This is a genomic window from Serratia sp. X10 (assembly GCF_017811775.1).
Lineage (GTDB): Bacteria > Pseudomonadota > Gammaproteobacteria > Enterobacterales > Enterobacteriaceae > Serratia > Serratia ureilytica.
In genome coordinates this window covers 113752-229094 of record NZ_JAEIOH010000007.1, presented here as the reverse complement: position 1 = coordinate 229094, position 115343 = coordinate 113752, and the positions used below count along the sequence as shown (strand labels likewise).

Genomic DNA, 115343 nt, shown 5'->3' with positions numbered 1-115343 from the left:
AATGTGTGTGGCTTGAAATAGTCTCGGCAGTCACCATTAGCAGCAATCCAAAACTCTTTTTCATTTCCAAAGGAAAAGTGATGACATGAATTTTGCTCATTTTTTAGCCACTACTGGCAGTACCAACAGTGGCCACTTTTTAATCACACAAGTTTTAATCTGAGAGTGTCGAAAATTCTGGATACATACCCAGACCTTAGGTTGTTTATTTTTTAAGCGGTGTTGGCAGTGCCAACGCTGTGTACTTTTTAAACACCTCTTCCTGTTTAGATTTATGACTTATTTTTTGCGCGTGCCATTCCCAAACGTAGCTTCGTAACTATGTCGCTGACATGCTCCCGCGACGCCAGGTGTTGACGGACCGGATCTGTTGGTTTTGCTGGCGCCGCAGAGCAAGGTATTTGGCGTCGTGGTACAGGCCGGGTAGGTTCTGGGGATTTTGCACTCGCATACAGCTCACCGTTCCGGGCGCGCTTGATCACTGCCAGCAGCCAGCCAGTGGGGTTATTCAGGCTGCCTTTGGCCATCGCCTGCTCAAGACTCTCCAGCACCTGACGGGCAACCTCTGCAGGCAATGCCTTAAGCTGGACACCAATCTGCCGCTGATCATCTGCCGCTATGCTGTTCTGCAGTTCGGCCGGTAACTCAGGTACGTACGTTGTTTTATTCACACTCTGTGTGAAAGAACGTACGTTACAGTTCGGTTTCGTTGATGCACCGTAATTGACTGATTTCAGCATGAGTTCGGGAAGCGAACCCAGTGTTTTGCCTCCCTGTTTTACACTGAGTTCGGCATCAGAACTGGGCTTAATTTGACTCAGTTCGGTATCCGAACCCGGGGATTTCTTACTGAGTTCGGCGTCCGAACTGGGGATATTTTCCTGTCGTTGAAACACTCTGGCAGCCATCTGTTGCGGGGTTTGTGGCGACCCAAGCCGTTCAGCAATCGCCGCCATCTGTGAATGCTGATGACGCATTGTCGGGTCATGTTGAATATCGGTCAGTACCGACCAGGCAGTCTGGCTGACGGTGCGATTTTTATGCGCGCAGCCCATGGCGACCGTATCCAGCCAGGTCGGATCCAATGTCTCCGCATCACGGGCCGAGAGTGGTTCATCATGTTGGGCATAGATGTTCCCCCTCACTCGCCCCTTGTCGTCACGCACACGCCGGCACAAACTGAGCCAGCCTGTCAGGCGTAACATCAGCAGCACGCGGCTGACAGTCTCGCGGGACGCCTTACCGTTAAATGGCGAGGCGAGCTGCAGCTGCAGTTCGTCATAGGTCGGGAACACGGCGCCCTGGTTCTGTTGTGCGTACAGGCGGATCATTATCCACGCGGTTTTATCCAGCGGTGACAGGCGAGTGTCCAGAAGCAACCGGCGGGGGATAGAGTCATGCACATTGCCCATGTACAGCAGACCGCTGCGCAGATTCGTGACATCGGGACTCCCCGTGTGCTTTTCCGCGCCTATTCGTTCCCCCAGGCGGGCATTCATTTGTTCGAGCGTAAAGGTGATCAGGCTGTCATCAGGTGTTTTATTTATGCTCATCGATTTTGCGCATCCTTTTACGCGGCCCACGCCCACAGGGCGAAAGCATCAAGCGGTTGTAGGCCTAACGGCACTCAGGCCTGTACCCGACATCAGGTACAGGGTCAGTGTCATCACTTCCACAGTTCGTTGTTGTAGCGTTCATGGGTCAACAGCTCCCAGTCATCACCACTGTTTCGGCTGAGCAGTCGCCAGCTGGTACCGATATCAATCTTCATCCAGGCACGCCCAGGGGCGTGCTTGCCTTTAACATGAAGGTGCTTATAGTTACGTTCCCCGCGGCGGAAACGCCTGACCTGCTCCTTCGCCTTTCTTTGGCAGGATGGTGGCGCCGAACGGGGGACCTGCAACCCCGGCATTAACATCACAGGCTTCATGCCAACCTCCTTGTATTTCCTCCCGGCGTAGCGCGTGGCGTACGCACGGCCTGAATGGCTTTTCTGGCCGTCGCAGTCTGAGGGGCATCGAAGCTGCGAACTGCATGCCAGACAGCTGTCAGAGAAACATCCATCTGTTCGGCGGCCAGCATCATGACGTCCAGTCCATCCGCACTGGAAGCGTCATCGATGTCGGCTTTTTGCCACTGGCGCCACAATGCCGCATTCTCGTCGTCGCTGAGCGCTGCACAGCGCCCCTGGCGAATGTTGATACCGGTCATGCGTCGGCGGGCGGCAACTTCAACGGTCGAGAGGCCAAAATAGTGCTGCATCATTTCGATAGAGCCCCCCAACGCCAGTGCACGATCAATCCGCTGCATGCGCTGCTGCTCACGGCGCGCATGTTGCAGCATCAGAGAGAAATTCTCGTGATGGATTTGGAAGGTCAGCACCGATACCGAGCTGTTCATCAGGTAATGCAGGTCTTCAATGGTCAAACCGTGCAGCAGTTGCATCTCCTCCGTGGTCAGCCCCAGAGATTCACAGCGGCGGATATAGCCTGATTTAAGTTCCATCACGAGCTGGGTGAGCAGGCTGTTCGTCGCCTGAGACAAGCTATTACTCATAGTGAAGCCCCCCGATTTCTGAAAAATATCTCGAAAAAACAGCAAACAAGCATGCCAGCAACACCATGGAAACGAACAGGAATGGCAACGCTGAAATGAAGTTTTTGCCCTTGCCCTTAAACCACGTTCTGGGATCAGGAACGTTGCCCATACCTAGAAGCAGGAACCAAAAAACGAAGGTCTGCATTGTGAGTAGATACAAATAAGGGTTCATAAGTTGCGTCCTCCCTGATAACCAATGCCAGTGTTCACAGCCCCCTGAACCCCCTGGTGTAAACGGGCGTTCTGGCCTGCTTCGTATCCACGTAAACGGGCAATATCATCACCGCGGCAGGTTTTCGGGGCGCGCGTTTGCAGCTCCCCCATCTTTTGGCTTTCCAGCTAGGCTCCAATCAGCTCGCATTCCTGTTCAGTAACGGTAAACGTCGTGATGACTCTCCGGACGCCGGCAACCCAGCCGGCACGAAACTGCTCTGCTCGGGCACGCCGCGTGCTCGTTTTCAGGCGCTTATTCTGGGTTTTCAGGTAGTCTGCAGTCGCATCTTTCAACTGCCGGCTCAGCACATCGAACGCATAAGCCGCAACGGCCGGCCGCTCACTAAAACCGTAGAACGTCACGTTGCGGCGCGGGCCTGACGCGCTATCCCTCCAGGAAAAATACAAATGGCATCCAAAGGCACGGGCAATCGCCCACGCCAGGCTGGACATCCATTCAGGCAGTTTTTGTTTCGCTTCGGAAGGTGCTCCCCGACTCGGTGCCGTCTGAATAGATGACAGGCTGGCCTCCAGCTCGCTGATGCCGTATTTTTCCATCAGTTTTTGCGCCCGGGCTAACGCCAGTCCAGCCTCATGCGCATTGCTGTTGCTGCGGGCAAGCTCAAGCAGTTTGCGCACCAGTTTCACCAGGTGCGCCTGTCGTTGTGAATGGCTCATCAGACTGCCTCCTCTGTTGCAGATAAATCACGCTGCAGTTCACGCAGACGGCGTAAGACGCGAATAAGGCGCATCAATTTCACGGCATGAATATCGTCAAGCAAAGGCCAGTCAGCCGCATTTTCCGAACCGATAAGGGCTTCATTGAGCGAGCTGGATGAGGCACCGTCTGGGTTGTTGCCGGCAAGGGTCAGGAGTAACGCGGTAAAGCGAGAAGGACGTTCGGCAGTCAATGCGTAGCCGGCAGCCTGCAAGTCGGCTTTATCGGCTTTGATTTCCGCCTCGCAGCCCGCCACTTCGGCCAGTTCGAATGCCAATCGGAAGGTGATCACCTGCAGGTGCTCGATATCGTCCTGCAGGGCAGAAATAGCCCAGATGGAGGAGACCGGCTCAAGTCCTACCTCGGCAAAAGGCACCTCTGCAACAGGGGTTATACCTTGCTTTGGCTGTGTCACGGTATTGCTGTGAGGGGCTGTCGGCTCATGAGGGGCCGGCAGGGGGGCTGTGGTATTCTCACCATCTAAAACCGTTTCAACGTCACCCGACAACACAGAAGGCGCACCGTATAAATCAGGCTGAGTTTCAACACGTGGTTCAGTTTGAGTTGCAGGCGTTTCCTCTTCCTGAGCGTTCTGTGATTCATCATCGGCATCTCTCGTTGATTTATGCAACGCGCTGTCCAGCACCAAAGAAGAGCCTTCTCCCTGTACTTCAGGTACCGTCGGTCCGCCGGTATTTCCCTGCTGCAGTGCTGGCGCCAGTTCGACAGTATTGCCTTCGCCTGACAGCTCAGGCGTTAATGCCGGCTCAGGGTCACCGAGGTGCTTGCGCCGGTTTTGCTCTTTGGGATCGAGCTCCAGTAGCCAGCGGTCATAATTGAGCAACGGGTGTGGCAACGCGTTGATGAGCGCACCAATCAACTCATCACGAAACATATCCAGAGAGTAGATTTCGGGGTCATCAAATTGGCTGCAAACTTTGCCAAAGACGCTATCAAACGGTTCTTGAACCTCGACAGTAACACTATGTTCCTCCCAAGTTTTTTCAGCTTCAGCTCGTAAAGCAAGCAATTGACGAATTTGGGGGGCTCCCAATCCCGATTTAAGAAGAGATGGCATGAATGGATATAGGTATTTCACCGTATCTTCCATACGGCTGATACTGGAGAAATGCACCGGATATCCATCAGCACTCATCAAACTTGAGAGCTCACGCAGAGAAACAGCTTTACCCAATTTTTCTTCATACAGGGCACGAGCATCCCGGATCCCCAGAGCTTTTTCGATAAACGCCAGATCTCCCCGTTGTTCGTTCTCGGCCAGATGGCCAAGAAGACAGGACAAACGACCGGGCCATGGCTTGAAAACACAAGAAATGCGGTAAAACCGTTCATCCCCTGTTTCTTGCCATAGTTCTTGCAAGATTGAATAACGGGTGTTACCACCATCACTGAAAAAATAACCCAGTTCGGGTTGTTCAGGATCAAGAGTAACTAATGGCACAGTTCTCAGACCGCGAACCCTAATCCCCGCCTTGATTTCATCATATTCAGGATTCCTCGAAATTCGTGGGTTATACGGCGATACGCTTAGCTGGTCGAGAGTAAGCACCAACGGCATATCACTCACTGGCAGTACAGATGATGTCGAAGTTACTGCATGAGTGCCTGCAGCTGTTTTTCCCTGCTGGAGCAAAGCACTGTTCAGATCGAGGATCTTGGTTTTAGTACGCGCCATAGTTACGCCCTCCCCGAGTATTGGTCATACTGACCATCGTGGAAGTCACTGAACGCGGTGAATTGCCCTTCAAACTTGACGCGAACGGTGCCCGTTGCCCCCTGCCGCTGCTTACCAATGATAATTTCTGCCGTGCCGGCATCATCAGAGTCAGCGTAATAGACCTCATCCCGGTAGATGAAGGCGATCACATCGGCATCCTGCTCCAGCGCACCGGAGTCTCGCAGGTCACCATTAAAGGGGCGTTTGTCAGCACGGCTTTCCAACTGACGGTTCAGCTGAGATAGCGCCACAACGGGACAATCAAGTTCTTTGGCCAGTGCTTTCAGACTGCGGGAAATTTCTGAAATTTCCTGGGTGCGGTTTTCCTGGCCAGGGCAACGCATCAGCTGCAGGTAATCGACCATAATTAAACCCGGATAACCATACAACCGGGTATAGCGCCGTGCCCTGGAACGCAGCAGTGCGGGGGTCAAATACGATTCATCGTCAATAATCAGGCGGTTTTCCAATGGCAACAACCGCTCCATCGCTTTGGAAATGCGCGCCCAATCCTCATCATCCAACTGGCCGCTGCGCAGCCTTGAAAGTTCAACCCGCCCGTCAACAGCAATAAGGCGTTGGAGCAACTGCTCGCGCGGCATTTCCAGACTAAAGAAGAATGCAGGTTTCTCCGTGCCTCGGAGTGCGCCGGTGTAAGCGCTCAACGCAAAGGCGGTTTTACCCATCGATGGCCGTGCCGCAAGCAAAACCAAATCCCCCGGTTGCAAACCACACGTCATCGCATCAAGCTCTAAGAAGCCAGTCGGGGTGCCGGTGATACCATTACCGCCATTCACCGTCTCCAGATAAGTCACGACAGCATTCAGCCCATCGGTCAGGCTGACATTCTGCTGTGACGGTGTTTGTTCCGAGAGCTGGAACAATTGCTGTTCCGCCCTTTCGGTCAGGGCGGCAGAATCTGCGCGGGGATGAGCAGCATCTGCGCTCAATTCACGTCCGAGCTGCAACAGGCTACGCAGTCGACTTCGTTCAGCGACAATCCTGGCATAGGCGACAATATTGGCTGCGCTCGGTGTGTTTTTAGACAACTCCGCCAGATAGGCAAAACCGCCGACCTGCTCGAGCTCACCATTGTGTTCCAATGACTCATGGAGCGTAATCAGATCAATCGGCTGCTGAACAGCCATCAAGCGAGCCATAGCCTGGAAAATGCGACGATGTACCGCCAGATAAAAATCACGATCTCCAACTAATGGAAGAATGTCATCCCAACGCTCGTTATCCAACATCAAGCCACCGAGAACGGCCTGCTCGGCATCTGAAGAATAAGGTATATGCATATCAACCTTCATTGATTTGCCTCCTGACGCAGAACGTCGAAGTCGGCAACCCAGTGAGGGAACAACTCGCAGGCCAGCTCATACATAGTGTCAGCAGCAGCGAGCGTTGATGTACGGGTGGTGGTTCTTTCGAGACGATGAACAGGTTGGCCGGAAGCATGCCCCATTTTGTAAATTTCAAGCTTGGGGATGATGGTGTCGAGAAGGGAGACGTCGAAGGTATCTGCACGCAGATACTGCCCGTTTGCGATAATGCCGCGCAGACTGTTCAGGGTCTGCCAATCCAGATTCGTATACTCCATGCAGTTCGTCAGAATACGGATACGCGGTAACGCAATACCGTAGCTGGACAGCGGCAATAATCCCTCCATCAACCCCAATGTGCCACGCAGAAACTCACGCGTATCCGGCAATATAGGCTTGATAACACCGACGGCGAACTCCGTACTGGCAACAAGAATGAGTTCGAGCATCACAGACGCTGCACCTTTGGAGTCAATAACGATAACGTCGTACTCGTTGAACAAAGGGTGCTGCAGAACATTCTTCAGCCGCATACGACCATCAGGGGCATGCAACATGGCAGAGGATAAACGGTCGTGGGGATCGTTGGAAACGATGATGTCTAAATTTGGGATAACAGAACGGGAGATGATTTCTTCGGGGTGATTGAGATCTACTGTCTTCATCAACAGTTCATACAAACCGTTGGGGGCTTCATATTCCAGGGAGAAAATGCTGCTTGCGGTGGGTTGGGAGTGGTCACCATCGATGAGGAGAGTTTTTTTACCTGCATCGGCAAGGAAGCCGGCAAGGTTGGCGCTTTGAGTGGATTTACCTTCGCCCCCTTTGGTTGAGACCATAGGGATAACGCGAGGTGCCGGGTGGCTAACACCCATAGATGTGGATTTAGCTAACTTATGCATGTTTTACACTCGAATTTATCAATTCGCGTGTAAACGGTTAAATTATATATCCTTTAACAATTTTGCAACAAGCACAGGGATTGAAAATCCCCGTGTCCTTGGTTCGATTCCGAGTCCGGGCACCATCTTCAGAATAACCCGCCTATGGCGGGTTTTTCGCTTTCTGGGGTACGGACTCTCCATCGAACTGCGTTCGATTATTCGGCCAAGGGCCTCACCCTGCGGGCCAGCGCTGAGACCTTGAATACCCAGCAGAAGTGCTCCTGTTCCTATCTCTTTAACCTAAATCTCGGCCTTTATATTCGCTGTCTTAATTGATGCCCGCCCCCCTGCCCTGTGTTTACGGCACTCTATTATTTCCATTTGCGCCATAACCCGACCTTCCTTATTTTCGCTGTCATTTGAATTAATACGCAAACACGGGTTACGCAGCAATGCCATTAATGTTTTCATTCTGCGCCTGATAAAAACCCACAGCCACAAACCGATAAAAACATTAAATAACAACCAATTAAACAGAGCCCACCACATAATTTCCTGCCGTTATTAAAAACAAACCAAAAATGCGGTCGGCATTCACCTTGTGATTTTTTGATAAATACCGCCTGCCGCCGCTGCTAATTTACCGACAGGCGTTCTTAAAACATCACATCGGTGAAGATCGCCATATCACCGTAATAGAACGCTTAATTTAGCCTGCTCACCCACTGATATTTTGGCCTTTTTTGGCTCTGGCATTAAACACCCGTTGAGAAAAAACATATGGAATATGGTTTATCAGACAATGGCGAACAGCCGGATCAACACGGCAAGGGCGTCAGCCGCAGAAATGTCTTGCTCGGCCTGGCGTCAACGCTTGTCGCCACCGCATTGGCCGGCGCCCCATTCCTCACGCTGGCGGAACAGCATACCGCCGCGCAAAACCCCCTGCTTTTTGCCCGTTTCTTCGCGCTCTCCCGGCAATTGACAGAACATCAGGATATTGACCCTGGCATTTCGGCTCGTATTTTCACTGCGTTGAGCCTCGCAAACCCGCAATTCTCATCACAGGTTGAGCGATTAAGCGCGCGCGTGAAGGCCGGACAAAGCGCCCGGCAACTTCAGCAAATCGCCGGCCAACTGGGGCTGCCGGCATTGGTCTCGGCCATCGTCACCGCCTGGTATACCGGTACCGTAGGCCAGGGGGCAAACGCCAGTCTCATCGCTTATAAAGATGCCCTGATGTATCGCCCGGTTAAAGACGCCTTGATTGTGCCCACCTATTGCGGCAACGGCCCGCTTTGGTGGACCGCCGCCCCGCCTGAGGTTAACGCCTTACTGCCCTCTGAGAGCTGAATCATGAAAAAACCGGTATTCACGGCTGATGGCGATGCCTCGGCCGATATTGTCATCGTCGGCTCGGGGATCGTCGGCGGCATGATGGCGGACCAGTTGGCCGGCCAAGGCTATTCCGTGCTGGTATTGGAGGCGGGCCTGCGTATCGATCGCGCGCAGGCCGTCGAAAACTGGCGCAATATGCCGTTTGATAACCGTGCGGGCTCCGATTTTCAAGGCTTGTACCCGCAATCAGCCTACGCCACCGCGCCGCTCTATTTTCCGCCAAACGATTATGTCGCGTTAAGTGGCCCAAGCGCGGACAGCTTTAAGCAGGGCTATTTACGCACCGTGGGCGGCACGACCTGGCACTGGGCGGCCTCCTGCTGGCGCCATCTGCCAAACGATTTCAAAATGAAAACGCTGTACGGGGTTGGCCGCGACTGGCCCATCGCCTATGACGATCTGGAGCCCTACTACTGCCGCGCGGAGGAGGCGATTGGCGTCGCCGGCCCAAACGATCCGGCCAAACAATCGCCTTCAGCGCGCAGCAAGCCTTATCCCATGGATATGGTGCCCTGGGCCCACGGAGATACGCGCTTCGCCGAAGTGGTCAACCCGCACGGTTACCGCTCCGTGCCGATCCCCCAAGGGCGCAGCACGCGACCATGGCAGGGGCGGCCCACCTGCTGCGGCAACAATAACTGCCAACCTATCTGCCCGATTGGCGCCATGTATAACGGCATCCATCACATCGAACGCGCCGAAATGAAAGGAGCACTCGTGCTGGCGGAAGCGGTGGCGTACAAAATCGATACCGATGGACAAAATCAGGTTACCGCCGTGCATTGGCTGGACAACCAAAAGCGGTCGCACAAAGCCAGCGCCAGCGCGTTCGTCCTGGCATGCAATGGCATCGAAACCCCGCGCCTGCTGTTGATGGCCGCCAATGCGCAAAACCCGAATGGGATCGCCAACAGCTCCGATCAGGTTGGCCGCAATATGATGGATCACTCCGGCTTTCACTGCACCTTCCTGGCGAAAGAGCCGCTGTGGCCAGGACGCGGCCCGGCACAGAGCAGCTGTTTGGTCGGCCCGCGCGATGGGGATTTCCGCATGCATTACTCAGCCAACAAGATGATCCTCAATAACATCAACCGCGTTTTGCCGGCTACGCGCCAGGCCTTGGCGCAGGGCCTGGTGGGGAAAGCGCTGGATGACGAGATCCGCCGCCGCGCGGCGCACGGCGTCGATTTGTCCATCAGTCTGGAACCGCTGCCCGATCCCAATAACCGTCTGACGTTGAGCGCAACGCGCAAAGACGCCCACGGTTTGCCTTGCCCCGACATTTACTATGACGTGGGGGACTATGTGCGAAAAGGGGCTGAAGCGGCGCACCGGCAGCTCAAACATATTGGCCAATTGTTTGATGCCGATGAATTCAACATCACCACCAGCCTGAATGCCAATAATCACATTATGGGCGGCACCATCATGGGCAACGATGAGAAAAATTCCGTGGTGAACGGCGATTGCCGTGCGCACGATCATCCGAACCTGTGGCTGCCCGGCGGTGGCGCCATCCCTTCAGCCAGCGTGGTGAACAGCACGCTGACGATGGCGGCCCTGGGCCTTAAAGCGGCGGACGACATTGCCCGCAAACTGGCGGTGAAATCATGAGAAAACCTGCAAGGATAGCCTGGCTGGCGCTGCTCCTCGCGGCGGGCGGCGGCTCGGCGTTCGCCGCCGACGAAGGACCGCATTTCAGCGCCGAGCTGATTGAAAAAGGCGAGCGGCTCGCGGTGGCGGCGGACTGCCAGGCCTGCCACACCCAAACGGGAGGCGGCGAGCGATTTGCCGGCGGTTACAGCATCGCAACGCCGGTAGGCGTGATTTACACCACCAACATCACCCCCGATAAGGAAACCGGCATTGGCCGCTACAGCGAAGCGCAATTCGCCCGCGCCGTGCGTGAAGGCATTCGCGCGGACGGCACCCCGCTGTACCCGGCAATGCCTTATACGTCATACGTCAAATTGAACGACGAGGACATTCACGCGCTGTACGCCTACTTTATGAACGGCGTCGCCCCCGTCGTTCAGCATAACAGGCGAACCGAACTGCCCTTCCCCTTTAACCTGCGCTTTATCATGCCGGCCTGGAACAGTTTATTTCTGGAAGAGGGGCATTTCAGCGCCGACAGCAGCGAAGATGCGCAATGGAACCGCGGCGCCTACCTGGTCAACGGCCCTGGACACTGCGATACCTGCCATACGCCGCGCAACGTGTTACTGGCTGAATACAGCGGGCAACCGCTTTCCGGCGCCATGGTCGGCAGTTGGTATGCGCCCAATATTACTTCCGACCCGATCAGCGGCATTGGCGGATGGAGCCAGGCGGAGCTAATCCAGTATTTGAAAACCGGGCGCGCGGCGGGAAAAAACCAGGCGGCGGGGGGCATGGCGGAAGCGATAGAAAACAGCCTGCAATATTTGTCGGACGACGATCTGACCGCGATTGCCGCTTACCTGAAAAACAGTCCGCCGATCAGAGATCAACGCGATACGCAGCCGGCAGACAGCTTTGGCAAGCCGTTCAACGTTGAACCCGAGCTGCGCGGCGCGCATCCGCCGACCGCCAACGAGACGGTGATTGACGGCGCCGCCTTGTTTAGCGGCAACTGCGCCAGCTGCCACCAACCCGACGGCAGCGGCAGTCAAAACCAGGCCTATCCATCGCTGTTCAACAACACGGCGACGGGCTCGCGCAATCCCTCCAATCTGATCTCGGCCATTTTGTTCGGCGTCGAACGCCGCGTCGGGGATCAACATATCCTGATGCCGAATTTCGGCCCGCAATCCTATGTCAATCCCTTGAACGACCAGCAGATTGCGGCGATCGGCAACTATGTCTTGCAACATTACGGCAACCCCGCGGCGCACGTCACCGCCGAAGACGTTGCGATCCTCAGACGAGGGGGCCCGGCGCCCTTGCTGGCCGAGATGCAGCCCTATATGGCCCCGGGTTTGGGCGGCGGCGCGCTGGCGCTATTGGCCGCCATCGCGTGGCGGGTGCGCAAACGCCGCGGCGCGTGATTCACGCCAATTAAAGCTCCCTACGCTGGCGGCCGCAGGGAGCTTTCTGCCGGATCGCAAGGCTCTGATGCCATATACCAATGATGTGCTAAAAATAGGCCCCGCCGGCGTTTTGCACTATTTTGGTTATGTCTGCCTGTTCATTCTGGGCGGTGCCTCGCTACGACGATAAACCCTGTACACCGTTAGCCTCGGTCACAAAACACAGTCAATCACGCCAGGAGCCCGACCATGAAAAACGCAACGTTCCCCAGCATCGCCAAGTTTTCCTTTCTGTCTTTATTATTGCCGGCCTGGATCACCCAGGCCGCTCCCCCACAACCGCAGCCGGGCAGCACCGCGCAAATCGTTTTGATTGGCACCTGGACAGGGGAAAGAGACGGCGATCGGGTTCAGCCGCCCGTTTATCCCAGCCAGGGGATGTATCGGTTGGCGCTCAACGAAGACGGCAGCCTGCTGCCATTGAATCGCATAAAAATGGACAGCCCTTCCTGGATAGTTCTGAGCAAAAATCGCCAATTTGCCTATACCACCAATGAAACTCAGCAAGGCCAAATCAGCACGCTCAGGCTCGGCAAAGGCGGCGACCCGCAACGCATCAACGGCATCGACTCGCAGGGACAAGAGCCGACGCATGCCGCCATCAGTCCAGACGGGCGCTACTTATTGGCCGCCAATTACTCCAACGCCCCCGGGCATGCCAGCGTCATCGTGGCTCCCATTCTCCAGAGCGGTGAACTCGGCGAGGTGCTGCAGCGCTTTCCCTTCACCAAGGGCTCAGAGGCCGTTGCCGCGCGGCAAGCCAGCGCCCATATTCACTCCGTCAACTTTACCCCTGACGGGCGCATGATGTACGCCGCCGATTTAGGCGGCGACATCATTCATGCCTTCTTCTACGATGCGGCAAATAAGGCCGCGCCGTTCAGGCTCGCGCCGGATTACGATTTGTCGTTTCCGCCGGGCACCGGCCCGCGACATATGATCTTTTCCGCAAATGGCAAATTCGCCTACGTGATCAGCGAAATGTCGGCGAATATTTTTGCCTACCAGATTAATAACGATCGGTTGGAGAACATCCAGACATTAGCGCTGACGGAAAGCGCCCGCGCGGATGCAAAGGGCGGCGGCGGACTGGCGTTTTCCCCTGACGGAAAATACCTCTATGCGAGCAATCGCCAAAAAACCAACGAAATCGTGGGTTATAAAATTAACCCGGAGAATGGCAAACTCAGGCTGATTGGCCGCACGCTTTCCGGCGGAATCGAACCGCGCGCTTTCGCCTTCGATAAAAGCGGAAAGTTTTTGCTAGTCGCCAATGTGTTTAGTAATAACGTTACCGTATTACAACGCGATCTGGATACCGGCGAATTATATGGCAACGGTGTAAGCGTCCAGATAGGTACGCCAACTGACGTTAAATTTATCCACGAGTAAATTATTGCTGCGGCAATCCGTTTGTCGCAGCGCCAACATCGATTCTCTTGCCCACGAGCGCCATACTTTACCCCATTCCCATGGCGTTTAACGTGTCGATAACGTGAACGCTCAGGTAATGAGAATCATCATCGTCAGCGGCAAAGGATTTATAAAAGAGAAACGCCAAAACAATTCAAGCCGGGTTGATATAAACCGGCGGCTACATTCAGGCAATTTCCGGCGGCACACGGATCTCCTTGCACGTCACGCCGTCGCGGAACCTAAACGAACCTAAACGTCGAGCTGTCGGCCAATCGGTTTTTAATTGGCGCTTTTCCAACGTCAACAGGCGCCTCTGTATATAACATGAACATTCACTCATTGAAATTAATGCATATAGGGATAATTTCCCGCCATACAGGCCCGCAAACAACAAAACTGGGCGCATTGGCCGATGTGAAAGCGGATGCCCCCATGCCGCCCAGACGCAATAGCCCTCGCATCCAAAAAACAATAACACATTGAATATAATAATAAAAATACTACCAAAACGGCCTGATTTCATAATTTCACTTTAATTTCATCTTTTCAAAAAGCGCTCAACGCCTAATATCATGTTATTTCACCTTCCCAGAATCCCTTTTAACGCTATTCTAAGCAGCGAATACCTGATTCAAGCAACACAAGCCGAACGCAGAACGGCGTATACACGTTAACAGTCAATAGTCGATGCCAATTCCATGCGGCTTATCCTCTTTGCGAAGAGTCGTTTACATGGAATGATGAACGCGGTTTCTAAGATTATTGCTTAAGAATATTAATTAAACACATACGCAAGCTTTCGCAGGGACTTTCATGGAAAGAAATACACCCGTAGCCTTTACCTGATGTGCTACCGAATTCTAAACGGGCATTTAAAAATGACGCATTTTTAACCCGCATGTCTTTTAATTATTTTTAATTCATGTCGTTTACTTATAAGAAAAAGGCAGCCTGGTTGCTATAAGCCAACCCCTTTGCAGCCGTATTTCTGGGTATTATTCTCATTATACTGGAGTTTATTAATGAATCAGCGTTTCGATATCATCGGTATTGGCCTTGGCCCGTCGAATCTTAGCCTGGCGGCCTTAGGGAGCGAAATCGAGGGATTTACGGGGCAATTCCTTGAGCGCAAACCTCATTTCTCCTGGCACCCGGGCATGATTTTGGCTGACTGCAACATGCAAACCAACTTTTTAAAGGATTTGGTGAGCGCGGTTGCCCCAACCAATCCCTACAGCTTTCTCAACTATCTGGTAAAAAACCGAAAATTCTACCGTTTCCTGACGACCGAACAGCGTACCGCATCGCGTGAAGAGTTCGCCGATTACCTCACCTGGGCCGCAAGCGGGATGGGATCGTTGGCGTTCAATCAAGACGTTCAGCGAGTCGAGTTTGACGATCGGCAACGCCAGTTCGTGGTGACCACCTCGCGGGAGATCTTCCACGCCAGACACGTAAGTATCGGTATTGGCAAGAAAATAAAGTTGCCGGACTGCGTGACGGCGCAAAACGATCGCTGTTTCCACGCCAGCGAAATGATGCTGCGCAACCCTAATCTGGCAGGCAAACGCGTGGCGATCGTCGGCGGCGGCCAGAGCGGCGCCGATCTGTTCCTGAATATTTTTAAAGGGGAATGGGGGCAGCCGGAACAACTCGACTGGATATCGCGACGCAACAATTACAACGCGCTTGATGAGGCGGCCTTTGCCAATGAATATTTCACGCCAGATTACGTCGAGAGTTTCTACTCACTGGACAGCGCGGCCAAGCGGCATATGCTGGCCGAACAAAAGATGACCTCAGACGGCATCACCAGCGAGTCGCTGCTGGCCATCTATCGCGCCATGTACCACCGCTTCGACGTGCTGCGCGAGAAATTATGGGTGCGCCTGCTGCCCAGCCGTTCGCTGACGGCCGTAAAACACACGCTGGATAACGCCTACCAACTCGAAACGCGTCATCATCTCGATCACGGCGAGGAAACCTTCAAGGCGGACGTGGTGATCTTTGCTACCGGTTATCAATCGGCGACGCCTGAGTTCCTTGCGCCTCTGGCCCACCGACTGTTGACCACGGCGGACGGCGAGTACCGCATAGCCCCGGACTTTACCTTTGAGTGGGAAGGCCCGGCGGAGAACTGCTTATTTGCGATGAACGCCAGTATGCATAATCACGGCATTGCCGATCCGCAGCTGAGCCTGATGGCGTGGCGTTCGGCCCGCATTCTTAATCGGGCGTTAGACCACCAGCCATTTGATCTGGGAACAACGCCGACAGCCATTCAATGGCGCAGTGAAGGCGCGCCACCCGCGTTTTAAATACAAGAACGTCTTAATCATTGTCACTATGCTTTGATGGAATTACGTATATGAAAAGACAAATAAACAAGTTCATTATGAATCAGTTGGCCATATTGGCCCCCGAATTCAAGGCCAGATTGATCTACAAAAGAGCATTTGGCAAACCGCTGAACTTGCAGGCGCCATCGACCTGGAATGAAAAAATCAATCACCTTAAGTTGAATGACTACAGTAAAAATGCCTTAGTCACTCAATGCGCAGATAAATATGCGGTTAGAGAGTACATCAAGGCAAAAGGATGTGAAGAGATCCTTAATGAGCTGTACTTTGCCTGTGATTCAGTACAGGAGATCCCATGGGAAACGCTGCCTGAGAAATTTGTCATCAAGGGAAATCACGGCTCAGGATATAATTTAATTTGCCAGAATAAACAATCGTTGAACATTAAAAGCGCCTCCCAGCTGATCGATGGCTGGATGAAAGACGATTACTGGAAAACCTATGTAGAACTCAACTACAAAGGGATACAAAAAAAGATCATTGGAGAAAAGTATATCGAATCGGCCAATGGTCACGGGCCTGAAGACTATAAAATTTATTGTTTTCGCGGTGTGCCTTACTGCACCTTGCTGTGCGTCGGCAGGGATACCGGGACGCCGAAATATTACTTCTTCGACAAAGATTTCAAGTTCCTTTGCTATAGCGAGGACTGCCTGGCGTTGAGCCAGGAGGAGATAGACGCCTTCGTGAAACCGGAGGGATACGATGAGCTGTTTGAGTATGCCGCTCGCTTGTCGGCGCCCTTCGAGTTCGTGCGCGTTGATTTCTACATCTCTCAGGGCCAAATCATTTTCGGTGAGCTGACCTTTACCCCCTCGGCCGGGCTGGATACGGATATTCTGCCACCGACCGATGTTTTGCTTGGCAAGATGCTGACGCTGCAACAGCACTGATTATCATCAACAAAAGGCGGCGCAATTCCCCTGCGCATCCATCAAACAGGAGATACCGGCCGGCGTTTTCGCAGGCCGCCCGCCACCTGCGCTTTATCCACTGCGGGGTGGCTTGCACCCCAACGGGAACGTTCCCCCTTGGGCAACATAACCCTTTGAAAAACAATGGCATTAGAACATTAATAAGAATCGTTTACATATTTATAATAAAATGTTCTATATGTATAGGAAGCTATAATATAAGATACCGGAAAGTTTCCCTGGTGTTGTTGTGTGTCTTTGCCCTATTTTATAGGGCTTTTTTTTCGCTAACACCCATTTATGATTGAGTGTTTTTGCACCCATCAGCAGATTATCCCCTCCAAAAAAACATAATCATTTCTAATTAATCATAACCCTTCTTATTCGTGACTTGCCAATAATAACAATGAGTTGCTATTAACCCTGCGAAGCATCAGGCAGCCACCGCCTGACTCCGGCCGCACTTCGCCACTGAAATACCCGCCCGAAGGAGAGGTTTTTACTGGGCGCGTACCGATGCTAATATCGGCCTTTTTCGAGGAAGCTGACCCGCATGTTATTGTCTCACCGGCATTTTATCTGCACGCTTCTGGCGCTCGCCATCGGCTTTTGGTTGCCGACGACCGTGCAGGCCAGGCCCGATCTGGAACGCAGGATTGGCGTGACCGTCGCCGATAGCGACTCTGCGGATTACCGCTTCAGCGATCTGCGCTTCATCTCCGCCGATGGTCAACGGCGTTACCGCGTCCGTATCGCCCAACCGCGTCGGGCGCCTGCGCCTGACGGCTATCCGACGATTTATTTCCTCGACGGTAATGCGGTGCTGATGGAGCTGAACGCCAGCTTACTGGCCAGATTGGCGACGGCGAAGCGGCCACCGGTGCTGGTGATGATCGGCTATGACAACGATCTGCGCATCGATGCCGCCGGCCGCGCCTACGACTATACGCTGCCTCTGCCGACGGGCATGAAGAAACCGCCGCGGGCGGGCGGGGGCGCGGAGGCCTTCCTGCAATTGATTGAAACGCGGATCAAACCGGCGATCGCCGCCAAACTGGCGGTCGATCCGCAGCGGCAAACGCTGTGGGGCCATTCCTACGGCGGGCTCTTCGTTCTGCATACGTTATTCGCCCATCCCGCCGCCTTCCAGCATTATATCGCCGTGGAACCCTCACTGTGGTGGGGCAACGGCATGATCCTGCAAGAGGCGCAGCAGTGGGCGGAACGGCATCCGACGCCGGCGGCAAGGCTGCAGTTGTGGGTGGGTCTGGCGGAGCGCGATCGCGCGGCCCCGCCCGGCGTGAAGAGCCCTGCACTGCCGGCGAACGCGGCGCAAATGCTGGCGGAACGCCTGGCAAAGCTCGACGGTCTTACCGTCGGCTATCGGGAGTGGCCCGGCTTGGGACACGGCGCCATGCTGGGTGCCGCCATCGAGCCGGCACTGCGCAGCGTGGCATATGAAGACTAAAGGAGGGTATCGACCGCATTTTCATCGGCGGCTCATATCTTCTGATAAGAAGAGCGTTTAATATCTGAGACAGCGCGCAGTCATCGCGGAACGGATGCGCAAAAACAAAGTGGCTCCCCCGTCGGCAAGTTAGCTTGCTCTATCCGGTGGAGCCATACAGTACTGCAGTTTTCCCGGTGGGGCCCTGGTGAGGCGCAAGTAGGAAAAGATGGTGTTGGCAGGGCATTTCAGCGTTTTAATACTGCCTGTTTCGCTATTTTCTTCACCCTGTGATGCTTACTATAAGCGCCCGCCTGCACGGCGGAAAAGGGTGAAAACCACCCTTGAAATACATTAACAAAAGTGATAATAGAAGCGGTTGGGGCGAAAACATCTAGTTCAGATTTGAATAATTAAATCAGGGAATTATATTAAAAATGAATATTAATATCACCGACAAACCCAACCCGCAGGATGAAGAGTTCGTTATCGACAGCCTCTGGGCGCACAACCATAAAACCCAGCCCGTAGACATTCACCCGCTGTTCCTGACCGTCACCGACGACAACCAGCAGATCGTCGGCGGTCTGGTCGCACGTACCTGGTGGGGCGGCCTGGAAGTACAGTATCTTTGGGTCGGCGATCAATGCCGCAAAAGCGGTTACGGTCGCCAACTGATGCAGCTGGCCGAAGAAGAAGCCCGCAAGCGCGGTTGCCATATGGCCTATGTCGATACCTTCGATTTCCAGGCCAGAGGCTTCTACGAAAAACTGGGCTACCGGGTCTATGGCGAGCTGGGTGACTATGCGCATCGCCATACCCGCCATTACCTGGCTAAAAGCCTGTAACGCGGCCTGAGCGGCGCAGAGGTGGGTATGGGTTCATCGCATAAAAATAATGAATCTTATTTCAAGGGCCTCATCACCATGATGGAGCACCTGAGCGAGCCCTGGGGCATCAAAGACCAGCTGTCCCGCCACCTCTATATGAACCGCGCCGCTTATCTCTATACCAATACGCCGCTGAATTTCGACGTCGCCGGAAAATATGACCACGAATTCCCCGCCGACTGGGCCGATTCCGCCGCCGACTTTATCGAGCATGACAAGATGACCGAAGCGGCGCGCGATCGGGTCACGGTCATCGAGACGCACTACTGGTATGGCAAAGACAGCCTGACGCCGTTTATCAGCGAAAAGCTGCCGGTCTACAACGATGACAAACAGGTGATCGGCGTGATCTGGAACGCCAAGCCGATGAACAGCCTGTCGCCGCTGAAATACATCAATCAGCAAAAACCCAGCATCTTGACCACCGAAGTTAACAACGAGCTGTTCACCCGCGCCGAGCTCGATGTCATTTTCCTTATGCTGCAGCGATTTACGGTGAAAGAGATCGCCAAAATCTATAACGTCAGCAATAAGACCATCGAAAACCGCATTTATAATATTTACCAGAAGGCCAACGTGCATACTCAGCAACAGTTTGAGGAGTATTGCAAATACGCCAACCTGGATAACTACATTCCCGATCGCCTGATAACCAAGGGCATTCAGTTTATTTGAACCGCAAGGAAGATCTCACCGTGATAAAGATCGAAGATTATCCGCTCACCCGGGTGCCGCAGGATAAAAGAGTCTCGTTTTTAAGCGTGGCCATCGTGCATATGGGCATGCTGACCGCGCTGGACCAGTTCATGCTCGGCGCCGTGCTCGGCAACTCCATGACGCTGATTGACGCCTTCACCGCCATTTTCGTCGGCAGCCTGATCTTCGGCGTGGTGACCTATGGGCTTGGGATGGCGGGCATGCGCGAAGGGATTTCCGGCAGCCTGCTGGCGCGCTGGTGCGGCTTTGGCCGCCTGGGCTCGGTGCTGATCGGCGTGGTCGTGGCCGTCAGCCTGCTGGGTTGGTTCGGCATTCAAAACGCCATTTTCGCCAAGTCGCTCGATTTCGCGCTCGGCAATAAGCTGGGCTTTGGCCTGGCCGCCGGGCTCTCGGGCACGCTGTTGACCATCCTGGTGGCATTCGGCTTCAAGGCGTTGCGCATCGCCGCTCGTATCGCGGTGCCGATGTTCATTATGCTGGTGGCCTATATTTCAGTGACCGCGCTTTCCGGCCATAACCTGCAGGAGATCATCCAACTGGCGCCGCCGGGTGAACCATTGACCATCAGCGCCGGCATCACCATCGTCGTCGGCGGCGCCATCGTGGCCAGCCTGATGACGCCCGATCTGACCCGTTACTCCAAAAACGGCAAACACGTGCTCGGCGTTACGATCTTCACCATCGTCGCCGGCGAGTTCGTGGTGAATGGCCTGGCTATCCTGATCGCCAAAACCCTGGGCACCGCGGATGTGGTCACCATCATGTCGCAAGCGGCCGGCGGCGCCGGTTTGCTGGTGGTGGTGTTTTCCACCCTGCGCGTCAACGATCTCAACCTGTACTCCTCTTCGCTGGGCATCGTCAACGCGGTGGAAGGCATCACCGGCAAAAAGCTGAAGTACACCTACACCACGTTGACGATCGGTATTCTGGGCACCACGCTGTCGGTGCTGGGCATTCTCGACCGCTTCGTCGACTTCCTGACGGTGCTTGGCGTGGTCTTCCCGCCCATTATCGGCATCATGCTGGTGGACTATTACCTGCTGCGCAGCCACCGCAAAATCCTGGACGAGAGCCGCCGTACGGGCCAGTTGCCGAACGAAACCCCAACCATCGGCTGGGCGGCGATCGTCGCCAGCATCGCCGGCGGCGCCGTTGGCCTGGCGACCGAATGGGGCGTACCGACCATCAACTCACTGGTGGCCGCCAGCCTGCTGTATTGGGTGCTCAAGCTGGCCTTCAGTCGGGCGCAAAAACCCCTGGCCTCGCAGAAGTCGCTCTGATTTTCGCACAGGCGTTAACGCACTCCTCCAATGACGGGGGAGTGTTTTATTGCTCGCAAAATGCGGAGTTCAGCGTAAAGGAATAGGCCGATCGCGCAGACAAACGGCCGTGGTGATGAGGGTCCCTGGTGTCGGTAGCAAGCTATCCATTATGCTCAGAGTGCGGGAACATCCCCCTCTGAGCTTTTTATTATAAAAGTCGTTAGCTTCAGTGTTTTGATCGTAAAGAAAAACTTCAGCTTGCATGAACAGTAGCCCATGAAATCGCCTTTGGTCAACATAAAAGTGAACATAAAATTGGCTTTTGTGTTCACTTTTCCATAAGCAAAAGCTAATCAATTGATTTGCACAGCTTTATCATTTCCCCAAACCGCCTTCCGCATCCACGTCGCCCGCCCCCCGCCAAGCCGCTGACAGAAAGCAATAATTAACGAAAATAATCAGTCTGTTATCCTATTCCCTGCGCCTTTTTATCTGGACAACGCCAACGCGTAAGATATAGTGAAGCCAGCGTAATGTTTGTAAGGACAGCCTATGAAAACCCCCAACGCACAGCGCAAAATCAACATCATTAAAAATATTGAATATCTAATGCGTACCCGCGGTGAAACCAAGGCTTCCTTTTCCAACCGCAGCGGCCTGACGCGCACTACCCTATACAAAATTCTTGATGGAAGAGTGAACAACGTTCAGCAATCCACCGTTAATCGGATTTCAGATTTTTTCGGTGTCTCCTGTGAAGAGATCGAAGACTACGATCTGGAAAAACTGGAGCTGCTCAACGAAACGTTGTCCACCGAAGGCAACAAGAACCCTTCCGCCATTCCGGTGATCCCGCAGTCGCGCTATCTGGCCGTCTCGCAGCGCAAGATCGGGCAACTGGTCACCGAGTTTCCTTTGACTTATTTCTTCGGCGATGAGTCGAACATGTTGGCAATGAAAATAGAGACCGAAATTAAAGGGTCATTCATTCCGGGCGAAGTCATTATCATTAAACGTCCGCCGGTACTGATTTGCGATTCACCTTTGCTGTATCACTCGGGAAAAAGCGGCTTCTTTGTGGTTGACGACAAAGACAGCGAAAGCATGGACAAACGCCTTCAGGAGACGGTGCAATTCCTGGGTTATATCGTTGGAGAAAGGTTATAAATGGAACCGAATCAGAAGTTCAAGCTGTTGGGCTTCACCCGACATGGCACCATCGCGGCCAATGTCATGGTATTGGCCACCGGCAAAACCATTACCATGGGGCTCAATGAGCTGGCCGACAGCGAAATATCGGAAGATCTGAGCCGACACGAGCTGCAGGCGCTGTACCGTAAACTCTACGGCGACAATCAACAAAAAACCGCCTATGAGCTCAGCGATCGCCATGAACGTTCCTGGTACGCCTACCTGATTATTACCGTGGCGCTCAGCGTGATTTACATCTTCTCGACGCTGTGCGGCGTCAAGCCGATCCAAATTCCGGTGCTGAATCTCATCACGCCGCCGGCGATCTTCATCTATCCGCTCACGTTCATTCTGGTGGACATACTCAACGAGTTCTATGGGTTGCGGCTGGCCAGGCGCACCATCATCATCTCGTTCATCGCCAACCTGACCTTCGTTCTCGGCGTCTGGGTTACGACGCTGGTGCCGAGCATTCCACAGTGGGAGTACAGCGAGACCTACAACGGCATCGTGCACAGCATCATGGCGGTGCTGGTGGCCTCTTCGGCGGCCTATCTGATCTCCGAGAACGTCAACTCCTATCTGCTTTGCAAGATCAAGGAGTTGACCAACTCCCGCTACCTGTTCGTGCGCGTGATCACCAGCACCGTAATCGCTTCGGCCATCGACAGCGTGGTGTTCTGTACGCTGGCGTTCTACAACGTGCTGAGCTGGGACATCATCAAAACCATGATCCTGTCTCAGTTCCTGATCAAGGTGGTTTACGCCCTGCTGGGCGTCGGGCCGATTTACGCCACCCGCAGTCTGTTTAACCGCTACATCAATACCGAACAAGCAAAGGGCAATGAATATGCATATCCAAAAGCAAGATAAGATCACCCATCTTGGCGCGAACTCCGATTATCCGGACCAATATGCTCCCGCATTGCTCGAAGCCTTGCCGCGCGCACGCGGCCGCGATCTGATCGGCGTGGACGAACGGCAGCTGCCGTTCAGCGGCTTTGATCTGTGGACCGCCTTCGAGTTGTCGTGGCTCAACGGCAAGGGCAAACCGGTGGTGGGCATCGGCGAATTTACCTTCCCGCACTCCTCTTCCAACCTGATCGAATCCAAATCGTTCAAGCTGTATCTCAACAGCTTCAACCAAACGCGCTTCGACAGCGTGGAACAGGTGAGCGCCGCCATGCAGAAGGATCTGTCGCAGGCGGCCAATGGCCAGGTCACCGTCAAGCTCTATCCGGGTCTGGAAGGTTATCCGGCGCAGATCGATCGTCTGCCGGGCATCAACATCGACGATCTGGATATCGCGGTCGACGACTTCGCCTTCAAACCGGAATACCTGAGCGGCGCGGCCGATCAAGGGGAGCACGTAGCGGAAACGCTGTCTTCCAATCTGCTGAAATCCAACTGCCTGGTCACCAACCAGCCGGACTGGGGCAGCGTGGTGATCCACTATGAAGGCCGCAAAATCGATCGCGAAAGCCTGCTGCGCTACCTGATCTCCTTCCGCCAGCACAACGAATTCCACGAGCAGTGCGTCGAGCGCATTTTCAACGACATCAAGCAGAGCTGCCGCCCGGAAAAACTCAGCGTGTTCGCGCGTTACACCCGCCGCGGCGGCCTGGACATCAACCCCTTCCGCAGCGATTTCGAAACGGCGCCGACGCTCGGCCGCCTGATCAGACAGTAAGCCTCATCCCCCAATGCTCCTGCCAGGGAGCATTGTTTCTCTCGCTTTCATCTCCCTGTTATTTTTCGCCATTATCGTCGTCAGCAGCTATCTTCAAAGCACACTGACGGAGATTAACGACGCATGCCTGACCTTTCTCGCAGAGACATCCTGCGGGCTGCCGCCATCGGATCGGCGTTCTCGCTGTTGCCCGCCTCGATTCGCAAAGCGCTGGCCATTCCCGCCAATAACCGCACCGGCACCCTGCGCGACGTCGAACACGTGGTGATCCTGATGCAGGAGAACCGCTCTTTCGATCACTACTTCGGCACCTTGCCGGGCGTGCGCGGCTTCAGCGATCGATTTACCATTCCACTGCCCGGCGATCGCCTGGTCTGGCAGCAACAGGGCGCCGAACGGCTGGTAATGCCCTACCATCTGGACAGCAAACGCGGCAACGCTCAGCGCGTCACCGGCACGCCGCACTCATGGGGGGATGAGCAAGCCGCCTGGGATCACGGCCGCATGAGCGCCTGGCCCACCTACAAAACGCCGGCCTCGATGGGCTACTACCGCCAGCAGGAGCTGCCGTTCCAGTTCGCACTGGCCAACGCCTTCACCCTGTGCGATGCCTATCACTGTTCCATCCACGCCGGCACCAACACCAACCGGCTGTTCCACTGGACCGGCACCAACGGCCCGTCCGCCGCCGACGTGGCGGTAGTGGTCAACGAATGGGACAGCCCCGGCCCGGCAGAGATCGGCTACCGGTGGACCACCTATCCGGAACGGCTGGAGGCGAGCGGCGTCAGTTGGAAGGTGTACCAATTCCTGCCGGACAACTTTACCGATAACCCGCTGGCGGGCTTTCGCCAATACCGCGCCGCCAGCATTCAGGTGGGCAACCCGGCTCGGCCGCCAAAAGACTTCAACGCCTTCGTGCCTTATCGCGACGAGCTCAACGCGACCGCGCCGCTGTACAAAGGCAACGGCAACACCCTGCCGGCCGCCGACGGCAACGATCTGGACGCCATGCTGGCCGGATTCCGCACCGACGTGCAGCAGGGCAAACTGCCGCAGGTCAGTTGGATCATCGCGCCGGCGGCCTATTCGGAACATCCCGATCCCTCCAGCCCGGTGCAGGGCGGCTGGTTCACGCAAGAGATCCTCAACGCGCTGACCGACAACCCGGAGGTGTGGAGTAAAACCGTGCTGCTGGTCAACTACGACGAAAACGACGGCTTTTTCGATCATATGCCTTCGCCTTCCGCGCCGTCGCTGCGCGAAGACGGCAGCTTCGCCGGTAAATCGACGGTGCCGTTCGATACCGAGATCTTCCAGCACGTGGCGCCGCCCGGCTCGCAGGAGCAGCCGCCGCCGGACGGCCGCATCTACGGCCCCGGCCCGCGGGTGCCGATGTTGGTGCTGTCGCCCTGGAGCCGCGGCGGCTGGGTCAATTCGCAGGTCTTCGATCACACCTCGGTGCTGCAATTCCTGGAAAAGCGCTTTCAGGTGCATGAACCCAACATCAGCGCCTGGCGCCGCGCGGTGTGTGGCGATCTCACCTCGGCGTTCAACTTTGTCGATCCTAACGGCGAAGCATTGCCGAGCCTGCCCGCCACCAGCCGCCACGCTGCCGACGGTCTGCGTCAATGCCAGGAGCAGCTGCCGCAGGTGCCGCTGCCGCCGCCGGCCCGCCAGCGTTTGCCACACCAACGCCGCCTGGCGCGCCCTTCTCGCGCGCTGCCCTACCAGCTGCACGTCGAGGCCAGCGTCGCGGCCGAGCAGCGGCGCGTAACGCTGAACCTGTTCAATACCGGCGAGCAAGGGGCGGTGTTTCACGTCTACGACCGGCGAGATCTGACGCAGATCCCGCGCCGCTATACCGTCGAGGCCGGCAAGGCGGTCAGCGACGACTGGCAGACGGAGGACGAGTACCATCTGTGGCTGCTCGGCCCCAACGGTTTTCATCGTGAAATGCGCGGCGCGCTGAGCCGGCCGCAGCCGGAAGTGCGTTTGCGCCCGACGGGCCGCAGCCTGCTGCTGCAGTTGGATAACCCGGGTGCCGAAACGGTGACGGTCACTCTCGACCGCTGTCCTTACACGCAACAAGGCCCGTGGCCCATCACGCTGCCTGCGGGCGGCAGCCACCGCCAAACGTTTGACGCCCGCGCCAGCGGCGGTTGGTATGATCTTGCGCTGCACAGCGCCGGAGGCTGGCGCCGCCGCCTGGCGGGCCGACTTGAGGATGGCGAACACAGCGTCAGCGACCCGCTGATGGGCCAGGAGTAGCCTATCGACAGCGAAGAGGTTCAAAAAGCGAAAGGATATCGCTTATCATTGCGTTCTCGTTCCTAGCCGATTACTCAAGGATCTCCATGTCCGCTGTTCTTATCGCCAAAGCTGGCCGCTGGCTGGCCGCCTGCGTTTTGCTGTTGGCCGGCGCCGCTCAAGCCGCGCCGATCGTCGTCACCGATGTCGCCGGCCGTCAGGTTACGCTGCCGCAACCGGCCAAGCGCGTTATCCTGGCCGACGCCCGCGCGCTGTTGGCGCTGAATATTCTGCATCCGCAGGAGCCGCTGAAAAACATCATCGCCTGGGACAACTCACTGAAGGTCAAAGCCCCGGATCTGGTTGAGGCTTATGCGAAAAAATTCCCGCAGGTCATGCAAATCCCCACCTTCGACAACCCCTACACCAGTGACTTCAGCGTGGAAAGCGCGGTGGTGCGCCAACCGGATCTGATCATTTTCGACATCGGTCTGCTGAGCAAATTGAAGGACAGCGGCGTACTGACCCAGTTGGAAAAAGTCGGCATCCCGGTGCTGATCATCGATTTCCGCCAGCAGCCGCTGACCAACACCGTCGCCAGCATGGCGCTGTTGGGTAAAGTGTTTGACGAGCAGCCCAACGCCGACGCCTTTATCCGCTTCTATCAGCAACGCCTCGAGCTGGTGCGCCAGCGCGTCGCCACGCTGAAACCGGAGCAGCGCCCCAGCGTCTTCATCGAACGCAGCGCTGGCATCAAAGGCGAGCAGTGCTGCAATACCTTCGGCAAAGGCAGCTTCGGGCAGTTTATCGATACCGCCGGCGGCGACAATATCGGCAGCAAACTGTTTTCAGACATGGGCGGTGAAGTGAACGTCGAACAGGTGATCGCCAGCAATCCGGATTTCTATCTGCTGACCGGCGCCGACTGGAGCCGTGGCCATCGCGGCACGCTGGCCGTGCCGCTGGGCTACACCACCGATATGGCCACCAGCCAAAAGAAACTGGCGCATCTGCTGGATCGCACCGGTATTAACGTGTTGAAAGCGGTGAAAGAAAAACGCGTGATGGCGATTTATCATCAATTTTACGACACGCCGCTCAACTTTATCGCGGTCGAGGCGATCGCCAAATTCCTGCACCCGGCGCTGTTTAAAGATATTGATCCGCAAGCGGATATCGAAAGCGTGCACCAGAAATTCACCGCGCTGGATTACAGCGGGGTCTTCTGGCTTACGCCGCAATAATCCCCGCCAGGGCCCGCCAACCGGGCCCTGCTACCAGCACCCTTCATGTAGTTACCCACTTAACTATTCCATAACAATTCTATTTACTTGCCAATAATTATCATTAAGATTGTCGTTTATAAAAAAACACATCCGGGTCTGAAACTTCTAAGGCATTATTATGTCAATTCTTTTTCGCCTCTCCCTGCTGGCGACCTCTATCGCCGTTGCTTTCCCCGTCCTTGCTGCTGATAACTCATCTCAAAACGATGCCGATACGGTAACCGTCGTCGGCAACTGGCTGGACAACCCTGATACCAGTTCGGTGCTGCTCAACCATCCGGGCGCGCGATCCATCGTCACTCAGCAGCAGATGCATGAGCAAGGCGACCAAACCATCGCCGACAGCCTGCGCGGTGTGCCCGGCGTGCAGGTGCGCGACAGCAACGGCACCGGCGGCAGCGACATTTCGCTCAACGTCGGCGTGCGCGGCCTGACCTCACGCCTTTCTCCGCGCTCAACCATTCTGATGGACGGCGTTCCGTTGGCCGTTGCGCCTTACGGCCAGCCGCAGCTGTCGATGGCGCCGCTGTCGATCGGCAACCTGCAATCGGTTGACGTGGTGCGCGGCGGCGGCGCGGTGCGTTACGGGCCGCAAAACGTCGGCGGCGTGATCAACTTCGTCACCCGCGACATTCCAAAAGCGTTTGGCGGCACCGCCGGCGTGCAAACTCAGGGCGCCAGCCACGGTGGTCTGAAGACCCTGACCAGCGCCTCGGTGGGCGGCACCGCAGATAACGGCTTCGGCGCCGAGCTGCTCTACTCCGGCCTGCACGGCCAGGGCTACCGCGACAACAACGACAACACCGACATCGACGATTTCATGCTGAAAACGCGTTATGCGTTCACCGATCGCGACGAACTGCTGGCCAATTTCCACTACTACGACGCCAAAGCCGGCATGCCGGGCGGACTGAGCAGCGCGCAATACGCGCAGAACCCGTTCCAGTCCACGCGTCCCTGGGACCAGTTCGAAGGCCGCCGCAAGGATATGTCGTTCAAATACAAACATCAGGAAGACGACAAACAGTTCGAAGTGTTGACCTACTTCACCGACAGCTACCGCGGCAGCAACATCGAATCGGAAGGCACCGGCAAAAATGCCGGGTTGCGGCGCATGGTGTCCTATCCGCGCCACTATTCGACCTGGGCGATCGAACCAAGCTATTCGCAGCTGTTTCGCTTCTGGGATATGGCGCACGAGATCACCCTCGGTTACCGCTACCTGAATGAAACCATGGATGAAAAGGCGTCGCGTTCGGCCTGGTATAACCCGGCGAACGTCGGCGCCACGCCGGATACCCCGGACTATTACCAGCACACCTCCGGCGGCACCGCAGCCAACGCGTTCTATATCGACGATACCATTAACGTCGGCAACTGGACGGTCACGCCGGGCCTGCGTTATGAAAGCATTCGCACCCACGTGGACGATTCGTTCAACAACATCAGCCGCGAGAAAAGCTACAGCGAACCGCTGCCGTCATTGAATGTGATGTACCACCTGTCCGACGCCTGGAAACTGTTCGCCAACGCCAACACCTCGTTCGGCAGCATGCAGTATTTCCAGCTGACCAAAGGCGGCAACGGCAACCAGCCTGCGCCGGGGCTGACGGCGGAAAAAGCGCATACCTATGAGTTCGGCACCCGCTACGACGACACAGTGGTCAAGGCCGAAGCCACGCTGTTCTATATCGACTTCGATAATCAGCTGCAATACATCAGCAACGATGTGGGCTGGACCAACATGGGCGCCACCAAGCACAAAGGCATCGAGCTGGCGCTCAGCTACGATCTCAGCGAGCTGAATCGCGCGCTCGACGGCGCCAGCGTCTACACCAGCTATACCTACACCAAGGCCAGCACCGACAAGGGCGACTTCGCCGGTAAAGACCTGCCGTTCTACTCGCGCCAGGTCTATACCGTCGGCACGCGCTACGCCACCGGCAACTGGGTATGGAATCTGGACGGTTACGCGCAGTCCAAACAGCATTCGCCGGGCACCGGGCCGGAGTACGTCACGCAGGAAAGCGCCGATGGTCAGTTCGGCAATATCGCCGGTTACATGGTGTGGAACATGCGCGGGGAATATAATTTCGGGCCGCAGCTATCGAACCTGACGCTGGGCGCCGGGGTGAAAAACCTGTTCGATCAGCGCTACTTTACCCGCTCCAACGACAATAACTTCGGCAAGTACGTCGGTGAACCGCGCACCTTCTTCGTGCAGGGTTCCGTCGCATTCTGACGCCCAGCGCCCACCACAGACGCTTCGTTCATCCATACCGCCCGCTCGCATCGCGGGCGGTATTTCCTGCGCCTGACCCGCCCTATTTTTTGATCTTCCTCACTCCCCAAACGCCTGACGCATTATTTCATTGCTTTGCTAAACCGGTTCTTCTATTTTAGCCACCCATCAGACATCGGTAGAAACAGGGATTAAGCATGGCGAATCGCGTATGGGTGCTGGGCGACGCAGTGGTCGATTTGGTGCCAGAAAATTCAAACAGTTATCTTAAATGCCCCGGCGGCGCGCCGGCTAACGTGGCGGTGGGCGTCGCCCGCTTGGGCGGCGACAGCGCCTTTATCGGCCGGGTGGGGCAAGACAGCTTCGGCGCCTTTCTGCAGCAGGTGCTGAGCGAAGAAGGGGTGGATATTGACCATATGCTTTCGGATCCCGAACACCACACCTCCACGGTAGTGGTGGATCTCGATCAGCGCGGTGAACGCTCATTCACTTTCATGGTACAGCCCAGTGCCGATCTGTTTTTACAGCCTGACGATCTGCCGGCCTTCCAACGCGGCGAGTGGCTGCATCTCTGCTCCATCGCGCTGTCGCAGGAACCCAGCCGCAGCGCGGCCTTTACGGCAATGGAAAACATTCGGGCGGCCGGCGGACGAGTCAGTTTCGATCCCAATATCCGCGAAGAGATCTGGCACCAACCGGAAGCGCTGCGCCCCTGCCTGCAAAAGGCGTTGCTGCTGGCGGACGTGGTGAAACTGTCGCGCGAAGAGCTGGTTTTCATCAGCCATCTTGACGATGTGGAGAACGGCATCCGCTGGATGATGCAAACCTACCCGTTGCGCCTGTTGCTGGTCACGCTGGGCGGCGACGGCGTCTACGTGCATGACGGCCAACGGCTGCGTCATTTCCGCGCGGCGCCTGTCGTGCCGGTCGATACCACCGGCGCCGGCGACGCGTTTGTCGCCGGGCTGTTAGCGGCGCTGGCGCGCCTTCACGCATTGCCGCAAGAAGCGCAATGGCCGGCGATTATCGCCCAGGCTCAGGCCTGCGGCGCACTGGCCACCACCGCCAAAGGCGCCATGACCGCCCTGCCCCGCGCCGAAGAGCTCGCCGCTTTTCTGCGCTGATCCCCTGCATCCACGGCGATCCCCTGGGCGCCGTGGTCTTTTAACCCCACGATTTGCGCACTCGATCACAATAGCTGAATCGGGTTAGCAAACTTGATTGCCAGTCCGCTTCTCGATCGCTATCTTTCGCCATGAAAAACCGGTTTAGCAATTTAGCAAAAAATAATAACAACCCTTCCCGGATGATAGACGATGATGAAAAAACTCAGCTATTTGGCGATAACAACAGGGCTTTTCCTCTCCACTTCTGCCGCTGCGGCCTCCGGCGACGGCAGTATCGAGGCGCGTCTTAACGCGCTGGAACAACGTCTGGCGCAGGCGGAACAGCGCGCCGCTCAGGCTGAAACCCGCGCCACGGCAGCGGAACGCCGGGCGCAACAGCTGGAGCAGCGCACCGCCAGCACCGAGCGGCAAACCGCGCGGGTCGCGCAACGCGCCGCCGCGCTGGAAACGCAATCCCCCGCAACCGGCGCGCTGAAACTGAACGGCTTCAACGATCTGAAGCTGTACGGCGACGTGGAGTTCAATCTGGACGGCGCCAGCCGCAGCGGCCAACTGACGTCGTTGAAAGGCAGCGATCACAAGGATTGGAAACCCGGCAACAAAGAGCGCTGGGACATCAACGGCCGCATTCTGGTGGGGCTGGACGGCTATCGCCGCAATCCGGACGGCAACTTCTCCGGTTTCAGCGTCCAGCCGCTGGCGGACATGACCGGCAAAATGAACCTGGACGACGCCGCTTTCTTCTTCGGCAATGAAAAGAACTGGCAAACCAAAATCGGCCGCTTCGAAGCCTACGACATGTTCCCGCTGAATCAGGACACTTTCATTCAGTATTCAGGCAACACCGCCAACGATCTTTACGCTGACGGCTTTGGCTATATCTATATGATGAAAGAAGGCCGTGGCCGCAGCAGCAGCGGCGGAAACCTGATGTTGAGCAAATACGCCGGGGATGTCTATTTCGAACTGAACACGCTGGTGGAAGACGGCACCTCGCTGTTCCAGGACAACAGCTACCACGGCAATGCGCTGAACAATAAGAAAAACGTCGCCTATTTGCGCCCGGTGATCGCCTGGAAGAAAGAGGCCTTCAGCATCGCAGCGGCGATGGAAAGCAACGTGGTGAATAATGCCTACGGCTATCAGGACAGCCAGGGCCGCTTCGTCGATCAATCCAAGCGCAACGGCTACGGCATGACCATGAGCTGGAACACCAACGCGGCCGATCCGGATAACGGCGTGGTGGCCAACCTGAGCACCGCCTACCTGGACGCCGCCGGCGAGCAAGACTTGACCGCCGGCGTCAACGTGCTGTGGCGACGCTTCGAACTGGGTTATATCTATGCGCACAACAACATCAAAGAGTTCAATACCGCCGGGATCGCCGCCGATATCCACAATCCGCTCAGCGAGCCGGGCAACTACGACATCCACACCGTTCACGCGTCGTATCAGATACCTAACATTATGAATATGAAGAATTTCAATGTGTATTTAGGCGCCTATGTTTCGCTGCTGGAAGCCAACGCCGAGAACAAGATCGCCAACGGCGACAACGACCAGCGTTACGGCGTGCGCGCCAGATTCAAGTATTTCTTCTGACATCGATGAACGTATTTCCGCCGCGCAGAGCGCGGCGGCATTTTAATTCAGCAAGGGGACAACATGGACATTACCGCAACCGCCAACGCGCTGTTGCCGCTGCTCGGCGGTAAAGAGAACATCGCCAGCGCCGCCCACTGCGCCACGCGCCTGCGCCTGGTGCTGGTGGACGACAGCAAGGTGGACAAAGAGGCCATCGGCAAACTGGACGGCGTCAAAGGCTGCTTCAGCAACGCCGGCCAGATCCAGGTGATCTTCGGCACCGGGCTGGTCAACAAGGTGCATGCGGAATTCATCAAGGCGGCGGGCGTCAGCGAATCCAGCAAGGCCGAAGCCGCCGATATCGCGGCGAAAAAGCTCAACCCGCTGCAGCGCATCGCCCGCCTGCTGTCGAACATCTTCGTGCCTATCATCCCGGCGATCGTCGCGTCCGGCCTGTTGATGGGGCTGCTCGGCATGGTGAAAACCTACGGCTGGGCCGATGCCAACAGCGCGTTGTTCATCATGTTGGATATGTTCAGCTCGGCAGCGTTCATTATTCTGCCGATTCTGATCGGCTTCACCGCCGCACGCGAATTCGGCGGCAATCCCTATCTGGGCGCCACGCTCGGCGGCATTTTGACGCATCCGGCGCTGACCAATGCCTGGGGCGTCGCCGGAGGGTTCCACACCATGAACTTCTTCGGTCTGGAGATCGCCATGATCGGCTATCAGGGCACGGTATTTCCGGTGCTGCTGACAGTGTGGTTCATGAGCCTGTTGGAAAAACGCCTGCGCAAGGTGATCCCCAACGCGCTGGATTTGATCCTGACGCCGTTCCTGACGGTCGTGATCTCCGGGTTTGTCGCCCTGCTGTTTATCGGCCCCGCCGGCCGGGCGCTGGGCGACGGCATCTCCTTCGTGCTCAGCACGCTGATCGCCCATGCCGGTTGGTTCGCCGGCCTGCTGTTCGGCGGCCTCTATTCCGCCATTGTCATCACCGGCATCCATCACAGCTTCCACGCGGTGGAGGCCGGGCTGCTCGGCAACCCCAACATCGGCGTCAACTTCCTGCTGCCGATTTGGTCGATGGCCAACATCGCTCAGGGCGGTGCCTGCCTGGCGGTGTATTTCAAAACGCGCGACGCCAAAATCAAAGCCATCGCGGTGCCCTCAGCCTTTTCCGCCATGCTCGGCATCACCGAGGCGGCGCTGTTCGGCATCAACCTGCGCTTCGTGAAACCGTTCCTGGCGGCGCTGGCGGGCGGCGCGCTCGGCGGCGCCTGGGTGGTGGCCAATCATGTCGGCATGAACGCGGTCGGGCTGACGGCGATCCCCGGCATGGCGATCGTGCAGGCCAGTTCGCTGGTCAGCTATATCATCGGCCTGGCGATCGCGTTTGGCAGCGCCTTCGCCCTCTCCCTGCTGCTGAAATATAAAACGGACGCGCAATGATGGAGGAGCTCAGCTTAATCAAACAGGCACTGCGGGCGGTCATGAACGGCCTGCCACTCGCGCTGCGCGATCCGCACCGCCCGGCTTGGCATCTGGCACCCAGCGTTGGCCTGCTGAACGATCCCAATGGCTTCATTCAGCACAACGGCGTTTATCATCTGTTCTATCAATGGAATCCGCTGGGCTGCGACCATCGCAACAAGTGCTGGGGACATTGGCAGTCGACCGACTTGCTGCGTTGGGCACATCAGCCGATCGCCCTGGCGCCGGGCGCCTGTTACGACAGCCACGGCTGTTACTCCGGCTCGGCGGTGGTGGCGGAAGACAAAATCACGCTGATCTACACCGGCAACGTGAAATTCCCCGACGGCTCACGTACCGCTTACCAGTGCCTGGCTCAGGAAAGCGCTCGGGGCGAGTACCGCAAACTCGGGCCGGTGCTGCCGCTGCCGGCGGGCTACAGCGGGCACGTACGCGATCCGAAAGTGTGGCGTCATCAGAATGCGTGGTACATGGTGCTCGGCGCGCGGGACTTGCAGGATCGCGGCAAGGTGCTGTTACTGCGCTCCGCCGATCTGCGCGGCTGGCAACCGCTGGGCGAGATCGCCGGTTCCGGCCTGAACGGCTTAGGCGAATTCGGCTACATGTGGGAGTGCCCGGATCTGTTCTCGCTGGACGACGCCGAGGTGTTGATCTGCTGCCCGCAGGGGCTGGCGCCGCAGCCGGAACGCTACCTCAATCGCTATCAGGCCGGTTATCTGATCGGCAAGCTGGATTACCGCCAGGCGGCCTTCCGTCACGGCGAATTCCGCGAACTGGACGCCGGCTTCGAGTTTTATGCGCCGCAGACGACGCTGGCGGAAGATGGCCGCCGCTTGCTGTTCGGCTGGATGGGCGTGCCCGAGCAAGATGAAGAAGCCCATCCCACGCGCCGCTACGGCTGGATCCACACCATGACCTGCCCGCGCGAGCTGTCGCTGCGGCATGGCCGCCTCCAGCAGCGGCCGGCGCGCGAGCTGCAACAGCTGCGCGGCGAACCAACATGCTGGCAGGGCCGCGCCGATGACGCCCCCGTCTGCGCGCTGGGAGCCGCGGAGCTGCAGTTGGCGCCGCAGGGCGCGTTCAACGCCGCCTTTGGCGACGCAATGACGCTGAACTGGGACGGCGAAAGGCTGCGGCTGACGCGCGCTTCCCTGGCCGACGGCCAGCCGGAGCACCGTTACTGGCGCGGCCCGGTCACGCATCTGCAGCTGCTGTTCGATCGTTCCAGCGTGGAGATCTTCATCAACCGTGGCGAGGCCGTGATGAGCGCGCGCTACTTCCCGGCCATTGAGCCGCAACTGCGGCTGTCCGGAAACGCGCCGCTGGCGTTGGAATACTGGCCGCTGACGCCATGCATGCTAGAATGACGCATCCTCCGATGACTTCAGATGGCGTCAGTGAAAAAAAATAAACGCATTACCATCAGTGACATCGCCACGCTGGCCGGGGTGTCGAAATCGACCGCCAGCCTGGTGCTGAACGGCCGCAGCAAGGAATACCGGGTATCCGACGACACCCGCGACCGCATTCTGGCGCTGGCGCACGAGCACCATTATCAGCCCAGCATCCACGCCCGCTCCCTGCGCTCCAACCGCAGCCACACGCTGGGGCTGGTGGTACCGGAGATGACCAACTACGGCTTTGCGGTGATTTCACGCGAGCTGGAAACGCTGTGCCGCGAAGCCGGCCTGCAGCTGTTGATCGCCTGCACCGATGAAAATCCGGCGCAGGAGATGATGGCGGTGAACAGTCTGGTACAGCGGCAGGTGGACGGCCTGATCGTCGCCTCCAGCCAGTTGAACGACGCAGAATACCAGAAGATCAACGCCGGGCTGCCGGTGGTGCAGATGGACCGCCTGATCGCCGGCTCCGAACTGCCGCTGGTGATCACCGATTCGGTCAATTCGACCGCCGACCTGGTGGAAACGGTCGCGCGCCAACATCCGGATGAGATCTATTTTCTCGGCGGGCAGCCGCGCATTTCGCCGACCCGCGATCGCCTGGCCGGCTTCCAGCTTGGCCTGGAGCGCGCCGGCGTAACGTGCAAACCGGAATGGATCATCAACGGCAACTATCACCCCAGCTCAGGTTACGAGATGTTCGCTCAGCTGTGCGCACAGTTGGGGCGTCCGCCCAAAGCGCTGTTTACCGCCGCCTGCGGCCTGCTGGAGGGCGTATTGCGTTATCTGACTCAGCATCAGCTGATGGAGAGCGACATTCACCTGTGCAGCTTCGACGATCACTACCTGTTCGACTGCATGACGCTGAAGATAGACACGGTCGCGCAAGACTGCCTGGCACTGGCGCAACATAGCTTTGATAACGTCACCGCGCTTATCGACGAGCGGCCGCTGGAACAGAACGCGCTGTATCTGCCGGGCCGCATCCACTGGCGCCATGCCGGTTCCAGGGATTTGTTGGCAAAGGCGTGACATCTCTTTAGCCGTAAAAAAAGGGCGCCTGAGCGCCCTTTATCGTTTTGCTGCCGCTACTTGGCGGCGCCTTCCATGCCCACCAGCCCCACTTTCAGGTAACCGGCTTTACGCAGGGTGTCCATCACGCTCATCAGCGTTTCATAGTCCACGCTCTTGTCCGCCTGGAAGAAGATAGTGGTTTCTTTGTTCGCCTGAGTGCGCTGATCCAGCACCGAGGTCAGCTGATCGGCATTCACCGGCTGATCGCCGACGTAGAGCTGCTTGTCGGCCTTCACCGACAGGAAGACCGGTTTTTCCGGCCGCGGCTGCGGCTTGGCGGAAGAAGCCGGCAGATCGACGCGGATATCTACCGTTGCCAGCGGCGCGGCCACCATAAAGATGATCAACAGCACCAACATGACGTCGATAAACGGCGTCACGTTGATTTCATGCAGTTCGCCGCTGTCGTCCAGATCTTCATTTAAGCGCATCGCCATGACTCACCCCGCCCGCAGTTGATGTGCGTGCTGTGAGCGCTTGGCTTCCGCCGTTGCGGCCAGATCCAGATCGCGGCCCTGTAGCAGCAAGACCTGGGCCGCCACGTCGCCCACCTGGGCGCGATGGCCGCTGATGACGCGGGCGAAGATGTTGTAGATCACCACCGCCGGGATCGCCGCCACCAGGCCCATTGCGGTCGCCAGCAGCGCCTCGGCGATGCCCGGCGCCACGACCGCCAGGTTGGTGGTCTGCGAATGGGCGATGCCGATGAAGCTGTTCATGATGCCCCATACGGTACCGAACAGGCCGACGAACGGCGAGATGGCGCCAATGGTGGCCAGAAAGCCGTTGCCGCGGCCCATGTTGCGGCTGTAGGCCGCCACGCGGCGCTCGAGGCGGAAACCGGTGCGCTCTTTGATGCCGTTGTTGTCGTCAGACTCGGCGGACAGCTCCAGCTCATTTTGCGCATCGTTCAGCAGCACCGCGCTGACGCTTTCCGGGGAGAAATTTTGCGCCAGCTCGGAAGCTTCATCCAACGAGCGCGCGTCGGCCAGCGCCGACTGCTCGCGGCGCAGACGGCGCTTGGCGCGCAGCAGTTCGCTGCCTTTGGCGAACAGAATGGTCCAGGTCACGATAGACGCCAGCACCAGGCCGATCATCACCGCTTTCACCACCGCGTCGGCGTGCTGGTACATGCCCCAAATGGACAAGTCCATACCGCGGGTTTCCGGTGGCTGGATCGTGGGCGCCGGGTTCACCGGCGTGATGCTTTCCGGCGCGGCGGCTGCAGGCGCAGGCGCGGTGGCCGGCGCAACGCTTTCGGCAACGGCCGGATGGGTCGCCGGCGCAGCCTGCGCGCTGCCGGCCAACCCTACGACCAGCACCATTGAAGCCATCAGGCTGCGGCCAAAGGCCTTGCCCCACTGCGCTCGGCCCTGGCCGAACGATCCTTGATTTAAATTCTTGCCAGCCGTTTTCACGCTGTGCCTCCACCCATTACCGATCAAAATTAAGGAATAATTCAGCGTGCGATCATATCAAACCAACCGGGGATTGATAGTAGTTCTCATTATTATTTACCAAATAAACGAGAAAATTTTAGACACCTCCGCAACCAAACGCCAATCCACGCCCGTTCACCGCTAAAAGCCCCTTTTATAGGGCGATTTCGTTACTTTTCTCCCACAACGGCGCAACAACGCCACGCTGCCGAACGGCGTCTCGACCGATGAATGGGCTTCTCTCTGGCCGCTCGGCAGAAGGATGACGCGAAAAATGCGCGGGCGGCAGCCAATTATAGCCGTTTCTATATCCAGAAGTTAAAACGTCTGGATGGCTATAATAACTCATGCTAACGTAAGGGCTATCGCAAACGGGCAGTGCAGAGCAACCAGAGGTGAGCCAGGTACCATGACGTCAAAACACATCGAAACCACGCTGATCGGCGCCGGCCGCGGCAAACGCTACACCCAGGGCTCCGTCAACCCCGTGACTCAACGCGCCTCTTCCCTGGTCTTCGACTCCGTCGCCGCCAAAAAACAGGCCACCGCGCAACGCGCCCACGGCGAGCTGTTTTATGGCCGACGCGGCACGCTGACCCACTTCGCGCTGCAGGATGCGATGGTGGAGCTGGAGGGCGGCGCCGGCTGCGTGCTGTACCCCTGCGGCGCGGCGGCGGTGGCCAATGCGATCCTGTCGTTCGTCGGCGCCGGCGATCACCTGCTGGTCACCGGCTCAGCGTATGAACCGACCCAGGACTTCTGCACCCACATCCTCGGCCGCATGAACGTCAGCACCACCTATTTCGATCCGCTGATCGGCGCCGACATCGCCACGCTTATCCAACCCAATACCCGCGTGGTGTTCCTTGAGTCCCCCGGCTCCATCACCCTGGAAGTGCAGGATATCCCGGCGATGGTGCAGGCCATTCGCGCCGTGGCGCCGGACGTGGTGATCATGATAGACAACACCTGGGCGGCGGGCGTGCTGTTCAAGGCGCTGGATTTCGACATCGACATTTCCATTCAGGCCGGCACCAAATACCTGATCGGCCATTCCGATTACATGCTCGGCACCGCCGTCGCCAACGCGCGCTGTTGGGAGCAACTGCGCGAGTACTCCTATCTGATGGGGCAGATGGTGGATGCCGACACCGCCTACATGGCGAGCCGCGGCCTGCGCACCCTGAGCGTGCGGCTCAAGCAGCACGAACGCAGCAGCATTGAGGTCGCCAACTGGCTGGCCGAACGGCCGGAGGTGGCGACGGTCAATCACCCGGCCCTGCCCAGCTGCAAGGGCCACGCGTTCTACCGCCGCGACTTCAGCGGCTGCAACGGGCTGTTCTCTTTCGTGCTGAAAGAGCGGCTGGATGAGGCGCAGCTGGCCGCTTACCTGGACAACTTCAGCCACTTCAGCATGGCCTACTCCTGGGGCGGCTTCGAGTCGCTGATCCTGGCCAATCAGCCGGAAGAACTGGAAGCGATCCGCCCGGCGGGCGGCGTCGATTTTTCCGGCACGCTGGTGCGGTTGCATATCGGCCTGGAGAACGTCGAAGACCTGATCGCCGATCTGGCGGCCGGTTTCGATCGCCTCAACGGCGTGCGCTAAGGCGGATTCCGGTAATTTTCTTCGTCTCGTTTAATGTCGGCTTAAGCTATTAGCGGTACACTAACCGGGTAACTGTCAGATACGGTAACCGCCGCATCCTGGAGAACGTGACCCCGGGCGCAACCGGCATGCAACAGGACATAAAATGGATGTATTACGAGAGATTATTCATGCGCTTTGGCAGCAGGACTTCATCGCCCTCGCCGATCCCAGCGTGATTTGGGTGGTTTACGCCGTACTTTTCACCACCTTGTTTTTGGAAAACGGACTGCTGCCCGCCTCCTTCCTCCCCGGTGATAGCCTGCTGTTGCTGTCGGGCGCGCTGATCGCCAAAGGCGTGATGGGCTTTGCCCCCACCCTGTTGATTCTGACCGCCGCCGCCGGCCTCGGCTGCTGGCTGAGCTATATCCAGGGCCGCTGGCTGGGCCACACCAGCCTGGTGAAAGGCTGGCTGCTGCAACTGCCGGCGCAATACCATCAGCGCGCGCATAACCTGTTCAACCGCCACGGGCTGACGGCGCTGCTGATCGGCCGCTTCCTCGGCTTCGTGCGCACGCTGCTGCCGACCATGGCCGGCATTTCCGGGCTCAACAGCTCCCGCTTCCAGGTTTTCAACTGGCTGAGCGCAGCGATCTGGGTCTGCGCGCTGGTCGGCCTCGGCTACGCTTTCAGCCAAATTCCGCTGGTGAAACGCCACGAAAGCCAGGTGATGACCGGCCTGATGCTTCTGCCGCTGCTGCTGCTGTTCGTCGGCCTGCTCGGCGCCATGCTGGTGGTCTGGCGTAAAAAACGCGCCTCCTCTTCCTGATCCCGGCGCGCTACAGCGCTTTCTCGACCAACGCCAGGCGAGGCGGCAACTTGCTCACCAGCGTATCCACCGCCAGCCGCACCTTCAGCGGCAGGTGAGGCGTGTGCGGCCACACCGCATGCGCTTCAAAGGCGGCGCCGGGCCGATCGCGCAGCAGGCGCACCAGCGCCCCACTCAACAGCTGCTCACGCACCAGCCAACACGGCAGCCAGGCGATGCCGAACCCGGCCGTCGCCGCATCCGCAATCGCCTGCAAATCGTCCATCTGCAATCGGTTATTCGGCATCACGTCCTGCGGCTCGCCGTTCTCGTCCAGCACCCGCCAGCTGCGCCGCGCGCCGGCGCGCATATAGGTCACCGCCTCGTGCTGGGTCAGTTGCTCAATGCTGTGCGGTTCGCCGCACCGCTGCAGATAGGCCGGCGAGGCGCACAGCGTCATGCGGTGATCGCCGATGCGCCGCGCCACCAGCCCATTGCTGTTGGCCAGCGTGCCGTTGCGGATCGCCATATCGAAACCGTCCTCAATCAGATCCACCACCCGATCGCTGAACGACAGCTCCAGCTCCAGGCCGGGATGCTCACGCGTCAGCTCGGTCAGCAGCGGCGCGATGCACATGCGGCCAAACAACACCGGCATCGATACCCGCAGCCGGCCACTGACCTGCCGCTTGCCCGACTCCAGCAGCGTTTCCGCGCCGCGGATCTCCTCCAGCGCCCGCAGGCAACGCTCATAGAACAACGCGCCGTCGTCGGTCAGGCTCTGGCTGCGGGTGGTACGATGAAACAGCCGCACGCCCAGCCGCTGTTCCAGCCGGGCGATCGTTTTCCCCACCGCCGAGCGCGACAGGTGCAGCCGACTGGCCGCCAACGCAAAACTGCCCGCCTCCACGGCGGTGACGAATACCGAAATGCCGCTCAATCGATCGCTCATGGTTTGTCGCTCTAAAAGAAACAATCTGCGGAAATCTTATCGCCACTGGCGAACCTTCATCAACGATATTATCGACAGGCCGTTAATCGCAGACTTTGGAGAACATCATGACCGACACGATGCAACGCTGGACGATGGACGCCCTGGGGCGTGAACACCTGCAGCTGACCACCGACGCGATCCCGCAGCCGGGGCCGCGCGAGATCAGAGTGAAAGTGAAGGCGGTAGCGCTCAACTACCGCGACAAAATGATGATTGAAAGCGGCATGGGGCTGACGCTGCCGCAGTCGTTCACCCCCGCCTCGGACATGGCCGGCGAGGTCGACGCCATCGGGCCCGGCGTCAGCCGTTTCCAACCCGGCGCCCGGGTCATCTCTACCTTCAGCCCCGGCTGGATCGACGGCCGGCAAAAACCGTACGGCGATGCGCGCCAGGTGCCTTACCACACCCTTGGCGGCTTCTATCAGGGCGTGCTGGCGGAATATGTGATTTTGCATGAAGACTGGTTGGTGGCGGCGCCGGCGTCGCTGGACGACGTGCAGGCCAGCACCCTGCCTTGCGCCGGGCTGACCGCCTGGTTCGCGCTGGTGGAACAGGGCAAACTGCATGCCGGCGAGACGGTGCTGGTGCAAGGCACCGGCGGCGTGGCGCTGTTCGCCCTGCAGATCGCCAAAGCCCACGGCGCGGAGGTCTATGTCACCTCCGGCAGCGATGAAAAGCTGGCGCGAGCCCTGGCATTGGGCGCCAATCATGGCATCAACCGGCTGGACGGCGATTGGGTGGAAGCGATTTATGCGCTGACGCAGGATCGCGGCATCGACCATGTGATCGATACCGTCGGCGGCCCGAATTTGGGCAACTCGGTGCGCGCCGTGGCAGTGGGCGGCCGCATCTCAGTGATCGGCGTGCTGGCGGGGGCCGAGATCTCCGCTCCCGCCGGCCTGCTGCTGCTGAAATCGGCGGAGATCCAGGGCATCGGCGTCGGCCACCGCCGCTCGCTGGAAGATCTGGTGCGCGCCGTGGACGCCGTCAACCTGCAGCCGGTGATCGACCAGGTATACCGGCTCGATCAACTGCCGCAGGCGTTGGATCACCTCGATCGCGGCCCGTTCGGCAAGATCGTGCTGACCCCATAGCCCGCCGCCCGGCGGCGGCTCACCCCTCCAGCATCAGCGGATTGGCGTCGCGCAACCGGGCGACTTCATCCCCCGGCGTGACGCCAAACAGGCGTTTGAATTCACGGCTGAACTGCGATGCGCTCTCGTAACCGACGCGGATCGCCGCAGTACTGGCCTTCAGGCCGTCATGCACCATCAGCAAACGCGCCTTGTGCAGCCGGTACGACTTCACGTACTGCAGCGGCGAGGTGTTAGTCACCGCCTTGAAGTTGTGATGGAACGCCGAGACGCTCATGTTGACCTCACCGGCCAACTGCTCGACGTTGATGCTGTCGGCATACTGATGTTCGATACGCCGCAGTGCCTTGGCGATCTGGCTGAAGTGGGTATGCCGATTGACCAACTCCTGCAGCGACGCGCCGCAGGCGCCGCGCAGCACATAATAGAGAATCTCCCGTACGATCTGCGGCCCAAGCACCCGGGCGTCGAGCGGATTGGCCATCACGTCCAGCAGACGCTCGGTGGCGCACAGCAACTCTTCCGTCATTTCCGCCAGGTTCACCCCGTTGCTCTCAGCCCGCGGTTGCATCAGGTAGTCGTCATCGCCGATGTCGATCAGCAAGTCCTGCAGCATTTGGGTATCGATATTGACCGCCAACCCAACCAGCGGCAGTTCCGGGCTGGCGAAGGTTTCGCATTCAAACGGCAGCGGCACCGTCATCAGCAGGTAGTTGCGCGGATCGTATTGGAACTTCTTATTGCCGCAATAACCGACCTTGTGTCCCTGAAAGATGATGACGATCCCCGGTTCGTACATCACCGGCTGACGCGGAGTGTGGCGATCGACATACAAGATCTTCACCCGCGGCACCGGCGACGGCGTGTAGCCATTGCCGCTGGCGATAGCCATCGCCTGGCGCGCCATGCGGCTGCGCAGCGCATCGATTTCTATCACGGAAACACCCTCTTACAGTCAGAACGATTCGGCATAAATAATAATTTAAAACTCTCTATTTCTACATCGACTTGTAGGAATAGGCAAGAACCCGACAGGAATATGCATTGTGCGTTGCCGCCCGGTTCCTGACAATACGGGCCAGACACCTTTGCGCCGCTTTGGCGCCCGCCTGACAGAAAGAGAGAAATCAGCCATGCAAAACTTCATTCTGCATACCCCAACCAAAATCCTGTTCGGCAAGGAGCAAATTGCCGACGTGGCCGGCCAGATCCCGGCGAGCGCACGCATCCTGATCACCTACGGTGGTGGCAGCGTAAAGAAAAACGGCGTGCTGGATCAGGTGCATAGCGCGCTGGCCGGCCGCGACGTGCGGGAATTCTCCGGCATCGAGCCTAACCCGACCTACGAAACGCTGATGAAAGCGGTCGAGGTGGTGAAAGCGGAAAACATCGATTTCCTGCTGGCGGTCGGCGGCGGTTCGGTGGTTGACGGCACCAAGTTCATCGCCGCCGCCGCCCGCTATACGGCCGACAGCGATGCCTGGCATATTCTGCAGACCGTCGGCAGCCACATCACCGACGCGGTGCCGATGGGCTGCGTGCTGACGCTGCCGGCCACCGGTTCCGAATCCAACAGCGGTGCAGTGATCACCCGTAAAAGCAGCGGCGACAAGCAGCACTTCTTCTCGCCGCTGGTGCAGCCGCGCTTCGCCGTGCTGGATCCGCTGGTGACCTACTCGCTGCCGCCGCGCCAGGTAGCCAACGGCGTGGTCGACGCCTTCGTACACACCTTGGAACAGTATCTGACCTACCCGGTCGACGCCAAGGTACAGGATCGCTTCGCCGAAGGCCTGCTGTTGACCCTGCTGGAAGACGGCCCGCGCGCGCTGGCCGATCCGGAGAACTATGCGGTGCGCGCCAACGTGATGTGGAGCGCCACCATGGCGCTGAACGGCCTGATCGGCGCTGGCGTGCCGCAGGACTGGGCGACCCACATGCTGGGCCATGAGCTGACCGCCATGCACGACCTCGACCACGCGCAAACGCTGGCCATCGTGCTGCCGGCGCTGCTGCACGAGAAGAAAGCGCAGAAACGCGAAAAGCTGCTGCAATACGCTGAACGCGTCTGGGGCCTGCGCGAAGGCAGCGAAGACAGCCGCATCGACGACGCGATCGCCGCCACCCGCGCCTTCTTCGAGCAGATGGGCGTGCCGACCCGCATGGCGGATTATCAGCTTGACGGAAGCAGCATTCCCGCGCTGCTCGACAAGCTGCAGCAGCACGGCATGACCGCCCTGGGCGAGCATCAGGACATCACCCTGGACGTCAGCCGCCGCATTTATGAAGCGGCGCGTTAATCGCAAAACGGCGATTTTTTGCTAGGCTTTAGTCTTCGCCAGCCATTTTTCGCCGCATTCTGCGCTCGGCCGATCGCCGGGCGCAGTCGGGCGCCTCAGCGCGCCGCCGCTCGTTTCGCACCCTTCGTCTTACCGCTCATTCGCAGGGAGAGCGGGGAGAAAATCGCACTCCCGCCACCGCTGAAATTAGGCTGGCAAACCCGGCAACCGCCCATTTTGCCAACTAGAATTTATCTATAGCCGTTTCGGTGCCGCAGGCGCCGCAATCCGTACACAAGGAGATGCGCATGACAACGCAACAACCCATCATCAAACTCCACGATGGTAATCTGATGCCGCAGTTGGGTCTCGGCGTTTGGCAGGCGAGTATTGAAGAGACCACCCGCGCGGTCAGCAAAGCGCTGGAGATCGGTTACCGCTCCATCGACACCGCCGCGATCTACAAGAACGAGGAAGGCGTCGGCGCCGCGCTGCAGGCCAGCGCGCTGCCGCGCAGCGACCTGTTCATCACCACCAAGCTGTGGAACGACGATCAGAGCGATCCGCTGGCGGCGCTGGAAACCAGTCTGGAAAAGCTCAAGCTGGACTACGTGGATCTGTATCTGATCCACTGGCCGCGCCCGCAGCAGGATCAATACGTCTCCGCCTGGCGCGAGCTGATCAAACTGCGCGAACAAGGCCTGGTGAAAAGCATCGGCGTGTGCAACTTCCATACGCCGCACCTGCAGCGTCTGTTGGATGAAACCAACGTGGCGCCGGTCGTCAACCAGATCGAGCTGCACCCGTTGCTGCAACAGCGCCAGCTGCGCGCCTGGAACGCCACGCACCATATCGCCACCGAATCCTGGAGCCCGCTGGCGCAGGGCGGTGAAGGGGTATTCGACCAGCCGCTGATCAAGGCGCTGGCCGAGAAATACGAGAAGACTCCGGCGCAGATCGTGGTGCGCTGGCACCTGGACAGCGGTCTTATCGTGATCCCGAAATCGGTCACGCCGTCGCGCATCCGCGAAAACTTCGAGGTGTTTGATTTCAAACTCGATAAGGACGAACTGGGCGAGATCGCCAAGCTGGACGTCGGCAACCGCCTGGGGCCGGATCCGGATACCCTGTAACCCCTCTCAAGCCCTCTCCCGCCGGAGGGGGCTTTTCCTTCCCGCACATTGCTCCTTTGCGCCGCCTGACGTTATGATGACGACGCCGGAGGCTCCGGCCACCGGTTAACGCCGTTAAAAAACAGACAAGCACGGAGCACCATGAAATTCTCTTTCTCACACGGGTCACGGCTGGGCATGCTTTGCATCATGCTGGTGCTGGCGGGTTGCGCCGGCAAGAAACAGCGCGTCAGCTACGATCGCCACGCCTTCGATAGCGCCATTCAAGACGCCGCCAGCGAATACGGCGTGGACGCCAAGCTGATCACCGCCATGATCCAGGTGGAGTCCGGCTTCAACCCTTCCGCAGTGAGCAGATCCAATGCGATCGGTCTGATGCAGCTGAAAGCCGATACCGCCGGCTGCGACGCCTACCGCTACAAAGGCAAACGCGGCTGCCCGGACGATGATGACCTGCGGGATCCCGACACCAATATCGATCTCGGCGCCGCCTATCTGGCCACCTTGCAAAAACAACAGCTTAAAGGGATCGCCAATCCCGTCACGCTGCGCTACGCCACCATCATCGCCTACGTCAACGGCACCGGCGCGCTGCTGCGCACCTTCTCCAGCAACCGCCAGCAGGCGATCGCAATGATTAACAACCTGTCGCCGGAAGCCTTTAATTGGCACGTGCGCAAATACCATCCCGCCCCGCAGGCGCCGCGCCATTTGATGAAAGTGGAAGCCGCTTACGAACGGTTGTAATTAGCTAAAGTAAAAAGGAGAACCCGAGGGTTCTCCTTTTTGTTTGCGCGCGGGCCTCGTCGTTACGGCTTGGCTTTGCGAATCGGTTTGCGCGGCGGCCGGTTGGACGGCGTGCGCTGCCGATTGATGTCGGTATGCTTGGTCAACGCCGGTCGGGTGTGGCGCTGCAGCCGTTTCGCTTCGCGCTGCTCGTCGATGCTCGGCGCCGGCACCAGACACTCGCGGCGGCTTCCGATCAGGTGCTTCAGCCCCATCTCTTCCAGCGCGGTGCGGATCAGCGCCCAGTTGGCCGGATCGTGGTAACGCAGCAGCGCCTTATGCAGGCGACGCTGGCGCTCGCCGCGCGGCACCACCACGTCTTCACTCTTGTACCCCACCTTGCTCAGCGGGTTTTTGCCGCTGTAATACATGGTGGTGGAGTTGGCCATCGGCGAAGGATAGAAGTTCTGCACCTGATCGAGGCGGAAACGGTTCTTCTTCAGCCACAGCGCCAGGTTCACCATGTCTTCATCGCGGGTGCCCGGGTGCGAAGAGATGAAGTACGGGATCAGGTACTGCTCTTTGCCCGCCTGCTTCGAATAGTGATCAAACAGCTGTTTGAAGCGATCGTAGCTGCCCATGCCCGGTTTCATCATTTTCGACAGCGGGCCTTCTTCGGTGTGCTCCGGCGCGATCTTCAGGTAGCCGCCGACGTGGTGGGTCGCCAGTTCCTTGATATAGCGCGGATCTTCCACCGCCAGATCGTAACGAACCCCGGAGGCGATCAGGATCTTCTTGATGCCCTCCAGCGAACGCGCGCGGCGGTAAAGCTTGATGGTCGGCTCGTGGTTGGTATCCATATAAGTGCAGATCTCCGGATACACGCACGAGGCGCGGCGGCAGGTCTGCTCGGCGCGCGGGTTGGTGCAGCGCAGCATGTACATGTTGGCGGTCGGGCCGCCCAGATCGGAGATCACGCCGGTAAAGCCCGGCACTTTGTCGCGGATCTCTTCGATTTCACGAACGATCGAATCTTCCGAACGGCTCTGGATGATGCGCCCTTCGTGCTCGGTGATCGAACAGAACGAACAGCCACCGTAGCAACCGCGCATGATGTTCACCGAGAAGCGGATCATGTCGTAGGCAGGAATGCGCTCCTGGCCGTAGGACGGGTGCGGCACGCGCTGATAAGGCAGGGCGAAGACGCTGTCCATCTCCGGCGTGGTCAGCGGGATCGCCGGCGGGTTGATCCACACGTAGCGATCGCCGTGTTTTTGCATCAGCGCGCGGGCGCAGCCGGGGTTGGTTTCATGGTGCAAAATGCGCGAGGTGTGCGCATACAGCACCTTGTCGCCCTTCACTTTCTCGAAAGACGGCAGCAACACGTAGGTCTTCTCCCACGGCTTCGGCTTGGCGGCGCGCACCGTGACAGGCTTGGCTTCCGGCTCCTTCGGCTTGGCGCCGTCGGCGCACGGCAGATCCTCGCCGTACGGGTTCGGGATAGGTTCGATGCGGCCCGGCTTGTCGAGGCGGGTGGAATCCACGCCGCTCCAGCCCGGCAGCGCTTCTTTACGCATCACCGCGGTATTGCGAATATCGTGGATATCGCCGATCTTCTCGCCGGCGGCCAGACGGTGCGCCACTTCCACCAACGGGCGTTCGCCGTTGCCGTAGATCAGCATGTCGGCCTTGGAGTCCACCAGCACCGAGCGGCGCACGGTATCCGACCAATAGTCGTAGTGAGCGATGCGACGCAGGCTGGCTTCGATGCCGCCCAGCACGATCGGCACGTCTTTATAGGCTTCTTTGCAGCGCTGGCTGTAGACCAGGGTGGCGCGATCCGGGCGCTTGCCACCGACGTTACCGGCGGTGTAGGCGTCATCGTGGCGCAGTTTGCGATCGGCGGTATAGCGGTTGATCATCGAATCCATGTTGCCGGCGGTGATGCCGAAGAACAGGTTCGGTTTCCCCAACCGCATGAAGTCTTCTTTGTTGCTCCAGTCCGGCTGCGCGATGATGCCGACGCGGAAGCCCTGCGCTTCCAGCATGCGGCCGATGATCGCCATGCCGAAGCTCGGGTGATCGACATAGGCGTCGCCGCTGATGATGATCACGTCGCAGCTGTCCCAGCCCAGTTGATCCATCTCTGCTCGCGACATCGGTAAAAACGGCGCGGTGCCATAACATTCCGCCCAATAAGGCTTATAAGAAAACAGTTCACGATCGGGTTGGATCAGGCTGGTGGTGCTCATTCTGCTGCTCTTTTTACAGGTTAATTAATCGCCGGGCGGCGATTATACGCACTAGTGGCAAAAAGAGCATGGTTATTTCGCTAACCATTCACCTCGAATTCATAAACGTCGCTGCGGCACAAGATATCGCTGAACTCCAGCGCCTCACCCCGGGCGTTGCGGCTGGTTTGGATGATGTGCAATAACGGCGCGCCGCACGGTACGTTGAGCAACTCGGCGACCTCGCCGCTGCAGGACACCGCCTTCAACAAAAAGTGTTTATCTTCAGGCACGATGCCGCGCGATTGCCATAACGCATACAGCGAGTGCTCCAGCTGCGCCGGTTCAGGCAGGAAGCGCAGCGGAATATAGGTGGTTTCCAGCGAGACCGGGCTACCGTTCAACAAGCGTAAACGCCGCAGTTTGACCACCTCATCCCCTTCCGCGATCCCCAGCGCCGCCGCGGCCTTGGCCGGCGCGCCGACCCGCGCGCGCAGCAGCCATCGGTTGCTGACGCTGCTGCCGTGACGCAGCGCCTGAGCGGTAAAACCGCTGTCCTTATCGAGGGAATAGCCGATACGCATCGCCACGCGGGTGCCAACGCCCTGCTGCCGCGAAATCAGCCCCTTCTCCTCCAGCAGTTTCATCGCCTTGCTGACGGTGACGCGCGACAGCGCCAAACCTTCCGCCATGTGCCGCTCCGGCGGCAGAAATGCCTCCGCCGCCAGCACCTGCTGCCTGATCGCGGTTTCTATCGCCGTCGCCAGCTGAATATAGCGCGGCGCCGCCGCCCCCTGCGCCAGATGTTCACGCAGCCAGGCCATAAAATCCGTCATTCGCCCGCCCTCTTGTTCCGCCCTATGCCCAAACTTCGCTTTCTCCTATCGCCGATCCGGCGATAAAGCCTCTCACCATAACTAAAATATTGCTAATGTTTTCAGAGGGACATCACAATTTTTATTCAATGGACTTTCATTGGATCTAGATCGCGCGTAATCTGTGCTTATTGATGTTGAAACATCAATGGCACCAACACCAGGGATCCACCTTTAAAACAACTAAAAATCCGCTGCCGACCAGACAGGACGCACCTGATGGTCAGGCAGCGGGCATACGCTGTCCACATCCCGTTCGCTGAAGCGGATGGGCGACCCTTTGGGATGAATTGCCCGCTTCTCGCCGTACCCGATGGGTCACGTTGCCCAAGACGCCACGACAAATGACAAATAATAAGCAACGGTGCTAATGGATAGCTTGCTCACGGCTCATCATCCCCTCGCGCGATCCCCCTTGCGCCGGGTGAAACGGACTGATGCCTGCAAATAAAAACGTTCTCTCTCTTCCAAACTCCGCTGCAGACCCACTCTTTGTCTACACTCATTGGCGCCGTGCGGCCGATAAACCTCATCCGAGGAGGCGGCCACAGCGCCAACAAAATCGATTTTCAGCTAACTGCGGCGGCCCTCAAGGCCCTGCGCAACAGGGATCAATTGCTATGACCGATATCAATCGCAATGAAGCATGGAAGGTAGAGAGCACCGGTATCGACCGGGTGCCGGATGCGGAACAGACCGGGCGGCCCATCGAGCTGTTTTGGATCTGGTCGGCAGCCAATATCGGCATTCTCGGCGTGGTGTATGGCGCCATCATCGTCGGCTTCGGCTTATCCTTCCTGCAATCGGTGCTCGCCGCTTTGTTCGGCGTCGCCAGCTTCGTGCTGGTTGGCCTCACCAGCTTCGCCGGCAAGCGCGGGCGCACCTCTACGCTGACGCTGTCGCGAGTGATTTTCGGGCTGAAGGGCAACGTGGCGCCCACCCTGTTCAGTTGGATTAATCTGATGGGCTGGGAAGCGGTCAACGTGATCACCGGCACCCTGACGCTGGCGGCGCTGTTCGAGGCCTTCGGGCTGGGGGCCAGCCATTTGCTGACCGCGCTCAGCCTGTTGCTGTTCGCCGGACTCACTATCGTCGTCAGCCTGCTGGGGCAGAATACCGTAGTCTGGATGCAAAGCTGGTTCAGCCGCATCTTCGGCACCATGACGCTGATCGTGGTGCTCTATATCCTGTTCAACACCGAGTGGAGCCAGGTGCTGGCGCTGCCTTCCGGCAGCTGGCTGACCGGCTTCTTGCCGGCGGTCTCGGTGATCGCCGCCGGTACCGGCATCAGCTGGGCAATCGCCGGCGCCGATTACAGCCGCTATCAAAGCCCGAGCTCGTCGAACAAAGGCATTTTCGCCGCGGTGATGGGCGGTGCCTGTTTGCCGCTAATGCTGCTGATGCTGGCCGGTATTCTGCTTTCCGTGCAGCTGCCCGATCTGGCCAACGCCGCCAATCCCATCGCGCTGATAGGCTCGGTGCTGCCCGCCTGGATGGCGATCCCTTATCTGCTGGCCGCCACCGCCGGCATCGTCACCATCGCGGTGCTCAGCCTGTATTCCGCCAGCCTTAACCTGCTGACCATCGGCGTGCAGGTCAAACAGTGGTTGGCGGTATCGATCGACGCCGTGGTGGTGCTGGGTATCGCCCTGTATGTGCTGTTCATCTCCGGCGACTTTATGGGGCCGTTCATCTCCTTCCTGGTGTTCTGCGGGGTGTTCCTGGCGGCCTGGGAGGCGATTTTCCTGCTCGATTACCTGTGCCTGCGCCGCCGCTACGGGTATGATGGCAACGCTTTGTACGGCCTGCATGGCCAGAACCGCGGCGTGCGCAAAGCCCCGCTGTTCTGTTGGTTCCTCGGCGCCCTGTGCGGCCTGCTGGTCACCAAAACCGGTTTTATCGACGGCCCGCTGGCCAAAGGCTTGTTTGCCGACTCCAGCCTGGGGCTGTTTGTGTCGTTTGCGGTTAGTCTGATCGCTTACGGTCTGTACCTGACCCAACGCAGAGAACATCAATGAATGAGTGGGAAGCTGTAACACCTGTCCTGGTGATGGGGGGCGCGGTCGGCGATCTGGTGATGACGCTGCCCCGCCTGCCGACCAGCGGCGAAGATATCGAAGCCCAGCCGCAGGCGCGGCAAATCGGCGGCTGCGCGTTCAACGTAGCGCGCGCGCTGACGCGCCTTGAAGTGCCGGTGATCAACGGTATGCCGGTCGGCAACGGCGAATGGGGCGCGGCGATCGAAGCCGCCATGGGCGAACTGGGGCTGGAGGTGCTGTTGCGCCACGGCCAGATGGACAATGGCTGGTGCCTGGCGCTGGTGGAGCCGAACGGCGAACGCACCTTCATCACGGTTTCCGGTTGCGAAAGCCAATGGAATAAAGCGCAGCTGGCGACCCTGCCGCTGACGGAACACACCCTGATCTACGCCAGCGGCTACGAGCTGGCGGGCGAAAACGGCGAAGCGCTGCGCGAGTGGCTGACGCGCATGCCGTTCGACCAACCGCGTCTGATCGATCCCGGCCCGCGCATCGCCCAGCTCAGCGAAGATTTCTTCGCCATGCTCAGCGACAGCCACACCCTACTGACACTCAACCGCGACGAAGTGGCCGCGCTGTGCGGCGCCGGCGACGCCGTGGATGCCGCGCAGCGCTATGCCGCCGCCCGTAACCTGACGCTGATCTGCCGCCTGGATCGCGACGGCGCCTGGATCTGTGACGGCCGCACGCCGCCGCTGCACGTTCCCGCCTATCCGGTGGACGTCATCGATACCATCGGCGCGGGCGATGCCCACTGCGCCGGTTTGCTGGCGGGGCTGTCCGCCGGCTGGCCGCTGCCGCGGGCGGTCGATCTGGCCAACCGGGTCGCCGCCTGCGTGGTGGCCAGCCTCGGCGCCGCCAATCCGCCGGACTGGCTTCAACTGCAACAACGCTTCCCGCAGGCCTGACGTTTCAGGGCGCCGCCATCCAGCGCCCTCAGCCTTACTGCGCCGCCGCCGCACTCTCCTGCGGCGAGTGGCGATAGTTGAAGCTCAACGCGAACACAATCCCCAGCACCAGCGTATACAGCGCAAACACCAGCCAGATGCTCTGCCAGTCTTTCACGCCGTCATGGCTGAAGAAATCCACCACTTCGCCGCTGGCGAGCGCCCCCAGATAGGCGCCCAAACCGTTGACCATGGTCATGAACAGCCCCTGCGCGCTGGCGCGGATGCGGTGATCGGCCTCCTTCTCGACGAAAATGGCGCCGGAAATATTAAAGAAGTCGAACGCGCAACCGTAAACGATCATCGACAACAGCAGCAGCACGAAACCAAAACCGACCGGCGTGCCGTAGGCCAGGAACAGAAAACGCAGCGTCCAGGCCGCCATGCTGATCAGCATCACCTGCTTGATGCCGTAACGGCGCAGGAAAAAGGGAATGGTGAGGATAAAGAACACTTCAGAGATCTGCGACAGCGACAGCAGCACCGCCGGATACCGGACGCTGAGGCTGTCCTGATACAGCGGATTGAGCGACAGATCGTGCAGGAACGGGTTGCCGAAGGTGTTGGTTATCTGCAGCGCCGCGCCGAGCAACATGGCGAACAGGAAAAACAACGCCATGCGCCGCTGGCGAAACAGCACCAGCGCATCCAGCCCCAGCACGCTGACCCAGCGCTTCGACTCGGCCGCGCGGTTGGTCGGGCAGCGCGGCAACGTCAGCGAGTAGGCGGACAGCAGCAGCGAGGCCGCAGATGCCAGATACAGCTGCAGGTTGCTGAGCTCGATTTGGCTGAAACCGACCAGCCACATCGCCAGAATGAATCCCACGGTGCCGTACACCCGCACCGGTGGAAAGTCCTTTACCGTGTCAAAGCCGTGCTTCTCCAGGCAAAAATAGGAAATGGCGTTGGAGAGCGCAATGGTCGGCATATAGACCATCGCGTTGAACAACATCACCCAGAACATCAGCATCGGTTGCTCAACCTGCGCCGCACAGTACAGCGCCAGCGCCCCGAGCAGGTGGAAAAGCGCATACAGGTAGTTGGCCCTCATCCAACGGTCGGCGATGATGCCCGCCAGGCCCGGCATGATCAGCGCCGCGATCCCCTTGGCGCTGTAAACCATTCCCACCTGCATGCCGCTGAAATGCAGCGTGTTGATCATATAGGATCCCAGCGTCACCAGCCAGGCGCCCCAGATAAAGAACTGCAGGAAAATCATCACCTTCAATCGTGTTTTTATCGCCATCGCCATCACCTTGTTATTATGCTTTCAACGATGATTGGTGCGGCGGGCCCCCTGCAGCCCGCCGCCGGTTTGCTTACGGTGTCACAGCGTTTTGAACAGCTCGCGGATCAGGCGCATGAAATCGTCCGCCGCCAGCGCCGCGCAGCTGAGCGTTTGTTCGTGAGAAAGAGGCGTATCCGACAGCCCTTCGGCGTAGTTGGTCATCGCGGACACCACCAGCACCTTGAGGCCACAGTGGCGCGCCGTCAGAACTTCCGGCACGATCGACATGCCCACCACGTCGCAGCCGAGGGTCTGCATCATGCGGATCTCCGCTGGCGTTTCGAAGTTCGGCCCGGTGTAAGCGGCGAACACCCCTTCCGCCAGCGGGATGCCCGCGCTTTCGGCCACCGCCGCCAGTTGGGCGCGCAGATCGCGATCGTAGGCGTTCGCCAGGCTGAAGAAGCGCGGCCCGAAGCGCTCGTCGTTGGCGCCGACCAGCGGCGATTCCGGCATGAAATTGATATGATCGGTAATGGCCACCAGGCTGCCCGGCGCCACCGAGCGGCGCAGCGAACCGGCGGCGTTGGTCGCCAGCAGGAATTCGCAGCCCAGCAGTTTGAAAGTGCGCACTGCGGTGGTCATCACCTGCATGCCGCGCCCTTCATAGAAGTGACCGCGCCCTTTCATGCACACGACCGGCACGCCCTCCAGCTTGCCGGCGACCAGTTGCCCGGCGTGGCCGGCAACGCCGCTCACCGGGAAGCCCGGCAGCTCCGCGTAATCGAGGGTGACGGTTTCGGTCATCACCTCCGCCAGAGCGCCGAGTCCGGAGCCGAGAATCAAGGCCGCTTTCGGCTGAAAACCGGGCAGACGTGCGCGGACAACATCGGCGCAGATAAAAGCATCTTCTTGATTAAACATCGTATTCTCTCTTTAAGCGGGGGACAATAAGCCCCATAGTAGAGAGCGAGGCGCGGCCGAGACCAATACATTCTTGACGGCCGATTTATTCCATTTACCTATAAGTTGAGCTGCGTCACAGGAGTCGATGTCCCGAATGAACCCGCACCATGCCCTGCCCGATCCCGGTCGGATTAACTTCCGCCTGCTGCACTATTTCCGCGTGGTGGCGGAAGAGATGAATTTCACTCAGGCGGCGCGGCGGTTGAATATGTCACAGCCGCCGCTCAGCAAGCACATCAAAGAGCTGGAGAGCCAACTCGGCGTAGTGCTGTTCAAACGCACCACCCGCTCCATGACGCTGACGCCGGCCGGCCGCACGCTGCTGCGCAACGTCGAGCGGCTGCTGGATCAGGCCGACAGCGCGCTGCATCAGGTGCAACAAATGGGGCGCGGCGAAGGCGGCCATATGGTGGTCGGCATGGTCGGCACCTCGGCCTGGGGCGGCTTGATTGCGGCGCTGCGGCGGTTCAGCGAGCAGAGCGTCGGCGCTACCTGGTCGTTGAATGAGCTGACGCCCAGCCAGCAAATCGCCGCGCTGCAAAAGCGGCATATCGATATCGGGGTCTGGCGAGAGGCGCAGCAGCAGACGCTGCCGGGATTGAGCTGCCAACGGCTGGCGCGCGAAAGCATCGCCGTGGTGCTGCCACTCGATCATCCGCTGGCGCAGCAGGAGAATATCCCGCTGGCGGCGCTGCAAAACGACAGCTTCATCGTGCTGCCGCCGCATGAGGCCAGCCTGGGGCTGTATCTGCACAATCTGTGTCTGCAGCAGGGATTTTTGCCGGACGTCGCTTATCAGGTCAATGAACCGCAAACCCTGCTGGCGCTGGTAGCGGAAGGCTGCGGCATTACGCTGCTGCCGGACAGCTACGGCCGCATCCCGTGGCCCGGCGTGCGGTTTTGCTCGCTGCAGCAGGCGCCCCCGGCGGATCTGTATGCGGTATACCGTACCGACAGCGTCACGCCGGTGGTGCAGGCTTTTTTGGCGATGCTGCGGGCGCCCTAAGCGGCCCGCAGAGCGGGTTACATCGTCGGCTGCACCATCAGCTGGCCGGCGGTGCCGCGATCGGCCATTTCCAGCGTCTGGCTGTAATACAGGAACGGGAAGTGTTCGGAAGTGGATTGGTTGAAATACACCAGCAGCTCGACGTCGCCATCGACCCAGACGGTATCCTTCCAGCCGCGATCTTCCGCCATCGGCTGCGCGCCGTTGACGCGTTTGATCAGGAACTGCACGCCCTGAATATGGAACGCCTGCGGCGTATCCGCATGAATGTTCCAGCGTTCCCAGGTGCCTTGCTGCGCCTGTACGTCGATGCGGTTCATGTCCCAAATTGCGCCGTTGATGCCGACGCCGCCGTCGCCCAGGCGGAAATCGCGGGTGCGGCTGGCGCTGCCGTCCAACAGCTGATCCGCCAGCAGGCGCATCGGCAGGTTGTCGGTCACCAGCGGCAGCAGGCCGGTCGGGCGTAGCGTCAGCACCTGGGTGGACACCAGAATGCTCGACGGCTCGAACAGGCCGCGCAGGCGATCCATGATGCCCGCCGCTTCACCGGCGGTGATGGTCACCTCGTCGCCCTTCGACATGTCGATCAGCACTTCCCGGCGTTCGCCCGGCGCCAGCGACAGCTGCTGCACCGCAACCGGCGCAGGCAGGAAGCCCTGATCGCTGGCGATCACGTTGAACGGCCGCCCGTCGCTGAGCTGCAGGGTATAACGCCGCGCGTTGGAGGCGTTGAGCAAACGCAAACGCACCCAGCCGCGCGACACGTCGACATACGGGTTTTGCACGCCGTTGACCAACAGCGTATCGCCGACGAAGCCGCCCTGCGACGGCGCATCGTATTGCGGCGTGCCGAAGTTATCGAAGCGTTTGTCCTGAATGATCAGCGGGAAATCGTCGACGCCGTAGTGGTTGGGCAGCGGCAGCGCTTTGCTGACGGCATCCTCCACCAGCCACAGCCCGGCCAGCCCGTTGTACACGTGCGGCGCCATGCGGTTCGGCGTGTTGGCGTGGTACCAGCAGGTGGCCGCCGCCTGGCGAATAGGCAGCACCGGCGACCAGTCGACGTTGGGCGACATCATGCGCGGCGCGCCGCCCATCAGCGTGCCCGGCACCTGCAGACCGCTGATGGTCATCGCCACCGGCTCCTGCAGGCGGTTGCTGTAGATCAGTTTGACGTCGTCGCCGCTGTAAACCCGCACCGTCGGCCCCAGGTACATGCCGTTGATGCCCCACACCGCCGCTTTGCGGTTATCCATAAACGCCCAGTGGGCACGCTGCAAGGTCAGGAACAGCGGCTGACCGCGGCGAGACTCCAGCAACGGGGGAATGGGTAATGGGGTCTGCGTTCCGCTCGCCTCAGCCCTCAGCGGCACGGCGCCCGCGCACAGCGCCAGGCCCGATGCCTGTAAAAACTGACGTCGACTGAGTGACATATTTTCTCCATGAAAAGCAATAACTAAACCGTGTGCAAAACCCAAACGCCCGCCAATCAAGATTAGCAGGCGCTCAGGCGTTAACGGCGCTGAACGCCAATTAAAAAACTCTTCTTTGAAGCCGGTAGACTCTTATTTTTTGGCGGCGTTGCGCTGGGCGACTTCGGCGTCCAATTCGGCGATTTTCGCCTCCATCAGCTCGCGGCAATGGGCCGCCAGCTCGCGCACGTTTTCTTTGCCGTATTTGCTGGTATCCACCGGCGCCAACATCTCGACGATCACATGACCGTTATTCCAGCGATTAAGATTTATATTACCGCTGGTGGTCGATACACAGATCGGCACAATCGGCACGCCGGCGGCAATGGCCGCGTGGAACGCGCCGGTTTTAAACGGCATCAGCCCACGGCCGCGGCTGCGGGTCCCTTCCGGGAACATCCAGATCGAAATGTCTTTCTTCTTGAACTGCTCCGCCACCTGGGCGATGGTGCCGTGCGCCTTGGCGCGATTATCACGATCTATCAGCAGATTACCGGTCAGCCAATACAGCGGGCCGAAAAACGGGATCCACACCAGACTTTTTTTACCGACGGTCACGGTGCGCGGCTGCACGATATTAGAGGCCGTCACCATGTCGTAGTTATTTTGGTGGTTGGCGATATAGATGCAGTTGCCGTTGTTGGCCGCATCGGCCGGCACGCGGGTTTCAACCTTGATGCCGAACAGCGTCGATAGACGGCCGAAAAGATGGCCGAAGGTCGCCACATGGCGAGGATTACGCGGACTGAACAAGCAGTAAACCGAACCGAAAATACACACCAGAATACAGAAAAGAGTGGCGAGAACGGCACGCAAAATCAATAACATAACAACCTCATTAGCACACTGCCAACGCAGTTTACTTCGCTGCGCAGATTCCTTTACTCATTATTTGCCGACCAGGCGGAAAGCACGCCTATGTCGCCTGCATTTCTCGCTATTTTCCCGCCAGGCGGCAGTACGCACAATAATTTTATGCGCAGAAATGTTAACTATTTGGAAAATAAACGCCAGCAAAAATAAATAAGGCGGCCACAGCATGCTGCGACCGCCCGTTAACGCTGGTGCCAACGCTTACTCTTCGCTGTCGCCACCCGACGCCCGCACCGGCGCATCCACTTCGACGCGATCGATGCGCTGCAGGCCGCGCGGCAGTTGGGTGCCCTTGCGGCCGCGTTCCGCACGGAACTTCTGCAGATCTTCCGGACGCAGCGTCAGCTTGCGTTTGCCGACGTGCAGCGTGACGGACGCCTGCGGCGGCAGCACGAACAGCCAGGCCAGCTTGTCTTCACCGGCGGCGGCCTGCGCCGCCGGAATGGAGACGATCTTGTTGCCCTTGCCCTTCGACAGCTGCGGCAGATCGGCGACCGGGAACATCAGCATGCGCCCGGCGGCGGTGATCGACAGCAGCATATCATCTGCGCCGTGGATCTCCATCGGCGGCAGCGCTCTGGCGTTGTCCGGCAGCGTGATCATCACCTTGCCGGCGCGGTTGCGCGCCACCAGATCGTTAAAGGTGCAGACGAAACCGTAACCGGCGTCGGACGCCATCAGCAGCTTCTGATCGTCGGCCGCCATCAGCACCTGCTCGATGGTGGCGCCCGGCGGCGGCGTCAGCTTGCCGGTCAGCGGCTCGCCCTGCCCGCGCGCCGAAGGCAGCGTCATCGGATCGAGCGCATAGCTGCGCCCGGTAGAGTCGATAAACACCACCGGCTGATTGCTCTTGCCGCGCGCCGCGCCGCGGAAGCTGTCGCCAGCCTTGTAGCTCAGGCCGGCCGGATCGATGTCGTGGCCCTTGGCGCTGCGCACCCAGCCCATTTCCGACAGCACGATGGTCACCGGCTCGGACGGCACGAAGTCGTGCTCGCTCATCGCCTTGGCTTCCGCGCGCTCGGTCAGCGGCGAACGGCGATCGTCGCCGTAGGTCTGCGCATCGGCCTGGATCTCTTTCTTAATCAGCGTATTCAGCTTGCGTTCGGACGCCAGCAGCGCCTGCAGCTGATCGCGCTCTTTCGCCAGTTCGTCCTGCTCGCCGCGGATCTTGACCTCTTCCAGCTTGGCCAGGTGACGCAGTTTCAGCTCGAGGATCGCTTCCGCCTGGGTATCGGAGATGCCGAAACGCTGCATCAGCACCGGCTTCGGCTCATCCTCGCTGCGGATAATGTGGATCACCTCGTCGATGTTGAGGAACGCCACCAGCAAACCTTCGAGGATATGCAGGCGCTTGAGCACCTTCTCGAGGCGGTAGTTCAGGCGGCGGCGCACCGTATCGCGACGGTAGGCCAGCCATTCGGTGAGGATCTCCACCAGCCCTTTCACCTGCGGGCGGTTGTCCAGACCGATCATGTTCATGTTGATGCGGTAGCTGCGCTCCAGATCGGTGGTGGCGAACAGGTGATTCATCACCTGCTCCAGATCGATGCGGTTGGAACGCGGCACGATCACCAGACGCGTCGGGTTCTCGTGATCGGATTCATCGCGCAGGTCTTCGACCATCGGCAGCTTCTTGGCGCGCATCTGGCTGGCTATCTGCTCCAGCACCTTGGCGCCGGAAACCTGATGCGGTAAGGCGGTGATCACCGCGCTGCCATCCTCTTTCTTCCACACGGCGCGCATGCGCACCGAGCCGCGGCCGCTCTGGTAAATTTTGCGAATTTCATCGCGCGGGGTGATGATCTCAGCTTCGGTCGGGAAGTCCGGCCCCTGCACGAACTCGAGCAGGTCATCGAGCGAGGCGCCCGGCTTGTCGAGCAGCGCCACCGCGGCGGCGGCGACTTCGCGCACGTTGTGCGGCGGAATGTCGGTCGCCATGCCGACCGCGATGCCGGTGGTGCCGTTCAGCAGGATGTTCGGCAGGCGCGCCGGCAGCATCTTCGGCTCTTGCAGCGTGCCGTCAAAGTTCGGGATCCAGTCGACCGTGCCCTGGCCCAGTTCGGCCAGCAAGACCTCGGCGTATTTGGACAGGCGCGATTCGGTATAACGCATCGCCGCGAACGACTTGGGATCGTCCGGCGCACCCCAGTTCCCCTGGCCGTCCACCAGCGGATAGCGATACGAGAACGGCTGCGCCATCAGCACCATGGCTTCATAACACGCGCTGTCGCCGTGCGGGTGATATTTACCCAGCACGTCGCCCACGGTGCGGGCGGACTTCTTGAATTTGGCGCTGTTGGTCAGCCCCAGTTCAGACATGGCGTAGATGATGCGGCGTTGTACCGGCTTCAAACCGTCGCCAATGTACGGCAACGCCCGATCCATGATGACGTACATGGAATAGTTCAGATAGGCGTTTTCAGTGAATGTGTGCAGCGGTAAACGCTCTACACCGTCATGAGTCAGATCACTCATTACTCAATTATCCTCAGACCGTGGCTTGGCAATCCCTTGGACGACAAAAGGCATCGCTTGTCGATTCTGCCCGCGATAGTAACCCATCTGCAGGGTGGCTGTCACAGTTGGCGCAAGGATCGCCGGCGGCGGCCGGTTGCGCGATGCGGTTTATGCAAAATTTCGCTGTCTGGCGGCCCGTTTATTGACTGGCAGTCAACACTGTTGTGCGCTGGATCGCATTTTTACCTGCGCGGCTAACGATTACACTCATCGCCAGCTAGGTAGTTTCCCCCTTTTCGGCGGGAAGCATGCCATATCTTAACTCTGACGGGAGCCGCGAAAGATGAGCAATATCCTGATTATCAACGCTAAAAAGCAATTCGGCCATTCCAACGGCGAACTCAACCAAACCCTGAGCGACGTGGCGGAAAGCTTCCTGCGCGATCTGCAGCACGATGTGCAGGTCACCGTGGTCGACGACGGTTATGACATCGAAGCCGAGGTAAAGAAATACCTGTGGGCCGACGCGGTCATCTACCAGATGCCGGGCTGGTGGATGGGCGAACCCTGGATCCTGAAAAAATACATCGATGAAGTGTTCACCGCCGGTCACGGCAGCCTGTATGCCAGCGACGGCCGCTCTCGTTCTGACGAAAGCAAAAAATATGGCTCCGGCGGCCTGATCCAGGGCAAAAAATACCTGCTGAGCCTGACCTGGAACGCCCCGCTGGAGGCCTTCACCGATCCCGATCAGTTCTTCCACGGCGTCGGCGTCGACGGCGTTTACCTGCACTTCCACAAGGCCAACCAGTTCCTGGGAATGGAAGCGCTGCCGACCTTTATCTGCAATGACGTGATAAAACAACCGGATATCGAAGCGGACATCGCACGTTATCGCGAGCATCTGGCGAAAATTTTTGCTTAACTGACGCAGAACATACTCATCAACGAGGTAAGCATGATCACCGTAATCGCAGAAATCAAAGTGAAACCCGGCCACCGCGCCACCGTACTGCAAGCCATTGAAAAGTTGGTGCCGCTGGTGCTGGCGGAAGAAGGCTGCGGCGAATACACGCCGATGGTCGACAGCAATACCCAGGCGCCGTGGCAGAAGCGGTCGCCGGATTCGGTGTTCATGCTGGAGAAATGGGAAAGCATGGCGCATCTGGAAAAACATCTGGCCATTGATCACATGCTCAAACACCGCGACACCCTCAAAGACAGCGTGCTGGACACCGAGATCTACATCCTGGAAAACGCCCTGTAAGCTCCGCCTTATAACGTCTGCGCGTCGATGTGCGCGCTGACGTAGTCCAGAAAACAGGTGATGCGCGCCGCCAATTGCGTATTGCGGTAATACACCGCATTAATCGGCTGGCGCACGTCCAGCGTCTCCTGCTCCAGCAACGTCACCAACTTGCCCGCTTCCCGATCGCGCCGGGTCATAAAGTCTGCCAGCTGTACGATCCCCTCGCCCCGCAGCGCCAATTGCCGCAGCGTTTCACCGCTGGACGCCGAGATCGTCGCGTGATGGTGAAATGCGGCGCCTGGCGATAGCGCAACGGCCACTGGTTCAGCGATTCCGGTTGGGTAAAACCGAGCAGACAATGCCGGTGCAACGCCTCCACGCTCTGCGGCGTGCCGTGCTGCTGCAGATAAGCCGGGCTGGCGAGGATGCGCAACCGGCTGGCGCCCAGCGCGCGCGCATGAATGGTCGAATCGCGCAACGCGCCGATGCGAATGGCGATATCCGTGCGTTTTTCCAGCAGATCGATGATCAGATTGTCGGTGTTCAGCTCGAGCGAAATTTGCGGATAACGTTCCCTGAACCCCGCCACCAGCGGCACGATGACGTGCTCCATAAAAGGCGCAGCCGCATTGATCCGCAGTCGCCCGGCCGGCATCTGCCGGCGCACCGCCATTTGTTCTTCGGCATTTTCCACCGAGCTGATGATCGTACGCGCATGGCTCAGGAAGCTTTGCCCCTCTTCGGTCAGCTCCAGGCGACGCGTAGTGCGGCGCATCAGGGTGGTTTCGAGCTTATTCTCCAGGCGGCTGAGCGCGCGGCTGATGCCGGAAGTCGTCTGGCCGAGCCGATCGGCGGCGGCGGTGATGGAACCGCTGTCGACCACCGAAGTGAACGCCAGCAATTCTTCGAGCGTGATCTTCATGCATTCCGGCCCAGGTTATCGGGCGCCGCATGAACGCCCTGCGGGAAAGCCGGCCCGGCGTTTCACCGGGCCAGGGTCAGGCTCAGACCGCCAATTCGGCCATGTCGCCCTTGTCTTGCAGCCAGTTGCGGCGATCTTCCGAACGCTTCTTGGCCAACAGCATGTCCATCACCGCCAGCGTCTGATCGACATCATCTTCCGCGACCGTCAATTGCACCAGACGGCGGGTGTTCGGATCGAGGGTGGTTTCGCGCAGCTGCAGCGGGTTCATCTCGCCCAGCCCTTTAAAGCGCTGGACGTTCGGCTTGCCTTTCTTGCGCTTCAGCTGTTCCAGCACGCCGGCTTTCTCTTCTTCATCCAGCGCGTAGAACACCTCTTTACCGAGATCGATGCGGTACAGCGGCGGCATGGCCACATAAACGTGCCCGCCTTTCACCAGCGAACGGAAGTGGCGCACGAACAGCGCGCACAGCAGCGTAGCGATGTGCAGGCCGTCGGAGTCCGCATCCGCCAGGATGCAGATTTTGCCGTAGCGCAACTGGCTGAGATCTTCGCTGTCCGGATCGATGCCGATCGCCACGGAAATGTCATGCACTTCCTGCGAGGCCAGCACTTCGTCCGAGGAGACTTCCCAGGTATTCAGGATCTTGCCCTTCAGCGGCATGATCGCCTGATATTCGCGATCGCGCGCCTGCTTGGCCGATCCGCCCGCCGAGTCCCCTTCCACCAGGAACAGTTCGGTCATGGCCAGATCCTGCGAGGTGCAGTCCGCCAGCTTGCCCGGCAGCGCCGGCCCGCTGGTCAGCTTCTTGCGCACCACTTTCTTGGCGGCGCGCAGACGGCGTTGGGCGCTGGAAATCGCCAGCTCGGCCAGCTGTTCCGCCGCCTGAACGTTCTGGTTCAGCCACAGGCTGAAGGCGTCTTTCACCACGCCGGAAACGAAGGCCGCGCACTGACGCGAAGAGAGACGCTCTTTGGTCTGCCCGGCGAACTGCGGATCCTGCATCTTCACCGACAGCACGTAGGCGCAGCGATCCCAGATATCCTCCGCCGACAGCTTCACGCCGCGCGGCAGGATGTTGCGGAATTCGCAGAACTCGCGCATCGCGTCCAGCAGCCCCTGACGCAGGCCGTTGACATGGGTGCCGCCCTGCATGGTCGGGATCAGGTTGACGTAGCTTTCGGTCAGCAGCTCGCCGCCTTCCGGCAGCCACAGCAGCGCCCAGTCCACCGCTTCGGTATCACCGGCGAAATTGCCGACGAACGGCGCTTCCGGCAGGGTGATCAGGCCGTTAACCGCTTCCATCAGGTAGTCGGTCAGGCCGTCCTGATAGCACCAGCGCTGCTCGGTGTTGTTCACCTTGTCGATGAAATAGATCTCAACGCCGGGGCACAGCACCGCTTTGGCTTTCAGCAGGTGAGTGAGGCGCGATACCGAGAAACGCGGGCTGTCAAAGAACTGTTCGTCCGGCCAGAAGTGCACGCTGGTGCCGGTGTTGCGTTTGCCGCAGGTGCCGGTCACCGTCAGATCTTGCACTTTGTCGCCGTTTTCGAAGGCGATGCCGTAGACGTTGCCGTCGCGGCGCACGTTGACTTCCACCCGCTTCGACAGGGCGTTGACCACCGAGATCCCAACGCCGTGCAGGCCGCCGGAGAACTGGTAGTTTTTATTCGAGAATTTACCGCCGGCGTGCAGCCGGCACAGGATCAACTCAACCGCCGGCACGCCCTCTTCCGGGTGGATGTCCACCGGCATGCCGCGGCCGTCGTCGATCACTTCCAGCGACTGATCGGCGTGCAGGATCACGTCGATACGCTTGGCGTGACCGGCCAACGCTTCATCGACGCTGTTATCGATCACCTCTTGGCCGAGGTGGTTTGGGCGCGTCGTGTCGGTATACATGCCGGGACGACGGCGCACTGGTTCTAGACCGCTGAGTACTTCAATGGCATCAGCGTTATAGCTGGATTGAGTCATCGTTGATTATTTTTTCGTGGTTAAAGGGAGGTGCCGGAACGGTCCGTCAGACCGCGTTTAGCCCTAAAAAATCCACAATCTGGGGGAAGTAGTGCTCGAAACCGACGAAGGCGTGGTTTCCACCCGACTCCACCGTTTGCCGACACGCGGTGTAATACGCCACTGCCTGGCCGTAATCGAGAATTTCATCGCCCGTTTGCTGCAGCAGCCAGATTAAATCCGGCGACTCCAAAGGATCGATCTGCATCACTTTCAGATCGTAAACGTGACGAGACTCTAACACATATTGCTGGCCGGTGTAGGGGTTCTCGTTGGCGCCGAGATAGTCGACCAGCAATTCAAACGGCTTGACCGCCGGGTTGACCACCACCGCCGGCAGCGAAAAACACTGCGACAGCCAGGTGGCGTAATAGCCGCCCAGCGAGGACCCCACCAATCCGAGCGTTTGTCCGGCGCGTTCCAGCACCAGATTTTCCAGCATCTCGGCGGCCTCCGCCGGAAAGGCCGGCAGCTGCGGCACCAGCATCTCGATAGCGGGATGGTGTTCGGTCAGCCAGGCCTTGAAGGCCACCGCCTTGGCCGACTGCGGCGAGCTGTTGAAACCGTGCAGGTAGAGCAGTGTTGAAGGCATCAGTATCCATCCGAGTCCATATCGGGGCGGAAATCGTCGTTTTCCAGGCGGAACACCTGCGTCTCGACGCGGCCGTCCGGCAACAGATCGAGGTAACGCCAGCCGGGGGAGACGTCGTCGATGGTAAAGTTAGTGCAGTGCGGCTTGAATTGCACGCAGGTGGACGGCGTCGCCAACAGGCGCCGGCCCTGCCATTCCAGATCCAGATCCTGGTGAATATGACCGCACACCACGGTATTCACCTTCGGGTAGCGCAACAGGATCGCGCCCAGCATATGCGGGTTGCGCAGGCTGTGCTGATCGAGCCAGGTGCAGCCGGAAGGCAGCGGATGGTGGTGCAGCAGCAACAGCGTGTAGCGCTCGGGGTGCGCCTGCAGGCAGCGTTCCATCCACTCGAGCTGGTATTCGCTCAGCTCGCCGTGCGGTACGCCGAACACCTGGCTGTCCAACATCAGCACCTGCCAGTTATCGCCCAGCAGCACCTGCTTGGAAGGGGCGATGCCGGCGGCGGCCAACGCGTCGACCATCGCCGGTTGGAAATCGTGGTTGCCCGGCAGCCACACGCACGGAGCCGGCAGTTGCGCAATGCCGGCGGCGAAGTGGCGGTACGCCTCCTGCGAATGATCCTGCGCCAAATCTCCCGTGGCGACGATCAAGTCAACATCGCGGCGCTGCGCCTGAATGGCGTTCAGCACCGCGTGATAGCTGCGATAGGTATTGATGCCGAGCAACGTCTCGTGTTCGCCGGCAAAAAGGTGGGTATCTGTTATTTGTAGAATCCTGACCGCGGCCCCACTCGCCACGGGCAGTTTAAACAGGCTTTCCAAATGGTGTCCTTTGTTATTTCAGTCTGTCTAACAAACCGGAACCGCCATCGCTCCATGCGCCAAACAGTAGCGCAGCCAATCAGCAAGAAACTGGTTAATTTGATGCTTTTCGTCGCGTTGATGCAACTTTTTATTAGGATAATCATAACGCGCTTTAAAGCGGTAGATCTGCTGACTGGAACACACTTCCGCAACCATGGCGTCATGGTATAACCGCACCGTCATCGCGGGCAGGCTCCAGTAGCTGACCGCCGGAAAGATCTGCTCGATCGCCACCAGCGACGTGTAACGCGTGGACTCAACGATGGTCAAACGATAGCCGGCGCCATTCACCTGATAAGTCACCGTTTCGCCCGCTTCGTCGTTGCGCGGCAGCAAGCGGCGCAATTGCGCGAAGTTGGTTTCGCACAATCTCATCATTTCGGGGAAATCAGGGGTATAGCGCTGTTTCATTAGTTGGCCCACTCTTTTCTCAACGATTCATGGTGCAACGCCAGCCATTGCAATGCAATCACTGATGCGGCGTTATCGATCGCGCCCTCTTCCACCCAGCGGTAAGCCTGCTCGCGGCTGACCACATGGACGCGAATATCTTCATGCTCTTCCGCCAGGCCGTGGATGCCCTCGGCGGTGCCGGCGTCCACCTCGCCGACCATGATCGACAAGCGTTCGCTGGTGCCGCCGGGGCTGGCCAGATAGCTCAGCACCGGCTTGCAGCGCCCGACCACCACGCCGGCTTCTTCCTGCGCTTCGCGGCGGCATACGTCTTCGACGCTTTCGCCGGTTTCGATCATACCCGCCACCATTTCCAGCAGCCAGGGTGAATTACTGGTATCGACCGCGGCGATGCGCAGTTGTTCAATCAGCACCACTTCATCGCGCACCGGGTCGTAGGGCAGCAGCACCGCCGCATGGCCGCGTTCGAAAATTTCACGCGTGATTTCAGGACTCATTTCACCATTGAACAAGCGATGGCGAAACCGGTATAAATTGAGTGAAAAAAAACCACGGTACAGCGTCTCGCGTGCAATAATTTCTACATCTTTTTTATCGAAGGTGACGGGTGACGGCTGCGAACGGTTCATGCGCGAATTCTCCTGCGTGAGTATGCCGATAAAATAAACGGTTTTGATGACAGAAACAGCGGGTCTCACCGCCGCCGCTTTATGTTAGGCTGTTTTTCGCCGCCGGACGCGGCGCGTTTGTGCGCTCGCGGGTAATAGCGGGAAACAATCCTGATTGTCAGCCATAATATCAGCTGCAGTCGGCCCGGGCAGTACGCCAAGGTAAATGGGCGGTCTGAAAGGTAAAAGTTACGTGAGATGGCACATTCAGCCACCTGATGCGTACCGCAGACTCTGCTAGAATCGGCAACTATTTCGTCTATCGTCAGCGCTAACATAGCAATATTGCTGCACAACAAGGAATGCAAATGAAGAAACTGCTCCCCCTTCTTATCGGACTGAGCCTGGGCGGCTTCAGTGCAATGAGCCAGGCAGAGAACCTGCTGCAGGTCTACAAACAGGCCAGGGAAAGTAACCCGGATCTGCGCAAAAGTGCTGCTGACCGCGACGCCGCATTCGAAAAGATCAATGAAGCGCGCAGCCCGCTGCTGCCGCAGCTCGGTTTAACCGCAGGTTATGATTACACCAACGGTTATCGTGACAGCAATGGCGTTAACAGCAACGTCACCAGCGGTTCGCTGGCATTGACGCAGACCCTCTTCGACATGTCGAAATGGCGCCAGCTGACGCTGCAGGAAAAGAGCGCCGGCATCTCCGACGTCACCTTCCAGACCGCAGAGCAGTCGCTGATTCTCAACACCGCCACCGCCTACTTTAACGTGCTGAAGGCGATCGACACGCTGTCGTACACCCAGGCGCAGAAAGACGCGGTGTACCGCACGCTGGATCAAACCACTCAGCGCTTCAACGTGGGCCTGGTGGCGATCACCGACGTGCAGAACGCCCGCTCGAACTATGACACCGTGCTGGCGGCGGAAGTCTCCGCCCGCAACGATCTGGACAACGCGCTGGAAACGCTGCGTCAGGTCACCGGCAGCTTCTATCCTGAGCTGGCCTCGCTGAACACCGATCGCTTCAGCACCCAGCGCCCGGAAGCGGTGAACAACCTGCTGAAAGAAGCGGAGGCGCGCAACCTGAGCCTGCTGTCCGCCCGCCTGAGCCAGGATCTGGCGCGCGAGCAAATCCGCGCAGCCCAAACCGGCTATATGCCGACGATTGACGTCAGCGCGTCAACCGGCATCAGCAATACCAAATACAACGGCTCAAAGACCGGCGGCGCGAATGCTGCACGCTACAGCGACTCCGATGCGGGCCAAAATAAAGTGGGCATCAGCTTCAATCTGCCGCTGTACAGCGGCGGCGCGACCAACTCGCAGGTTAAACAAGCGCAGTACGGCTTTGTCGGCGCCAGCGAGCAGCTGGAAAGCGCTCACCGCAGCGTGGTGCAGACCGTGCGTTCATCGTTCAACAACGTTAACGCTTCGATCAGCAGCATCAACGCCTATAAACAGGCGGTGATCTCCGCGCAGAGCTCCCTGGACGCGATGGAAGCCGGTTATCAGGTCGGTACCCGCACCATCGTCGATGTGCTGGACGCCACCACCACGCTGTATAACGCCAAACGTCAGCTGTCCGACGCGCGTTATACCTATTTGATCAACCAGCTGAACATCAAGTCGGCGCTCGGCACGCTGAACCAGAACGATCTGCTGCTGCTGAACGGCGCGTTGGGCAAGCCGGTATCGACCGCGCCTGACGCCGTCGCACCGCAAAACCGCGCGCAGGACGCCTATGCGGACGGTTATCAGGACAATGCGCCGATGCAACAGACTGCGGCGCCAGCGCCGGCGGCCACTCGCGCATCCGCGCCGGCCGTTACCACCAGCCAACCGGCTCGCCACAGCGGTAACCCATTCCGCAACTGATGTCCGCACGCTGACAAACACGGGGTCCGGCCTGCGCCGCGCCCCGTTTTTTTTGTCCCGATTTTCCCCGCTTCTGCCCGCCGCCTCACAGCCACCGCCGCGCCAGGTGATATCATCGTCACTCTCGTTTTCGCAGTTGGATGAGGTTCGATGGACAACGATTCACGTTGGCAGCAACTGATTAACGACGGCGAACTGCCGCCGCCGCTGCGCCCGACGCCGGCGGTGTATGCCTCCTGGCTGCGTTGCCGCAGCCTGATGCAGCCTGATGTCTGGCAAGCGCCGCACCGCGCGCAGGGCGCGACCTTCGAATCGATTTGCCGCCGCAAGAACGATCTGCTGACGCTCGGCCAGGCGGCGCTGGAAGACGCCTGCGAATACATGGAGCCGCGGCGTTGCCTGCTGATGATCCTCGACGAGAGCGGCTGCATGCTGTGGCGCTGCGGCGACGCCCAAACCTGGGAGATTCTGCAGCAACTGGGATTCGCCCCCGGCGCTTACTGGGCCGAAGGACAGATCGGCACCAATGCCCCGGCGCTGGCGGCGGCGGAAGGCCACCCGGTGCGGGTGAGCGGTGAAGAACACGTGCGCCGGGCGCTGCACGGCTGGTCGTTCTGCGCCACGCCGGTCTACGACAACAGCGGCCGCCAGCGCGGCTCGATCGCCCTGGGTTGCCTGCTGGCCGACAGCGCTGCCGGCGATCTGTCGCTGACGCTGGCCATCGCCCGCGAAATCGGCAACTCGCTGAACGCCGACAGCCTGCTGGCGGAATCCAACCGCCATCTGAATCAGCTTTACGGGCTGCTGGACGGCGTGGACGACGGCGTCATGGCCTGGGATCACCGCGGCTACCTGCAATACATCAACCAGCGCGCCGCCGGCCTGCTGAAGCTGGACGAACAGCAGAGTCAGGGCAAGCCGTTGGCGCAGTTGCTGACGCTGCCCGCGCTGCTCAAGCGCGCCATCGCCGACCGCCAACCGTTGCAACACGTCGAAGTCACCTTCGAAAGCCAGCGGCAGTTTATCGCCGCCTTGCTGACGCTCAAGCCGATTTTCGACGGCGATCGCTGCAGTTTCATCGCCCTGCTGCACCCGCTCGAACGGCTGCGTCAGTATGTCAGCAGCCAGCTGGGGCGCGTCAGCCACAGCTTCGAGCAGATGCCCTCCGCCTCGCTGGAAATGCGGCGACTGATCCGTTACGGCCAGCAGGCGGCCAAAGGCCAGCATCCGATCTTGTTGCGCGGGGAGGAAGGCGTCGGCAAAGAGCGGCTCAGCCAGGCTATCCACAACGCCAGCGAGCGCGCCGCCGGGCCGTATATTGCCCTCAACTGCCAACTGCTGCCGCAGGCACAGGGGCTGCGTGAGCTGCTGGGCAGCGACGCCAGCGAAGAAGAGGCGGGCCAGCTCAGCAAATTCGAATTGGCTAACGGCGGCACGCTGTACCTGGAACAGATCGAATACCTGCCGGCGGAGATGCAGTCGGCGCTGCTGCAGGTGCTGAAAACCGGCGTGGTGATCCGCCTCAATTCCAGTCGGGTGATCCCGGTCGATGTGCGGGTGATCGCCGGCAGCGCCGCCGATCTGCCGCTGCTGGTGCAACAAAACCGCTTCCGCCGCCAGCTGTTTTACAGCCTGCAGGCGTTCGAGATCCAAATCCCGCCGCTGCGCCAGCGGCTGAGCGATATTCCACTGCTGGTCAAACACCATCTGGGCACGCTGGAGCAACATTTTCAGTGTCGCTTCCGGGTGGATGACGAGGTGATGGCTCAGTTGACGCTCTATCTGTGGCCGGGCAACGATTTGGAACTGAAAGGGGTGGTGGAGCGCGCGGCGATGATTTGCCACGGCCACCACATCCAGCTGGCGGACCTGCCGGCGCACCTGCTCGGCCAGCCGTCGCTGCTGGAAAGCGATCCGCAGCCTGACGCGCCGCTGTTGACGCTGACGGACATGGAGCGCCAGGCGATCCTGCGGGCGGCGACCGTCAGCCGCGGCCAGCTGACGGAAATGGCGCAGCTGCTGGGCATCGGCCGCACCACGCTGTGGCGGAAGATCAAACAGCACGGGATCGACATCCGCCAGTTCAAGCTGCGCGCCTAGTGGCTGAGCTGCAACACCCCGCGCGCGGCGTCCAGCATCGCCTTCTGGCCGCTGCGGGTTTTGCTCAGGCAATCCTGCATGCCGACCACCATCGGAATGCCCATCGCCTTCGCCAGAATGGCGCTGTGCGAGAGGGCATTGCCGCCGCTCAGGCAGATGCCGAGCACCAGTCGGCGATCCAGCATCACCACCTCCGAAGGCATCAGCTCATCCATCACCAATATTGACGGCTCTGCGAGCGCAATGATCGGCAGTGGCTGCCCCTGCAGGTGGCACAGCGTGCGGCGCAGCATGTCGCGCACGTCCAGTTCGCGCGCCCGCATGTAGTCGTCATCCAACTCGCGGTACTCTTCGGCGATCGCCTCCAGCACCTGCCGCCAGGCCTGCTCGGCGCTGCACAGCTGCTGCGCGATGCGGGTGTAAGCCGCCTGCTGCAGATCCGGATCGTCCAGCAGCATGCTGTGAGCGCCGAAGATCGCCGCCTGCGGCTTGCCGATCAAGGTGCCGGTGCGCTCCGCCAGCCGGTTGAGATCGCTCAACGTTTGCTGCAGCGCCTCCCGCAGGCGTTGCTGTTCGCCCAACACCTCGTCCGCGCCTATCCGGCGCTCGGCGGTTGGCGGCCAGACACTGCGGGCCTGAAACACCGGCCCGCTGGTGACGCTTTCCGCCACCGGAATGCCGTGTAGCGAAGGCTGCTGCCGCTCGGAGACCGTCTCGCCGAAGTGTTGCTCCGCCAGCGCCTTGAACGCCGCCAGCGCCTCGTCCGCCTGCGCGCCGTCGGCGATCAAACGAATGGTGTCGCCGTGGCGCACCTGCAGCAGCGCCAGCTGATTAAGGCTGCGCGGATCGACACACTGCCCCTGTTTTTCCAGCACCAGCTCGGCCTTGAACGGCGCCAGCGCTTCGACCAGCCGCGCCGCCGGGCGCGCGTGCAGTCCGTGCGGGTTCTGCACCGTCCAGGTTGCGCTTTTGCCCTGCGCCAGCGGCAAAGCCGCGCGCTTCGCCGTAGGTGAAGCCTCGCCCAGCTGCGCCTGCTTGGCCTGCAGCGCCCCCTGCGCCTCCGCCACCACCTGCTCCAGCGAAGCGCCGGAGTTGGCGGCCACCACCGCCGCCAGCGTACCTTCAACCAGCGGCGCGGCGCACAGCCGCACTTTGGCGGCCAAATCCGGATCCAGCAGATCGAGCGCGGTTTCGGCACTGAGCAGCGCGCTGCCCAGATCCATCAGCACCAGAACGCCGTCGCCGTCGGCGACCGCTTCGATCGCCTCCATCACTTTGACCGCGTCGGTGCCGATCGGGTGCTGCTCGTCATCCACGCCCGCCGCCAGCGCCAGTTTGCAGCCGTCGCCGCGCATCATCTGCCGCGCCAACTGCTCAACGCCGCGCGCCAGCAACGCGCTGTGCGAAACCACCACGATATTAATCATCTCGCCTCCTGCTAACTGCCGGCAACCTCGGCCAGCGTTTTCATCATCAACATCACCGAAGTGGCGCCGGGATCCTGGTGGCCGATGCTGCGCTCGCCCAGATAACTGGCCCGCCCCTTGCGCGCCTGCATGGTGATGGTGCTCTCCACCGCCCGCTCGGCGCTGTCGGCGGCGCGCTGCAGCGCCTCCGCCACGCTCAGGTTCTGCTGTGCGGACTGGCCGAGGCTTTCCACCACCGGCCACCAGGCATCGCACATGGTCTTGTCGCCCGGCTCCGCCTTGCCGCGCATCACCACGCCTTCCACCCCTTCCTGCATCATTTGATGCAGCTCCGCCAGATCCAGGCTTTGCTTGGCGTTCGCCGCCTGCGCCGCGCGGATGAAGAAGGTGCCGAACAGCGGGCCGCTGGCGCCGCCTACGCTCGACAGCAGCGTCATGCCGGTGTTTTTCAGGATAAAGCCGATATCCTTGTCCGCCACCGACGGCAGCTTTTCCACCACCTTATTGAAACCGCGATTCATGTTCAGGCCGTGATCAGCATCGCCGATCTCGGTGTCCAGTTGGGTAAGAAAATCGCGCTCCCGGCTGAACACTTCGCCGCAACGCATCAGCCAATCGACGACCTGTTGTTTGGTCAACGCCATGATTCCTCCTCAGCAACCCCAACGCAGCGCAGGCGTTTTCACCGGCGCATCCCACAAGGACAACAGTTCGTCGTCCACGTTCAACAACGTGATGGACACGCCCTGCATATCGAGCGAAGTGCAATATGCGCCCACCAGGTTGCGTTCGATGATGATGCCCGCCTCGGCGCAGCGCTCCGCCAGCCGATGGTACACGCCGTACAGCTCGGACAGCGGCGTGGCGCCCAGGTTGTTGACCAACGCGATCACCCGATCGCCGCGCGTCAGCGGCTGCTTGGTCTGCATCTCGTCGCGCCACTCGCCCTGTTGGCGATCCCAGACGCGGATCGTGCGCTGATAGTGGCCGTGGTCGATCAGCGTATGGAACATGTCGTCCACCGCCGCGTTGAGCGTGGTGAACGGACGGCGTGCAATGCCCGGCTCGCCGTGAATGCCGACGCCGAACTCCATCTCGTTCTCCGCCAGGGTGAACGACGGTTTGCCGGCGGCGGGAACGGTACAGGCGCCCAGCGCGATGCCGATCGAATGCCCGTGGTTGTTGATGCGATGCCCCAGCGTCACCACGCTGTCCAGATCGTCGCCGCGCGCCGCGGCGGCGCCCAGCAATTTCTCCATCAGCACGGTGTTGGCCACCCCGCGCCGCCCGGCGGTGAACAGGCTGTCCTTGACCGCCACGTCGTCATCCACCAGCACCGTCGCCACCGCGACGCCGCTGTCGTGCAGCAGCTCGGTGGCGGTTTCGAAGTTGAGCACGTCGCCGGTGTAGTTCTTGATCAGCAGCAGCACCCCGGCGCCGCCGTCGATCGCCTGACCGCACTCGTACATTTTATCCGGCGTCGGCGAGGTGAAAATCTCGCCCGGACAGGCGCCGTCGAGCATCCCTTCACCGACAAAACCGCAGTGCATAGGCTCGTGGCCGCTGCCGCCGCCGGACAGGATCGCCACTTTGCCCGCTACCGGCGCGTCGGCGCGGGTGACGAACGCCGGATCCGCATGCACCAGCAACTCGGGATGAGCCTCCGCCAGCCCCTGCAACTGCTCTTCCAACACCGACTCGACCTGATTAATCAGTTTTTTCACGATGGTTTCCTCTGTAAGCCAGGGGCGCGGCGCACCGCGCCCCAACGGTATCAATGACGCAGCAGCCAGGCGGCGCCGAGCCGATCCGCCGTCAGGATCGCCGCCTGCACGCCGGCAGGGGTGACCTTGAACGGCATGTTGTGAATGGTTTCGCCGGCGGCGCAGCTGGCCTCGGCCACCGCCATCGTCTTCGTCGCCGCGTCGCCGGTAACGCCCATCTGCGCCAGCGTGATCGGCAAGCCGATGCCATGACAAAACGCCAGCACGGTTTCAATCTGCGCCATCGGGCTGTTCTGCAGCACCAGCTGCGCCAGGGTGCCGAACGCCACTTTTTCGCCGTGATACAGGTGGTGACACTCCTCCAGCACGGTGAAACCGTTGTGAATGGCGTGCGCCGCCGCCAGCCCGCTGCTCTCAAAGCCGATGCCGCTCAGATACGTATTGGCCTCAATGATGCGTTCCACCGCCTCCGTCACCACGCCGGCCTCGACCGCCAGCTTGGCCTTCACCCCTTCGGCCAGCAGCGTGTCGTAGCACAGCCGCGCCAGACTGAGCGCCGCCAGCGTCGATTTGCCGCCGGCCATGCTGGTGGCCTGAGCGTCGAAGCAGGCCTGCGCTTCGAAATAGGTGGAGAGCGCGTCGCCCATGCCGGCTACCAGCAGGCGCACCGGCGCTTTGGCGATGATGGCGCTGTCCATCACCACCATGTCCGGGTTGCGCGGGTAGATCAGGTATTCGGCGAATTCGCCCTGTTCGGTGTAGATAACCGACAGCGCGCTGGTCGGCGCATCGGTGGAGGCGATGGTGGGAATGAGCACCACCGGCAGCCGTTGGTAGTGGGCGACAGCCTTGGCGGTGTCGAGCGTCTTGCCGCCGCCGACGCCGATCACCCCGCGGCAGCCGTGGGTCTGCAGCTCGCGGCCAAGCCGGTCTATCTCTTTACGGCAGCACTCGCCGTTGAAACGGGCCGCATGATGTTTCACGCCGTGCTGCTGCAGGCTGCCCATCAGGGTGTCGCCCGCCAGCTGCATCACGAAGTCGTCGGCGATCACGAAATAATGGTCGGCGAGGGATTTGGCGTATTCGCCGACGGCGGCCAGCGCATTGGCGCCCTGAATGTATTTGCCTGGTGACTGGATGATTCTCAACATAACCGGATCCTTGTAGGGAGTTGGCGATGGTACGTTCAGATATCAGGTGATGACGCGCCGACTTCGCCGCCGGCTTGTTGTTGTGCTTCGACTATGAGCGCCCGCCGCCCGCCTGGCGAGCCACGCGATTTTTGTTTCATTATGGAACATCATCATAGCGATAACGTTTCATGATGAAACGCCATCGCGCGTTTTTTCGCCGCGAAAGCGAACTGGCGCACACCCCAACGTATAACTGCGTAAAGAGTGGATTCTGCGGGCGTTTCAGCTTTAATTTTGACCATGTTTCCCCTATCCTTAGCGCCACTACTGGGAAAGGGCGAAAACAGCCCGCATGATGGGATTGATAACGATGAAACGGACAAAAAACATCAACCAAGAGACGTTCCGCAAATCCTGGCGCAGCTACCGTGTCGCGCCCGTGGCCTTGGCGATCAGCGCCGTCTTTATGCTGGCTGGCTGCGAGAAGAGCGATGAAACGGTCTCCCTGTATCAGAATGCCGATGACTGTTCGCGCGCCAACCCTTCGATGAGCGAGCAGTGCACCACCGCCTACAACAACGCCCTGAAAGAAGCGGCGAAAACCGCGCCGAAATACGCCACCCGCGAAGACTGCGTCGCCGAGTTCGGCGAAGCGCAGTGCACCCAGGCGCCGGCTCCGGCGCAGGCCGGCATGGCGGCGGAATCGCAAAGCAGCGGTAGCTTCTGGATGCCGCTGATGGCGGGCTACATGATGGGCCGCCTGATGGGCGGTTCCGGCTTCGCGCAGCAGCCGCTGTTCACCTCCAAGAACGCCGCCAGCCCGGCGAACGGCAAGTTTGTCGACGCCAGCGGCAAGAGCTACGGCCCCGCCACCGCCGGCGGCCGCACCATGACCGTGCCGAAAACCGCCATGGCGCCAAAGCCTGCGGTCACCAACACCGTAACCCGCGGCGGTTTCGGCGAGACCGTGGCCAAGCAGACCAGCATGCAGCGCAGCAGCGCCACCTCCAACTCCGGCTCTCGCAGCATGGGCGGTTGATGCATGAAACGTATTGCCATTACCGAGCGCCCGGACTGGCGCGAAAAAGCGACCGAGTTCGGCTTCCGTTTCCACACCATGTACGGCGAGCCGTACTGGTGTGAAGACGCCTATTACCAGTTCACGCTGGCGCAGATTGAAGAGATCGAAAACGCCACCGCCGAGCTGCATCAGATGTGCTTGCAGGTAGTGGAGAAAGTGGTCGCCAGCGACGAGCTGATGGCCAAGTTCTGCATCCCGAAACACACCTGGGAATTCGTGCGCAGCTCCTGGCGCACCAACCAGCCGTCGCTGTATTCGCGTCTCGATCTGGCCTACGACGGCGTCAATCCGCCGAAGCTGCTGGAGAACAACGCCGATACGCCGACCTCACTGTATGAAGCGGCCTTCTTCCAATGGCTGTGGCTGGAAGACCAGATCAACGCCGGCAAGCTGGATCCGCAATCGGATCAGTACAATAGCCTGCAGGAGAAACTGATCGAGCGTTTCGCCGAGCTGAAAGCGCATCACGGCTTCGGCCTGTTGCACCTGGCCTGCTGCCAGGACAGCGAAGAAGATCGCGGCACGGTGCAATACCTGCAGGACTGCGCGCAGGAAGCCGGTCTGCCGACCGAATTCCTGTTCATGGAAGAGATTGGCCTTGGCGAGAAAGGCCAGTTCACCGATCTGCAGGATCAGGTGATCGGCAACCTGTTCAAGCTCTATCCGTGGGAATTCATGCTGCGCGAGATGTTCTCCACCAAGCTGGAAGACGCCGGCGTGCGCTGGCTGGAACCGGCCTGGAAAAGCATCATCTCCAACAAGGCGCTGCTGCCGCTGCTGTGGGAAATGTTCCCGAATCACCCTAATCTGCTGCCGGCTTATTTCGCGCAAGACGATCATCCGCCGATGGATCATTACGTCACCAAGCCGCTGTTCTCACGCGAAGGCGCCAATATCCAGATCGTCGAAAACGGTCAGGAAGTGGCGCGCGTCGATGGGCCGTACGGCGAAGAAGGCATGATCGTGCAGCAGTTCCATCCGCTGCCAAAGTTCGAAGACAGCTACACGCTGATCGGCAGCTGGCTGGTGAACGATCAACCTTGCGGCATCGGCCTGCGCGAAGATCGCGAACTGATCACGCAGGATCTGTCGCGCTTCTATCCGCACACCATCCTCGGCTGATCGCACCGCTGAAGGCAAAAACGCCAGTCTCTGACTGGCGTTTTTTATTTATCCCACCTGTACCGACAGCATGCTCAGCGCCCCCATCTCGATACCGTCGATCGGCACGCTGATGGCCTCTTTTCCATCCCAGCCGCCGAGCACATACAACAACGGCAGATAGTGTTCCGGCGTCGGATTCGACAGCGCAGCCCCCTCATGGCGCATGAAATCCACCAGCGGATGGTTATCGCCTCGATAACGCAGGTTATCCCGGACAAAGTTATTGAATGATTCCGCCCACGGATAGGCGCTGGTATCGCCCTGCCATTTCACCATGCGCAGGTTGTGCACCACGTTGCCGCTGGCGACGATCATCACGCCCTCGTCCCGCAGCGCAGCGAGTTTGCGGCCCAGTTCATAGTGGTAAGCCGCCGGCTGAGTGCCGTCGACGCTGAGCTGCACCACCGGAATATCAGCATCGGGATACATCTTTATCAATACCCCCCAGGTGCCGTGATCCAATCCCCACTCGCCGAGATCCGCCGTTACCGGCACCGGCGCCAGAATGTGCTGCAGCTGCGCGGCCAGCGCGGGAGAGCCCGGCGCCGGATAGCGGGTATCAAACAGCGCCTGCGGGAACCCGCCGAAGTCGTGAATGGTTTTGGGTTTTTCCATCGAGGTGACCGCAGTGCCGCGGGTGTACCAATGCGCGGAAACCGCCACGATCGCCTTCGGGCGCGGCAATGACTCACCCAACGCACGCCATGCCCGGGTGTAGCGGTTGTCTTCCAGCACGTTCATCGGGCTACCGTGGCCCAGGAACAGTGCCGGCATACGAGAGGTGTTCATAGAGGGATCCTTAGTTCAAATTGTGCTATGGCGTTACATTACGCGCTTTGCCGCAGCAACACAGCCGGATAACCGTGATGATGATCTTCAATAAATTTGAATTAAAAAGCGCAAAAATGCACCGGCCAACAGAAAGTTAAAAAATACATATTTTTCAATTAATTAATAAATTCTGTGAATACTATGGCATTACTGCCACACAGATCTAATTTGTGAACAATTTATGTATTTTTTGTTAACGCAGTCGATACACTCCTCTTTCAGTCGACAGGGTGTTGGCAGCCCGTCGGCGCTACGGGAATCACGTCTCACCAAGGAGGAATTCATGTTCAGACTCACACTGGCAACCCAGCTGGCGCTTTCCATGACCTTGCTGGCCACCGGGGCGGCAGTCGCCGGCGCGGCGGACAACGCGCAGCTGACGCAGCGCGAAGACCCTTATTTCCTTCAGGCTCAAACTCAGCTGCAACAGCGGCTGAAGCAAACGCCAAACACCAACCGCGCCAAAAACGTCATTCTGGTGGTCGGCGACGGCATGGGATTTTCCACCGTGACCGCCGCCCGTATTTTTGAAGGGCAGCAGCGCGGCGTGGATGGCGAATCCAACGTGCTGGCCTGGGAAGCCTTCCCCTATCTGGCGGCAGCCAAAACCTATTCCGCCGACGCCCAAATCACCGACTCCGCGCCCAGCGCGGTGGCGATGACCACCGGCGTCAAAACCATCAACGATCTGATGGGCCTCAACCATACGGCCGCCCTCAACAACTGCGAGGATCAGCAAACCAAGGCTGTCACCACGCTGTGGGAGATGGCCGCAACGCTCGGCATGTCCACCGGCGCCGTGACGACCGCGACCATTACCCACGCCACGCCGGGCGCCACCTATGCCCATATCGCCAACCGTGACTGGGAATCCGACGCCAAAATGCCGGCGGATGCTCTGGCCGCAGGCTGCCGCGACATCGCACGCCAGCTGGTGGAAATGAAGTACGGCAACGGCCTGAACGTGGCGATGGGCGGCGGGCGCGCCAACTTCCTGCCCGACAGCGTGAGCGATCCGGAATATCCCGGCAAGAAAGGCGCCAGAAAGGACGGCCGTGACCTGACGCAGGCCTGGCTGCAACGCTACGGCGAGCGCGGACAATACGTCTGGAATCAGGCGCAGTTCGACAAAATCGAACCGGGCAAAGTCGACCATTTGCTGGCCCTGTTCGAGCCGTCACACATGAACTTCGAGCACGATCGGCGGCAAGACGCGGCGGGAGAGCCTTCGCTGGCGGAAATGACCGGCAAGGCCATCGATATTCTGGCCAAGAATCCCGAGGGCTACCTGCTGTTGGTGGAGGGCGGACGCATCGATCATGGCAGCCATAACGGTAACGCCTACCGCACGCTGAGCGACGCGGTCGCGCTGAACGAAGCGGTGAAAACCATCGTCGACAAGGTCAATCTGGACGAAACCCTGGTGATCGTGACCGGCGATCACAGTCACACGCTGACCATCGCCGGCTATGCCAAGCGCGGCAATCCTATCCTCGGCATTTCCGTCGGCGTCGACGGCAAACCGCGGCTGGGCAGCGACGGCAAGCCGTACACCACCGTTGGCTTCGCCAACGGCCCCGGCGGCGCGATCCCATTGACCGAGCGCCCGGCATTAACCATGGAACAGGCCACCGCGCCCGACTTTATTCAGCCGGCGCTGGTGCCGCTGAAAAGCGAGACGCACGGCGGGGAAGATCTCGGCATCTACGCCATCGGCCCCTGGGCGCACCTGTTCCAGGGTACGGTTGAAGAGAACTACACCTTCCACGTGATGAATTACGCCAGCCGCATCGGCGAACGCCTGTCAGAACGGTAGATACAAAAAAGCCGCGTTACGCGGCTTTTTTATCGATGAAAGCAGCCGGCTATCAGCTGGCTTTTTTCTCGTGCGCCTGGCGGTAAGCCACCAGATCTTCGATGGTCAGCACCACCATGTCGTGCTGTTTGGCGAAGGCGATCACTTCCGGCGCATGCGCCATGCTGCCATCGTCGTTGGTCAGTTCACACAACACGCCGGCAGGTTTGAAACCGGCCATGGAGACCAGATCGATGGTCGCTTCGGTGTGGCCGCGGCGGCTCAGCACGCCACCCGGCTGCGCGCGCAGCGGGAACACGTGGCCCGGACGGTTCAGGTCGCTCGGCTTGGCGCTGTCTGCCACCGCCGCACGGATGGTGGTCAGGCGATCGGAAGCGGAAACCCCGGTGGTCACGCCCTGCGCCGCTTCGATGGTCACGGTGAAGGCGGTCTGGAACTGGCTGGAGTTGTTGGTCACCATCATCGGCAGCTCAAGCTGCTGACGGCGTTCTTCGGTGATGCACAGGCACACGATGCCGCTGCCGTGGCGAATGGTCAGCGCCATCTGCTCAACGGTCATGGTTTCCGCGGCGAAGATCATGTCCCCTTCGTTTTCACGGTTTTCATCATCGAGCACCATCACGCCGCGCCCGTTACGCAGTGCGTCGATCGCGCGTTCAACGCGTTCTGTCGGCGTGCCGAAGTCTGAAAGTAGCGTCTGATTCATGGTAAAAAACCTCATTAAAAATTATGGATTACCAGAACCAGGGCGATCTTGAGGAGTAGCTAGCAATAGCTAAAAAAATAACGCAAGCGGGCGCATGCCCGGCAGATACCGTTACTCTCTCCCATCCGGACTATAACCGTCGGCCCCGGAATTACACCGGATCTGCTGACCTCTAACCGGCCTTTACAGGCTGGCTGAGCGCTCGCGGGCTTTCACCGTAGAAGGTGATTTACCGCCGGTGGGGACTTTCACCCCGCCCTGAGAATAAGCCAGATGACTATAACGCTAATGGATAGACAGGGCAATTAGCAAAAGCACAATTCGGCCACGCGCGGCGAATGCGCTTAATGGTGTTTATCCGGCGGGCAACTCGCATTACACTAAGCGGCAGCTATTAAACTCTGAAAGGGATACGCCATGATTGACCCGAAAAAAATCGAACAAATCGCACGCCAGGTTCATGAGTCCATGCCTAAAGGCGTTCGTGAATTCGGGGAAGACGTTGAGAAAAAAATCCGTCAGGTGCTACAGTCGCAGTTGACCCGCCTGGATTTGGTTAACCGCGAAGAGTTCGACGTGCAGACTCAAGTGCTGTTGCGCACCCGCGAAAAGCTGGCGCTGTTGGAACAGCGCATGGCCGAGCTGGAAAGCAAGCTGAGCGCGGCGCCGGCCGCCAAACAGGAAGACGAATAATTCCCGTCAAGGGCGCGCACCGCGCGCCCTTGTTCTTTACGTCGTCCGGCGTTAGCCGCGCCCGTCTTTGATCGCTTTGATGATGTTGGTGGTCGACAGGCCGTCTTCAAAGTTCAGCACTTTGACATCGCCGCCGTTGGCCCACACTTCCGCACTGCCGGCAATCTCTTCCGGCTTGTAATCGCCGCCTTTCACCAGCAGATCCGGCAGAATGTCGGCGATCAAGCGCTGCGGCGTGTCCTCTTCGAACGGCACCACCCAATCTACCGCTTCCAGCGCGCCCAGCACAATCATGCGGTTCTCCAGCGCGTTGACCGGGCGTTTTTCCCCTTTCAGGCGTTTGGTTGACGCATCGCTGTTCACCGCCACGATCAGGCGATCGCCCAGCTTGCGGGCATTGGCCAGATAAGAGACGTGACCGGCATGCAGAATGTCGAAGATGCCGTTGGTCATCACCACTTTTTCGCCGCGCTGACGCGCCTGCGCCACGGCCTGTTTCAACTGCGCTTCGGTCATCACGCCAAAACCGGTCTCGGCGCGGCCGCGCACCGCGTTCTCCAGCTCGATCGGCGACACGGTGGACGTGCCGAGCTTGCCCACCACCACGCCGGCGGCGGCATTGGCCAGGAAACAGGACTCTTCAAGCGAGTTGCCGGCGGCCAGCGAGGCGGCCAGCACGCCGATCACGGTGTCGCCGGCGCCGGTCACATCGAACACTTCCTGCGCCTGGGTCGGCAAGTGCAGCGGCTCAATGCCCGGCTGCAGCAGCGTCATGCCGTGTTCGGAACGGGTAACCAGCAGCGCCGACAGCTCGAAATCCGCCACCAGCTTCATGCCGCGCTCCACCAGTTCCGCTTCATCCTTGCAGTGGCCCACCACCGCTTCGAACTCGGACAGGTTCGGCGTCAGCAGCGTCGCGCCGCGATAGCGCTCGAAATCGGATCCTTTCGGATCGATCAGCACCGGCACCTTGGCGGCGCGCGCCAGTTGGATCATGCCCTGCACCTGGCTGAGCGCGCCTTTGGCGTAATCGGACAGCACCAGCGCGCCGATCTGCGGCAGCGCCTGCTGAATGCGCTCCAGCATCGGCTGCGGATCGACGTTGGAGAAGCCTTCTTCGAAGTCGAGACGGATCAGTTGCTGGTTGCGCGACAGTACGCGCAGCTTGGTAATGGTCGGATGGGTCGGCACCGAGACGAAGTCGCAGCGCACGTTGACTTCATTCAGCTTGGCGCTCAGCGCCCGCGCCGCATCGTCGATGCCGGTCAGGCCCACCAGACGGGAAGTGGCGCCCAGCGAAGCGATGTTCATCGCCACGTTAGCCGCGCCGCCGGGACGCTCTTCGATGGTATCGACCTTGACCACCGGCACCGGGGCTTCCGGTGAAATGCGGCTGGTCGGCCCATACCAATAGCGATCCAACATGACGTCACCGACCACCAGCACACCGGCGCGGCGAAAATCAGGCAGCGTAACTTTCATCCGATAACTCCAAAAAAGAACAAAATTTTAGTGGCGCAGATATTACCACAGACCGCCGGAATACCCGCAAAAAGGTATTAATCCAGCCATTTGGCCCAGCTGGCGCGCACCTGCTCGCGCTCGGCGGCAAACAGCTCGCTGCCGACCTTGCCGGAATGCTCCTGCAGCGCCAGGTGGTGGATCTCGTCGCGCATGGTGACATAGGCCTGGGTCAGCGCGCGCGCCTCCTCTTCCGGCATGATGTCGTAATTGGCCATCAGCTCGAAGATGCGCACGTTGTCCGACCAACGCGTCAGGCGCGGTTCACCCGGCGCATAGCGTAAGACCAGATATTGGGCGATAAATTCGATGTCGGTAATGCCACCCTCATCGGCCTTGATATCAAACAGATCGCGCTGCTTGTTGCCGAGATGGTTGCGCATCTTTTCGCGCATCTCGCGCACTTCGCGCTTCAGGGTCTGCGCATCGCGCGTTTTGCACAGGATCTCGCGCCGGATCGCGTCGAACTGCTGATGCAGCGCCGGATCGCCGTGCACGATGCGCGCGCGCACCAGGGCCTGATGCTCCCAGGTCCAGGCTTCGTTTTGCTGGTAGTCGGCGAATGCCTCGACGGTGCTGACCAACATCCCCGCGGCGCCGGAAGGCCGCAGGCGCGCGTCCACCTCATACAGAATGCCGGAGGAGGTGCGGGTGCTGAACAGATGCATCACCCGCTGCGCCAGCCGCAGGTAGAACTGGCGGCCGTCGATGCAGCGATCGCCGTCGGTCATCACCTCCGGCGGGCAATCCAACAGGAACACCAGATCGAGATCGGAACTGTACCCGAGCTCCCAGCCGCCCAGTTTGCCATAGCCGATTACCGCAAAGCCGCGCCCCTCCCGCTCCTGCAAATGGGTGGGCTGGCCGTAGCGCGCCACCATGTCGCTCCAGGCCTGTTGCACCACCGCGTCGATGATCGCCTCAGCCAGATAAGTCAGGTGATCGCTCACTTTCATCACCGGCAGCGCCCCGGCGATATCCGCCGCGGCGATGCGCAACTGCTGCGCCTGTTTGAACTGACGCAGCGCCTCCAGCTTTTGCTCTTCATCGTCTTCCGGCACCCGCAGCAGGTACTGACGCAGCTCGCTGCGGTAGGCGTCCAGCGCCACCGGCTGATACAGCGTGGCCGGATCCAGCAGCTCGTCCAGCAACAGCGGGTAACGCGACAGCTGGTTGGCGACCATCGGCGACGCGGCGCACAGGCGGATCAGATGGCTGAGCGCCGCGTGATACTCCACCAGCAACTCGAGGTAGGTGGTGCGGGTGACGATGCTCAGCAGCAGCTGCGCCAGCCGCACCAGCGCAGTCGGCGCGTCCTGCCGCGGGCATACCTCCGCCAGCAGGCGCGGCATCAGCTGATCGAGCACGTCGCGGCCGCGCGGGCCGATGGTGCGTTTGTCTACGTCGTGGCGGAAATCGGCGATGGTGCGCAGCATCTGTCGGCGCCCCTCTTCATCGAGGTGCGGCGTCAGCGGCGCCAGCTCGTTCTCCTCCAGCGCGTCCTGCCACAGGCTGTGGTAGTGCTGATAGTCGGGATCTTCGCCGACATCCGGGCTATCGTCGCCGATCAGGTCGTCGAACACCGCACGCACCGCCTGCATGTGCACGTCCAGCGCCGCCATCAGCGCCGGCCAATCCGCCAACCCCATGCCGTAGGCCAACCGGGCCTGATCGAGCGCCTCCTGCGGCAGCGTCTGGGTTTGCTGATCGCCGATCGCCTGCAGCAGGTTCTCCAGCCGCCGCAGGAACAGGTAGGCGGCGCTCAGCGCCCGCACCTGCTCGCTTTCCAGCAGCCCCAGCTCGCCCACCGCCTGCAGCGTCGGCAGCAGCGAACGCCCCTGCAACGCCGGTTCACGGCCGCCGCGGATCAGCTGGAATACCTGGGTGATGAATTCGATTTCGCGAATGCCGCCGGCGCCCAGCTTGATGTTGTCCTTCAGGCCGCGCCGCCGCACTTCACGGGCGATCATGCCCTTCATGTTGCGCAGAGACTGAATGACGCTGAAATCAATGTAACGACGGAACACGAACGGACGCAGCGTTTTACGCAGCTCCTGGCTGTAGGCGTCTTCCGCCCCGCCCATCAGGCGCGCCTTTACCATCGCATAGCGCTCCCAGTCACGCCCCTGTTCCTGGTAGTAATCCTCCAGCGCCGCAAAGCTCATCACCAACGGGCCGCTGTCGCCGAACGGCCGCAGCCGCATGTCCACGCGATAGACGAAGCCATCGATGGTCTGTTGATCCAGCGCCTTGATCAGCCGCTGGCCGAGACGGGTGAAGAACTGGGCGTTATCCAGCTCGCGCCGCCCGCCCTGGGTTTGACCATTTTCCGGGTAAGCGAAGATCAGATCGATGTCCGACGAGAAGTTCAGTTCGCCGCCGCCCAGCTTGCCCATGCCGAGAACCAGCAGCGGCTGCGGTTCGCCGTCGGCATTGCACGGCGTGCCCCACTCGCGGCAACAGGTTTGATACAGCCAGTCGCGCGCGCTGACGATCAGCGTCTCCGCCAGCCCGCTCAGCTGCAGCAACGTTTCTTCGGTCGAACACAGCCCCTGCGCCTGCGCCCAGGCGATGCGCACCAGCGTTTCGCGGCGAAACAGACGCAGCGTGCGCATCAGTTGCGCTTCGTCGCGCACCTCTTCCAGCTCGTCCTGCAACCAGGCGGCGTAGTGTTGCCACTCGCCGGGCGCCGGCGGCTGTTCGCGCAGCGTCGCCAACCAGGCCGGCTGGGCGAGCAGCGCGTCGCTGACGAAGTCGCTCGACGCCAGCACCCACTGCTCTTGCTCGCTAAAGGCGCAGTCCGCGCCGTGAACTTCCTGAAAACGCTGCACAACCTGCTGTGCCTGAGCCTGTAACGCGGCTGAAAGTGGCGACATAGTGTATGACCCGTTCTGCGGCCCACGGCTGGCGGGCCGGCTGGATTAACGAAGCGCGCCGTTTAACCAGAATGGCGCATGCGATAAGGCCTGTTTGCGGCTGGCTTCATACCAGCCCTGGCGGCGCTCGCTCAGCGCCGCCTGCAGCTCGCGCCAGGCGTCGATATAAGGCCCGGTCTGCTCGTCGGGGTAAGCGCCCGACAGCAGGACCAGCGCCGAAATCTGACGCGTCAGGCGCGGCAATTGCTCCTGATATTCATCTTCGTTCAGCGTACGGCTGAAGGCTTCTTTCAGCTCCGCGCCGCTGCGCCCCAGCATGATGTCGCTGAAGCGTTTGAATGAACCGTCCAGTTTGGCCTGCCCTTTGGCGTCGATAAACGGCCGCCAGGCGCCGCGCACCAGCCATGATGTGAGCGCCAACTTACATTGCAGATAGGCCGCGCTGTAGCACAGGCTCTCCGGTTGCGCGGCTTTGTCCGCCAACAGCGGTTCGAGCTCGGTCAGGCGGGCGCGCAGATCGGCGCTGGCCTTGCGCGGCACCAGGCCGCCGAAGATCACCAGCGCCTGGCGGATCGTGCCGACCGCTTCGAGGACCGCCCCGCGCGCCTGCGCATCGCCGCGCAGCCACAGCTCCTCATGGTACTGCCAATGGTTGAGCGCCAGCTCGAAGGCGGCGATCATCCCCTGCTCCACGGTCGCCTTGGCCGCCGGCTTCAGCACCCGCAGCGGGCGCACCTCGCGCGGCGGATTGCCCTGCGCCAGGTGGTAGCCGCGCGCCGCCTTGCTCAGGCTGCCCTGACGCAGCCCATCGTGCGCCGCCAGCTCGCCGGCCAATGCCAGCAGATCGGCAGTGTTGCCTTTCAGCAGCTCCAGTTCGATCTCGCTCAGGGCTTCGCTGAGGTCACCGGCGCGCACCTCTCCCTGATCCAAGCCAATCTCGATCTCGCTTTGGCCGTAAGTGACCACCCACTTTTCACGCGCAAAGTCGGTACGGAACAGCGGCTGCAACGCCTGCTGCAGCGCCGCGATATCACAATCCTGTGGCCAGATGTCGGCAGGAAACTGCGCCAGCGCCAGCTGCGGCTCGGCGATAGCGACATTGTATTCCGGACGTTGGTGCAGACCGGCCACCACTTTACCGGCGGTTTTGATGGTCATCTCATAGCGATCGTCGAAACCGCGAATGCGCAGCCCCATGTCGTGATTGCGCAGGAAGTTATCGGACGTTTCGAAGTAAATGTTGGTCAGTTTTTGCGGCGCGGAATGCTGATGCGGCCAGGCGGCAAGCCATTGCGGCAGAGCGGCCACCGCTTGCGGCGCGGCGATGAATTTCAGTTCAATTTCAACGGTCATAATTCTTTAACACCAATAAGTTATGCATTCACGTCTGTTTCAGCGCGGCGCGTTCGGCCGCCGCATACTGCCCAATGACGCACAGTTGCCGTTATCTTACCGCGATTCCCGGCGCCTTAACCCTGCTAACTGTAGAAAAAACCTGTTACGTTATAAAACGCCGCGCAACTCACAGAATCAGCCACAGTAAGATAGTTCTCATTCCGGTTTTGGCGTTGCGTCGTCAGACTGAACGCTCTACTATCGTTCCATAAATTCACCCAGAAACGATGAACTAATGCAGAAATTACGCCTGATTTGCCTTGCCGCGCTGAGCTTCAGCATCACTTGGGGCGCACATGCCGAAGATAAACGCTATATCTCCGATGAGTTAAGCACTTACGTCCATAGCGGCCCAGGTAATCAGTACCGTATTGTCGGCACTCTGAACGCCGGTGAAGAAGTCACCCTGCTGAGCGTCAACGACAGCACCAACTACGGCCAAATCCGCGATCCGAAAGGCCGCACCACCTGGATCCCACTCGATCAGCTCAGCCAGACGCCGAGCCTGCGCACCCGCGTGCCCGAGCTGGAACAGCAGGTGAAAACCCTGACCGACAAGCTGGCCAACATCGATAACACCTGGAACCAGCGCACGGCGGAAATGCAGGAAAAAGTCGCGGGCAGCGACAGCACCATCAGCAGCCTGCAGAAAGAAAACCAGGATCTGAAAAACCAGCTGGTGGTCGCGCAGAAGAAGGTTAACGCCGTTAACCTGCAGCTCGACGACAAACAGCGCACCATTATTCTGCAGTGGTTCATGTACGGCGGCGGCGTCGCCGGCGTCGGCTTGCTGCTGGGCCTGCTGTTGCCGCACCTGATCCCGCGCCGCAAGAACAACAATCGCTGGATGAACTGATCTCAGTATCGTTCAGTTTGAGTATGGGCGCCTGCGGGCGCCCTTTTCATTGGCGCCGACATCCCGCGGCCAATTCATGTAATCTGATAGACAGAGCCTTACACGATATTCAGGAGTCAACAGTGCAGATTTATCTGGTCGGCGGCGCCGTTCGCGACAGCCTGCTCGACATTCCGGTGGTCGATCATGATTGGGTGGTGGTGGGCGCCACGCCGGCCGAGCTGCTGGCATTGGGCTACCAGCAGGTCGGCAAAGATTTTCCGGTATTCCTCAATCCCGACACCCACGAGGAGTATGCGCTGGCGCGCACCGAGCGCAAATCCGGCCAGGGGTACACCGGTTTTACCTGCTATGCCGCGCCGGACGTCACGCTGGAGGAGGATCTGCTGCGGCGCGATCTGACCATCAACGCCATCGCCCGTTCCGCCGAGGGGGAGCTGATTGATCCTTACGGCGGCGTGGCCGATCTGCAGGCGCGCGTGCTGCGCCACGTTTCCGACGCCTTCGGCGAAGATCCGCTGCGCGTACTCCGCGTGGCGCGCTTCAATGCCCGCTTCGCCCACCTGGGTTTTCGCATCGCCGACGAAACGCTCGCCCTGATGCGCCAAATGGCGCACAGCGGTGAACTGGCCGCGCTGACCGCCGAACGCGTCTGGAAAGAAACTGAAAAGGCACTGCAAAGCCAGAGCCCGCAGGTCTATTTTCAGGTGCTGCGCGACTGCGATGCGCTGGCGGTGCTGTTCCCGGAAATCGACGCGTTGTTCGGCGTGCCGGCTCCCGCCAAGTGGCACCCGGAGATCGACACCGGCGTGCACACGCTGATGGCGTTGGCGATCGCCGCCCGCCTCACGCCGGAGGTGGACGTGCGCTTCGCCACCCTGTGCCATGACCTCGGCAAGGGATTGACGCCAAAAGCGTTCTGGCCGCATCACCACGGCCACGGCCCGGCCGGCGTGCGGCTGGTCGAGGCGCTGTGCCAGCGGCTGCGGGTGCCCAACCCGGTGCGCGATCTGAGCAAGCTGGTGGCCGAGTACCATGATCTGATCCACACCGTGAACAAGCTGCGGCCGGAGACCCTATTGAAGCTGTTCGACGCCATCGACGTCTGGCGCAAGCCGCACCGGCTGGAGCAGATGATCCTGACCAGCGAGGCGGACGCGCGCGGCCGTACCGGCTTTGAGGAGAATCCCTATCCGCAGGGCGACTATCTGCGTCAGGCGTATCAGGTGGCGAACGCGGTATCTATTAAAGAGGTGGTGGCCAGCGGGCTGCAGGGCACCGCGATCCGCGACGAGCTCAAACGCCGCCGCCAGCAGGCGCTGGCCGAGTGGAAGCTCACCCAAACCATCATCAACGATCAGGCATAAAAAAACCCCGCAGAGCGGGGTTTTTTCCTGGCGTGAAGGCTTACAGGAACACCATGTAAACCACGGCCGCCACGATAAAGCGGTAGATAGCGAACGGCACGAACGAGATGCGTTTGATCAGAGACAGGAAGGTCTTGATCGCAACCAGCGCCACCACGAAGGCGGTGACGAAACCGACGGCGAACATCGGCAGGTCGCCCCAGGTCAGGAAGTGCAGGCTCTTGTACAGATCCAGGCCGCTGGCGCCAATCATCATCGGCACAGCCAGAATGAAGGAGAACTCGGACGCCGCATAGCGGTTCACGCCCACCAGCATGCCGCCGGCGATAGTGGAACCCGAACGGGAGAAGCCCGGCCACAGCGCCAGACACTGGAAGCAGCCGATCATGAACGCCTGACGGTAAGTGATGTCATCCAACCCTTCCGCGCTAGGCTTCTTCGGCTTCAGCCATTCCGCCGCCAGCAGCAGCAGGCCGCCGACCACCAACGCGTACATTACGTTTTTCGGCGCAAACAGCGACTTGATGAAATCATGGAAGGCCAGCCCCAGCACCACCGCCGGGATCATCGCCAGCAGGATGTGCCCCAGCTTCAGCTGGCCGCTGGTTTTGCCTTCGTGCTCCACCGGCTTGCCGCCGAAATGGATGCCGATCAAACCGAACAACCGGCGCCAGAACATCACGACGACGGCCAGGATCGACCCCAGCTGGATAATGACTTCAAAGGTTTTGGCTTTGTCGCCGGTAAAGCCCAGCCACTCGCCGACGATGATCATATGCCCGGTGGAAGAAACCGGCAAAAATTCGGTTAATCCCTCGACAACCCCAAGAACAAACGCAATAAACAGTGAATGCATGTCTGCCATGTGCTTCGCTCACCCCATAAAATAACGGCTATCACATAAAAAAGCGGCAATGCTTAAAGACAATGCCGCTAAAACAATTCTCAGGATTAAGACCAGGTTAACGGTCTTTCGTTGCAAGCAGATGACATAAAATCATGCGGGACGAGTGCCGCGCTCAATGATCACGCCGACCCGATTGGCATGTGCTACAGCGCCCGGTTTGCTGACCTTAATACGGACCCAGGGGGAATTGAAGCGCTTGAGCAAAATTTCAGATATTTCCTCCGCCACGCGCTCCACCAGCGCGAACCGGTTCGACTCCACGTGTTGGATCACGGCATCGCTGACGTCGGCATAGCTCAGACAGTCATTTACGTCGTCGCTGGCGGCGGCCGGCCGGTTATCCCAGCCCATTTCGATATCGAACACCAGCTTCTGACGAATGCCCTGTTCCCACTCATAAACGCCAATGGTGGTAATTACGGTAAGCTCTTCAATAAATACGATATCCATCACGTCATTCTCTGTTTTTGGCCTTGCCGGATACCACTTCCAGCGGAATGTGCGTATTATCCATAGATGTTGCGAGTAAAACGACCATTATTAAACGGAACCGCGTTATGAGTGCTACCGCGCTTGGCATGATTATCTTCGCGTATCTGTGCGGCTCGATTTCGAGCGCGATCCTGGTTTGCCGGATCGCCAGGCTGCCGGACCCGCGTGAACATGGCTCAGGAAACCCCGGGGCGACCAACGTCCTGCGCATCGGCGGCCGGCTGGCGGCGGCGGCGGTGCTGGTGTTCGATATTCTGAAAGGGATGTTGCCGGTCTGGCTGGCCTACAAACTCAATGTGCCGCCGCTGTATCTGGGCCTGACGGCGATCGCCGCCTGTCTTGGGCACATCTATCCGGTGTTCTTCCACTTTCGCGGCGGTAAAGGCGTGGCGACGGCGTTTGGCGCCATCGCGCCTATCGGCTGGGATCTGACCGGCCTGATGACCGGCACCTGGCTGCTGACGGTGTTGCTCAGCGGCTACTCCTCGCTCGGCGCCATCGTCAGCGCGCTGATCGCCCCGTTCTACGTCTGGTGGTTCAAACCGCAGTTCACCTTCCCGGTGGCGATGCTCTCCTGCCTGATCCTGATGCGGCATCACGACAATATTCAGCGCCTGTGGCGCGGCCAGGAAGGCAAGATTTGGGGCAAGTTCCGCAAGAAGAAAAACGACGCGGATGAGGATAACGGCGACCAGCCGAAAGACGAATAACGTAAGGGCCGGACTAACCGGCCCTTTGTTTTATACCGCAGGCAGTTCCGCCAGCGGCCAGCGCGGCCGCACCGACACGCTCAGCTCCGGGTTGGCGCCGCTCTTCAGCCGCACCATGCCGGCATAGGCGATCATCGCGCCGTTGTCGGTGCAAAATTCCGGGCGGGCATAGAACACTTCCCCGCCGCGTTTCTGCATCATCTCCGCCAGTTTGGCGCGCAGCGTGCGGTTGGCGCTCACGCCGCCGGCCATCACCAGGCGTTTGAAGCCGGTTTGCTCCAGCGCGCGTTTGCATTTGATCGCCAGCGTATCCACCACCGCATCCTCGAAGGCGCGGGCGATGTCGGCACGCGTCTGATCGTCGTTGCCGTTGGAGCGAATGGTGTTGGCGGCGAAGGTTTTCAGGCCGGAGAAGCTGAAGTCCAGCCCCGGACGATCGGTCATCGGCCGCGGGAAGGTGAAACGCCCCGCCGTGCCCTGCTGCGCCATCTTCGACAGCATCGGCCCGCCGGGATAATCCAGGCCGAGCAGCTTGGCGGTTTTGTCGAACGCTTCGCCGGCGGCATCGTCGATCGACTCGCCCAGCAGTTCATATTCACCGATGCCGGTGACGCTGATCAGCTGAGTGTGGCCGCCGGAGACCAGCAGCGCGACGAACGGGAACGCCGGCGGGTTATCTTCCAGCATCGGCGCCAGCAGGTGGCCTTCCATGTGGTGCACCGGCACCGCCGGCACGTTCCAGGCGAACGCCAGCGCGCGCCCGACGGTAGCGCCGACCAGCAGCGCGCCTACCAGGCCCGGCCCGGCGGTATAAGCCACGCCGTCGATATCGGCCGGGGTCAGGTTGGCCTCTTTCAGCGCCGCCTGAATCAGCGGCACGGTTTTGCGCACGTGATCGCGGGAGGCCAGTTCCGGCACCACGCCGCCGTAGTCGGCGTGCAGCTTCACCTGGCTGTATAATTGGTTGGCCAACAAACCGGTTTGATCGTCATACACTGCAATTCCGGTTTCATCGCAGGACGTTTCTATACCCAGTACTCGCATTACATTTCCCATCATTCACGTGCGGCCGCCAGTCTACCACATTCCGCCGCATTTACCGCCAGCGCGGCGCATCTTGTCACCGGCTTGCGCCTATGTCGATGATTCATCCAGAAAATGCCCAGGCGATTAAACACGAGCATTTTTTTCTGATTAGTCTATAATCAGCGCCCGGTGCAAAATTGCGCACGTTGCGGCAGAGCGACGCGGGTTTCAATTTGCGGTGATGCTTTACAAAGCAGCATCCATTGGAGTAAAATTCCGCACCATTTTGAAAAGGCTGGCGCTTGGCCAGCAGCAAACCGAATTTTATTGAGGTGAGAGGCACATGCCGGTAATTAAAGTACGTGAAAACGAGCCATTTGACGTTGCTCTGCGTCGTTTCAAACGCTCTTGCGAAAAAGCGGGTGTTTTAGCTGAAGTTCGTCGTCGTGAGTTTTATGAAAAACCAACTACCGAACGTAAACGCGCTAAAGCTTCTGCTGTGAAACGTCACGCGAAGAAACTGGCTCGCGAAAACGCACGCCGCACTCGTCTGTATTAATTCTTCGGGGGCAACCCCACCGCGTGAATTTCTGATTTTCAAAATCGCGCAGACCGAGTAGTTGCATACGAAGGCCGTGCTTTCCGAAAGGAATGCGCGGCTTGTTCTCGTTTATAGGCTAATGAAGTAAGGGCTTATGGCTGGACGAATTCCGCGCGTATTTATCAATGACTTGCTGGCTCGCACCGACATCGTCGATTTGATCGACGCCCGCGTGAAGCTCAAGAAGCAAGGCAAGAACTACCACGCGTGCTGTCCGTTCCACCACGAAAAGACGCCTTCATTTACCGTTAATGGCGAAAAGCAGTTTTATCACTGTTTTGGATGTGGTGCGCACGGCAACGCCGTCGACTTTTTGATGAATTACGACCGACTCGAGTTTGTCGAAACCATCGAAGAGCTGGCGACCATGCACGGGTTGGAAGTGCCTTACGAAGCGGGCACCGGGCCGACCCAGATCGAACGCCATCAGCGCCAGAGCCTATACCAACTGATGGAACAGCTCAGCGCGTTCTATCAACAGTCACTGCAGCAGTCCTCCGGGGCGCCGGCGCGCAACTATTTGCAGCAGCGCGGATTAAGTGACGACGTTATTCGCCATTTCGCCATCGGCTTCGCGCCGGCGGGATGGGACAACGCCCTGAAGCGTTTCGGCCGCGACGCCGACTCGCGCCGCGCATTGAACGATGCCGGCATGCTGGTGACTAACGATCAGGGGCGTTCGTACGACCGTTTCCGCGAACGGGTAATGTTCCCCATCCGCGACAAGCGAGGGCGTGTGATCGCCTTCGGCGGCCGCGTATTGGGCGACGGCATGCCCAAGTACCTGAACTCGCCGGAAACCGAAGTTTTCCATAAGGGCCGCCAGCTGTACGGCCTGTATGAAGCACAGCAGAACCACCCTACCCTGCAGCGGCTGCTGGTGGTGGAAGGGTATATGGACGTGGTGGCGTTGGCGCAATTCGGCATCGATTATGCCGTCGCCTCGCTCGGCACCTCGACGACGGCTGAACACATTCAGCTGCTGTTCCGCGCCACCGACAACGTCGTCTGCTGTTACGATGGCGACCGCGCCGGCCGCGAAGCGGCCTGGCGAGCGCTGGAAACCGCGCTGCCGTACCTGAACGACGGGCGCCAGCTGCGGTTCATGTTTTTGCCCGACGGCGAAGACCCGGACACGCTGGTGCGCAAGGAAGGTAAAGAAGCCTTCGAGCAGCGAATGGAGCAGGCGCAGCCGCTGTCCACGTTCCTGTTCGAAAGCCTGCTGCCGCAGGTGGATTTGAGCAGCCCGGACGGGCGCGCCAAGCTGAGCACGCTGGCGCTGCCGCTGATTACTCAGGTGCCGGGCGAAACGTTGCGCTTGTACCTGCGTCAGGAGCTCGGCAACAAGCTGGGGCTGCTGGACGACAGCCAGCTCGACAAGCTGATGCCCAAGCAGGCTGAAAATGCGAATCCTTATCAGGCGCCCCAGCTAAAACGCACAACCATGCGTATACTGATAGGGTTACTGGTGCAAAATCCGCAGTTGGCTACACTTATCCCTTCGCTGGAAGGGTTGGAGCAGACCAAACAGGCGGGATTGCCGCTGTTCGTCGAACTGGTGCAGACCTGTTTGGCGCAGCCGGGCCTGACAACCGGGCAATTGCTGGAGCTGTATCGCGACAACAAATTCAGCCAGCAGCTTGAAACCTTGGCGACCTGGAACCATATGATCGTTGAGGACATGGTCGAACAGACCTTTTTGGATACGTTGGCCAGCCTGTACGACTCGGTGCTCGAGCAACGGCTGGAAACGCTGATCGCGCAGGCCAGAACGCGCGGCCTGAGCCCGGAGGAACGTGAAGAAGTCCGTTCCCTCAACCAGGTTTTAGCGAAGAAAAACTGAATACCAAACGGCTTAAGTGCCGATAATTGCGAGGGCAGAGCCCTGCACAGTGCCGCCATAGTGGGCCGCGGCGATAACGAAAACGCCCCAAATGCTATTGTTGGCGGTTTCGCCGACCGACACCAACCTAAATACTCTGAAGTGTGGATACCGTCTTATGGAGCAAAACCCGCAGTCACAGCTGAAGCTACTTGTCACCCGTGGTAAGGAGCAAGGCTATCTGACCTATGCTGAGGTCAATGACCATCTGCCGGAAGATATCGTCGACTCCGATCAGATCGAAGACATCATCCAGATGATTAACGACATGGGCATCCAGGTGATGGAAGAAGCACCGGACGCCGATGACCTGCTGCTCGCCGAAAACTCGAACAGCACGGACGAAGATGCGGAAGAAGCCGCCGCACAGGTTCTGTCCAGCGTGGAATCCGAAATCGGCCGCACCACCGACCCGGTGCGCATGTACATGCGCGAAATGGGTACCGTCGAACTGCTGACGCGCGAAGGCGAAATCGACATCGCCAAGCGCATCGAAGACGGCATCAACCAGGTTCAGTGCTCGGTTGCCGAATACCCGGAAGCCATCACCTATCTGCTTGAGCAGTACGATCGCGTCGAAGCGGGCGAAGCGCGCCTGTCCGACCTGATCACCGGCTTCGTCGATCCTAACGCGGAAGAGGACATCGCCCCAACCGCCACCCACATCGGTTCCGAACTGTCGAGCGAAGAGCAAGACGACGACGACGAAGATGAGGACGCCGAAGACGACGATACCGAAGACGACAACAGCATCGATCCTGAGCTGGCGCGTCAGAAGTTCGCCGAGCTGCGCGATCAGTACGAAGCAACCCGTCAGATGATCAAGAAAAACGGCCGCAGCCATGCCAGCGCCGCGGACGAGATCCTGAAGCTGTCTGAAGTGTTCAAGCAGTTCCGCCTGGTGCCGAAACAGTTCGACTTCCTGGTCAACAGCATGCGCACCATGATGGACCGCGTTCGCACCCAGGAACGCATCATCATGAAGCTGTGCGTTGAACAGTGCAAAATGCCGAAGAAAAACTTCGTCACCCTGTTCGCCGGCAACGAAACCAGCGATTCCTGGTTCGAAGCCGCGCTGGCGATGGCCAAGCCATGGTCGGAAAAGCTGAAAGACGTTGCTGAAGACGTGCAGCGCAGCCTGCAGAAACTGCGTCAGATCGAAGAAGAAACCGGCCTGACCATCGAGCAAGTCAAAGACATCAACCGTCGCATGTCGATCGGTGAAGCGAAAGCCCGCCGCGCGAAGAAAGAGATGGTTGAGGCCAACCTGCGTCTGGTTATTTCCATCGCCAAGAAATACACCAACCGCGGCCTGCAGTTCCTGGATCTGATCCAGGAAGGCAACATCGGCCTGATGAAAGCGGTAGACAAGTTCGAATACCGCCGCGGCTACAAGTTCTCGACATACGCCACCTGGTGGATCCGTCAGGCTATCACCCGCTCCATCGCCGACCAGGCGCGCACCATCCGTATTCCGGTGCATATGATTGAGACCATCAACAAGCTCAACCGTATTTCGCGCCAGATGCTGCAAGAGATGGGCCGCGAGCCGACGCCGGAAGAGCTGGCCGAGCGCATGCTGATGCCGGAAGACAAGATCCGCAAGGTGCTGAAGATCGCCAAAGAGCCAATCTCGATGGAAACACCGATCGGCGACGACGAAGATTCGCATCTGGGCGACTTCATCGAGGATACTACCCTCGAGCTGCCGCTGGATTCCGCGACCTCGGAAAGCCTTCGTTCCGCCACCCACGACGTGCTGGCCGGCCTGACCGCGCGCGAAGCGAAAGTGCTGCGCATGCGTTTCGGTATCGACATGAACACCGACCACACGCTGGAAGAGGTAGGCAAGCAGTTTGACGTTACCCGTGAGCGTATCCGTCAGATCGAAGCCAAGGCGCTGCGCAAGCTGCGTCACCCAAGCCGCTCCGAAGTGTTGCGCAGCTTCCTGGACGACTAAGTCCGGCTGCCGCATCAAAAACAAAAACCCCGGCCTGCCGGGGTTTTTTTATGCCTCAGAACATGCTGTTGCCGCTGGCGGTCTTCTCCGGCACCGGCTGCGTCACGTCCCAGTGCTCGACGATTTTTCCGGCGCTGTCGAGACGGAAGATATCGACGATCGCCGCGGTCTTGCCGGCCTCGCGTCCGCTGACCTCCACATGCAGGATCACGTAGTCGCCGTCGACGAACGCCTGTTTAATCTCGCTGTGCGAGTTGGGGTAACGCGTTTTCAGCAGCTCGACAAATTGACGAAATCCCTCCACGCCGTCTTGGGCATTGGGGTTATGCTGCTTGTACTGCTCACCCAAAAACGGCCGCGCCGCCGCAAAATCCTTGTTGTTGAGCCCCTGCCGATAAAACTCCAGCACGTTCTGCTTGTTGCGCGCTTCCTGCGGCGAATGCCCCGCCTGCGCGGCGCCGGTCACCAACAGCAGCGCCATCAAACAGCCTTTCATCATCGATGTCATCGCACACTCCCTTATGTCATTGCAGCGCCAGGAACAGCTCACGATAGCTGGCGGTAAGCTGCTCCAGCGTGGCGCGGTTCAACCCGCTGGGGTTGGGCAATACCCACACCTCGGTTTGCCCCAGCATCATAGCCTGCTTGCCCCAGGGCGCGTTTTTCACCCCGAAGGCGGTGGTGAACGCCTGCTTGCCTAAAATCGCCAGCGCGCGCGGCTGGTAGCGCAGGATCTTCTCTTGCAGCGCCTCACCGCCGCTGCGCAACTCGTCGCGCGACAGCTCGCTGGCCGCCACCGTCGGGCGCGCCACCAGCGCGGTGATGCCGCAGCCGTTATCCTTCAGTTGCTGCCACTGCTCCGGCGCCAGCTGGCGCTCGGTAAAACCGGCCTGATGGATCACCTTCCAGAAGCGGTTGCTGCCGTTGGCGAAAGGGTAGCCTTGATGGGCGGAAGAAAGGCCGGGATTGATGCCGCAAAACACCACCCGCAGGTCAGGCGCCAGAAGTTCCATGAGTATCGTGAGTCCATTGCAGGGATTTACTGCGGTTATCGCAAAATCCGCCAGCAATTACAACAGGCTAGAACTGTGCAGAAAAGCAACATACGGGCGGGTAACAGTAGACCGCCGCTTAAGGATTCCCTATAATCTCGCGGCTTGGCCCCTTAGCTCAGTGGTTAGAGCAGGCGACTCATAATCGCTTGGTCGTTGGTTCAAACCCAACAGGGGCCACCAAATTTTTGCTGTTTTCACAGCCTTACAAGCCATCCTGTTTGGGGTGGCTTTTTTGTTTCCCGCCGCCGTGCCACACTTCTCTTTCGGCATGCCTGATTTATTCCGACTCATAAGGATCCCGCATGATCGTCATCTGCGACCACGACAACCTCGACGCCTGGCTGGCGCTGCGCGCGGCGCTGTGGCCATCCAGTTCGCCTGAAGAGCACCGCGCGGAGATGCGCGAAATATTGGCTTCGCCGCACCACACCGCGTTTATGGCGCGAGGGGTGGACGGCGCTTTCATCGGCTTTGCCGAAGTGGCGCTGCGCTACGATTACGTCAACGGCTGCGAGTCGTCGCCGGTGGCGTTTCTGGAAGGTATCTATGCCGTCGAACGCGCCCGCCGCCAGGGCTGGGCCACGCGATTGATCGCACAGGTGCAGGAATGGGCCAAGCAGCAAGGCTGCAGCGAGCTGGCATCGGATACCGATATCGCCAATCTGGACTCCCAGCGCCTGCATGCCGCGCTGGGCTTTGCCGAAACGGAACGGGTGGTGTTTTACCGCAAAACGCTGGGCTGATCAGGCGGTCTTGCTTTGCCGCTGATGCGCCAGCTGCTCGGCGCGCAGCAGGATCTCCTGCAGATCGTCCTCATCGATATCGAACAGCTCCCCCTGCATCAACGCCTCGTGCCGATGGCCAGCACCGCCGTCCGCCGCGTCATAAAAGAACTTTTAGGCTAACAGATTGATTTTTAGCCTCCCCTCAACAATGATGAATGTTCCCCCCTTAACCCCGAGGAACCGCCGATGTCTCAACCGATCACCGAGCTTTATACCGACAGTGAATTTTTCAGCCCGTACGCCATGTCCGCCTTTGTCGTGCTGACGGAAAAAGGCATTCCGTTCACCGTGAAGCCGGTGGACCTGGCGAAAGAAGAGAACAAAGAGGCGGCCTACGCGGCGCTGTCGCTCACCCGCCGGGTGCCGACGCTGGCGATCGGCGAGTTCCAGCTCTCGGAGTCTTCGGCGATCGCCGAATACCTGGAAGACATCCATCCAGCCCACGCCGTATACCCGCGCGACGTGAAGCTGCGCGCCAAAGCGCGCGAGATCCAGGCCTGGCTGCGCAGCGATCTGCTGCCGATCCGCGCCGAGCGTTCGACCGAGGTGGTGTTCAACAACGGCAAGTTCCCGCCGCTGTCCGAAGCGGCTCAACAGGCCGCGCGCAAGCTGATCGCCGCCGTGGAAAAACTGCTGAGCCACGGGCAGGACAATCTGTTCAGGGAGTGGTGCATCGCCGACACCGATCTGGCGCTGATGCTCAACCGGCTGGTGATGCACGGCGATCCGGTGCCGGAGCGCGTGCGCCACTATGCGCACAAGCAGTGGCAGCGCCCGTCGGTGCAGGCCTGGCTGGCGTTGTCGGAAAAGCGGCGCGCGTGAGAAAAAAATCGGCGGCCACGACGCCGCCGTTCTCAATGCCGAGAAACAACATCACTGCTTGAGGGAAGGCAAATCACCATCCAGAGGGCAGATAGCCTAACAATGAAGCGATGGCGTACACCGCGCTGGCCAGGTACAGCAACACAATGCTGATCTGCAGCAGCGGGTGCGTGATCCAGTTGCACTGCCAGCGTGGGGTTTGGTCGCCGTGTTTGCGCGCGCCACGAAGGATCAGCATCGGCATGATCGACAGGATCACCCCGCTGAACACCCCGGCGAAGTAGAGCGCGTTGACGAACGACACCAGCCCGCTGTAGGCCAGCGCGAACGGCGGCACCACCACCAGCAGCAGCACGCCGAAGCGGCGCAGCGGCAGCTCGTCGTTGCCCAGCCGGAACTTGTCGAAAATATTGGTCAGGAAGCTGCCGCCCAATCCCCAGTACGAGGTCAACATCGCGCACAGCGCGAAGATGTTGGCGGAGAAGAACGCCCACTGCCCCAGCGCCTGGCCCCAGGAAATGGTGGCCACGTCGGAGATGTCATCCAGCCCGCTGAGCGCAATCACCGACATCGGCACCGCCGCCAGCAGAATGAAGGTCACCGCCATGCCGACGATGATCGCCTTCGGCAGCTGTTCCGGCTTGTCGGCAAAGCCGCGCGCCATCTCCGGCACGATGTACTGCGCCGAGAAGCAGAACACCACCACGTTGAACACCGGCACCATATAGCGCCAGTCGCCGTCCAGCAGGTTGCGCATCTGAGTGGTGTCTTTCAGCAGCGTCGCCGCCACCAGCGCGGTCAACATCACCACCATGCCGATGCTGATGAACTTCTCGCCGCGGCCGATCGCTTTCAAACCGAGGTACAGCACGCCGGCAGCGGGTACGAAGAACAGCAGGCTGCCCAGCGCCGGCGAGATGCCGAACAGCGATTGCAGCAGCTTGCCGCTGCCGGTCATATAGGCGGTGAGCGCCCCGACGCTGTTGACGCACACCGAAGCGAACATCAACCAGGCGCCCAGCCCGCCGACGTAGCGCTTCGCCAGACCGCTCAGCTGCAGATGCGCGCGGGTGCGCAGCGTGGATTCAGCGACGTACAGCATGGTGATGGTGGTCAGGCTCCCCACCAGCACCAGCCAGAACAGCAGCGGCAGGAAACCGGCCTTGCTGGAGGCATAGGCGATGGAGAGCACCCCGGCGCCGATGTTGGTGCCGACGATCATCGCCACCCCTTCGAGGAAACTTAACGATTTGGCGGGTGCAGATGCTCGCACCCCGGCGGCAAGCGCCGGAGAAACAGAGATATTATCAGACATGCATCATCCTTTATCGCCCGGCGACGCTGGCCGCCGGGATGGGTTAACGTCCTGACGCTCAACAACTCACATCGATACACAGGTATTTCAGCTCCAGATATTCTTCTATCCCGTAGCGCGATCCTTCACGCCCGAGCCCTGACTGTTTCACGCCGCCGAACGGCGCCACTTCGTTGGAAATCAGCCCGGTGTTGATGCCGACCATGCCGTACTCCAGCGCTTCCGGCACCCGCCACTGGCGCGCGGCGTTCTGCGTGAACAGGTAGGCGGCCAGGCCGAATTCGGTGTCGTTGGCCATGGCGATGGCTTCCGCCTCGTCATGGAAGCGGAACAGCGGCGCCACCGGCCCGAAGGTCTCTTCTTTGGCGAAGCGCATCTTCTGCGTCACGCCGGTCACCACCGTCGGCTGGAAGAAGGTGCCGCCCAGCGCGTGCGGCTGGCCGCCGGTGGCGATCTGCGCCCCTTTGATCAGCGCGTCATCGATGTGGCTCTGCACCTTCGCCACCGCATCACTGTCGATCAGCGGCCCCTGAGTGGTGCCTTCCTGGCTGCCGTCGCCGACTTTCAACTGCTCGACCGCCGCCACCAGCTTCTCCGCCAGCCGCTCGTAGATGCCGTCCTGCACGTAGATGCGGTTGGCGCACACGCAGGTCTGGCCGCTGTTGCGGAACTTGGAGGCCATGATGCCCGCCACCGCCGCGTCCAGATTAGCGTCGTCGAACACGATGACCGGCGCATTGCCGCCCAGCTCCAGCGACAGTTTCTTGATGCTCGGCGCGCACTGCGCCATCAGAATGCGGCCGACCTCGGTCGAGCCGGTAAAGCTCAGTTTGCGCACCACCGGGCTGTCGCACAGTACCTTGCCCACCTGCGCCGCTTCGCCAGTCACCACCTGCAACACGCCGGCGGGAATGCCGGCGTCCTGCGCCAGCTTGGCCAACGCCAGCGCGGTCAGCGGCGTTTGCTCGGCCGGTTTGACGATGATGGCGCAACCGGCCGCCAGCGCCGGCGCCACCTTGCGGGTGATCATCGCCGCCGGGAAATTCCACGGGGTGATGGCCGCGCACACGCCGATCGGCTGCTTCACCACCACCAGGCGCTGCGAAGCCTGCGGCGCCTGCAATACCGCGCCGTCCACCCGTTTGGCCTCTTCGGCGAACCAGGTGATGAACGACGCGGCGTAGGCCACTTCGCCGCGCGCTTCCGCCAGCGATTTGCCCTGCTCGGCGGTCATCAGCTGCGCCAGATCCTCCTGCGAGGCCAGCACCTTATCGGCCCAGGCCAGCAGCAGCGCGGAACGCTGCTTGGCGGTCAGCTGTTTCCAGTCGTTTTGCGCCCGCTGCGCCGCTGCGATCGCCTGCTGGGTTTCCTCTTCGCTGACCAGCGGAATGCTGGCCAGCTCGGCGCCGGTGGCCGGGTTGATCACCGCTTCGCGCTTGCCGCTCAGGGCGTCGCACCATTCGCCGTTGATCAGACACTGGCTGCGCAACAGCTCGGGATTATTCAATTTCATGCCGTTCGCTCCTTAGTGGGCCAGCGCGCGGGACAGAATGCCCATCGCCTTGGTGAACTGATCGTCCGGGATGGTCAGCGGGTAGAGGAAGCGGATCACGTTGCCGTTCACGCCACAACTCAGCAGCAGCAGCCCTTCCTCCATCGCCTTCTGCTGCACCTGACGGGTGACATCGGCTGAAGGTTTACCGGTAGCCGGATCGTTGAACTCCACCGCCACCATCGATCCCTGCGCGCGCACATCGGCGATCGCCGGGCTGGTTTTACGCGCCTGCTGGAGCACTTCCACCAGGTGTTGGCCCAAGCGCTGAGCGCGCTGGCACAGCTGCTCTTCTTCGATCACGTCCAGCACCGCGTGCGCGGCGGCCACCGCCAGCGGGTTACCGGCATAGGTGCCGCCCAGCCCGCCCGGCGCCGGCGCATCCATCACCTCGGCGCGGCCCGCCACCGCCGACAGCGGCATGCCGCCTGCCAGGCTTTTCGCCATAGTGATCAAATCGGGCTTAACGCTGTAGTGCTCCATGGCGAACAGCTTGCCGGTACGGGCGAAGCCGGTCTGCACTTCGTCGGCGATCAGCAGGATGCCGTGCTGGTCGCACAGCGCGCGCAGCGCCTGCATGAAATCGGCCGGCGCCACGTTGAACCCGCCCTCGCCCTGCACCGGCTCCAGCACAATGGCCGCCACCTGCTTGGGATCGATATCCGCTTTAAACAGGCGGTCCAGGCTGTTCATCGCGTCTTCGGTGGTCACGCCGTACAGCGCGTTCGGGTACTGGCCGTGGAACACCGAACCGGGGAATGGGCCAAAGCCCAGTTTGTAAGGCGCCACTTTGCCGGTCAGCGCCATGGTCATGTAGGTGCGGCCGTGGAAGCCGCCGCCGAAGGTGATCAACCCCGGGCGGCCGGTATAAGCGCGGGCGATCTTCACCGCGTTTTCCACCGCTTCCGCGCCGGTGGTGAAGAAGGCGGTTTTACACGGGCCGGCGATCGGCGCGCGCTGGTTGATGCGCTCCGCCAACGAGACATAGCTTTCGTAAGGAACGATCTGATAGGCGGTGTGAGTGAAGGCCTGCAGCTGCTTTTCAATCGCGGCGATCACCTTCGGGTGACGGTGGCCGGTGTTCAGCACGGCGATCCCCGAGGCGAAGTCGATCACTTCTTTGCCTTCCACATCCCACAGCGTGGCGTTCTCTGCACGCTCGGCGTAAAAACCACACATCACGCCCACTCCGCGCGGGGTGGCGTCCTGACGGCGTTGGTTCAATTCTGCGTTTTTCATGCTGTTCTCTCCGGTCGATGCCAGTTACACGTTTCGTTCACATTCGTGAAACAATGCCGTTTATTTACACAGGATGTGGCCCTATAATCGAGTGCCAGTTACGAATAATTGAGGGATCCAATTGCGCTCATTGAGTGGTGATCTGTTGCTGCAGCGCCTCGGCGAACAGCCCGATGACAAGCTGCACAAGCGGCTTTACAACGCGATCCGCACCAGCATTCTCGACGGCAGCCTGCCGCCCTCCAGCCGCCTGCCCGCCTCGCGCGATCTGGCACAGGAGCTCAGCCTGTCCCGCAACACTGTGTTAACCGTTTATGAACAACTGCTGGCGGAAGGCTACGTGTCGGCGCGCGCCGGCAGCGGCACCTTCGTCGCCGACACGGTGCCGGACAGTTGCCTCTCCACCGGCGGCGCTTCGGCGGACGGCAGCGGGCAACCGCGGCGCGTCGACCTGTCGGAGCGCGGCGCCACGCTGCTGCATCACGCCAGCGCCAGCCCCAAACAGTGGGGGGCGTTTATTCCCGGCGTCCCCGACGTCAACGCCTTTCCTCATCAGCTGTTCAGCAAGATCCAGGCGCGCCTCAGCCGCCGCCCGACGCCGCAACGGCTGACCTACAGCAATCAGGGCGGCAGCCCGGAGCTGCAGCATGCGTTGGTGGAGTATTTACGGGTGGCGCGCTCGGTGCGCTGCTCGCCGGAACAGATCCTGATCACTGAAGGCATCCATCAGGCGATCGATCTGGTGACGCGCATGTTGTGCAATCCGGGGGATGACGCCTGGATCGAAGAGCCGGGCTATTGGGGGATCCGCAATATCCTGCGCATCAATGCGCTGAACATCTGCCCGCTGGCGGTGGACGAGGCCGGGCTGGTGCCGCCGGAGCAGCCGGTCAACCCGCCGCGCCTGATCTTTGTCACCCCGTCGCACCAGTATCCGCTCGGTTCGGTGATGAGCCTGGCGCGCCGCCAACGGCTGCTGGCGCTTGCGCGCAACGCCGGCGCTTGGATCGTCGAGGACGACTACGACAGCGAATTCCGCTTTTCCGGCCAACCGATCCCGGCGCTGCAAGGGCTGGAAGCCGACGCGCCGGTGATCTACATCGGCACCTTCAGCAAGACGCTCTATCCGGCGCTGCGCCTCGGCTATGTGGTGTTGCCGCCGCCGCTGGTGCAGCCGCTGAAAACCGCCCACGCCGAGCTGTACCGCGGCGGGCACCTGCTGATCCAGAGCGCGCTGGCGGAATTTATCCAAGAGGGACACTACACCGCGCATATCCGCCGCATGCGGCTGCTGTACGCCCGGCGGCGCGCCTTCCTGACCGGGTTGATCGAACAGCACCTCGGCAAGCAGGCGCTCAGCGAGTTCAACAGCAACGCCGGATTGCACCTGATCCTCAACCTGCCGGACGAGGCCGACGACGTGGCGATCGCCGCCGCCGCCGGCGCGCGCGGGGTGCTGGTGCGGCCGCTGTCGCGCTATTACATGCTGCCCAACCGCCGACGCGGCCTGCTGATGGGCTTTGCCTGCGTGCCGGAAGAGCAGATGGCCGCCGCCTTCACCCAACTGCTTACGTGCATCAACGCCCCGCACTAAGTCAGAATGCCGCCCGCCTGCCTCACCAGGCCTGAAGCCGCCAGCCATCCGCCTGCCGGTTCAGGCGATGCGTCGGCCGCAGCGCCTGCAGGAAGTCTTCGTCGTGCGACACCACCATCATCGCGCCGGGAAAATCCGCCAGTGCGGTTTCGATCGCCAACGACGACGCCAGATCCAGGTGGTTGGTCGGCTCATCGAGCAACAGCAGCTGCGCCGGTTGGCGCCGCCACAGCGCACAGGCCAGCGCCGCCTTGAGCCTTTCACCGCCGCTGAGCGAGCCCAGCGGCAACGCGATGCGATTCGCGCCAAGCTGCAGCTGCGCCAGCCGGGTGCGCAACGCGCCTTCCGCCAGCGGCGAATCCTGTAGCCCCAGATGCTCCATCACCGACAGGCCCGGGTCGAGCTGCGATAGGGTTTGATCGAGGTAGGCGGTCGACAGCGGACAATGACAATAGCCGGAAAGCGCCGTCAGCTGACCGAGAAGAGTCTTCAGCAGGGTGGATTTGCCGCAGCCGTTGGGGCCGGTCAACGCGACGCGCATCGGGCCGTCGATACGCAGATCGAGCGGCGGCGCGCTGACGAACGGCAGCTGCAGCCGCTCGAGCACCAGCACCTGCTTGTTCGCGCTCACTTCACTGCCCGGCAGCGCCAGCAACACCGGCTGTTCCTCTTCCACCCGCTGGTAGGCTTCGCGCACCGCCGCATCGAGGCTGTCGCGCCGATCCTGATGCTGTTTGCGCAGCGTGCCGAGGCTCTCCTTCGCCGCCGACTTGTAGGCCACCCGCTCGAAAGAGGCGATATTCAGCGTATCGACGACGCGCAGCGTTTGCGCCGAGCGCCGCTGGCTCATGTCGTGCTCTTTCTGTTGGCGGGCGCGGGTGCGGCGGCGCTCCTCGCGCGCATGCTCCAGATCGGCGCGCGCCGCCTGCTGCTGCGCATCGCGCTGCCGCCGGTAGTCATCATAGTTGCCGCCGTAGCTGCGCAGCGCGCCGGGCGTCAGTTCGACGATGCGCTCCATGCGCGCCAGCAGCTGCCGGTCATGGCTGGCGATCAGCAACCCGCCGCGCCACTGATCCAGCTGCTGATACAGCCAGGCGCGGCCGGCGCTGTCGAGGTGGTTGGTCGGTTCGTCCAGCAGCAGAAAATCCGCTTCGCCGAGCAAGGCGCCGCACAGCGCCGCGCGCATCCGCTCGCCGCCGCTCAGCGAACTGGCGGATCGCAACGGATCGAAGGCCGGCAGCCCGGCGGCGGCGAAGGCGTTTTGCAGGCGATCGTGGAGATCCCATCGCCCTTCCAGACGATCGATATCGTCCGCCAGCGGCCGCCCCTGCTCGATACGCGCCAGCGCGGCGAACGCCTCGCCATAGCCCAACAGCTGGGCCAGCGTGGTGTCCGCGGCGATCTCCGGCTGCTGTGCAACGTAAGCTACTGCGGCATGAGATTCGACGTGCCCGTTGCCCGGTTGATCCAGCCCGGCGATCAGGCGCAGCAGCTGGGTTTTGCCGACGCCGTTGCGCCCTACCAGGCCGCAGCGCTGCCGGTCGAAAGCGAGATCCAGCGGGCCGAACAGCGTTTCGCCGTCAGCAAATTGGCAGGTCAGTTGATGTAAAACGAAATAAGGGGACTGCGCAAAATGAGCCATAAGCACTCCTGAATGAGATCAAAACATCCCCACAGGGCGCGAGAGCGCACGGCGTGGGACCAGATATCAACAGGTGTGGGTGTTCATTTTCGGTAATGGCTCCGCAGAGAGAAGGAATTTGCAACGCGTAAAGGCTAACCGATCTTTTGTTCGTTATGCAAACAGAGTCTGAGATTCATGACATCTATCACATTCGGCGCAACGCAAATTCCCAAGCGACGCGACAACGGCTAGATTTATCTCATCCGACCACTTTTGTTCACATAATTATAACAACGGGCCCCGATTTCACCCGATGGAGAGTGCAATGAGCAATTACCCTCACCTGCTGGCGCCGCTGGATCTCGGCTTCACCACTCTGAAAAACCGAGTGCTGATGGGATCGATGCATACCGGCCTGGAAGAGCTGCCCGACGGCCCGCAGCGCCTGGCCGCGTTCTATGCCGAGCGCGCCGCCGCCGGCGTGGCGCTGATCGTCACCGGCGGCATTGCCCCGAACGAACAGGGCGTGGTGTTTCGCGGCGGATCGATCCTCAACAGCGAGGCGCAATTGCCTCACCACCGCCCGGTGACTGAAGCCGTCCACCGGGCGGGCGGCAAAATTGCGCTGCAGATCCTGCACACCGGCCGCTACAGCTATCAACCCAAGCTGGTGGCCCCTTCCGCGCTGCAGGCGCCGATCAACCCGTTTACGCCGAGCGCACTCAGCGCAGCGGAGATCGAGCAGACTATCGCCGACTTCGCCCGCTGCGCGGCGCTGGCGCAGCAGGCCGGCTATGACGGCGTTGAGGTGATGGGATCCGAGGGCTATCTGATCAACCAATTCTTGACGACGCGCACCAATCAGCGCGACGACCAATGGGGCGGCAGCTTCACCAACCGCATGCGCTTCGCCGTCGAAACCGTCAGGGCGGTACGCCAGGCGGTGGGCCCGGAATTCATTCTGATCTACCGGCTATCGATGCTCGATCTGGTGGAAGACGGCTCCAGCTGGGAGGAGATCGAGCAGCTGGCGCTGGCGATCGAACAGGCGGGCGCCACGATCATCAATACCGGCATCGGCTGGCACGAAGCGCGTATTCCGACCATCGCCACCATGGTGCCGCGCGCCGGATTCAGCTGGGTGACCCGCAAGCTGATGGGCAAGGTCAGCATCCCGCTGATCACCACCAACCGCATCAACGATCCGGCGGTGGCCGAGCAGGTGCTGGCGGACGGCTGCGCCGACATGGTGTCGATGGCGCGTCCGTTCCTCGCCGACGCCGCCTTTGTGCAGAAAGCCGCCGAGGGGCGCGCCGACGAGATCAATACCTGCATCGGTTGCAACCAGGCCTGTCTCGACCAGATTTTTGAAGGCAAGCTGACTTCCTGTCTGGTCAACCCGCGCGCCTGCCGCGAAACCGAAATGCCGCTGACGATGGCGGAAAAACCGAAAAAACTGGCGGTGGTCGGCGCCGGCCCTGCCGGGCTGGCCTTCGCCACCACCGCCGCCAGCCGTGGCCATCAGGTGACGCTGTTCGACGCCGCCGAGCAGATCGGCGGCCAGTTCAACATCGCCAAGCAGATCCCCGGCAAGGAAGAATTCCATGAAACGCTGCGTTACTTCCGCCGCCAGCTGGCGCTGCGTGAAGTGACGGTCAAACTGGGCGTCAAGGTCGAGGCGGCGGATTTAAGCGAATTCGATGAGGTGATCCTCGCCTGCGGCATCGTGCCGCGCACCCCGGACATCCCCGGCATCGGGCACGCCAAGGTGCTGAGCTATCTGGACGTGCTGCGCGATAAAAAACCGGTCGGCCAGCGGGTGGCGATCGTCGGCGCCGGCGGCATCGGCTTCGATACCGCCGAGTACCTTAGCCAGCACGGCGTGTCCAGCAGCCTGGATCAGGCGGAATTCAACCGCGAATGGGGCATCGATGGCCGCCTTGAACAGCGCGGCGGGCTGGCTGAGCAAGGCCCGCAGGCGCCGCGCGCCGCCCGGCAAATCTACCTGTTGCAGCGCAAAACCAGCAAAGTGGGCGAAGGCCTGGGCAAAACCACCGGTTGGATCCACCGCGCCAGCCTGGCGATGCGCGGCGTGAAGATGCTCAACAGCGTCAGCTATCGGCTGATCGACGACGAAGGGCTGCACATCACCCGCGCCGAGCAAGACAGCTGCCTACCGGTGGACACGGTGGTCATTTGCGCCGGGCAGGAACCGCGCCGCGAACTGCAGCAACCACTGCTGGCGATGGGGAAAACCGTGCACCTGATCGGCGGCGCCGACGTGGCCGCCGAGCTGGACGCCCGCCGCGCGATCGATCAGGGTACGCGGTTGGCGATGGCGCTGTAAAAAAGGGGCGCCCGGCGCCCCTTGTTATTCACGCTCAGCGACGCGCGCCGGATTTCACCGCTCTCAAGATCACGAACTTCTTGTTCGAGGCCACCAGCGTGCAGTTGCCGAACAGGCGCTTGAGCTTCTGATGGTAGTCGAGGTGACGGTTGCCGACGATGCGCAGTTCGCCGCCCACTTGCAGGCAGCGCTTGGCGTCGCAGAACATCTGCCAGGCGGTGTGATCGGTAATGGCGTGTTGCTGGTGGAACGGCGGGTTGCACAGCACCGCCTGCACGCTTTCACGCTCGATGCCTGCCAGCGCGTTGTTCACCTCAAAATGACAGCGGTCCAGCTCTTGCGGCAGGTTGTGCTCCACGTTCAGCTCGCTGGAGGCCACCGCCATGTAGGATTCATCGACGAAAGTCACCTGCGCGTCCGGATTCTGCGCCAGCGCCGTCAGGCCAATCACACCGTTGCCGCAGCCCAGATCGACGATATGGCCGTTCAGGCCGCGCGGCAGATGCTCCATAAACAGGCGCGCGCCGATATCCAGGCTGCCGCGCGAGAAGACGTTGGCGTGGTTGTGGATCAGCCAATCGGTGCCGTCCAGCGTCCAGTTGGTGGTTTCCGCCGCCGCCGGCGGGACGATGTCCGCCGCCTGGCAGAAAATCAGGCGCGCCTTCTTCCACGCCAGGCTGGTGCGCGTCGGGCCCAGCACCTTTTCAAACAGCTGCATCGTCGAGGTATGCACGTCGCGGGCTTTGGCGCCGGCGACGATCAGCGTGTCTTCGGTCACGACGTGGCGCAGCGCGCGCAGCTGCTGTTCCAGCAGCGCCAGCGCTTTCGGCACGCGAATCAGCACCACTGCCGGCGCCGCCGGCAGCTCGGCCAGGCTGTCCAGCAGCGTGACCTGCTCGGGATCCAGACCGTTGAGCTTGAGGTTGTGGCGCGTCGCCAACTGGCTCATGTACGAGTCGCTGACGCTGTAAGGACGATGCGCGTGCAGCGCGCAGGCCAGGGTGCCGAAGTTATCGTTGAAAATCAGCACCGGGCGGCCGCCGATATCTACATTTTCAAGCTGTTGCAGCAGATATTCGTCCGCTGCTTCCCACGCCTGCAGCTGGGTGGATTCTTCCTGTTGGGGATAACGCTCCAGCTCAAGTTGCTGTGTTCCCAGATCGAGTTGGCTCATTGCCCCTCCTGACTGATAAAATTTGGGCTGTTTATCCCCTAAAAACGCCCGTCAGTAAAATGTTTTTTCGGATAAATTGCGTATTGCGCCGCGTATCTGAAAACCCACGCCCCTTTTCCCCTTTAACAACATTAACCTTCCTTGCTCGCACGTCCATGTTGACGTTTTTTTAACCTGACGGAGTGTAACTTTAAATGTTACACTGCCAATCCCTATGGAAGGGGGAAGCATGATTAAATCTTTCCGCGATCGCTATCTGGAACAGTTCTATCTGGAAGGCAGGCGCAGCCGTCTGATTCCCGGCATGCTCGAACGGCAGTTGGCCAGAAAGCTCGATATGTTGGCGGCCGCGCAGCAAGAGCGGGATTTGCATCACCCCACGGGCAACTATTACAAGCGGCTATCCGGGCCGTTTCAGGGGTGGTCAAGTCTGCGCGTTAATATGCACTGGCGGCTGATGTTCCAGTGGCGACATGATGCCGCTGAAAGAATTTACCTCGATCCTCACCAAGATACCTGAACGAGGGAGAACCCATGTTGGAAACCACGACTCGCGAACCCACCACGGTGGGGGAAGTGCTGCAGGAAGAGTATTTAACGCCGTTGGGCATCGGCCAGGAAGAACTGGCGAAGGTGTTGGGCGTCACCCGCGCCACCGTTAACCGCCTGTGCAATGGGCATCGACGCATGAGCGTTGCCGAGGCCAACCTGTTTGCCGATCTGTTCGAAACGACCGCCGACTTTTGGCTGAACCTGCAGGCGGCGCACGATCGCTGGGAGGCCAGACAGGCCGATGCGCAGCGTGTGCGGCTGCGGCCAATCAAAGAAATACTGGGACGCAATATCACTCATGCATGACATCGAGCTCGCTTACCTGCAAGGCTACCCGGCGCATCTGCAAAGCCAGGTGCAGCAATTGATCCACCAGAACCGGCTGGGAGACGTGCTGCTGCAGCGCTATCCGCAGGTGCACGACTGCACCACCGACAAGTCGCTGTATCAGTTTACCGTCGATCTGAAAAACCAGTATCTGCGCAACGCCCAGCCGCTGAGCAAGGTGGCTTACGACAGCAAGATCCACGTCATGAAGCACGCGCTTGGCCTGCATACCGCCATCTCGCGCGTGCAGGGCGGCAAGCTGAAAGCCAAGGCGGAAATCCGCGTGGCGACAGTGTTCAAGGTCGCGCCCGAGCCGTTCCTGCGCATGATCGTAGTGCATGAGCTGGCGCACCTGAAAGAGAAAGATCACAACAAGGCGTTCTACAGCCTGTGCTGCCATATGGAACCGGATTACCACCAGCTGGAGTTCGATACCCGGCTGTATCTGACGCACCTTTCGCTGTTCGGCGAGCTGTATGCATAGCGAATGAGGGCGTGATAATCTGCGGTTTTAAGCCTGGACCGGAGCTCGCCATGATTCGCTTTGCCGTCGTCGGCACCAACTGGATTACGGAACGTTTTATTGATGCCGCCCATGAAAGCGGCAAACTCAAGCTGAGCGCCGTGTATTCACGCTCGCTGGAACAGGCGCAGGCGTTTGGCGCCAACTATCAGGTCACGCAGTTTTTCGACTCTCTCGAGGCGATGGCCCAGTCCGACGCCATAGACGCGGTGTATATCGCCAGCCCCAATTCCCTGCATTGCCCGCAATCGCTGCTGTTCCTGCGCCATAAAAAGCACGTGATCTGCGAAAAACCGCTGGCCTCCAACCAGCGCGAAGCGGAACAGCTGGCGGCCTGCGCGCGGGAAAATCAGGTGGTGCTGTTCGAAGCGTTCAAAAGCGCCTATCTGCCGAATTTTCTGGCGCTGCAGCAGGCATTGCCGAAAGTCGGCCGGCTGCGCAAAGCCTTCATCAACTACTGCCAATACTCTTCGCGCTACCCGCGCTACCTGGCCGGCGAGAACCCCAACACGTTTAACCCGCAGTTCTCCAACGGCTCCATCATGGATATCGGCTACTACTGCCTGGCCAGCGCGGTGGCGCTGTTCGGCGCGCCGCAGTCGGTGCTCGCCAGCGCCACGCTGCTGGAAACCGGTGTGGACGCCCACGGCACCGTCTGCCTGAACTACGGCGATTTCGACGTCACGCTTTCCCATTCCAAGGTCAGCGACTCGGCGATCCCCAGCGAGATCCAGGGAGAGGAAGGCACGCTGATTATCGACAAGATTTCCGAGTGTCAGGGCGTGGCGCTGACGCCGCGCGGCGGCAACCGCCAGGATCTGAGCCAGCCGCAGCACATCAACACCATGCTGTATGAAGCGCTGGCCTTCGCCGAGCTGGTGGAAAATCACCGGGTGGAACATCCAGGGCTGGAGAATTCGCTGATCGTCGCCCGCCTGCTGACCGATATCCGCCGCCAGACCGGCGTCGTCTTCCCCGCCGACGGAGAATGAGATGAAACCGTTGCTCGTGATGCAAACCGGCGACGCGCCGCAGGCCATTCGTCAAGAATTGGCCAACTTTGATGGCATGTTCCTGCAACAAGGCAATATCGACGCCGAACGCGCGCACATCGTACACTTGCCCGCCGGCGAGCGGCCGTTGTCGCCGGCCGCCTATTGCGGCGTGGTCATCACCGGCTCGCCGGCGATGGTGACCGAACGGCTGCCGTGGAGCGAAGAGGCAGCCGAGTGGCTGCGCCAGGCGATGGCGATCAAACTGCCGCTGTTCGGCGTCTGCTACGGGCACCAGCTGTTGGCCTACGCGCTCGGCGGCGAAGTGGGCTACCACCCGCAGGGCATGGAGGTAGGCACGCTGGAGATCGAACTGCTGCCCGCCGCGGCCGAAGACCGGCGACTCACCCTGCTGCCGCCGCGCTTCAAAGCCAACCTTATCCACTCGCAGAGCGTGCTGACGCCGCCCGCCGGCGCGCAGACGCTGGCGCGTTCGCAGCAGGACGCGCACCAGATCCTGCGCTATGGCGATCATGCCCTGACCACCCAGTTCCACCCGGAATTCAACGGCGCGGTGATGAGCCAGTATCTGCAGTGGCTCGGCGAGCTGCATCCCGAGCAGCAGGCCCGCTATCAGCAGCAACAACAACAGGTTAGCGACACGCCGTTCAGCCGCCTGCTGCTGCAGGGATTCGTCGTCAGCCTGGGCGCGCAAAAAGCGTTGGCCGGCTAACGCGATTCACGTTGACCACCGACACATTTTGCATTACTTTCTGCTCTGCAAAGGGGAGTAACTTCATTGCCGGTCAATCGTCATTACGATGCGCAAGCATCCGGTTACCGGGCAACCTGATGTCAAAGGTGTAACCACCTTCATCAACGTTGTAAGTGAGACCTTGCCGGAAGGCGAGGTTTGCTTGCAGCGTTCACAGAGCGGCTGGCGTCTTCCGACGTTGGCCGTTTTTGTTTTTGAAGGATACCTCTGATGATGAATTCCGTTGGCACACCGTGGTTATGGGGCAGCTTCGCCGCCGTCATAGTCGTGATGCTCGCAATCGACCTCCTGTTGCAGGGCCGTAAAGGCGCGCACACCATGACCCTGAAGCAGGCCGCCAGTTGGTCGCTGGTGTGGGTCAGCCTCTCTCTGCTGTTCAATTTCGGTTTCTGGTACTACCTGAATGAAACCGCCGGGCGCGCCGTCGCCGATACCCAGGCGCTGGCCTTCCTGACCGGCTACCTGATCGAAAAAGCGCTGGCGGTGGATAACGTGTTCGTCTGGCTGATGCTGTTCAGCTACTTCGCCGTGCCGGCCAACCTGCAGCGGCGAGTGCTGATCTATGGCGTGTTGGGGGCGATCGTGCTGCGGACCATCATGATCTTCGCCGGCAGTTGGCTGGTCAGCCAGTTCCAGTGGCTGCTGTATCTGTTCGGCGCTTTCCTGCTGTTCACCGGTATCAAGATGGCGCTGGCGAAGGAAGATGACTCGGCAATCGGCGACAAGCCGCTGGTGAAATGGCTGCGCAGCCGCCTGCGCATGACCGACAGCCTGGAAGGCGAGCGCTTCTTCGTGCGCCGCAACGGCATCCTGTTCGCCACCCCGCTGGTGCTGGTGCTGATCCTGGTCGAGCTGAGCGACGTGATCTTCGCAGTGGACAGCATTCCGGCGATCTTCGCCGTAACCACCGATCCGTTCATCGTCCTGACCTCTAACCTGTTCGCCATCATGGGTCTGCGCGCCATGTACTTCCTGCTGGCCAACGTAGCGGAACGGTTCTCGATGCTGAAATACGGCCTGTCGGTGATCCTGGTGTTTATCGGCATCAAGATGCTGATTATCGACTTCTTCCACATCCCGATCGGCGTGTCGCTCGGCGTGGTGGCGGGCATCCTGACGCTCACCTTGCTGATCAATGCCTGGGTCAATCGCCGCAACGATCGACTGGCGAATAAATAACCACAATCTGTTATCCGGGGCGCTAGTCGCCCCGCGATTGTTTGGCAATTCCCGCAAAACGCCAAACGTTATTGCGATCACACAAATGTAACCAGTATGTTATCAAGTGTTGATCCGCGCTCAGAATTTCATCCCCGCCTCTTTCCAACATCATTCGATTGCTGAATACTGATTCGGCAAACACACTTAGTTACAGAATCATATAAAGCTGCCCGGTGTCGTTCCCGC

General features: G+C 60.0%; 98 protein-coding genes, 1 tRNA gene, 3 pseudogenes and 1 riboswitch. Of the genes and pseudogenes, 55 read left to right on the top strand and 47 right to left on the bottom strand.

Annotation, left to right across the window (positions count from 1 at the left end):
- Window positions 1–272: 272 nt before the first annotated feature.
- The 8 genes and pseudogenes from J9788_RS20780 to J9788_RS20745 form a co-directional block, all read right to left on the bottom strand.
- Complete coding sequence (locus tag J9788_RS20780) at window positions 273–1553, bottom strand: STY4528 family pathogenicity island replication protein (protein ID WP_182265421.1); 1281 nt, start codon at window positions 1551–1553, stop codon at window positions 273–275.
- A gap of 113 nt (window positions 1554–1666) precedes the next feature.
- Window positions 1667–1930, bottom strand: a complete 264-nt coding sequence (locus J9788_RS20775; protein ID WP_043143926.1) for a hypothetical protein — start codon at window positions 1928–1930, stop codon at window positions 1667–1669.
- Window positions 1927–2556, bottom strand: a complete 630-nt coding sequence (locus tag J9788_RS20770; RefSeq protein ID WP_060558267.1) for a DUF2857 domain-containing protein — start codon at window positions 2554–2556, stop codon at window positions 1927–1929. The genes J9788_RS20775 and J9788_RS20770 overlap by 4 nt, the downstream gene beginning before the upstream one ends.
- Window positions 2549–2770 (bottom strand): hypothetical protein, encoded by a 222-nt coding sequence (locus J9788_RS20765; protein WP_182265422.1) that lies wholly within the window; start codon window positions 2768–2770, stop codon window positions 2549–2551. The genes J9788_RS20770 and J9788_RS20765 overlap by 8 nt, the downstream gene beginning before the upstream one ends.
- A pseudogene (locus J9788_RS20760) lies at window positions 2767–3489 on the bottom strand (DUF2786 domain-containing protein). The gene J9788_RS20765 and the pseudogene J9788_RS20760 overlap by 4 nt, the downstream one beginning before the upstream one ends.
- Entirely contained in the window at window positions 3489–5225 is a 1737-nt protein-coding gene (locus J9788_RS20755) for a ParB family protein (RefSeq protein WP_182265423.1), read from the bottom strand. Before J9788_RS20755 ends, J9788_RS20760 begins: the two are co-directional and overlap by 1 nt.
- 2 nt (window positions 5226–5227) lie before the next feature.
- Complete coding sequence (gene dnaB-PI, locus J9788_RS20750; protein WP_182265424.1) at window positions 5228–6580, bottom strand: SPI-7-type island replicative DNA helicase; 1353 nt, start codon at window positions 6578–6580, stop codon at window positions 5228–5230.
- Window positions 6577–7494, bottom strand: a complete 918-nt coding sequence (locus J9788_RS20745) for a ParA family protein (protein WP_182265425.1) — start codon at window positions 7492–7494, stop codon at window positions 6577–6579. Before J9788_RS20745 ends, dnaB-PI begins: the two co-directional genes overlap by 4 nt.
- 762 nt (window positions 7495–8256) lie before the next feature.
- Between J9788_RS20745 and J9788_RS20740 the strand changes: the two genes are divergently transcribed.
- The 4 genes from J9788_RS20740 (at window position 8257) to J9788_RS20725 (ending at window position 13337) form a co-directional block, all read left to right on the top strand.
- On the top strand, window positions 8257–8829 hold the full coding sequence (locus tag J9788_RS20740; protein WP_046897314.1) for a sorbitol dehydrogenase family protein: 573 nt from the start codon (window positions 8257–8259) through the stop codon (window positions 8827–8829).
- 3 nt (window positions 8830–8832) lie between these two features.
- Window positions 8833–10488 carry a GMC family oxidoreductase gene (locus J9788_RS20735; protein ID WP_182265426.1) on the top strand — a complete coding sequence of 552 codons (1656 nt, stop codon included), beginning with the start codon at window positions 8833–8835 and terminating at the stop codon, window positions 10486–10488.
- Window positions 10485–11903 carry a cytochrome c gene (locus J9788_RS20730; protein ID WP_182265427.1) on the top strand — a complete coding sequence of 473 codons (1419 nt, stop codon included), beginning with the start codon at window positions 10485–10487 and terminating at the stop codon, window positions 11901–11903. The genes J9788_RS20735 and J9788_RS20730 overlap by 4 nt, the downstream gene beginning before the upstream one ends.
- A gap of 231 nt (window positions 11904–12134) precedes the next feature.
- A complete protein-coding gene (locus tag J9788_RS20725; protein WP_182265428.1) occupies window positions 12135–13337 on the top strand; it encodes a lactonase family protein in 1203 nt (400 codons plus the stop codon).
- A 208-nt stretch (window positions 13338–13545) separates the two neighbouring features.
- Here J9788_RS20725 and J9788_RS20720 read toward each other — a convergent pair whose 3' ends face one another.
- Entirely contained in the window at window positions 13546–13884 is a 339-nt protein-coding gene (locus tag J9788_RS20720) for a hypothetical protein (protein ID WP_182265429.1), read from the bottom strand.
- Between the two features lie 499 nt (window positions 13885–14383).
- Here J9788_RS20720 and J9788_RS20715 point away from each other — a divergent pair, with 499 nt between their 5' ends.
- From J9788_RS20715 to J9788_RS20635, 17 genes are all read left to right on the top strand, one after another.
- The gene (locus J9788_RS20715) at window positions 14384–15679 is read left to right on the top strand and encodes a lysine N(6)-hydroxylase/L-ornithine N(5)-oxygenase family protein (RefSeq protein ID WP_072626982.1); all 1296 of its coding nucleotides are present in this window, start codon (window positions 14384–14386) and stop codon (window positions 15677–15679) included.
- A gap of 50 nt (window positions 15680–15729) precedes the next feature.
- Entirely contained in the window at window positions 15730–16614 is an 885-nt protein-coding gene (locus J9788_RS20710; RefSeq protein ID WP_046897310.1) for an ATP-grasp fold amidoligase family protein, read from the top strand.
- Between the two features lie 574 nt (window positions 16615–17188).
- Window positions 17189–18103 (top strand): alpha/beta hydrolase, encoded by a 915-nt coding sequence (locus tag J9788_RS20705; RefSeq protein WP_182265430.1) that lies wholly within the window; start codon window positions 17189–17191, stop codon window positions 18101–18103.
- Window positions 18104–18519: 416 nt separating this feature from the next.
- The gene (locus tag J9788_RS20700; RefSeq protein WP_019453029.1) at window positions 18520–18930 is read left to right on the top strand and encodes a GNAT family N-acetyltransferase; all 411 of its coding nucleotides are present in this window, start codon (window positions 18520–18522) and stop codon (window positions 18928–18930) included.
- A gap of 27 nt (window positions 18931–18957) precedes the next feature.
- A complete protein-coding gene (locus J9788_RS20695) occupies window positions 18958–19647 on the top strand; it encodes a PAS and helix-turn-helix domain-containing protein (RefSeq protein WP_033644646.1) in 690 nt (229 codons plus the stop codon).
- Window positions 19648–19667: 20 nt separating this feature from the next.
- Window positions 19668–20969 carry a cytosine permease gene (locus J9788_RS20690; protein ID WP_182265431.1) on the top strand — a complete coding sequence of 434 codons (1302 nt, stop codon included), beginning with the start codon at window positions 19668–19670 and terminating at the stop codon, window positions 20967–20969.
- 534 nt (window positions 20970–21503) lie between these two features.
- Entirely contained in the window at window positions 21504–22118 is a 615-nt protein-coding gene (locus tag J9788_RS20685; protein WP_033644644.1) for a helix-turn-helix transcriptional regulator, read from the top strand.
- Window positions 22119–23015 carry a queuosine precursor transporter gene (locus J9788_RS20680; protein WP_033644642.1) on the top strand — a complete coding sequence of 299 codons (897 nt, stop codon included), beginning with the start codon at window positions 22119–22121 and terminating at the stop codon, window positions 23013–23015. It abuts the gene before it with no gap.
- The gene (gene queF, locus J9788_RS20675; protein WP_033644641.1) at window positions 22993–23832 is read left to right on the top strand and encodes an NADPH-dependent 7-cyano-7-deazaguanine reductase QueF; all 840 of its coding nucleotides are present in this window, start codon (window positions 22993–22995) and stop codon (window positions 23830–23832) included. The genes J9788_RS20680 and queF overlap by 23 nt, the downstream gene beginning before the upstream one ends.
- Window positions 23833–23955: 123 nt before the next feature.
- Window positions 23956–26103, top strand: coding sequence for a phosphocholine-specific phospholipase C (locus tag J9788_RS20670; protein ID WP_182265432.1), 2148 nt, complete (start codon window positions 23956–23958; stop codon window positions 26101–26103).
- An 86-nt stretch (window positions 26104–26189) separates the two neighbouring features.
- On the top strand, window positions 26190–27326 hold the full coding sequence (locus tag J9788_RS20665) for an ABC transporter substrate-binding protein (protein WP_033644639.1): 1137 nt from the start codon (window positions 26190–26192) through the stop codon (window positions 27324–27326).
- Between the two features lie 160 nt (window positions 27327–27486).
- Window positions 27487–29610, top strand: coding sequence for a TonB-dependent siderophore receptor (locus tag J9788_RS20660; RefSeq protein WP_182265433.1), 2124 nt, complete (start codon window positions 27487–27489; stop codon window positions 29608–29610).
- Between the two features lie 197 nt (window positions 29611–29807).
- Complete coding sequence (locus J9788_RS20655; protein WP_182265434.1) at window positions 29808–30734, top strand: aminoimidazole riboside kinase; 927 nt, start codon at window positions 29808–29810, stop codon at window positions 30732–30734.
- Window positions 30735–30929: 195 nt separating this feature from the next.
- Window positions 30930–32339: a carbohydrate porin gene (locus J9788_RS20650; protein WP_033651352.1), complete on the top strand. Its 1410-nt coding sequence runs from the start codon at window positions 30930–30932 to the stop codon at window positions 32337–32339.
- 63 nt (window positions 32340–32402) lie between these two features.
- The gene (locus J9788_RS20645) at window positions 32403–33773 is read left to right on the top strand and encodes a sucrose-specific PTS transporter subunit IIBC (protein ID WP_182265435.1); all 1371 of its coding nucleotides are present in this window, start codon (window positions 32403–32405) and stop codon (window positions 33771–33773) included.
- A complete protein-coding gene (locus J9788_RS20640; RefSeq protein ID WP_182265489.1) occupies window positions 33773–35182 on the top strand; it encodes a sucrose-6-phosphate hydrolase in 1410 nt (469 codons plus the stop codon). Before J9788_RS20645 ends, J9788_RS20640 begins: the two co-directional genes overlap by 1 nt.
- 21 nt (window positions 35183–35203) lie before the next feature.
- Window positions 35204–36247: a LacI family DNA-binding transcriptional regulator gene (locus J9788_RS20635; RefSeq protein WP_033644632.1), complete on the top strand. Its 1044-nt coding sequence runs from the start codon at window positions 35204–35206 to the stop codon at window positions 36245–36247.
- A gap of 56 nt (window positions 36248–36303) precedes the next feature.
- On the opposite strand, the gene exbD is transcribed toward J9788_RS20635, so the two are convergent.
- Complete coding sequence (gene exbD, locus J9788_RS20630) at window positions 36304–36726, bottom strand: TonB system transport protein ExbD (protein ID WP_004937307.1); 423 nt, start codon at window positions 36724–36726, stop codon at window positions 36304–36306.
- Window positions 36727–36729: 3 nt separating this feature from the next.
- Entirely contained in the window at window positions 36730–37707 is a 978-nt protein-coding gene (gene exbB, locus J9788_RS20625; protein ID WP_080280861.1) for a tol-pal system-associated acyl-CoA thioesterase, read from the bottom strand.
- Window positions 37708–38137: 430 nt separating this feature from the next.
- On the opposite strand from exbB, the gene metC reads away from it, so the two are divergent.
- On the top strand, window positions 38138–39334 hold the full coding sequence (gene metC / locus J9788_RS20620) for a cystathionine beta-lyase (protein WP_033644631.1): 1197 nt from the start codon (window positions 38138–38140) through the stop codon (window positions 39332–39334).
- A 145-nt stretch (window positions 39335–39479) separates the two neighbouring features.
- A complete protein-coding gene (locus J9788_RS20615; RefSeq protein WP_033644630.1) occupies window positions 39480–40142 on the top strand; it encodes a DedA family protein in 663 nt (220 codons plus the stop codon).
- A gap of 10 nt (window positions 40143–40152) precedes the next feature.
- Here the strand turns inward: J9788_RS20615 and J9788_RS20610 are convergent, their stop codons facing one another.
- The gene (locus tag J9788_RS20610; RefSeq protein WP_046897302.1) at window positions 40153–41073 is read right to left on the bottom strand and encodes a LysR family transcriptional regulator; all 921 of its coding nucleotides are present in this window, start codon (window positions 41071–41073) and stop codon (window positions 40153–40155) included.
- Between the two features lie 107 nt (window positions 41074–41180).
- On the opposite strand from J9788_RS20610, the gene J9788_RS20605 reads away from it, so the two are divergent.
- On the top strand, window positions 41181–42209 hold the full coding sequence (locus J9788_RS20605) for an NAD(P)-dependent alcohol dehydrogenase (protein ID WP_046897301.1): 1029 nt from the start codon (window positions 41181–41183) through the stop codon (window positions 42207–42209).
- A 19-nt stretch (window positions 42210–42228) separates the two neighbouring features.
- Here the strand turns inward: J9788_RS20605 and J9788_RS20600 are convergent, their stop codons facing one another.
- Complete coding sequence (locus J9788_RS20600) at window positions 42229–43116, bottom strand: AraC family transcriptional regulator (RefSeq protein ID WP_241427918.1); 888 nt, start codon at window positions 43114–43116, stop codon at window positions 42229–42231.
- Between the two features lie 226 nt (window positions 43117–43342).
- Between J9788_RS20600 and yqhD the strand changes: the two genes are divergently transcribed.
- The 3 genes from yqhD (at window position 43343) to J9788_RS20585 (ending at window position 46365) form a co-directional block, all read left to right on the top strand.
- On the top strand, window positions 43343–44506 hold the full coding sequence (yqhD, locus tag J9788_RS20595) for an alcohol dehydrogenase (protein ID WP_046897299.1): 1164 nt from the start codon (window positions 43343–43345) through the stop codon (window positions 44504–44506).
- 287 nt (window positions 44507–44793) lie between these two features.
- Window positions 44794–45618: a 2,5-didehydrogluconate reductase DkgA gene (dkgA, locus tag J9788_RS20590; RefSeq protein ID WP_046897298.1), complete on the top strand. Its 825-nt coding sequence runs from the start codon at window positions 44794–44796 to the stop codon at window positions 45616–45618.
- A gap of 141 nt (window positions 45619–45759) precedes the next feature.
- The gene (locus J9788_RS20585; protein ID WP_033644624.1) at window positions 45760–46365 is read left to right on the top strand and encodes a transglycosylase SLT domain-containing protein; all 606 of its coding nucleotides are present in this window, start codon (window positions 45760–45762) and stop codon (window positions 46363–46365) included.
- Between the two features lie 62 nt (window positions 46366–46427).
- Here J9788_RS20585 and J9788_RS20580 read toward each other — a convergent pair whose 3' ends face one another.
- A complete protein-coding gene (locus tag J9788_RS20580) occupies window positions 46428–48596 on the bottom strand; it encodes a YgiQ family radical SAM protein (protein ID WP_033651302.1) in 2169 nt (722 codons plus the stop codon).
- Between the two features lie 80 nt (window positions 48597–48676).
- Window positions 48677–49411, bottom strand: coding sequence for a GntR family transcriptional regulator (locus J9788_RS20575; protein WP_033644622.1), 735 nt, complete (start codon window positions 49409–49411; stop codon window positions 48677–48679).
- A gap of 659 nt (window positions 49412–50070) precedes the next feature.
- Between J9788_RS20575 and J9788_RS20570 the strand changes: the two genes are divergently transcribed.
- A complete protein-coding gene (locus J9788_RS20570; RefSeq protein WP_182265437.1) occupies window positions 50071–51468 on the top strand; it encodes a cytosine permease in 1398 nt (465 codons plus the stop codon).
- A complete protein-coding gene (locus tag J9788_RS20565) occupies window positions 51465–52397 on the top strand; it encodes a PfkB family carbohydrate kinase (protein WP_182265438.1) in 933 nt (310 codons plus the stop codon). Before J9788_RS20570 ends, J9788_RS20565 begins: the two co-directional genes overlap by 4 nt.
- A gap of 34 nt (window positions 52398–52431) precedes the next feature.
- Here the strand turns inward: J9788_RS20565 and J9788_RS20560 are convergent, their stop codons facing one another.
- Both J9788_RS20560 and xapA read right to left on the bottom strand, forming a co-directional pair.
- A complete protein-coding gene (locus J9788_RS20560; RefSeq protein ID WP_182265439.1) occupies window positions 52432–53682 on the bottom strand; it encodes a nucleoside permease in 1251 nt (416 codons plus the stop codon).
- 81 nt (window positions 53683–53763) lie between these two features.
- Window positions 53764–54585, bottom strand: a complete 822-nt coding sequence (xapA, locus tag J9788_RS20555; RefSeq protein ID WP_046897294.1) for a xanthosine phosphorylase — start codon at window positions 54583–54585, stop codon at window positions 53764–53766.
- Window positions 54586–54721: 136 nt separating this feature from the next.
- Between xapA and J9788_RS20550 the strand changes: the two genes are divergently transcribed.
- Window positions 54722–55633 (top strand): LysR family transcriptional regulator, encoded by a 912-nt coding sequence (locus J9788_RS20550; protein ID WP_182265490.1) that lies wholly within the window; start codon window positions 54722–54724, stop codon window positions 55631–55633.
- A gap of 17 nt (window positions 55634–55650) precedes the next feature.
- On the opposite strand, the gene ftsP is transcribed toward J9788_RS20550, so the two are convergent.
- The 3 genes from ftsP to parC form a co-directional block, all read right to left on the bottom strand.
- The gene (gene ftsP, locus J9788_RS20545) at window positions 55651–57066 is read right to left on the bottom strand and encodes a cell division protein FtsP (protein WP_182265440.1); all 1416 of its coding nucleotides are present in this window, start codon (window positions 57064–57066) and stop codon (window positions 55651–55653) included.
- A gap of 132 nt (window positions 57067–57198) precedes the next feature.
- Entirely contained in the window at window positions 57199–57933 is a 735-nt protein-coding gene (locus tag J9788_RS20540; protein ID WP_004937266.1) for a 1-acylglycerol-3-phosphate O-acyltransferase, read from the bottom strand.
- Between the two features lie 246 nt (window positions 57934–58179).
- Window positions 58180–60453 (bottom strand): DNA topoisomerase IV subunit A, encoded by a 2274-nt coding sequence (gene parC / locus J9788_RS20535; RefSeq protein ID WP_015379079.1) that lies wholly within the window; start codon window positions 60451–60453, stop codon window positions 58180–58182.
- A gap of 325 nt (window positions 60454–60778) precedes the next feature.
- Here parC and J9788_RS20530 point away from each other — a divergent pair, with 325 nt between their 5' ends.
- Both J9788_RS20530 and J9788_RS20525 read left to right on the top strand, forming a co-directional pair.
- Window positions 60779–61360 (top strand): NAD(P)H-dependent oxidoreductase, encoded by a 582-nt coding sequence (locus J9788_RS20530; protein ID WP_042785391.1) that lies wholly within the window; start codon window positions 60779–60781, stop codon window positions 61358–61360.
- Between the two features lie 33 nt (window positions 61361–61393).
- On the top strand, window positions 61394–61702 hold the full coding sequence (locus J9788_RS20525) for a putative quinol monooxygenase (protein ID WP_182265441.1): 309 nt from the start codon (window positions 61394–61396) through the stop codon (window positions 61700–61702).
- Between the two features lie 8 nt (window positions 61703–61710).
- On the opposite strand, the pseudogene J9788_RS20520 reads toward J9788_RS20525, so the two are convergent.
- The 6 genes and pseudogenes from J9788_RS20520 to nudF form a co-directional block, all read right to left on the bottom strand.
- Window positions 61711–62606: pseudogene (locus J9788_RS20520) on the bottom strand (LysR substrate-binding domain-containing protein).
- Window positions 62607–62688: 82 nt separating this feature from the next.
- Window positions 62689–64584: a DNA topoisomerase IV subunit B gene (parE, locus tag J9788_RS20515; protein ID WP_025304305.1), complete on the bottom strand. Its 1896-nt coding sequence runs from the start codon at window positions 64582–64584 to the stop codon at window positions 62689–62691.
- A gap of 46 nt (window positions 64585–64630) precedes the next feature.
- Window positions 64631–65215, bottom strand: a complete 585-nt coding sequence (gene yqiA, locus J9788_RS20510; RefSeq protein WP_182265442.1) for an esterase YqiA — start codon at window positions 65213–65215, stop codon at window positions 64631–64633.
- Window positions 65215–66042: a 3',5'-cyclic-AMP phosphodiesterase gene (cpdA, locus tag J9788_RS20505; protein ID WP_142076077.1), complete on the bottom strand. Its 828-nt coding sequence runs from the start codon at window positions 66040–66042 to the stop codon at window positions 65215–65217. Before cpdA ends, yqiA begins: the two co-directional genes overlap by 1 nt.
- 27 nt (window positions 66043–66069) lie before the next feature.
- Window positions 66070–66495: a DUF1249 family protein gene (locus tag J9788_RS20500; RefSeq protein WP_046897289.1), complete on the bottom strand. Its 426-nt coding sequence runs from the start codon at window positions 66493–66495 to the stop codon at window positions 66070–66072.
- Window positions 66495–67127, bottom strand: coding sequence for an ADP-ribose diphosphatase (nudF, locus tag J9788_RS20495; protein ID WP_004937242.1), 633 nt, complete (start codon window positions 67125–67127; stop codon window positions 66495–66497). Before nudF ends, J9788_RS20500 begins: the two co-directional genes overlap by 1 nt.
- 347 nt (window positions 67128–67474) lie before the next feature.
- Between nudF and hasF the strand changes: the two genes are divergently transcribed.
- Together hasF and dhaR are read left to right on the top strand one after the other, a co-directional pair.
- Window positions 67475–68992 carry a multidrug efflux transporter outer membrane subunit HasF gene (gene hasF / locus J9788_RS20490; protein ID WP_046897288.1) on the top strand — a complete coding sequence of 506 codons (1518 nt, stop codon included), beginning with the start codon at window positions 67475–67477 and terminating at the stop codon, window positions 68990–68992.
- Between the two features lie 150 nt (window positions 68993–69142).
- Window positions 69143–71092, top strand: a complete 1950-nt coding sequence (gene dhaR, locus J9788_RS20485; protein WP_182265443.1) for a dihydroxyacetone kinase operon transcriptional regulator DhaR — start codon at window positions 69143–69145, stop codon at window positions 71090–71092.
- Here the strand turns inward: dhaR and dhaM are convergent.
- From dhaM to J9788_RS25190, 5 genes are all read right to left on the bottom strand, one after another.
- Window positions 71089–72519 carry a dihydroxyacetone kinase phosphoryl donor subunit DhaM gene (gene dhaM, locus J9788_RS20480; protein ID WP_182265444.1) on the bottom strand — a complete coding sequence of 477 codons (1431 nt, stop codon included), beginning with the start codon at window positions 72517–72519 and terminating at the stop codon, window positions 71089–71091. The two genes, dhaR and dhaM, sit on opposite strands and share 4 nt — an antisense overlap.
- A gap of 11 nt (window positions 72520–72530) precedes the next feature.
- On the bottom strand, window positions 72531–73163 hold the full coding sequence (dhaL, locus tag J9788_RS20475; protein ID WP_046897285.1) for a dihydroxyacetone kinase subunit DhaL: 633 nt from the start codon (window positions 73161–73163) through the stop codon (window positions 72531–72533).
- Window positions 73164–73172: 9 nt separating this feature from the next.
- Complete coding sequence (gene dhaK, locus J9788_RS20470) at window positions 73173–74243, bottom strand: dihydroxyacetone kinase subunit DhaK (RefSeq protein ID WP_033644603.1); 1071 nt, start codon at window positions 74241–74243, stop codon at window positions 73173–73175.
- Window positions 74244–74293: 50 nt separating this feature from the next.
- Window positions 74294–75394: a glycerol dehydrogenase gene (locus tag J9788_RS20465; protein WP_046897283.1), complete on the bottom strand. Its 1101-nt coding sequence runs from the start codon at window positions 75392–75394 to the stop codon at window positions 74294–74296.
- 152 nt (window positions 75395–75546) lie between these two features.
- On the bottom strand, window positions 75547–75678 hold the full coding sequence (locus J9788_RS25190; protein ID WP_255552501.1) for a hypothetical protein: 132 nt from the start codon (window positions 75676–75678) through the stop codon (window positions 75547–75549).
- A gap of 68 nt (window positions 75679–75746) precedes the next feature.
- Here J9788_RS25190 and J9788_RS20460 point away from each other — a divergent pair, with 68 nt between their 5' ends.
- On the top strand, window positions 75747–76415 hold the full coding sequence (locus tag J9788_RS20460) for a DUF1190 family protein (RefSeq protein WP_033644601.1): 669 nt from the start codon (window positions 75747–75749) through the stop codon (window positions 76413–76415).
- Between the two features lie 3 nt (window positions 76416–76418).
- Window positions 76419–77579 carry a glutathionylspermidine synthase family protein gene (locus tag J9788_RS20455; RefSeq protein WP_046897282.1) on the top strand — a complete coding sequence of 387 codons (1161 nt, stop codon included), beginning with the start codon at window positions 76419–76421 and terminating at the stop codon, window positions 77577–77579.
- Between the two features lie 48 nt (window positions 77580–77627).
- Here the strand turns inward: J9788_RS20455 and ygiD are convergent, their stop codons facing one another.
- The gene (gene ygiD, locus J9788_RS20450) at window positions 77628–78410 is read right to left on the bottom strand and encodes a 4,5-DOPA dioxygenase extradiol (RefSeq protein WP_182265445.1); all 783 of its coding nucleotides are present in this window, start codon (window positions 78408–78410) and stop codon (window positions 77628–77630) included.
- 325 nt (window positions 78411–78735) lie between these two features.
- Between ygiD and J9788_RS20445 the strand changes: the two genes are divergently transcribed.
- The gene (locus tag J9788_RS20445; protein ID WP_046897280.1) at window positions 78736–80268 is read left to right on the top strand and encodes an alkaline phosphatase; all 1533 of its coding nucleotides are present in this window, start codon (window positions 78736–78738) and stop codon (window positions 80266–80268) included.
- A gap of 52 nt (window positions 80269–80320) precedes the next feature.
- Here J9788_RS20445 and ribB read toward each other — a convergent pair whose 3' ends face one another.
- Window positions 80321–80974, bottom strand: coding sequence for a 3,4-dihydroxy-2-butanone-4-phosphate synthase (ribB, locus tag J9788_RS20440; protein ID WP_033636071.1), 654 nt, complete (start codon window positions 80972–80974; stop codon window positions 80321–80323).
- A 109-nt stretch (window positions 80975–81083) separates the two neighbouring features.
- Window positions 81084–81244, bottom strand: a riboswitch (FMN riboswitch).
- Window positions 81245–81391: 147 nt separating this feature from the next.
- Between ribB and J9788_RS20435 the strand changes: the two genes are divergently transcribed.
- The gene (locus J9788_RS20435) at window positions 81392–81667 is read left to right on the top strand and encodes an accessory factor UbiK family protein (protein ID WP_004937216.1); all 276 of its coding nucleotides are present in this window, start codon (window positions 81392–81394) and stop codon (window positions 81665–81667) included.
- Window positions 81668–81718: 51 nt separating this feature from the next.
- Here the strand turns inward: J9788_RS20435 and hldE are convergent, their stop codons facing one another.
- The 3 genes from hldE to J9788_RS20420 all read right to left on the bottom strand — a co-directional run bounded on the left by hldE (window position 81719) and on the right by J9788_RS20420 (window position 87417).
- Complete coding sequence (gene hldE / locus J9788_RS20430) at window positions 81719–83149, bottom strand: bifunctional D-glycero-beta-D-manno-heptose-7-phosphate kinase/D-glycero-beta-D-manno-heptose 1-phosphate adenylyltransferase HldE (protein ID WP_046897278.1); 1431 nt, start codon at window positions 83147–83149, stop codon at window positions 81719–81721.
- A gap of 77 nt (window positions 83150–83226) precedes the next feature.
- Window positions 83227–86064 carry a bifunctional [glutamate--ammonia ligase]-adenylyl-L-tyrosine phosphorylase/[glutamate--ammonia-ligase] adenylyltransferase gene (gene glnE, locus J9788_RS20425; RefSeq protein ID WP_182265446.1) on the bottom strand — a complete coding sequence of 946 codons (2838 nt, stop codon included), beginning with the start codon at window positions 86062–86064 and terminating at the stop codon, window positions 83227–83229.
- 45 nt (window positions 86065–86109) lie between these two features.
- Entirely contained in the window at window positions 86110–87417 is a 1308-nt protein-coding gene (locus J9788_RS20420; RefSeq protein ID WP_182265447.1) for an inorganic triphosphatase, read from the bottom strand.
- Between the two features lie 277 nt (window positions 87418–87694).
- On the opposite strand from J9788_RS20420, the gene J9788_RS20415 reads away from it, so the two are divergent.
- Both J9788_RS20415 and J9788_RS20410 read left to right on the top strand, forming a co-directional pair.
- Window positions 87695–88315, top strand: a complete 621-nt coding sequence (locus J9788_RS20415) for a TIGR04211 family SH3 domain-containing protein (protein WP_033644594.1) — start codon at window positions 87695–87697, stop codon at window positions 88313–88315.
- 122 nt (window positions 88316–88437) lie between these two features.
- Entirely contained in the window at window positions 88438–89682 is a 1245-nt protein-coding gene (locus tag J9788_RS20410; RefSeq protein ID WP_182265448.1) for a multifunctional CCA addition/repair protein, read from the top strand.
- Window positions 89683–89722: 40 nt separating this feature from the next.
- On the opposite strand, the gene bacA is transcribed toward J9788_RS20410, so the two are convergent.
- Both bacA and folB read right to left on the bottom strand, forming a co-directional pair.
- Window positions 89723–90547 carry an undecaprenyl-diphosphate phosphatase gene (gene bacA, locus J9788_RS20405; protein ID WP_033644592.1) on the bottom strand — a complete coding sequence of 275 codons (825 nt, stop codon included), beginning with the start codon at window positions 90545–90547 and terminating at the stop codon, window positions 89723–89725.
- 132 nt (window positions 90548–90679) lie between these two features.
- Window positions 90680–91039, bottom strand: coding sequence for a bifunctional dihydroneopterin aldolase/7,8-dihydroneopterin epimerase (gene folB, locus J9788_RS20400; protein ID WP_046897274.1), 360 nt, complete (start codon window positions 91037–91039; stop codon window positions 90680–90682).
- 107 nt (window positions 91040–91146) lie between these two features.
- On the opposite strand from folB, the gene plsY reads away from it, so the two are divergent.
- Window positions 91147–91791 (top strand): glycerol-3-phosphate 1-O-acyltransferase PlsY, encoded by a 645-nt coding sequence (gene plsY, locus J9788_RS20395; protein WP_033644590.1) that lies wholly within the window; start codon window positions 91147–91149, stop codon window positions 91789–91791.
- Between the two features lie 30 nt (window positions 91792–91821).
- On the opposite strand, the gene tsaD is transcribed toward plsY, so the two are convergent.
- Complete coding sequence (gene tsaD / locus J9788_RS20390) at window positions 91822–92835, bottom strand: tRNA (adenosine(37)-N6)-threonylcarbamoyltransferase complex transferase subunit TsaD (RefSeq protein ID WP_004937199.1); 1014 nt, start codon at window positions 92833–92835, stop codon at window positions 91822–91824.
- Between the two features lie 325 nt (window positions 92836–93160).
- Between tsaD and rpsU the strand changes: the two genes are divergently transcribed.
- The 3 genes from rpsU (at window position 93161) to rpoD (ending at window position 97260) form a co-directional block, all read left to right on the top strand.
- Window positions 93161–93376 (top strand): 30S ribosomal protein S21, encoded by a 216-nt coding sequence (gene rpsU, locus J9788_RS20385; RefSeq protein WP_001144069.1) that lies wholly within the window; start codon window positions 93161–93163, stop codon window positions 93374–93376.
- Window positions 93377–93512: 136 nt separating this feature from the next.
- On the top strand, window positions 93513–95261 hold the full coding sequence (gene dnaG, locus J9788_RS20380; RefSeq protein ID WP_019453084.1) for a DNA primase: 1749 nt from the start codon (window positions 93513–93515) through the stop codon (window positions 95259–95261).
- 157 nt (window positions 95262–95418) lie between these two features.
- Window positions 95419–97260 carry an RNA polymerase sigma factor RpoD gene (gene rpoD, locus J9788_RS20375; RefSeq protein WP_019453085.1) on the top strand — a complete coding sequence of 614 codons (1842 nt, stop codon included), beginning with the start codon at window positions 95419–95421 and terminating at the stop codon, window positions 97258–97260.
- A gap of 55 nt (window positions 97261–97315) precedes the next feature.
- On the opposite strand, the gene J9788_RS20370 is transcribed toward rpoD, so the two are convergent.
- Both J9788_RS20370 and mug read right to left on the bottom strand, forming a co-directional pair.
- On the bottom strand, window positions 97316–97768 hold the full coding sequence (locus J9788_RS20370) for a nuclear transport factor 2 family protein (RefSeq protein WP_370571553.1): 453 nt from the start codon (window positions 97766–97768) through the stop codon (window positions 97316–97318).
- Between the two features lie 16 nt (window positions 97769–97784).
- A complete protein-coding gene (gene mug, locus J9788_RS20365; RefSeq protein WP_182265449.1) occupies window positions 97785–98273 on the bottom strand; it encodes a G/U mismatch-specific DNA glycosylase in 489 nt (162 codons plus the stop codon).
- Window positions 98274–98419: 146 nt separating this feature from the next.
- Here mug and J9788_RS20360 point away from each other — a divergent pair.
- Both J9788_RS20360 and aac(6') read left to right on the top strand, forming a co-directional pair.
- Window positions 98420–98495: transfer RNA gene (locus J9788_RS20360), tRNA-Ile, on the top strand.
- Between the two features lie 122 nt (window positions 98496–98617).
- Entirely contained in the window at window positions 98618–99058 is a 441-nt protein-coding gene (gene aac(6'), locus J9788_RS20355; protein ID WP_046897272.1) for an aminoglycoside 6'-N-acetyltransferase, read from the top strand.
- Here the strand turns inward: aac(6') and J9788_RS20350 are convergent.
- Window positions 99059–99169, bottom strand: a pseudogene (locus tag J9788_RS20350) (HPP family protein); the annotation flags it as partial. It abuts the gene before it with no gap.
- A gap of 117 nt (window positions 99170–99286) precedes the next feature.
- Here J9788_RS20350 and yfcF point away from each other — a divergent pair.
- Window positions 99287–99922 carry a glutathione transferase gene (gene yfcF / locus J9788_RS20345; RefSeq protein ID WP_046897271.1) on the top strand — a complete coding sequence of 212 codons (636 nt, stop codon included), beginning with the start codon at window positions 99287–99289 and terminating at the stop codon, window positions 99920–99922.
- A gap of 73 nt (window positions 99923–99995) precedes the next feature.
- Here yfcF and J9788_RS20340 read toward each other — a convergent pair whose 3' ends face one another.
- The 3 genes from J9788_RS20340 to J9788_RS20330 are packed head-to-tail and all read right to left on the bottom strand — an operon-like array spanning window position 99996 to window position 104028.
- Window positions 99996–101237, bottom strand: coding sequence for an amino acid permease (locus J9788_RS20340; RefSeq protein WP_046897270.1), 1242 nt, complete (start codon window positions 101235–101237; stop codon window positions 99996–99998).
- 58 nt (window positions 101238–101295) lie between these two features.
- Complete coding sequence (locus tag J9788_RS20335) at window positions 101296–102750, bottom strand: NAD-dependent succinate-semialdehyde dehydrogenase (protein WP_046897269.1); 1455 nt, start codon at window positions 102748–102750, stop codon at window positions 101296–101298.
- Between the two features lie 12 nt (window positions 102751–102762).
- Entirely contained in the window at window positions 102763–104028 is a 1266-nt protein-coding gene (locus tag J9788_RS20330) for a 4-aminobutyrate--2-oxoglutarate transaminase (RefSeq protein ID WP_182265450.1), read from the bottom strand.
- Between the two features lie 121 nt (window positions 104029–104149).
- Here J9788_RS20330 and J9788_RS20325 point away from each other — a divergent pair, with 121 nt between their 5' ends.
- Window positions 104150–105622: a PLP-dependent aminotransferase family protein gene (locus tag J9788_RS20325; protein ID WP_182265451.1), complete on the top strand. Its 1473-nt coding sequence runs from the start codon at window positions 104150–104152 to the stop codon at window positions 105620–105622.
- Between the two features lie 22 nt (window positions 105623–105644).
- Here J9788_RS20325 and J9788_RS20320 read toward each other — a convergent pair whose 3' ends face one another.
- Window positions 105645–107264, bottom strand: coding sequence for an ABC-F family ATP-binding cassette domain-containing protein (locus J9788_RS20320; protein WP_046897266.1), 1620 nt, complete (start codon window positions 107262–107264; stop codon window positions 105645–105647).
- 307 nt (window positions 107265–107571) lie between these two features.
- Between J9788_RS20320 and J9788_RS20315 the strand changes: the two genes are divergently transcribed.
- Window positions 107572–109593 carry an FAD-dependent oxidoreductase gene (locus J9788_RS20315; RefSeq protein ID WP_182265452.1) on the top strand — a complete coding sequence of 674 codons (2022 nt, stop codon included), beginning with the start codon at window positions 107572–107574 and terminating at the stop codon, window positions 109591–109593.
- Between the two features lie 34 nt (window positions 109594–109627).
- Here J9788_RS20315 and rlmG read toward each other — a convergent pair whose 3' ends face one another.
- On the bottom strand, window positions 109628–110767 hold the full coding sequence (gene rlmG, locus J9788_RS20310) for a 23S rRNA (guanine(1835)-N(2))-methyltransferase RlmG (RefSeq protein WP_182265453.1): 1140 nt from the start codon (window positions 110765–110767) through the stop codon (window positions 109628–109630).
- Between the two features lie 229 nt (window positions 110768–110996).
- On the opposite strand from rlmG, the gene J9788_RS20305 reads away from it, so the two are divergent.
- From J9788_RS20305 to J9788_RS20280, 6 genes are all read left to right on the top strand, one after another.
- Window positions 110997–111287 (top strand): type II toxin-antitoxin system RelE/ParE family toxin, encoded by a 291-nt coding sequence (locus J9788_RS20305; RefSeq protein WP_046897263.1) that lies wholly within the window; start codon window positions 110997–110999, stop codon window positions 111285–111287.
- 14 nt (window positions 111288–111301) lie between these two features.
- Window positions 111302–111625, top strand: a complete 324-nt coding sequence (locus J9788_RS20300) for a HigA family addiction module antitoxin (protein ID WP_015379150.1) — start codon at window positions 111302–111304, stop codon at window positions 111623–111625.
- Window positions 111618–112130, top strand: a complete 513-nt coding sequence (locus J9788_RS20295; RefSeq protein ID WP_042785417.1) for a M48 family metallopeptidase — start codon at window positions 111618–111620, stop codon at window positions 112128–112130. Before J9788_RS20300 ends, J9788_RS20295 begins: the two co-directional genes overlap by 8 nt.
- Before the next feature lie 50 nt (window positions 112131–112180).
- Complete coding sequence (locus J9788_RS20290; RefSeq protein ID WP_046897262.1) at window positions 112181–113161, top strand: Gfo/Idh/MocA family protein; 981 nt, start codon at window positions 112181–112183, stop codon at window positions 113159–113161.
- A 1-nt stretch (window position 113162) separates the two neighbouring features.
- Complete coding sequence (locus tag J9788_RS20285; protein ID WP_046897261.1) at window positions 113163–113894, top strand: glutamine amidotransferase; 732 nt, start codon at window positions 113163–113165, stop codon at window positions 113892–113894.
- A gap of 252 nt (window positions 113895–114146) precedes the next feature.
- Window positions 114147–115115: a TerC family protein gene (locus J9788_RS20280; protein WP_046897260.1), complete on the top strand. Its 969-nt coding sequence runs from the start codon at window positions 114147–114149 to the stop codon at window positions 115113–115115.
- Window positions 115116–115343: the final 228 nt, after the last annotated feature.

Bases quoted from the DNA above. Each gene is read 5' to 3' on its own strand.
- J9788_RS20780 (WP_182265421.1), bottom strand. From the start codon at position 1,553: ATGAGCATAAATAAAACACCTGATGACAGCCTGATCACCTTTACGCTC.
- J9788_RS20775 (WP_043143926.1), bottom strand. From the start codon at position 1,930: ATGAAGCCTGTGATGTTAATGCCGGGGTTGCAGGTCCCCCGTTCGGCG.
- J9788_RS20770 (WP_060558267.1), bottom strand. From the start codon at position 2,556: ATGAGTAATAGCTTGTCTCAGGCGACGAACAGCCTGCTCACCCAGCTC.
- J9788_RS20765 (WP_182265422.1), bottom strand. From the start codon at position 2,770: ATGAACCCTTATTTGTATCTACTCACAATGCAGACCTTCGTTTTTTGG.
- J9788_RS20755 (WP_182265423.1), bottom strand. From the start codon at position 5,225: ATGGCGCGTACTAAAACCAAGATCCTCGATCTGAACAGTGCTTTGCTC.
- dnaB-PI (WP_182265424.1), bottom strand. From the start codon at position 6,580: ATGAAGGTTGATATGCATATACCTTATTCTTCAGATGCCGAGCAGGCC.
- J9788_RS20745 (WP_182265425.1), bottom strand. From the start codon at position 7,494: ATGCATAAGTTAGCTAAATCCACATCTATGGGTGTTAGCCACCCGGCA.
- J9788_RS20740 (WP_046897314.1), top strand. From the start codon at position 8,257: ATGGAATATGGTTTATCAGACAATGGCGAACAGCCGGATCAACACGGC.
- J9788_RS20735 (WP_182265426.1), top strand. From the start codon at position 8,833: ATGAAAAAACCGGTATTCACGGCTGATGGCGATGCCTCGGCCGATATT.
- J9788_RS20730 (WP_182265427.1), top strand. From the start codon at position 10,485: ATGAGAAAACCTGCAAGGATAGCCTGGCTGGCGCTGCTCCTCGCGGCG.
- J9788_RS20725 (WP_182265428.1), top strand. From the start codon at position 12,135: ATGAAAAACGCAACGTTCCCCAGCATCGCCAAGTTTTCCTTTCTGTCT.
- J9788_RS20720 (WP_182265429.1), bottom strand. From the start codon at position 13,884: ATGAAATCAGGCCGTTTTGGTAGTATTTTTATTATTATATTCAATGTG.
- J9788_RS20715 (WP_072626982.1), top strand. From the start codon at position 14,384: ATGAATCAGCGTTTCGATATCATCGGTATTGGCCTTGGCCCGTCGAAT.
- J9788_RS20710 (WP_046897310.1), top strand. From the start codon at position 15,730: ATGAAAAGACAAATAAACAAGTTCATTATGAATCAGTTGGCCATATTG.
- J9788_RS20705 (WP_182265430.1), top strand. From the start codon at position 17,189: ATGTTATTGTCTCACCGGCATTTTATCTGCACGCTTCTGGCGCTCGCC.
- J9788_RS20700 (WP_019453029.1), top strand. From the start codon at position 18,520: ATGAATATTAATATCACCGACAAACCCAACCCGCAGGATGAAGAGTTC.
- J9788_RS20695 (WP_033644646.1), top strand. From the start codon at position 18,958: ATGGGTTCATCGCATAAAAATAATGAATCTTATTTCAAGGGCCTCATC.
- J9788_RS20685 (WP_033644644.1), top strand. From the start codon at position 21,504: ATGAAAACCCCCAACGCACAGCGCAAAATCAACATCATTAAAAATATT.
- J9788_RS20680 (WP_033644642.1), top strand. From the start codon at position 22,119: ATGGAACCGAATCAGAAGTTCAAGCTGTTGGGCTTCACCCGACATGGC.
- queF (WP_033644641.1), top strand. From the start codon at position 22,993: ATGCATATCCAAAAGCAAGATAAGATCACCCATCTTGGCGCGAACTCC.
- J9788_RS20670 (WP_182265432.1), top strand. From the start codon at position 23,956: ATGCCTGACCTTTCTCGCAGAGACATCCTGCGGGCTGCCGCCATCGGA.
- J9788_RS20665 (WP_033644639.1), top strand. From the start codon at position 26,190: ATGTCCGCTGTTCTTATCGCCAAAGCTGGCCGCTGGCTGGCCGCCTGC.
- J9788_RS20660 (WP_182265433.1), top strand. From the start codon at position 27,487: ATGTCAATTCTTTTTCGCCTCTCCCTGCTGGCGACCTCTATCGCCGTT.
- J9788_RS20655 (WP_182265434.1), top strand. From the start codon at position 29,808: ATGGCGAATCGCGTATGGGTGCTGGGCGACGCAGTGGTCGATTTGGTG.
- J9788_RS20650 (WP_033651352.1), top strand. From the start codon at position 30,930: ATGAAAAAACTCAGCTATTTGGCGATAACAACAGGGCTTTTCCTCTCC.
- J9788_RS20645 (WP_182265435.1), top strand. From the start codon at position 32,403: ATGGACATTACCGCAACCGCCAACGCGCTGTTGCCGCTGCTCGGCGGT.
- J9788_RS20640 (WP_182265489.1), top strand. From the start codon at position 33,773: ATGGAGGAGCTCAGCTTAATCAAACAGGCACTGCGGGCGGTCATGAAC.
- J9788_RS20635 (WP_033644632.1), top strand. From the start codon at position 35,204: ATGGCGTCAGTGAAAAAAAATAAACGCATTACCATCAGTGACATCGCC.
- exbD (WP_004937307.1), bottom strand. From the start codon at position 36,726: ATGGCGATGCGCTTAAATGAAGATCTGGACGACAGCGGCGAACTGCAT.
- metC (WP_033644631.1), top strand. From the start codon at position 38,138: ATGACGTCAAAACACATCGAAACCACGCTGATCGGCGCCGGCCGCGGC.
- J9788_RS20615 (WP_033644630.1), top strand. From the start codon at position 39,480: ATGGATGTATTACGAGAGATTATTCATGCGCTTTGGCAGCAGGACTTC.
- J9788_RS20610 (WP_046897302.1), bottom strand. From the start codon at position 41,073: ATGAGCGATCGATTGAGCGGCATTTCGGTATTCGTCACCGCCGTGGAG.
- J9788_RS20605 (WP_046897301.1), top strand. From the start codon at position 41,181: ATGACCGACACGATGCAACGCTGGACGATGGACGCCCTGGGGCGTGAA.
- J9788_RS20600 (WP_241427918.1), bottom strand. From the start codon at position 43,116: ATGGCGCGCCAGGCGATGGCTATCGCCAGCGGCAATGGCTACACGCCG.
- yqhD (WP_046897299.1), top strand. From the start codon at position 43,343: ATGCAAAACTTCATTCTGCATACCCCAACCAAAATCCTGTTCGGCAAG.
- dkgA (WP_046897298.1), top strand. From the start codon at position 44,794: ATGACAACGCAACAACCCATCATCAAACTCCACGATGGTAATCTGATG.
- J9788_RS20585 (WP_033644624.1), top strand. From the start codon at position 45,760: ATGAAATTCTCTTTCTCACACGGGTCACGGCTGGGCATGCTTTGCATC.
- J9788_RS20580 (WP_033651302.1), bottom strand. From the start codon at position 48,596: ATGAGCACCACCAGCCTGATCCAACCCGATCGTGAACTGTTTTCTTAT.
- J9788_RS20575 (WP_033644622.1), bottom strand. From the start codon at position 49,411: ATGACGGATTTTATGGCCTGGCTGCGTGAACATCTGGCGCAGGGGGCG.
- J9788_RS20570 (WP_182265437.1), top strand. From the start codon at position 50,071: ATGACCGATATCAATCGCAATGAAGCATGGAAGGTAGAGAGCACCGGT.
- J9788_RS20565 (WP_182265438.1), top strand. From the start codon at position 51,465: ATGAATGAGTGGGAAGCTGTAACACCTGTCCTGGTGATGGGGGGCGCG.
- J9788_RS20560 (WP_182265439.1), bottom strand. From the start codon at position 53,682: ATGGCGATAAAAACACGATTGAAGGTGATGATTTTCCTGCAGTTCTTT.
- xapA (WP_046897294.1), bottom strand. From the start codon at position 54,585: ATGTTTAATCAAGAAGATGCTTTTATCTGCGCCGATGTTGTCCGCGCA.
- J9788_RS20550 (WP_182265490.1), top strand. From the start codon at position 54,722: ATGAACCCGCACCATGCCCTGCCCGATCCCGGTCGGATTAACTTCCGC.
- ftsP (WP_182265440.1), bottom strand. From the start codon at position 57,066: ATGTCACTCAGTCGACGTCAGTTTTTACAGGCATCGGGCCTGGCGCTG.
- J9788_RS20540 (WP_004937266.1), bottom strand. From the start codon at position 57,933: ATGTTATTGATTTTGCGTGCCGTTCTCGCCACTCTTTTCTGTATTCTG.
- parC (WP_015379079.1), bottom strand. From the start codon at position 60,453: ATGAGTGATCTGACTCATGACGGTGTAGAGCGTTTACCGCTGCACACA.
- J9788_RS20530 (WP_042785391.1), top strand. From the start codon at position 60,779: ATGAGCAATATCCTGATTATCAACGCTAAAAAGCAATTCGGCCATTCC.
- J9788_RS20525 (WP_182265441.1), top strand. From the start codon at position 61,394: ATGATCACCGTAATCGCAGAAATCAAAGTGAAACCCGGCCACCGCGCC.
- parE (WP_025304305.1), bottom strand. From the start codon at position 64,584: ATGACTCAATCCAGCTATAACGCTGATGCCATTGAAGTACTCAGCGGT.
- yqiA (WP_182265442.1), bottom strand. From the start codon at position 65,215: ATGCCTTCAACACTGCTCTACCTGCACGGTTTCAACAGCTCGCCGCAG.
- J9788_RS20500 (WP_046897289.1), bottom strand. From the start codon at position 66,495: ATGAAACAGCGCTATACCCCTGATTTCCCCGAAATGATGAGATTGTGC.
- nudF (WP_004937242.1), bottom strand. From the start codon at position 67,127: ATGAACCGTTCGCAGCCGTCACCCGTCACCTTCGATAAAAAAGATGTA.
- hasF (WP_046897288.1), top strand. From the start codon at position 67,475: ATGAAGAAACTGCTCCCCCTTCTTATCGGACTGAGCCTGGGCGGCTTC.
- dhaR (WP_182265443.1), top strand. From the start codon at position 69,143: ATGGACAACGATTCACGTTGGCAGCAACTGATTAACGACGGCGAACTG.
- dhaM (WP_182265444.1), bottom strand. From the start codon at position 72,519: ATGATTAATATCGTGGTGGTTTCGCACAGCGCGTTGCTGGCGCGCGGC.
- dhaL (WP_046897285.1), bottom strand. From the start codon at position 73,163: ATGGCGTTGACCAAACAACAGGTCGTCGATTGGCTGATGCGTTGCGGC.
- J9788_RS20465 (WP_046897283.1), bottom strand. From the start codon at position 75,394: ATGTTGAGAATCATCCAGTCACCAGGCAAATACATTCAGGGCGCCAAT.
- J9788_RS25190 (WP_255552501.1), bottom strand. From the start codon at position 75,678: ATGGTCAAAATTAAAGCTGAAACGCCCGCAGAATCCACTCTTTACGCA.
- J9788_RS20460 (WP_033644601.1), top strand. From the start codon at position 75,747: ATGAAACGGACAAAAAACATCAACCAAGAGACGTTCCGCAAATCCTGG.
- J9788_RS20455 (WP_046897282.1), top strand. From the start codon at position 76,419: ATGAAACGTATTGCCATTACCGAGCGCCCGGACTGGCGCGAAAAAGCG.
- ygiD (WP_182265445.1), bottom strand. From the start codon at position 78,410: ATGAACACCTCTCGTATGCCGGCACTGTTCCTGGGCCACGGTAGCCCG.
- J9788_RS20445 (WP_046897280.1), top strand. From the start codon at position 78,736: ATGTTCAGACTCACACTGGCAACCCAGCTGGCGCTTTCCATGACCTTG.
- ribB (WP_033636071.1), bottom strand. From the start codon at position 80,974: ATGAATCAGACGCTACTTTCAGACTTCGGCACGCCGACAGAACGCGTT.
- J9788_RS20435 (WP_004937216.1), top strand. From the start codon at position 81,392: ATGATTGACCCGAAAAAAATCGAACAAATCGCACGCCAGGTTCATGAG.
- hldE (WP_046897278.1), bottom strand. From the start codon at position 83,149: ATGAAAGTTACGCTGCCTGATTTTCGCCGCGCCGGTGTGCTGGTGGTC.
- glnE (WP_182265446.1), bottom strand. From the start codon at position 86,064: ATGTCGCCACTTTCAGCCGCGTTACAGGCTCAGGCACAGCAGGTTGTG.
- J9788_RS20420 (WP_182265447.1), bottom strand. From the start codon at position 87,417: ATGACCGTTGAAATTGAACTGAAATTCATCGCCGCGCCGCAAGCGGTG.
- J9788_RS20415 (WP_033644594.1), top strand. From the start codon at position 87,695: ATGCAGAAATTACGCCTGATTTGCCTTGCCGCGCTGAGCTTCAGCATC.
- bacA (WP_033644592.1), bottom strand. From the start codon at position 90,547: ATGGCAGACATGCATTCACTGTTTATTGCGTTTGTTCTTGGGGTTGTC.
- folB (WP_046897274.1), bottom strand. From the start codon at position 91,039: ATGGATATCGTATTTATTGAAGAGCTTACCGTAATTACCACCATTGGC.
- plsY (WP_033644590.1), top strand. From the start codon at position 91,147: ATGAGTGCTACCGCGCTTGGCATGATTATCTTCGCGTATCTGTGCGGC.
- tsaD (WP_004937199.1), bottom strand. From the start codon at position 92,835: ATGCGAGTACTGGGTATAGAAACGTCCTGCGATGAAACCGGAATTGCA.
- rpsU (WP_001144069.1), top strand. From the start codon at position 93,161: ATGCCGGTAATTAAAGTACGTGAAAACGAGCCATTTGACGTTGCTCTG.
- dnaG (WP_019453084.1), top strand. From the start codon at position 93,513: ATGGCTGGACGAATTCCGCGCGTATTTATCAATGACTTGCTGGCTCGC.
- rpoD (WP_019453085.1), top strand. From the start codon at position 95,419: ATGGAGCAAAACCCGCAGTCACAGCTGAAGCTACTTGTCACCCGTGGT.
- J9788_RS20370 (WP_370571553.1), bottom strand. From the start codon at position 97,768: ATGACATCGATGATGAAAGGCTGTTTGATGGCGCTGCTGTTGGTGACC.
- mug (WP_182265449.1), bottom strand. From the start codon at position 98,273: ATGGAACTTCTGGCGCCTGACCTGCGGGTGGTGTTTTGCGGCATCAAT.
- yfcF (WP_046897271.1), top strand. From the start codon at position 99,287: ATGTCTCAACCGATCACCGAGCTTTATACCGACAGTGAATTTTTCAGC.
- J9788_RS20340 (WP_046897270.1), bottom strand. From the start codon at position 101,237: ATGTCTGATAATATCTCTGTTTCTCCGGCGCTTGCCGCCGGGGTGCGA.
- J9788_RS20335 (WP_046897269.1), bottom strand. From the start codon at position 102,750: ATGAAATTGAATAATCCCGAGCTGTTGCGCAGCCAGTGTCTGATCAAC.
- J9788_RS20330 (WP_182265450.1), bottom strand. From the start codon at position 104,028: ATGAAAAACGCAGAATTGAACCAACGCCGTCAGGACGCCACCCCGCGC.
- J9788_RS20320 (WP_046897266.1), bottom strand. From the start codon at position 107,264: ATGGCTCATTTTGCGCAGTCCCCTTATTTCGTTTTACATCAACTGACC.
- J9788_RS20315 (WP_182265452.1), top strand. From the start codon at position 107,572: ATGAGCAATTACCCTCACCTGCTGGCGCCGCTGGATCTCGGCTTCACC.
- rlmG (WP_182265453.1), bottom strand. From the start codon at position 110,767: ATGAGCCAACTCGATCTGGGAACACAGCAACTTGAGCTGGAGCGTTAT.
- J9788_RS20305 (WP_046897263.1), top strand. From the start codon at position 110,997: ATGATTAAATCTTTCCGCGATCGCTATCTGGAACAGTTCTATCTGGAA.
- J9788_RS20300 (WP_015379150.1), top strand. From the start codon at position 111,302: ATGTTGGAAACCACGACTCGCGAACCCACCACGGTGGGGGAAGTGCTG.
- J9788_RS20295 (WP_042785417.1), top strand. From the start codon at position 111,618: ATGCATGACATCGAGCTCGCTTACCTGCAAGGCTACCCGGCGCATCTG.
- J9788_RS20290 (WP_046897262.1), top strand. From the start codon at position 112,181: ATGATTCGCTTTGCCGTCGTCGGCACCAACTGGATTACGGAACGTTTT.
- J9788_RS20285 (WP_046897261.1), top strand. From the start codon at position 113,163: ATGAAACCGTTGCTCGTGATGCAAACCGGCGACGCGCCGCAGGCCATT.
- J9788_RS20280 (WP_046897260.1), top strand. From the start codon at position 114,147: ATGATGAATTCCGTTGGCACACCGTGGTTATGGGGCAGCTTCGCCGCC.